The sequence below is a fragment of the Streptomyces sp. A1136 genome (genome assembly GCF_004795055.1).
In the GTDB taxonomy this organism is placed as follows: Bacteria; Actinomycetota; Actinomycetes; order Streptomycetales; family Streptomycetaceae; genus Streptomyces.
The window spans coordinates 1-111,481 of sequence record NZ_SSBJ01000027.1 but is presented as its reverse complement, the minus strand read 5'-3'; the positions used below and the strand labels follow the sequence as shown (position 1 = coordinate 111,481).

General features: G+C 70.4%; 106 protein-coding genes and 4 pseudogenes (1 of these 110 cut by a window edge). 54 read left to right on the top strand and 56 right to left on the bottom strand.

Going from position 1 to position 111,481, the window contains the following annotated elements:
* The 5 genes from E6R62_RS25125 to E6R62_RS41815 form a co-directional block, all read left to right on the top strand.
* On the top strand, positions 1-419 hold the end of the coding sequence (locus tag E6R62_RS25125; protein WP_306432467.1) for an FAD:protein FMN transferase. The gene continues 433 nt to the left of window position 1, outside the view; only the last 419 of its 852 coding nucleotides appear in the window; its start codon lies beyond the left edge, outside the window; its stop codon occupies positions 417-419.
* Positions 420-520: 101 nt separating this feature from the next.
* Positions 521-658 carry a hypothetical protein gene (locus tag E6R62_RS39765; RefSeq protein WP_168714175.1) on the top strand — a complete coding sequence of 46 codons (138 nt, stop codon included), beginning with the start codon at positions 521-523 and terminating at the stop codon, positions 656-658.
* Between the two features lie 34 nt (positions 659-692).
* Positions 693-1,346 carry a hypothetical protein gene (locus E6R62_RS39760; protein WP_168714174.1) on the top strand — a complete coding sequence of 218 codons (654 nt, stop codon included), beginning with the start codon at positions 693-695 and terminating at the stop codon, positions 1,344-1,346.
* Positions 1,347-1,430: 84 nt separating this feature from the next.
* Complete coding sequence (locus E6R62_RS25115; protein ID WP_136215788.1) at positions 1,431-2,357, top strand: universal stress protein; 927 nt, start codon at positions 1,431-1,433, stop codon at positions 2,355-2,357.
* A 155-nt stretch (positions 2,358-2,512) separates the two neighbouring features.
* Positions 2,513-2,758 (top strand): hypothetical protein, encoded by a 246-nt coding sequence (locus E6R62_RS41815; protein ID WP_168714166.1) that lies wholly within the window; start codon positions 2,513-2,515, stop codon positions 2,756-2,758.
* 76 nt (positions 2,759-2,834) lie between these two features.
* On the opposite strand, the gene E6R62_RS25110 is transcribed toward E6R62_RS41815, so the two are convergent.
* Together E6R62_RS25110 and E6R62_RS39750 are read right to left on the bottom strand one after the other, a co-directional pair.
* On the bottom strand, positions 2,835-3,386 hold the full coding sequence (locus E6R62_RS25110; protein WP_136215787.1) for a YceI family protein: 552 nt from the start codon (positions 3,384-3,386) through the stop codon (positions 2,835-2,837).
* Between the two features lie 165 nt (positions 3,387-3,551).
* Positions 3,552-3,764 (bottom strand): annotated as a pseudogene (locus E6R62_RS39750) (hypothetical protein); the annotation flags it as partial.
* A gap of 21 nt (positions 3,765-3,785) precedes the next feature.
* Between E6R62_RS39750 and E6R62_RS41810 the strand changes: the two are divergent.
* Positions 3,786-3,917: a hypothetical protein gene (locus tag E6R62_RS41810; protein ID WP_276615651.1), complete on the top strand. Its 132-nt coding sequence runs from the start codon at positions 3,786-3,788 to the stop codon at positions 3,915-3,917.
* A 414-nt stretch (positions 3,918-4,331) separates the two neighbouring features.
* Here the strand turns inward: E6R62_RS41810 and E6R62_RS25100 are convergent, their stop codons facing one another.
* Positions 4,332-4,553 (bottom strand): helix-turn-helix transcriptional regulator, encoded by a 222-nt coding sequence (locus E6R62_RS25100; protein WP_136215786.1) that lies wholly within the window; start codon positions 4,551-4,553, stop codon positions 4,332-4,334.
* A complete protein-coding gene (locus tag E6R62_RS25095; protein ID WP_136215785.1) occupies positions 4,553-5,038 on the bottom strand; it encodes a DUF2975 domain-containing protein in 486 nt (161 codons plus the stop codon). Before E6R62_RS25095 ends, E6R62_RS25100 begins: the two co-directional genes overlap by 1 nt.
* Positions 5,039-5,335: 297 nt before the next feature.
* Between E6R62_RS25095 and E6R62_RS25090 the strand changes: the two genes are divergently transcribed.
* Positions 5,336-6,109, top strand: a complete 774-nt coding sequence (locus E6R62_RS25090; RefSeq protein ID WP_136215784.1) for a DUF4190 domain-containing protein — start codon at positions 5,336-5,338, stop codon at positions 6,107-6,109.
* 93 nt (positions 6,110-6,202) lie between these two features.
* On the opposite strand, the gene E6R62_RS25085 is transcribed toward E6R62_RS25090, so the two are convergent.
* Positions 6,203-7,411: a serine hydrolase gene (locus tag E6R62_RS25085; protein ID WP_136215783.1), complete on the bottom strand. Its 1,209-nt coding sequence runs from the start codon at positions 7,409-7,411 to the stop codon at positions 6,203-6,205.
* A gap of 630 nt (positions 7,412-8,041) precedes the next feature.
* On the opposite strand from E6R62_RS25085, the pseudogene E6R62_RS41080 reads away from it, so the two are divergent.
* A pseudogene (locus E6R62_RS41080) lies at positions 8,042-8,295 on the top strand (ArsR/SmtB family transcription factor); the annotation flags it as partial.
* A gap of 28 nt (positions 8,296-8,323) precedes the next feature.
* Here the strand turns inward: E6R62_RS41080 and E6R62_RS25075 are convergent.
* The 3 genes from E6R62_RS25075 to E6R62_RS25065 form a co-directional block, all read right to left on the bottom strand.
* Positions 8,324-9,385: a CorA family divalent cation transporter gene (locus tag E6R62_RS25075; protein WP_168714173.1), complete on the bottom strand. Its 1,062-nt coding sequence runs from the start codon at positions 9,383-9,385 to the stop codon at positions 8,324-8,326.
* Positions 9,386-9,680: 295 nt separating this feature from the next.
* Positions 9,681-11,507: a CocE/NonD family hydrolase C-terminal non-catalytic domain-containing protein gene (locus E6R62_RS25070; RefSeq protein ID WP_240801871.1), complete on the bottom strand. Its 1,827-nt coding sequence runs from the start codon at positions 11,505-11,507 to the stop codon at positions 9,681-9,683.
* A 314-nt stretch (positions 11,508-11,821) separates the two neighbouring features.
* Complete coding sequence (locus tag E6R62_RS25065; protein WP_206308836.1) at positions 11,822-12,382, bottom strand: TetR family transcriptional regulator; 561 nt, start codon at positions 12,380-12,382, stop codon at positions 11,822-11,824.
* A 106-nt stretch (positions 12,383-12,488) separates the two neighbouring features.
* Between E6R62_RS25065 and E6R62_RS25060 the strand changes: the two genes are divergently transcribed.
* Positions 12,489-13,337: a patatin-like phospholipase family protein gene (locus tag E6R62_RS25060; protein ID WP_136215780.1), complete on the top strand. Its 849-nt coding sequence runs from the start codon at positions 12,489-12,491 to the stop codon at positions 13,335-13,337.
* An 82-nt stretch (positions 13,338-13,419) separates the two neighbouring features.
* On the opposite strand, the gene E6R62_RS25055 is transcribed toward E6R62_RS25060, so the two are convergent.
* The 3 genes from E6R62_RS25055 to E6R62_RS25045 all read right to left on the bottom strand — a co-directional run bounded on the left by E6R62_RS25055 (position 13,420) and on the right by E6R62_RS25045 (position 15,538).
* Positions 13,420-14,079 carry a rhomboid family intramembrane serine protease gene (locus tag E6R62_RS25055; protein WP_136215779.1) on the bottom strand — a complete coding sequence of 220 codons (660 nt, stop codon included), beginning with the start codon at positions 14,077-14,079 and terminating at the stop codon, positions 13,420-13,422.
* Positions 14,080-14,195: 116 nt separating this feature from the next.
* Positions 14,196-15,044 carry a tetratricopeptide repeat protein gene (locus tag E6R62_RS25050; protein ID WP_136215778.1) on the bottom strand — a complete coding sequence of 283 codons (849 nt, stop codon included), beginning with the start codon at positions 15,042-15,044 and terminating at the stop codon, positions 14,196-14,198.
* 50 nt (positions 15,045-15,094) lie between these two features.
* A complete protein-coding gene (locus tag E6R62_RS25045; protein WP_240801870.1) occupies positions 15,095-15,538 on the bottom strand; it encodes a hypothetical protein in 444 nt (147 codons plus the stop codon).
* A 149-nt stretch (positions 15,539-15,687) separates the two neighbouring features.
* On the opposite strand from E6R62_RS25045, the gene E6R62_RS25040 reads away from it, so the two are divergent.
* The 4 genes from E6R62_RS25040 (at position 15,688) to E6R62_RS25025 (ending at position 18,866) form a co-directional block, all read left to right on the top strand.
* Positions 15,688-16,941 (top strand): sensor histidine kinase, encoded by a 1,254-nt coding sequence (locus E6R62_RS25040; RefSeq protein ID WP_136215777.1) that lies wholly within the window; start codon positions 15,688-15,690, stop codon positions 16,939-16,941.
* Positions 16,932-17,579 carry a response regulator transcription factor gene (locus tag E6R62_RS25035; protein WP_136215776.1) on the top strand — a complete coding sequence of 216 codons (648 nt, stop codon included), beginning with the start codon at positions 16,932-16,934 and terminating at the stop codon, positions 17,577-17,579. Before E6R62_RS25040 ends, E6R62_RS25035 begins: the two co-directional genes overlap by 10 nt.
* Before the next feature lie 124 nt (positions 17,580-17,703).
* A complete protein-coding gene (locus E6R62_RS25030) occupies positions 17,704-18,489 on the top strand; it encodes an alpha/beta fold hydrolase (RefSeq protein WP_306432466.1) in 786 nt (261 codons plus the stop codon).
* 170 nt (positions 18,490-18,659) lie between these two features.
* Positions 18,660-18,866 (top strand): cold-shock protein, encoded by a 207-nt coding sequence (locus E6R62_RS25025; protein ID WP_136215775.1) that lies wholly within the window; start codon positions 18,660-18,662, stop codon positions 18,864-18,866.
* A gap of 147 nt (positions 18,867-19,013) precedes the next feature.
* Here E6R62_RS25025 and E6R62_RS25020 read toward each other — a convergent pair whose 3' ends face one another.
* Both E6R62_RS25020 and E6R62_RS25015 read right to left on the bottom strand, forming a co-directional pair.
* Entirely contained in the window at positions 19,014-19,829 is an 816-nt protein-coding gene (locus E6R62_RS25020; RefSeq protein WP_136215774.1) for an ABC transporter permease, read from the bottom strand.
* Positions 19,826-20,746 (bottom strand): ABC transporter ATP-binding protein, encoded by a 921-nt coding sequence (locus E6R62_RS25015; protein ID WP_136215773.1) that lies wholly within the window; start codon positions 20,744-20,746, stop codon positions 19,826-19,828. The genes E6R62_RS25020 and E6R62_RS25015 overlap by 4 nt, the downstream gene beginning before the upstream one ends.
* Positions 20,747-20,954: 208 nt before the next feature.
* On the opposite strand from E6R62_RS25015, the gene E6R62_RS25010 reads away from it, so the two are divergent.
* The 4 genes from E6R62_RS25010 to E6R62_RS24995 all read left to right on the top strand — a co-directional run bounded on the left by E6R62_RS25010 (position 20,955) and on the right by E6R62_RS24995 (position 24,661).
* On the top strand, positions 20,955-22,124 hold the full coding sequence (locus E6R62_RS25010; protein WP_240801869.1) for a sensor histidine kinase: 1,170 nt from the start codon (positions 20,955-20,957) through the stop codon (positions 22,122-22,124).
* The gene (locus tag E6R62_RS25005) at positions 22,121-22,795 is read left to right on the top strand and encodes a response regulator transcription factor (RefSeq protein WP_136215771.1); all 675 of its coding nucleotides are present in this window, start codon (positions 22,121-22,123) and stop codon (positions 22,793-22,795) included. Before E6R62_RS25010 ends, E6R62_RS25005 begins: the two co-directional genes overlap by 4 nt.
* Positions 22,796-23,297: 502 nt before the next feature.
* The gene (locus E6R62_RS25000; protein ID WP_136215770.1) at positions 23,298-23,825 is read left to right on the top strand and encodes a SigE family RNA polymerase sigma factor; all 528 of its coding nucleotides are present in this window, start codon (positions 23,298-23,300) and stop codon (positions 23,823-23,825) included.
* A complete protein-coding gene (locus tag E6R62_RS24995; RefSeq protein ID WP_136215769.1) occupies positions 23,822-24,661 on the top strand; it encodes a hypothetical protein in 840 nt (279 codons plus the stop codon). Before E6R62_RS25000 ends, E6R62_RS24995 begins: the two co-directional genes overlap by 4 nt.
* Positions 24,662-25,121: 460 nt before the next feature.
* On the opposite strand, the gene E6R62_RS24990 is transcribed toward E6R62_RS24995, so the two are convergent.
* Positions 25,122-25,460, bottom strand: coding sequence for a hypothetical protein (locus tag E6R62_RS24990; RefSeq protein WP_206308835.1), 339 nt, complete (start codon positions 25,458-25,460; stop codon positions 25,122-25,124).
* Positions 25,461-25,764: 304 nt separating this feature from the next.
* Here E6R62_RS24990 and E6R62_RS24985 point away from each other — a divergent pair, with 304 nt between their 5' ends.
* Both E6R62_RS24985 and E6R62_RS24980 read left to right on the top strand, forming a co-directional pair.
* Positions 25,765-27,132 carry a polysaccharide lyase family 1 protein gene (locus E6R62_RS24985; protein WP_136215768.1) on the top strand — a complete coding sequence of 456 codons (1,368 nt, stop codon included), beginning with the start codon at positions 25,765-25,767 and terminating at the stop codon, positions 27,130-27,132.
* Positions 27,133-27,219: 87 nt separating this feature from the next.
* Positions 27,220-27,642 (top strand): RICIN domain-containing protein, encoded by a 423-nt coding sequence (locus tag E6R62_RS24980; protein ID WP_136215767.1) that lies wholly within the window; start codon positions 27,220-27,222, stop codon positions 27,640-27,642.
* Between the two features lie 307 nt (positions 27,643-27,949).
* Here E6R62_RS24980 and E6R62_RS24975 read toward each other — a convergent pair whose 3' ends face one another.
* Both E6R62_RS24975 and E6R62_RS24970 read right to left on the bottom strand, forming a co-directional pair.
* Entirely contained in the window at positions 27,950-28,480 is a 531-nt protein-coding gene (locus E6R62_RS24975) for a SigE family RNA polymerase sigma factor (protein ID WP_136215766.1), read from the bottom strand.
* A gap of 186 nt (positions 28,481-28,666) precedes the next feature.
* Positions 28,667-31,315: an RICIN domain-containing protein gene (locus tag E6R62_RS24970; protein ID WP_136215765.1), complete on the bottom strand. Its 2,649-nt coding sequence runs from the start codon at positions 31,313-31,315 to the stop codon at positions 28,667-28,669.
* Between the two features lie 459 nt (positions 31,316-31,774).
* Here E6R62_RS24970 and E6R62_RS24965 point away from each other — a divergent pair, with 459 nt between their 5' ends.
* Positions 31,775-33,451 carry an RICIN domain-containing protein gene (locus E6R62_RS24965; RefSeq protein WP_136215800.1) on the top strand — a complete coding sequence of 559 codons (1,677 nt, stop codon included), beginning with the start codon at positions 31,775-31,777 and terminating at the stop codon, positions 33,449-33,451.
* A 187-nt stretch (positions 33,452-33,638) separates the two neighbouring features.
* Here the strand turns inward: E6R62_RS24965 and E6R62_RS24960 are convergent, their stop codons facing one another.
* The 3 genes from E6R62_RS24960 to E6R62_RS24950 form a co-directional block, all read right to left on the bottom strand.
* Positions 33,639-34,442 carry an inositol monophosphatase family protein gene (locus E6R62_RS24960; protein ID WP_136215764.1) on the bottom strand — a complete coding sequence of 268 codons (804 nt, stop codon included), beginning with the start codon at positions 34,440-34,442 and terminating at the stop codon, positions 33,639-33,641.
* Between the two features lie 96 nt (positions 34,443-34,538).
* Complete coding sequence (locus E6R62_RS24955; protein WP_136215799.1) at positions 34,539-35,273, bottom strand: SDR family NAD(P)-dependent oxidoreductase; 735 nt, start codon at positions 35,271-35,273, stop codon at positions 34,539-34,541.
* A gap of 54 nt (positions 35,274-35,327) precedes the next feature.
* Positions 35,328-36,800, bottom strand: a complete 1,473-nt coding sequence (locus tag E6R62_RS24950; protein ID WP_276615650.1) for a S9 family peptidase — start codon at positions 36,798-36,800, stop codon at positions 35,328-35,330.
* A 795-nt stretch (positions 36,801-37,595) separates the two neighbouring features.
* On the opposite strand from E6R62_RS24950, the gene E6R62_RS41070 reads away from it, so the two are divergent.
* The 5 genes from E6R62_RS41070 (at position 37,596) to E6R62_RS24920 (ending at position 42,300) form a co-directional block, all read left to right on the top strand.
* A complete protein-coding gene (locus E6R62_RS41070; protein ID WP_240801867.1) occupies positions 37,596-38,525 on the top strand; it encodes an alpha/beta fold hydrolase in 930 nt (309 codons plus the stop codon).
* Between the two features lie 617 nt (positions 38,526-39,142).
* Positions 39,143-39,559, top strand: a complete 417-nt coding sequence (locus tag E6R62_RS24940) for a CBS domain-containing protein (RefSeq protein ID WP_206308834.1) — start codon at positions 39,143-39,145, stop codon at positions 39,557-39,559.
* Positions 39,560-40,463: 904 nt separating this feature from the next.
* Positions 40,464-41,042, top strand: coding sequence for a DUF4383 domain-containing protein (locus E6R62_RS24930; RefSeq protein WP_136215761.1), 579 nt, complete (start codon positions 40,464-40,466; stop codon positions 41,040-41,042).
* Between the two features lie 182 nt (positions 41,043-41,224).
* Positions 41,225-41,779 carry an SUKH-4 family immunity protein gene (locus E6R62_RS24925; RefSeq protein WP_136215760.1) on the top strand — a complete coding sequence of 185 codons (555 nt, stop codon included), beginning with the start codon at positions 41,225-41,227 and terminating at the stop codon, positions 41,777-41,779.
* 212 nt (positions 41,780-41,991) lie between these two features.
* Positions 41,992-42,300 carry a hypothetical protein gene (locus tag E6R62_RS24920; RefSeq protein ID WP_136215759.1) on the top strand — a complete coding sequence of 103 codons (309 nt, stop codon included), beginning with the start codon at positions 41,992-41,994 and terminating at the stop codon, positions 42,298-42,300.
* 279 nt (positions 42,301-42,579) lie between these two features.
* Here the strand turns inward: E6R62_RS24920 and E6R62_RS24915 are convergent, their stop codons facing one another.
* Positions 42,580-42,765, bottom strand: a complete 186-nt coding sequence (locus E6R62_RS24915; RefSeq protein ID WP_136215758.1) for a hypothetical protein — start codon at positions 42,763-42,765, stop codon at positions 42,580-42,582.
* 687 nt (positions 42,766-43,452) lie between these two features.
* Between E6R62_RS24915 and E6R62_RS24910 the strand changes: the two genes are divergently transcribed.
* Positions 43,453-43,857 carry a transglycosylase SLT domain-containing protein gene (locus E6R62_RS24910; protein ID WP_136215757.1) on the top strand — a complete coding sequence of 135 codons (405 nt, stop codon included), beginning with the start codon at positions 43,453-43,455 and terminating at the stop codon, positions 43,855-43,857.
* Positions 43,858-44,155: 298 nt separating this feature from the next.
* On the opposite strand, the gene raiA is transcribed toward E6R62_RS24910, so the two are convergent.
* Positions 44,156-44,449: a ribosome-associated translation inhibitor RaiA gene (gene raiA, locus E6R62_RS24905; RefSeq protein WP_136215756.1), complete on the bottom strand. Its 294-nt coding sequence runs from the start codon at positions 44,447-44,449 to the stop codon at positions 44,156-44,158.
* A gap of 609 nt (positions 44,450-45,058) precedes the next feature.
* Between raiA and E6R62_RS24900 the strand changes: the two genes are divergently transcribed.
* Positions 45,059-45,343, top strand: a complete 285-nt coding sequence (locus E6R62_RS24900) for a hypothetical protein (protein ID WP_136215755.1) — start codon at positions 45,059-45,061, stop codon at positions 45,341-45,343.
* Positions 45,344-45,562: 219 nt separating this feature from the next.
* On the opposite strand, the gene E6R62_RS24895 is transcribed toward E6R62_RS24900, so the two are convergent.
* The 3 genes from E6R62_RS24895 to E6R62_RS24885 form a co-directional block, all read right to left on the bottom strand.
* Positions 45,563-45,967 (bottom strand): TraR/DksA C4-type zinc finger protein, encoded by a 405-nt coding sequence (locus E6R62_RS24895; protein WP_136215754.1) that lies wholly within the window; start codon positions 45,965-45,967, stop codon positions 45,563-45,565.
* Between the two features lie 498 nt (positions 45,968-46,465).
* On the bottom strand, positions 46,466-46,609 hold the full coding sequence (locus E6R62_RS39745) for a hypothetical protein (RefSeq protein ID WP_168714164.1): 144 nt from the start codon (positions 46,607-46,609) through the stop codon (positions 46,466-46,468).
* A gap of 331 nt (positions 46,610-46,940) precedes the next feature.
* Positions 46,941-48,071: an NADH:flavin oxidoreductase gene (locus tag E6R62_RS24885; protein ID WP_136215752.1), complete on the bottom strand. Its 1,131-nt coding sequence runs from the start codon at positions 48,069-48,071 to the stop codon at positions 46,941-46,943.
* A gap of 216 nt (positions 48,072-48,287) precedes the next feature.
* On the opposite strand from E6R62_RS24885, the gene E6R62_RS24880 reads away from it, so the two are divergent.
* Entirely contained in the window at positions 48,288-48,791 is a 504-nt protein-coding gene (locus tag E6R62_RS24880; protein WP_240801875.1) for a MarR family winged helix-turn-helix transcriptional regulator, read from the top strand.
* A gap of 233 nt (positions 48,792-49,024) precedes the next feature.
* Here the strand turns inward: E6R62_RS24880 and E6R62_RS24875 are convergent, their stop codons facing one another.
* Together E6R62_RS24875 and E6R62_RS24870 are read right to left on the bottom strand one after the other, a co-directional pair.
* A complete protein-coding gene (locus tag E6R62_RS24875; protein ID WP_136215751.1) occupies positions 49,025-49,354 on the bottom strand; it encodes a hypothetical protein in 330 nt (109 codons plus the stop codon).
* Positions 49,355-49,844: 490 nt separating this feature from the next.
* Positions 49,845-50,234 (bottom strand): TetR family transcriptional regulator C-terminal domain-containing protein, encoded by a 390-nt coding sequence (locus E6R62_RS24870; RefSeq protein WP_136215750.1) that lies wholly within the window; start codon positions 50,232-50,234, stop codon positions 49,845-49,847.
* A gap of 48 nt (positions 50,235-50,282) precedes the next feature.
* Here E6R62_RS24870 and E6R62_RS24865 point away from each other — a divergent pair, with 48 nt between their 5' ends.
* On the top strand, positions 50,283-51,437 hold the full coding sequence (locus E6R62_RS24865) for an amidohydrolase (RefSeq protein WP_276615649.1): 1,155 nt from the start codon (positions 50,283-50,285) through the stop codon (positions 51,435-51,437).
* 224 nt (positions 51,438-51,661) lie between these two features.
* Positions 51,662-52,018 carry a hypothetical protein gene (locus tag E6R62_RS24860; RefSeq protein ID WP_136215749.1) on the top strand — a complete coding sequence of 119 codons (357 nt, stop codon included), beginning with the start codon at positions 51,662-51,664 and terminating at the stop codon, positions 52,016-52,018.
* A gap of 739 nt (positions 52,019-52,757) precedes the next feature.
* Here the strand turns inward: E6R62_RS24860 and E6R62_RS24855 are convergent.
* The 5 genes from E6R62_RS24855 to E6R62_RS24835 form a co-directional block, all read right to left on the bottom strand.
* Complete coding sequence (locus E6R62_RS24855; RefSeq protein WP_136215748.1) at positions 52,758-52,976, bottom strand: hypothetical protein; 219 nt, start codon at positions 52,974-52,976, stop codon at positions 52,758-52,760.
* 161 nt (positions 52,977-53,137) lie between these two features.
* Entirely contained in the window at positions 53,138-53,563 is a 426-nt protein-coding gene (locus tag E6R62_RS24850) for an ATP-binding protein (RefSeq protein ID WP_136215747.1), read from the bottom strand.
* Between the two features lie 176 nt (positions 53,564-53,739).
* Positions 53,740-54,399 (bottom strand): fasciclin domain-containing protein, encoded by a 660-nt coding sequence (locus E6R62_RS24845; RefSeq protein ID WP_136215746.1) that lies wholly within the window; start codon positions 54,397-54,399, stop codon positions 53,740-53,742.
* 93 nt (positions 54,400-54,492) lie between these two features.
* Positions 54,493-56,076, bottom strand: coding sequence for a molybdopterin-dependent oxidoreductase (locus E6R62_RS24840; protein ID WP_136215745.1), 1,584 nt, complete (start codon positions 56,074-56,076; stop codon positions 54,493-54,495).
* A 274-nt stretch (positions 56,077-56,350) separates the two neighbouring features.
* On the bottom strand, positions 56,351-56,590 hold the full coding sequence (locus tag E6R62_RS24835) for a chaplin (protein WP_136215744.1): 240 nt from the start codon (positions 56,588-56,590) through the stop codon (positions 56,351-56,353).
* Between the two features lie 410 nt (positions 56,591-57,000).
* Between E6R62_RS24835 and E6R62_RS24830 the strand changes: the two genes are divergently transcribed.
* Positions 57,001-57,750: an anti-sigma factor gene (locus E6R62_RS24830; RefSeq protein ID WP_136215743.1), complete on the top strand. Its 750-nt coding sequence runs from the start codon at positions 57,001-57,003 to the stop codon at positions 57,748-57,750.
* Positions 57,751-57,822: 72 nt separating this feature from the next.
* On the opposite strand, the pseudogene E6R62_RS41065 reads toward E6R62_RS24830, so the two are convergent.
* The 3 genes and pseudogenes from E6R62_RS41065 to E6R62_RS24815 form a co-directional block, all read right to left on the bottom strand.
* Positions 57,823-59,019: pseudogene (locus tag E6R62_RS41065) on the bottom strand (MFS transporter); the annotation flags it as partial.
* A gap of 372 nt (positions 59,020-59,391) precedes the next feature.
* Positions 59,392-60,333, bottom strand: coding sequence for a RimK family alpha-L-glutamate ligase (locus E6R62_RS24820; RefSeq protein WP_136215742.1), 942 nt, complete (start codon positions 60,331-60,333; stop codon positions 59,392-59,394).
* Between the two features lie 907 nt (positions 60,334-61,240).
* The gene (locus E6R62_RS24815; protein WP_136215741.1) at positions 61,241-61,831 is read right to left on the bottom strand and encodes a hypothetical protein; all 591 of its coding nucleotides are present in this window, start codon (positions 61,829-61,831) and stop codon (positions 61,241-61,243) included.
* 279 nt (positions 61,832-62,110) lie between these two features.
* Here E6R62_RS24815 and E6R62_RS24810 point away from each other — a divergent pair, with 279 nt between their 5' ends.
* Entirely contained in the window at positions 62,111-62,404 is a 294-nt protein-coding gene (locus E6R62_RS24810; protein WP_136215740.1) for a YkvA family protein, read from the top strand.
* Between the two features lie 263 nt (positions 62,405-62,667).
* Here E6R62_RS24810 and E6R62_RS24805 read toward each other — a convergent pair whose 3' ends face one another.
* Positions 62,668-63,786: an alkene reductase gene (locus E6R62_RS24805; RefSeq protein ID WP_136215739.1), complete on the bottom strand. Its 1,119-nt coding sequence runs from the start codon at positions 63,784-63,786 to the stop codon at positions 62,668-62,670.
* 84 nt (positions 63,787-63,870) lie between these two features.
* Between E6R62_RS24805 and E6R62_RS24800 the strand changes: the two genes are divergently transcribed.
* Complete coding sequence (locus E6R62_RS24800) at positions 63,871-64,239, top strand: MerR family transcriptional regulator (RefSeq protein ID WP_136215796.1); 369 nt, start codon at positions 63,871-63,873, stop codon at positions 64,237-64,239.
* A gap of 198 nt (positions 64,240-64,437) precedes the next feature.
* Here the strand turns inward: E6R62_RS24800 and E6R62_RS24790 are convergent, their stop codons facing one another.
* Entirely contained in the window at positions 64,438-65,073 is a 636-nt protein-coding gene (locus E6R62_RS24790) for a hypothetical protein (RefSeq protein WP_136215737.1), read from the bottom strand.
* A 302-nt stretch (positions 65,074-65,375) separates the two neighbouring features.
* Entirely contained in the window at positions 65,376-66,170 is a 795-nt protein-coding gene (locus E6R62_RS24785; protein WP_136215795.1) for a VOC family protein, read from the bottom strand.
* A 410-nt stretch (positions 66,171-66,580) separates the two neighbouring features.
* On the opposite strand from E6R62_RS24785, the gene E6R62_RS24780 reads away from it, so the two are divergent.
* The 3 genes from E6R62_RS24780 (at position 66,581) to E6R62_RS24770 (ending at position 70,173) form a co-directional block, all read left to right on the top strand.
* Complete coding sequence (locus E6R62_RS24780; RefSeq protein WP_136215736.1) at positions 66,581-67,099, top strand: pyridoxamine 5'-phosphate oxidase family protein; 519 nt, start codon at positions 66,581-66,583, stop codon at positions 67,097-67,099.
* Positions 67,084-68,193 (top strand): beta-lactamase family protein, encoded by a 1,110-nt coding sequence (locus E6R62_RS24775; protein WP_240801865.1) that lies wholly within the window; start codon positions 67,084-67,086, stop codon positions 68,191-68,193. Before E6R62_RS24780 ends, E6R62_RS24775 begins: the two co-directional genes overlap by 16 nt.
* 489 nt (positions 68,194-68,682) lie before the next feature.
* The gene (locus E6R62_RS24770) at positions 68,683-70,173 is read left to right on the top strand and encodes a hypothetical protein (RefSeq protein ID WP_136215735.1); all 1,491 of its coding nucleotides are present in this window, start codon (positions 68,683-68,685) and stop codon (positions 70,171-70,173) included.
* A gap of 292 nt (positions 70,174-70,465) precedes the next feature.
* Here E6R62_RS24770 and E6R62_RS39740 read toward each other — a convergent pair whose 3' ends face one another.
* The 6 genes from E6R62_RS39740 to E6R62_RS24735 form a co-directional block, all read right to left on the bottom strand.
* Complete coding sequence (locus E6R62_RS39740) at positions 70,466-70,867, bottom strand: hypothetical protein (protein WP_168714163.1); 402 nt, start codon at positions 70,865-70,867, stop codon at positions 70,466-70,468.
* A gap of 881 nt (positions 70,868-71,748) precedes the next feature.
* Positions 71,749-72,483: an alpha/beta hydrolase gene (locus E6R62_RS24755; RefSeq protein ID WP_136215734.1), complete on the bottom strand. Its 735-nt coding sequence runs from the start codon at positions 72,481-72,483 to the stop codon at positions 71,749-71,751.
* 449 nt (positions 72,484-72,932) lie between these two features.
* A complete protein-coding gene (locus E6R62_RS24750) occupies positions 72,933-73,760 on the bottom strand; it encodes a DUF4436 family protein (protein WP_240801864.1) in 828 nt (275 codons plus the stop codon).
* Positions 73,761-73,863: 103 nt separating this feature from the next.
* Positions 73,864-75,207 (bottom strand): alpha/beta fold hydrolase, encoded by a 1,344-nt coding sequence (locus tag E6R62_RS24745; protein WP_240801863.1) that lies wholly within the window; start codon positions 75,205-75,207, stop codon positions 73,864-73,866.
* Positions 75,208-75,503: 296 nt separating this feature from the next.
* On the bottom strand, positions 75,504-76,796 hold the full coding sequence (locus E6R62_RS24740) for an alpha/beta fold hydrolase (protein WP_136215731.1): 1,293 nt from the start codon (positions 76,794-76,796) through the stop codon (positions 75,504-75,506).
* Between the two features lie 674 nt (positions 76,797-77,470).
* Entirely contained in the window at positions 77,471-78,301 is an 831-nt protein-coding gene (locus E6R62_RS24735) for an AraC family transcriptional regulator (protein ID WP_136215730.1), read from the bottom strand.
* A gap of 94 nt (positions 78,302-78,395) precedes the next feature.
* On the opposite strand from E6R62_RS24735, the gene E6R62_RS24730 reads away from it, so the two are divergent.
* A complete protein-coding gene (locus E6R62_RS24730; RefSeq protein ID WP_136215729.1) occupies positions 78,396-78,767 on the top strand; it encodes a cupin domain-containing protein in 372 nt (123 codons plus the stop codon).
* An 84-nt stretch (positions 78,768-78,851) separates the two neighbouring features.
* Here the strand turns inward: E6R62_RS24730 and E6R62_RS24725 are convergent, their stop codons facing one another.
* Entirely contained in the window at positions 78,852-79,418 is a 567-nt protein-coding gene (locus E6R62_RS24725; RefSeq protein ID WP_136215728.1) for a dihydrofolate reductase family protein, read from the bottom strand.
* A 174-nt stretch (positions 79,419-79,592) separates the two neighbouring features.
* Here E6R62_RS24725 and E6R62_RS24720 point away from each other — a divergent pair, with 174 nt between their 5' ends.
* Together E6R62_RS24720 and E6R62_RS24715 are read left to right on the top strand one after the other, a co-directional pair.
* Positions 79,593-80,543, top strand: a complete 951-nt coding sequence (locus E6R62_RS24720) for an SDR family NAD(P)-dependent oxidoreductase (RefSeq protein ID WP_136215727.1) — start codon at positions 79,593-79,595, stop codon at positions 80,541-80,543.
* A gap of 374 nt (positions 80,544-80,917) precedes the next feature.
* Entirely contained in the window at positions 80,918-82,051 is a 1,134-nt protein-coding gene (locus tag E6R62_RS24715) for a macrolide family glycosyltransferase (RefSeq protein ID WP_136215726.1), read from the top strand.
* Positions 82,052-82,212: 161 nt separating this feature from the next.
* Here the strand turns inward: E6R62_RS24715 and E6R62_RS24710 are convergent, their stop codons facing one another.
* Positions 82,213-83,517, bottom strand: coding sequence for an MFS transporter (locus tag E6R62_RS24710; RefSeq protein ID WP_276615648.1), 1,305 nt, complete (start codon positions 83,515-83,517; stop codon positions 82,213-82,215).
* 408 nt (positions 83,518-83,925) lie between these two features.
* Between E6R62_RS24710 and E6R62_RS24705 the strand changes: the two genes are divergently transcribed.
* Together E6R62_RS24705 and E6R62_RS39735 are read left to right on the top strand one after the other, a co-directional pair.
* The gene (locus E6R62_RS24705) at positions 83,926-84,363 is read left to right on the top strand and encodes a thioesterase family protein (RefSeq protein ID WP_136215724.1); all 438 of its coding nucleotides are present in this window, start codon (positions 83,926-83,928) and stop codon (positions 84,361-84,363) included.
* Positions 84,364-84,423: 60 nt separating this feature from the next.
* Complete coding sequence (locus E6R62_RS39735; RefSeq protein ID WP_168714162.1) at positions 84,424-84,591, top strand: hypothetical protein; 168 nt, start codon at positions 84,424-84,426, stop codon at positions 84,589-84,591.
* A 45-nt stretch (positions 84,592-84,636) separates the two neighbouring features.
* Here E6R62_RS39735 and E6R62_RS24700 read toward each other — a convergent pair whose 3' ends face one another.
* Positions 84,637-85,509, bottom strand: coding sequence for an enoyl-CoA hydratase/isomerase family protein (locus E6R62_RS24700; protein WP_136215723.1), 873 nt, complete (start codon positions 85,507-85,509; stop codon positions 84,637-84,639).
* Positions 85,510-85,790: 281 nt separating this feature from the next.
* Complete coding sequence (locus E6R62_RS24695) at positions 85,791-87,095, bottom strand: YhgE/Pip domain-containing protein (RefSeq protein ID WP_136215722.1); 1,305 nt, start codon at positions 87,093-87,095, stop codon at positions 85,791-85,793.
* Between the two features lie 321 nt (positions 87,096-87,416).
* On the opposite strand from E6R62_RS24695, the gene E6R62_RS24690 reads away from it, so the two are divergent.
* Together E6R62_RS24690 and E6R62_RS24685 are read left to right on the top strand one after the other, a co-directional pair.
* Positions 87,417-87,839 carry a hypothetical protein gene (locus E6R62_RS24690; RefSeq protein ID WP_136215721.1) on the top strand — a complete coding sequence of 141 codons (423 nt, stop codon included), beginning with the start codon at positions 87,417-87,419 and terminating at the stop codon, positions 87,837-87,839.
* Positions 87,840-87,897: 58 nt separating this feature from the next.
* Positions 87,898-88,923 (top strand): alcohol dehydrogenase, encoded by a 1,026-nt coding sequence (locus tag E6R62_RS24685; RefSeq protein ID WP_136215720.1) that lies wholly within the window; start codon positions 87,898-87,900, stop codon positions 88,921-88,923.
* Between the two features lie 169 nt (positions 88,924-89,092).
* Here the strand turns inward: E6R62_RS24685 and rox are convergent, their stop codons facing one another.
* Positions 89,093-90,568, bottom strand: coding sequence for a rifampin monooxygenase (rox, locus tag E6R62_RS24680; RefSeq protein WP_136215719.1), 1,476 nt, complete (start codon positions 90,566-90,568; stop codon positions 89,093-89,095).
* 715 nt (positions 90,569-91,283) lie between these two features.
* Here rox and E6R62_RS24675 point away from each other — a divergent pair.
* Positions 91,284-91,841 carry a DUF3291 domain-containing protein gene (locus E6R62_RS24675; protein WP_136215718.1) on the top strand — a complete coding sequence of 186 codons (558 nt, stop codon included), beginning with the start codon at positions 91,284-91,286 and terminating at the stop codon, positions 91,839-91,841.
* Positions 91,842-91,889: 48 nt separating this feature from the next.
* Here the strand turns inward: E6R62_RS24675 and E6R62_RS24670 are convergent, their stop codons facing one another.
* Positions 91,890-92,807 carry a hypothetical protein gene (locus E6R62_RS24670; RefSeq protein ID WP_136215717.1) on the bottom strand — a complete coding sequence of 306 codons (918 nt, stop codon included), beginning with the start codon at positions 92,805-92,807 and terminating at the stop codon, positions 91,890-91,892.
* Positions 92,808-93,095: 288 nt separating this feature from the next.
* Between E6R62_RS24670 and E6R62_RS24665 the strand changes: the two genes are divergently transcribed.
* Positions 93,096-93,539 (top strand): ATP-binding protein, encoded by a 444-nt coding sequence (locus E6R62_RS24665; protein WP_168714169.1) that lies wholly within the window; start codon positions 93,096-93,098, stop codon positions 93,537-93,539.
* A gap of 114 nt (positions 93,540-93,653) precedes the next feature.
* Here E6R62_RS24665 and E6R62_RS24660 read toward each other — a convergent pair whose 3' ends face one another.
* Positions 93,654-94,589: an AraC family transcriptional regulator gene (locus E6R62_RS24660; protein ID WP_136215715.1), complete on the bottom strand. Its 936-nt coding sequence runs from the start codon at positions 94,587-94,589 to the stop codon at positions 93,654-93,656.
* A 657-nt stretch (positions 94,590-95,246) separates the two neighbouring features.
* Between E6R62_RS24660 and E6R62_RS39730 the strand changes: the two genes are divergently transcribed.
* Positions 95,247-95,567 carry a hypothetical protein gene (locus E6R62_RS39730; RefSeq protein ID WP_168714161.1) on the top strand — a complete coding sequence of 107 codons (321 nt, stop codon included), beginning with the start codon at positions 95,247-95,249 and terminating at the stop codon, positions 95,565-95,567.
* Between the two features lie 57 nt (positions 95,568-95,624).
* On the opposite strand, the pseudogene E6R62_RS24655 reads toward E6R62_RS39730, so the two are convergent.
* Positions 95,625-95,885, bottom strand: a pseudogene (locus tag E6R62_RS24655) (transposase); the annotation flags it as partial.
* A gap of 259 nt (positions 95,886-96,144) precedes the next feature.
* Between E6R62_RS24655 and E6R62_RS24650 the strand changes: the two are divergent.
* The 3 genes from E6R62_RS24650 to E6R62_RS24640 all read left to right on the top strand — a co-directional run bounded on the left by E6R62_RS24650 (position 96,145) and on the right by E6R62_RS24640 (position 98,780).
* Positions 96,145-96,777: a hypothetical protein gene (locus tag E6R62_RS24650; protein WP_136215714.1), complete on the top strand. Its 633-nt coding sequence runs from the start codon at positions 96,145-96,147 to the stop codon at positions 96,775-96,777.
* A gap of 481 nt (positions 96,778-97,258) precedes the next feature.
* Positions 97,259-98,248, top strand: coding sequence for an AraC family transcriptional regulator (locus tag E6R62_RS24645; protein ID WP_168714168.1), 990 nt, complete (start codon positions 97,259-97,261; stop codon positions 98,246-98,248).
* Between the two features lie 304 nt (positions 98,249-98,552).
* On the top strand, positions 98,553-98,780 hold the full coding sequence (locus E6R62_RS24640; protein WP_136215712.1) for a hypothetical protein: 228 nt from the start codon (positions 98,553-98,555) through the stop codon (positions 98,778-98,780).
* Between the two features lie 951 nt (positions 98,781-99,731).
* Here the strand turns inward: E6R62_RS24640 and E6R62_RS24635 are convergent.
* Complete coding sequence (locus E6R62_RS24635; protein ID WP_136215711.1) at positions 99,732-100,073, bottom strand: HopJ type III effector protein; 342 nt, start codon at positions 100,071-100,073, stop codon at positions 99,732-99,734.
* Positions 100,074-100,322: 249 nt separating this feature from the next.
* Between E6R62_RS24635 and uvrA the strand changes: the two genes are divergently transcribed.
* Positions 100,323-102,791, top strand: coding sequence for an excinuclease ABC subunit UvrA (gene uvrA, locus E6R62_RS24630; protein WP_136215710.1), 2,469 nt, complete (start codon positions 100,323-100,325; stop codon positions 102,789-102,791).
* A 138-nt stretch (positions 102,792-102,929) separates the two neighbouring features.
* Here the strand turns inward: uvrA and E6R62_RS24625 are convergent, their stop codons facing one another.
* The gene (locus E6R62_RS24625) at positions 102,930-103,145 is read right to left on the bottom strand and encodes a DUF6243 family protein (protein ID WP_206308833.1); all 216 of its coding nucleotides are present in this window, start codon (positions 103,143-103,145) and stop codon (positions 102,930-102,932) included.
* A 1,133-nt stretch (positions 103,146-104,278) separates the two neighbouring features.
* On the opposite strand from E6R62_RS24625, the gene E6R62_RS41055 reads away from it, so the two are divergent.
* Positions 104,279-104,686 carry a hypothetical protein gene (locus E6R62_RS41055; RefSeq protein ID WP_168714167.1) on the top strand — a complete coding sequence of 136 codons (408 nt, stop codon included), beginning with the start codon at positions 104,279-104,281 and terminating at the stop codon, positions 104,684-104,686.
* Between the two features lie 113 nt (positions 104,687-104,799).
* On the opposite strand, the gene E6R62_RS24620 is transcribed toward E6R62_RS41055, so the two are convergent.
* Both E6R62_RS24620 and E6R62_RS24615 read right to left on the bottom strand, forming a co-directional pair.
* Positions 104,800-105,597 carry a maleylpyruvate isomerase family mycothiol-dependent enzyme gene (locus E6R62_RS24620; RefSeq protein ID WP_136215708.1) on the bottom strand — a complete coding sequence of 266 codons (798 nt, stop codon included), beginning with the start codon at positions 105,595-105,597 and terminating at the stop codon, positions 104,800-104,802.
* 694 nt (positions 105,598-106,291) lie between these two features.
* Complete coding sequence (locus E6R62_RS24615; protein ID WP_136215707.1) at positions 106,292-107,263, bottom strand: helix-turn-helix domain-containing protein; 972 nt, start codon at positions 107,261-107,263, stop codon at positions 106,292-106,294.
* A gap of 122 nt (positions 107,264-107,385) precedes the next feature.
* On the opposite strand from E6R62_RS24615, the gene E6R62_RS24610 reads away from it, so the two are divergent.
* From E6R62_RS24610 to E6R62_RS24600, 3 genes are all read left to right on the top strand, one after another.
* The gene (locus tag E6R62_RS24610) at positions 107,386-108,414 is read left to right on the top strand and encodes a trans-acting enoyl reductase family protein (protein ID WP_136215706.1); all 1,029 of its coding nucleotides are present in this window, start codon (positions 107,386-107,388) and stop codon (positions 108,412-108,414) included.
* Positions 108,415-108,465: 51 nt separating this feature from the next.
* Positions 108,466-109,302: an alpha/beta fold hydrolase gene (locus tag E6R62_RS24605; protein WP_136215705.1), complete on the top strand. Its 837-nt coding sequence runs from the start codon at positions 108,466-108,468 to the stop codon at positions 109,300-109,302.
* Between the two features lie 127 nt (positions 109,303-109,429).
* A complete protein-coding gene (locus tag E6R62_RS24600; RefSeq protein WP_136215704.1) occupies positions 109,430-110,230 on the top strand; it encodes an alpha/beta fold hydrolase in 801 nt (266 codons plus the stop codon).
* 234 nt (positions 110,231-110,464) lie between these two features.
* On the opposite strand, the gene E6R62_RS24595 is transcribed toward E6R62_RS24600, so the two are convergent.
* Complete coding sequence (locus tag E6R62_RS24595; RefSeq protein ID WP_240801873.1) at positions 110,465-110,674, bottom strand: hypothetical protein; 210 nt, start codon at positions 110,672-110,674, stop codon at positions 110,465-110,467.
* Between the last annotated feature and the right edge of the window lie 807 nt (positions 110,675-111,481).

Genomic DNA, 111,481 nt, shown 5'->3' with positions numbered 1-111,481 from the left:
CGGCCCCGGGTCGGCCCTGGCGCATCGGCATCGCCGACCCCTGCCGCCCCGGCGGGCTGCTCACCATGGTGGAAGGAAGCGACCTCGCCGTCGCCACGTCCGGCGGCGCCGAGCGCGGCCCGCACATCCTCGATCCCCACACCGGCCGCCCCGCCCACCGCCTCCTCGCCGCCACGGTCACCGGGCCGGACCTGACCTGGGCGGACAGCTGGGCCACCGCCGCCGTCGTCCTCGGGGGCGACGCGCACGCGTGGATGGCCTCGCAGCCGGGGTACGAACTCCTCACGGTCGACCTCGACGGCCAAGCCCGCCGAAGCGGCGGATTCCCGCTCGCGCCCGCTCCGGGCGACTTCGGCCGGGATACCGGCGGACGCGGGAGTTCTGCGGGGACGACCCCGAGGCGGAACGGGTCGCCGTGAGCCTCCGCACCCTCGGCGACGGCGGGACGAGGACGGACGCGGGCGGTGTCAGCGACGCGGACGGAGCAGACTGAGAGTAGAGCGAGCAACGGAGGGCCGTTGTGAATCACGAGAAGGTGCCCCGCGCCTACGGACGGGAACGCGGCACCACTGTCGGCGAGGGCGGAGACTTCCGCGATCCCCAGCGGATCCGGAGCCTGACGCGTCACCTCAGCGGCGAACTCACCGCCACCAACTGAGCGGATCGGCACGGCCGCAGTGCGGAGGCCCGTCATGTTCCACCGGAGTTCGCCCCGACCGGGGCACAGGCGTTCACAGGGCGCGCCCCACGGGACGGGGCACCGGCACCGGACGGAGACGAACGCGCTGCGGCGACCGGCGGACCGCACGCGCACCCGCTGGCTGCTCGCCTTCGCGCTCTCCTGCCTGCTCGCCGCGGCCGGTGGGATCGTGGCGGGGCTGATCGTGATGGACTCCGGTCTGCGCGCCGCCGCCGAGCAGGCACGGCACCGGCACGGGGTGGTGGCGACCACCGTCGAGGAAGCCTCGCCGCGCACCGCCACCCGAATCAACGGCGCCCCCCTCACGACGGCCCGGGTGCGATGGCAGTACCCGGCCGCCTCCGGTCACACCGCCCGCGTTCCGGTCCCGCCGGGGACACGAGCGGGGCAGCCGGTCACGCTGTTGGTGGACGACAAGGGAGAGAGCACCATGGCCTCCCGCTCCGCGAGCGAGATCGCGGCGGACGCCGTGGCGGCCGGAGCCGCCAACACGGGCCTGATCACCCTCGCGGCCGCCGGCGCGGTATTCCTGCGACTGCGCCGCGTCGAAGCACGAAACCTCGCGCAGTGGGAGCGCGAGTGGGACCGCGTCGAACCGCGCTGGTCGGGCCGGCTGCGCCCGGACCGGGAGCCCGGTGATGACTGAGTTCCCACACGCCCACAAGGCGCCGGGCCGTGGGGGCGTGCCCCTACCGCTCGCCGGGCTCGCCGAGCTCGGGGAGGAGGAACCATGGCAGGGACCATCCGGCGGCGGGACGTCGGCTCGGTGATCGTGGGGGTGGACGGGTCACGGCCCGCGCGGAAGGCGGCCCTGTGGGCCGCCGCGGAGGCCGTACGCCGGGAGCGGCCACTGCACATCCTCTACGCGGGAGACACCGATGCCCGCGCCCTGTTCGTGTCCGGCGACACCATCGAACGCGTACGCCGGGCCGGTCGAGAGGTACTGGAGGAGACGGCCGCGGCGGTCACGGCCGAACATCCCGGCATGAACGTCACCACGGAGTTCGACCGAAGCGATCCGGTGACGAGTCTGCACCGGGCAGCCGGTCTCCACGGCACGATCGTGGTGGGCAACCGCGGCCTCGGCGGATTCGGCGCCCTCATGCTCGGTTCCGTCGGCCTGAAGGCCGCGGCCGGGGCCAAGACCCCGTTGGTCGTCGTCAGGGGCCCCGAGGACCGGGCCGAGGCCGGTGTCGTGGTCGCCGCCGTCCGCGACGAGCGCGACCTCGCGAGCGCGACGTATGCCGCCCGAGAGGCGGAGCTGTGGAAGGCGTCGCTGCGGCTGCTGCACGTGAGGAACATCCTGCACTCTGTCGGCCATGTCGCGACCAGGCCCGACGACATCGGCGGGATCGGCGGCGAGCAGGTCGAGGAGTTGCAGGCGGTAGCGGACCGGATCCGGGACGGGCATCCCGGCCTTACCGTCTACGCGGACGCCAAGAGCGGTGTCTCGGTGCCCGGTGTCCTCGTGGACGCGTCTCACCACGCCGACCTGCTGGTTGTGGGCGGGAGCAGCTCCTTTGGGTACATCGGACCGGCTCTCGGGCGCGTCGCCCACGGCCTCGTGCACCACGCGCACTGCCCGGTGCTTCTCGTTCCGCGCCGAGGCCCGGAGCCCGGAGCGGGTCATGACGGCGAAGAGCGGCGCGGGCCGTGAACTCGTGGTCGGCCCCGACCCGGCCGGGGAGCGGCGCCTTCCCTGGCCTGGCCGGCGGAGGTGGCACACCGTCTCAAGGGTCTCCTCGGAGCCGTCATGTCCGTCGGCCGCGAGCTCGACCTCGCCCCGGTACTGCGCGGCATCGTGGAGACGGCGTGATCCTCGTGGACGCGGAGTACGGAGCCCCCGGGGTCGGGCCCGGATCGGCGCCTGCCGTCGGGCCACGGGTCCTGGGCGAGCTGATCCGCCTCCCCGAGCGACTGCGGCGCCTCGCTGCCGGCTCCGGCCGACGCCATGGGCGCCTTAGGCGCCACCAGGCAGACGCCATCGACCCCGGGACACAGCTCGGCTTCCGACTGGTGGAGTCCCCGCCGGAGCGGTCGGCCGCACGCGGCGCCTGACCGGTCGGTCATACCGACCCCCGGCCGCCGCCCGCCCGGGCCCGAGCCCGTGCGCACGGCGGTCGGTCGGGTGGTGTCACCCCTGCTTGATCGCGGAGATGTCGAATTCCAGGACGATCTTGTCGCCGACCAGCACGCCGCCGCCTTCCAAGGTCGCGTTCCAGGTCACACCGAACTCCTTCCGGGAGATCGCCACCGATCCCTCCAGGCCGACCCGCAGGTTGCCGTAGGGATCGACGGCATTGCCGGTGTACTCGAAGTCGATGGTGACCGGACGGGTGGTGTCCTTGACGGTCAGGTCGCCGGTGACGCGGTATTCGGTGTCGGAGCGCGGCTCGACCGAGGTGCTGCGGAAGGTGATGTCGGGGTAGGTGGGGGCGTCCAGGAAGTCGTTGGTGCGCAGGTGCTGGTCGCGTTGTTCGACGCCGGTGTCGATGCTCTCGACCTTGATCACCACTTGGCCGCTGGAGCGGGACGGATCGTTGCCGTCCAGGTGGGCGGTTCCCTCGAACTCGTGGAACGCGCCGTGGACCTTGGTCACCATGGCATGGCGGGCGACGAAGCCGATGCGGGTGTGGGCCGGGTCGAGGACGTAGTCCCCGGTGAGCTCTGCGATGCTGGCGGTCATGGTTGGGATGCCTCCGAAGGACCGGGATCCCGGGCGGCGGTACGCCCGGATTGTCCCGGACCACGCTAGGGCGCGACCGACCCTCGCCCCGGCCGGACGCACGGGGCGACGGCAGAGTGCACTCTGACCGGTGACCGGTGACCGGTGACCAGCGACTTCGGGCCGTCAGGCCGTCGTTGTCGAGGGAGTCGGTCGGGCGGTCAGCGTCTTGAGCTCCGCGTCGGCGCGCTCGTTCACCAGGGCGACGACGCGGCCGGCGGCGGCCAGGTCCTCGACGGGTATGCCGCCCCGGATGCGGGCGGTGATGGGGGAGGCCTCGGCTCCGAAGGTGGCCGGCAACTCGCGCCCGACGTCGGTGGGCCTCGGGTACGCGCCGTCCGCGACGCGCAACCGATTGGCGTGCGGTTCGTCGCGAGTGGCACGGATGTTTGCCGCGGCGCCGTCGAGGAGGTCTCGGACGCCGAACTGCGCGACCAGTTGGAGACGCCGATCGTGGGCCCGTGGCGGCTCACGCGCCTGGTGCAGGCATGAGCCGGGCCCTGGCCGTCGAGGCCGCACCGCGGCATCCGCGTGACCGTGCCCGAACCGGGCGTGTTCGCCACCCGCCACGGCACCTCCATGGCCGAAGCCGGCCACCGGGTCACCGCCTAGGACGTCACCAACCGCGAGATGCCCGACGGCGCCCGCGGCCTTGGGCAGAACCCCGCAACCGGCTCCCCCGAGGATTTCGCGGCCCAAGTCCTCGACATCGTGGGCGCCGATACCGCCACGCCCCTGCGCATCTCCATCGGCGACGACACCTACGGCTACCTCGGCGAGGCCGAACGGACCTACCTCGCGGAGTTCGCCGCACCCGCACCCGCCCCCCGCGCTGACGCCCCGCCGCACGAGTCCCCGGCACCGTCTGCCACAGGCCGTCACGGAGCGGGTGTCACGCAGCGGGTGTCACGTGCCCGCGGCGTCCTCGGCCTCCCAGCGCAACAGGTCGCCCGGTTGGCACGTGAGCACCTCGCAGAGCGCGGCGAGCGTCGCGAAGCGGACCGCCTTGGCCCGGCCGTTCTTGAGCACCGCCAGGTTGGCGGGCGTGATCCCCACGCGGTCCGCGAGCTCACCCACGGACATCTTCCGCCTGGCCAGCATCACGTCGATGTCGACGACGATCGGCATCAGATCACCTCGTCCAACTCGGCCCGCATCCGGGCCGCTTCGACGTCGCGCGCGACGGCCTGGGTGAGCAGCATCCGCAGTACGAGCACGATGAGCGCGACGCCCAGGATGGCCAGTCCGACCCCGCCCATGATGAGGGTGACCCCCGGGTCCTCCCGCTGCCCCGGCGCGTTCAGGGCCGTGACCGTGAACCACAGGAGGGAGGCCGCCACGATCGAGCCGATCACGCCGTCCACGTAGCGGAAGGCGGCATGGGAGAACACGGTTCCGCGTCGCACCATCGCCACCAGCCGCCATACGCAGACCAGGGCGACCTGGACGGCCACCATGCCCAGGATCGTGACCACGCGCAGCGGGGTCAGTGGGAGCGAACCGTCCTCCGGATCGGTGGCCAACGCCCACACCATCAATGCCTGGACGAACACGGTGCCGGCGAGCACCACCACGAGCACGGCGCGCAGCGCACCCACTGTCAGCTTTCCCATGATCCATCCCTCCATCGACTTGCAATGGAAATCTATCGAGATTCGATAGATCGGGCAAGGGGATGAGACAGCGGACGAGTGGAGGTGACGCCTCGCCGACACGGCCGGGTTTTCCACGCCGCATCCCGGCGTCGCCGCGCCACCGTCGAGCGGGCACGAGGCTCCGCTTGTCACGACGGAGCCCGTTGCGCTCAACCCTGACGAATCGTGCGACGATCAGGCTCCATCCGGCGGTCGCGGTGCTTCCGCCAGGCCGTCGGGCGCATGTCACCCCCCTGAGCAAGGAGTTCCGTTCGCATGTCCATACCCCCGTCGCCACTGTCGTCCAACGGGCCGGGCCCACAGCCGGGACCCTACGGGCAGCCCGGGCCGTACGGTGGTCAGCCGGGTTGGTACGCGCCGCCGCCGACGCAGAAGACCAACGTGCCGGCCATCGTGGCGTTCGTGATGTCGCTCGTCTGCGCGCTGCCGTTGGTCCCGCTGATCCTCGGCATCATCGCCCTTTCGCAGATCCGCACCCGTGGCGAGAAGGGCAAGGGTTTCGCCATCGCCGCGATCGTCATCCACTGTGTGACCCTCGCGATCCTGGCGATCTCCCTGAGCCTCGGACTCTCCGGAGTCCTTGATCGCCACCCCGCTCCGAAGCGCGACACGGGCGGCCAGGTCACCGGTTCGGGCTCAAGCAAGGTGAACGACATCCGCAAGGGGGACTGCTTCAACACGGACGGCGACCTGGCGGCGTACCAGGACGAGGCCGACAGCCAAGCCGCCCCCTCGGTTCGCGTCGTGCCCTGCGGTCAGCCGCACGAGGGTGAGGCCTACGCCGTGTTCGACCTGGCCCAGGGACCGTACCCGGGCAAGGAGAAGGTCGTCGCGATGGCCGAGGAGAAGTGCGGCGGCACGGACCTCGTCGACTACGTCGGCAAGGACGCCAAGGTCTCGGAGAAGCGGGAGGTGTACTACTACTTCCCGCAGCCCGCCACCTGGATCCTCGGCGACCGCAAGGTCACCTGCTTCGTCGGCGACACCACCGGCGCGAGCACCGGCTCGCTCCGCGCCACCGGTTCCTGAGCCGCCGTCCGATCCGGGCCCGGGTTCCTCCGAGGCCTTGAAGAACGTCGTCCGCCCCGGCGGAACCACCGCGGTGGCCGGGACGGTTGACGCTCAGCCCGTGAAGGCGGCGAGGGCCAGGCGCTGGGCTATCGCCGGGGCCCGGTCGGCGGCCGAGGAGGTGCCCGCCGCGTAGACGGCGCGGCGGTTCAGGTCGGGGGTGGCGAAGACGCCCGACTTGTAGCCGATGTCGCTGCCCGTCTTGCCCCACAGGAGGGTGCCGTCGGGGAGCGGGAAGGACATCAGGCCGACGCTGTAGCAGGCGGTTCCCTTGGCCGGGCCCTGGTTGCAGTTGGACGAGTCCGCGTACGGCAGTGGCTTGCCGTCGGTGCCGCGCGGGACGGTGAAGAGTTCGGCCTGTTGGGCCGGGCGCAGGAGGCGGCCGCTGAAGAGGCCGGTGATGAAGCGGTCGAGGTCGGCGGTGGTGGAGGTCATGCTGGAGGGCAGGCCGCCCTGTTCGTTGACGTCGACGAGCAGCCCGGAGCTGCGCGGCAGGTAGCCCGGGAGGTAGGGGCGGGGCACGGGCGCCGCCCGGCCGGGCAACGACGTGGTGGTGTCGCGCATCCCGAGCGGCTTGAGGACGCGCCTGGTCACCTCGTCGTGGAAGGAGTGGCCGGTGAGGGTCTCGATGAGCTTGCCGGCGACGCGGTAGCCGAAGGAGTTGTACTCCTGCCTGGTGCCGGGGCTGAAACGCGGCCCGGGCCCGGGACGCCCCTCGGGGCGCAGAGTCTGCTCGATGATCTGATCGAAGCCCGGGGAGTCGAAGCGGCCGTCGATCTCCTCGTCCTGGGAGGCCGCGGGTGCGCCTTCGAGGTCCTGGGGTAAGCCGCTGGTGTGGTTGAGCAACTGCCGTACGGTGATCGGCTCCTTGAACCTGTCCTCGGGCAGCAGGCCGGGCAGGTAGCGCTGGACGCTCTGGTCCAGGTCGACGCGGCCCTCGGCGGAAAGCTGCAGGAGTATCACGGCTTCCATCGGTTTGCTGATACTGCCGATCCGGAAGTGCGCCCGGGTGCTCAACGGCTTCCCCGTGACGGTGTCGCCGGAGGTGCCCCGCCACGTCTCGCCGTCGCGGTGCACCTCGGCCACGACACCGGCCGCGCCGTCGTCCGGGCGCAGGGCGATCGCCTCGCGCAGCGCGGCGCGGTTCAATCCCGGGGTGGCGCCGCCGGCCGCCTGGGCCGGGACGGCGACGGCGACGGCGCACAGCGCGGCGGCGGTCGTGAGGGCGGCCAGGGAGATGGCCGACGGGTGGCGCAGGGACATACCGACTCCGCTCGGGGAAGGTTGGGCAACTGGTGCTTCTCGCGCCTTCGAGTCTTCCCGCCCCGATGCCCCCGCTCGATTCGGGATCACCCTGAGCTGCCCCTGAGTGTCCCCTGACGATCACCCTGACCAGCCGATCGGCCGGTCCGGCTCCACCGGCCACAGTTACGGACGGATCCCCGCCTCAGGTTTCCCGATGCCGGCCCGCGGATGCCCGTTCGTCATCCGCCCTGCCCATGGGGGAAGGCTCCTCGGTACTCGCGCCGTGTACGGGCCGCGGCACCTGCGGGCGCCCTATCTGCGTCCATTCGGCAAACCACCAGGCGCCGGTGATCACGGCTCCCCACACCAGCCCGCCGAGTAGGGCGACCCGCCAGGATGTGTGCTCACCCCAACGTTCCACGCCTGTCAACGCCACCCAACTGACCCCGAGTACAACTGCCGTACGAACACGTCGATGCCTGAACATGCGCCCCGACTACCCCAAATCCGTGCGCTCAACGGAGGCCGCACTCGGTTGTTCGCAAACCGCCCCCGCGAGCGGGACAGTGGTGGTGCCACGCGACGATGGCGGCGTGACCGGCACTGCCCTTTCACTCCAGCCGCGGTGAGTCCCCTTGCGGACGAGCGGCGGTCCACGCGCCCGGCCGGCAGCCGGTGGTGCGGTACCCCGTGGCCGAGCAGGGCCCGTCGGAGCCGGTGTCGCTGGAAACGGTCACCCTGCGGCTGGAGGCACTCGCACATCCGGTGAGGATGCGGCCGCTCCGCACCCTGGCCCGCGGCCCCCACCGACCGGTGAGCCGGCCCATACCTGGGAGCTGTCACCCCCGGAGGTCACCCGCCACCTCGCCGTCCTGCGCCGCGCCGGTCTGCTCACAGGACGAATGGGGCCGTCGGCGGTCGGGGACGGGTTCATCGCCCGGTCGATCGTCCGGACCTCTTCCGCGTCCGGCGTCGTCGGGAACGGTCCGGCAGCTCGTCGTCCTCGTCCCCGCGGGTACCGCCGTTGCCTAGCTGGCGCCAGTGCGTGCGATACAGCACGGCGTAGATCGCCACGGCCAGGGCGCACACCTGCATCCCGAGGCCCAGCGCCAAGAAGGACCGCTCGCTCGACATGGCGTTCGTCAGGTAGGTGAAGTTCATGCCGAAGAAGCCGGTCAGGAACGACAACGGCAGGAAGATCACCGAGGCGATGGCGAGCTTGTTGATGACGAGGTTCTGCTGGTCGGCGACGAGGGAGGCGTACGTATCGGCGGCGCGCCGGGTCTCGTCCCGCAGGGACTCGATCTCGACCATCGTGAACCGCACGGTGCGCTCGTGCGCACGGTTGAGCGCCGCCCGCTCCTCCGGGAGCTCGGGGTGCGCCATCCTGCGGTGCGTCAGGAACTCCTGGGCGACGGCGGCATAGGGCAGGAAGGCCCGGTGCAGCTGGGCCGCGCGCCGGCGCAGCTCGGCCAAGCGATGTACGTGCTGCGGCCGCCGTTGCTCGAACATCTCCTCCTCGAGCTCCTCCACCTCCAGCAGCGTTCGTGAGGCGGTCCGGCGAAAGCCCTCCAGCACACCGTGCAGGAGGAGGAACACCGTCGTCGTCCCGTCCGACGGCCTGTCCTGCGGCAACTGCTCGAAGAACGCCTCGATCAGGGCCACTGGACCGTGATGGGCCAGGACGAGGTGCTGCTCGTCGGCGAGGACGTGCATGTGGGTGATGTCCGCGCCGTCGGTCACCGGCACGACGCAGCCGACGGTGCCCTCGTGGTACTCGGCCCGTACGGGTTCGTCCCGCCCGCCGAACCACTCCCACCGCTTGTGGGGCAGTCCCAACAGGCGGGGCAGCGGCTGCTCGTCGGATGGGGGCTCTTCGCCTTGGTCGATGTCCACGATCAGGAGATCGGGGCCTGCGAGCCGTTCCCGGGCCTCGGACAACGTGGTGCGAGTGACCACGCCCTCCGGCACCGACACCACCGATACGATCATCGCGCCTCACCCAGGATGACAGTGTGCTGCCGGGGAGCGGGACAACCCGACTCCCTGCTTGCTCCTCCCGGCCGCGCTCCGCAAGCAAGGCATACACCTCGGCGCCCGAGGCGCAACGTCCGGCACGCTACCATCCGGGACCGGGCGGGCCGTGGTGGCGACGCGACCACCGGGTCGTCGGCCGAGGGGCGACATCACCCGGTTCCGCTGTCCACCACCACCCCTGCCCGACTCACCGGCCCCCCCCCGTGCCCGCAGCCCGCCGCCGCGAGGCCGGCCGGCTGTCGCGGCTGGGTCAGCCCAGGGGTAGGTGCAGGTAGGACTCGTCCCCGGGCGGGGAGCCGATGGTGGTGGTGCTGCCCTCGACGCTCGCGTGGGAGTAGAGCTGGTCCCTGCTGTTGACCACCAACGCCAGGCGGTGGCCCGCGGGCACGTCGTAGGCGGCGGCCTGGAGGTCCCAGGTGATGGTGACGTCCTGGTCGGAGACGAGGTCGGACAGCGTGTACGGCTCGTGCGTGATGATCCGCGCCGTGGAGTCGGCGGCCACGTCGAACAGGTAGGCCACCAGGGTCGTGGACGCGGCTGAGCTGCGCACGGTCAGCCGGACGTGGGGGAGGCCCCGGATACGGCGGGCCGCCTTCGGGTCGGCGTCGGCGTCGGCGCTCAGCGGCCCGGTGGCCCAGACCGCCAGTTGCTTGCGGTCGAACGCTCGCGTCGCGTAGGACTTCGGATTGCCGTTCCACTCGGCCTTGCCGGTCTGCACGATCCCGTCCATCGCCGTGGCGTCGGTCAGGCCGCCGGCGGCGAACTCCCGAGACCAGCCCGAGGCGGGGCGGGAGCCCAGCAGCCCGTCCTGGTCGCCGCCGGTCGCGGTGTCGGCCAGGTACCACCGCTCGGTGGAGGTGGTGACCTCTTCCCAGGTCCGCCGCGGCTCACGCACCGCCGGCGTGACGACGCTGTCGTTCCCGCTGCCCGGGTCCGGCTGGGTCTTGTAGGTGAACATGACCTGGCTGCTGACCTCGGGCCATGTCGGCACGTCGTTAGCCGCGCCCAGCAGGTGGTGGTCGAGCCAGGCGTACGCCTCGGCCATCGCGAGGTTGGGGCCGGCCGGCCCGTCCAGCGGCCCGGTCAGGCCGGGCCCCTCCGGCACGGCGTGGTCACCGATCCACAGGTTCAGCCGCTTGGGGACGGTGAGCTGGTTGAACGTGGTCAGGACCTGGTTGACCGGGAACAGGCCCTCGTGCCAGGTGTTGGAGAAGAACGTCGGCACACCCCGGTGATTGGTCGCCTCCACGTAGGCCTCCGGTGCGCGCTCGGTGCCCCACGCGACGACCTGCTCGATGTTCCGGTTCGCCGCGAAGTCCGCCAGCTTCCGCTGCGTCTCCTCGTCGAACTTGCGCTCCACGGGCCCGCCGGTCAGGCTCAGCAGGACCTCGACGGCCTTCATGTGGCGGGTGTCGTTGTGGTAGAGGCTGGTGGCCAGGTTGCCCCAGGTGCTGAGGGCGACGACGGCGTCCACCCGGTCGTCGTGCGCCGCGACGAGCTGGGCGATCCCGGATCCGTACGACTCGCCCAGGAATCCGATCCTGCTCGGCGCGAAGTGCCGCACCGCGTAGTCGATGACCGAGGTCCCATCGGCCCAGTCCTTGGGGCCGCCGACGTCGATGGTGCCGCCGGAGGTGAACGGGCCGTCCACGAAGCCCCCGCCGGCGACGGGCAGGGTCAGGCCGATCCCGCGCGGGGTGTAGGCGAGGACGTGGTAGCCGCGCAGCGCCAGGCACAGGTACGCGTACTCGAACAACGGCCAGCCGACCGGCGTCCACCCGGCCGGGACGATGACCAGCGGGCGAGGCTCAGTCGTCTTGAGCTTGATGGTGTGCGCCGCGAGCCGCACCTTGTCAGCTGCCTCGATCCAGGGGAACCCGACCGTGGCCGAACGCAGCACCCTGTCGGTGAGCTCCTGCAACTCCGGAGTGAGCAGGCTCCGCGTGGCGGTCCCCTGCAACGTGGCGACCAGCGCCTCGCCCAGGTCGGCCGCCTCCCTGTTGACGCCGGCCCCGACCCCCCAGATGCCGTTGTCGGCGACCTGCTTCAGCTGCGCCCTGGTGACCGCGCCGGGCAAAGCTCCTGTAGGCCTGTTTTCTTGCGTACCGCTCACGTCGGTGTTCCCGCTCTCTCGTCTCGAAGCGTGGTGGCAAAGACCTTTCGCATATGCCACGCGACGATCATGGGGCTTGAAGATCATTCGCAGGAGAGCGTGAAAGAGGGCGCGCGAAGCGTTCGCACGGGCCTGGCGTACGCCCCGCGGCGGGAGGGCGATCACGGTGTGGGGCGGGGGCTGACGAGCGTGCCCCGAGACGGAGCTCGAAGCCCCGCTGGGTGAGATCGGCACGCGTACCGCCCGGTGCGACCGTCGGCCCGGATGCTTCCGTGCGTTCACCGCTCCAGGAGTTCGGCGAAGCGCTCCAGTGCGCGATCAGTACGGTGGCGGTCGCCGGTGGCGGTGAGGTCGAACAGCAGACCCCGGACAACGGCCATGAGCAACGTGGGCGTCACGGTGTCGTCCGGGCCGGTGCAGACGTCGCGGAAGCCGGCACCGAGCGTCGCGAACCAGTCGGTGATCGCCTCACCCTGATCCGGGTAGGCATCGGGGTGGACCAGGCCCTCGGCGTGCACCTCGAAGAACAGCCGGACGTACGGCGCACGTTCGTCCGCGCTGATCCACTCCCAGATGCCACGCAGTCGCTCGTGCACCGGACCCGTCTGCGGCGGGAGGTGCTCGGCCAGGCGTACCGCACCGCGGCGGCGGGCCTCCGCGAGGACCGCCGCGATCAACTCCTGTTTGCTGCCGAAGTCGTAGAGCAGCATGCGGGGGCTGGTGTCGAGAGCGGCGGCCAGCGGTCGCAGGCTCAGCCCGGCCAGGCCATGCGCCAGCACGTAGTCCGTCGCCCGGGCCAGTGTGCGCCCGCGACGCACGGGGTCGGAAGGACGCCCCACGAAACATCTCCCTCCGCAACGCGGCCACTTGGCCACTCTGAACTCGGTACCGAGCCGATATCGCCGTGTATATGGTACGACTGTTTCAATAACTGAGGGGGACCGCATGCACACCTTCGACCGAGCACTCGTCCTGGGCCCCGGGGGTCACGTCGGCACGGCCTGGATGGCGGGCCTGGCCCATGGGTTGCGCCGCCACGGCACGGATCTGGGCGAGGCCGACCTGATCGTCGGCACGTCGGCCGGTGCGATCGTCGGCGCGCTGCTCGCCACCGGCCAGGACCCTGGTCGGCTCGTGACCTCGGCACGCCCGGCCGCCCACCGGCTCACCCCGGACCCTGAACGGATGGGCCGGGTGCTCGCCGTACTCGGTGACCGAGGCCTGGAACCGGGCGAGGCCAGGCGCCGCGTCGGCCGACTCGCGCTCGACAGCGTCGACCCCGAGGCCGAGGCGGCGCTGATCGCGGGGCGCGCCGGCCTGATCGGTGCGGATACGTGGCCCGAGAGGCGACTGCTGATCACCGCCGTGGACGCGACCACCGGCGAGCCGGTGGTGTGGGACCGCGACAGCGGCGTGCCGTTGGTGCCCGCGGTGGCGGCGAGCAGTGCCTTCCCCGGAGCCGCGCCGCCCGTCGCCATCGACGGTCGGCGGTACATGGACGGTGCGCTGCGCGCAGGCCCCAACGCCGATCTCGCTGCCGGAGCCCGGACGCTCATCGTGGTCGACCCGTCGGCCCACCTGTTTCCCCGCGAGCCACTCGACCGACAGTCGGTGGGCGTGGTGGCCGACACCGTGATGACCATCGGCCCCGATGCCGCCTCGGTGTGCGCCTTCGGCTCGGACATGGGCGACCTGGCAGCCTGGGAGCCGGCCTACCAGGCAGGTCTTCGCCAGGCCGGCGACATCGACACGCGACTCCGCTCCGCGTGGAGGGCGACAGTCGACACGGACTGACCGCCGATCAGGCCGGAAACCCGTGGGCGGTGTGGGCGGCCGGTTCCCCGGGAGTCGTGCGGCCGCCGTCCGTCGCCACCGGTCAGGCCGGCAGGGGCGGGCGGGCCGGAGTCGCCATTGCGGCTCCCAGCACGCAGCCCACAAGGAGGCCCACGCCGTGGTTGTTGGTGAGGAGGCAGAGGACAAGACCCGCGGCCGGGACGAGGAGAGCCGCCCAGCGCAGGGTGACGACGCTGCCGCGCGCCGCGTACCAGGTGGCCAGTGCGCCCACGAGGCCGCAGATGGCCACCGAGTCGCCGCCACCTCGGGGGCTCCAGCCGGCCATGCTCACCGCCTGCGCCGCCACACCGCTGGTCGCGAAGACCAGCGCCATGCGCCAGGGGCCGAACTGCCGCTCGGCGATCGGAGCGACGACGGCCAGCGAGGTCAGGTTGATCACGAGCTGGAACCATCCCGACGACTGCACCATCAAGGCCGTCACGGCTCGCCACCACGCACCATGAGGGTGTCGCTCCAGCGCGTCGATCACGGCGGGCACGACCGCCTGAACCACCCCGAGCGCCACCATGGTGGCCACCAACCCCGCGGCGGCCTTCGGGACCGGCCGTCGCCACGCCCGCAGCAAGGCCAGCGGAGGAGGCATCTCCTCGCAGCGCTCCGTCGCGAGCGCCGCCAGGAGTCGGATGCCCGACACGATGACTACCACCGCGCACCCATAGAGCAACACACTGTGCATGTTCATGACCGAAGCCTGCCAGACGGGGCCACCGGCCCGGCAGTTACCGCGAGTGGAGCGGCGACGGAGCGGCCCCTGCCGGTGCGGCTGCCGACGCAGCGGTCGCACGATGTGGCGCGTCGTCAGGGCGGTGTGATTCGGGACAGCAGTGCGCGGATCGCCACGGCGCGGGGGTGTGCCGGGTGCAGGTACCGCTCGCAGGAGGCCAGTGCCCGTTCGGCCTCCGCCCGAGCCTCGTCACCGCGGTCGAGGGAGTGCAGGGCGGTGGCCCGGTGGAGTTCCAAGTGCCCGGCGGCGTGGGGCGGCGGCTCGGGTACGGCCTTCAACGACTGCGCCAGAGCCTCCTCGTGGCGCCCCAGGCCGGACAGGCTGCGGACCAACAAAGTCCGCAGGGGACGCACGCCGTCCTCGGCGGCCCGCGGCAGGTGTGCGCGGGCGATCGACTCCGGCTCCTCGTGGCGACCCTGCGCGCACAGGGCGTGCCCGAGGCAGACCAGCGCGGACAGTTCGGTCTGCCGGTCATCGGCGCGGTGCGCCCGCCGCGCCAGCGCGCGCAGGACGTCCCGGGCTTCCGCCTCCGCTTCGCCGGGTCGTTCCTCGTCGATCAGCACCTGCGCGCGGTTCAAGCGGGCGAGCGGCAGTAGGCCGTGATGGAGGTCGTACGTCCGCTCGGCCTCTGCGATCAGTGCTTCGAACTCGACCAGCAGTGCGGGGAGTTGCCGTCCATAGGCGCGTGCCGCGAGGGCGGCGACGTAGGCGGCGTACCAGACGGTGCCCGGCCGGCGGTCCCGTCCCGTGCGGCTCCGCCGGGCCGAGACGAGGGCTCGTGCCCGTGCCTCGGCGTCCTCGAACCGGCCCTCGTCCATCAGGGCGTACGCCTCGTGGAGAGCGGCGAGGTGCCAGGGGGCGGGGGCGCCGCCCGCCCATGCCATCCAGGAGGTCGCCATCCCTATTCGTCCGGGGTACGTCATAGCGGGTGAGCGTACGTGCCCGCCGGGGAGCCGTCAGCGGCGGCTCGGCGTCAGCGCGTCTTCGCAAACGCCGCTCGCAGGGGCGCGCGGCGCGTCGTGAGGGCGATGCGGACGACCGGGAGCACGCAGAGGGTCTGCATCGCCGCGTACCACCACGGGCAGACCCCCGGGATCAGGTCGACGCCGACGATCGCGAACGGGAAGACGACCGAGATGCCGCGCAGGCGCTCGAAGGCACGTCGCGAGCCCTGGGAGGCGGAAACGGTCAGGCGGTGGAGCAGCACCGCGATGAGGGGGAGCAGGATCGCTCGGACCCACATGAACGGGTTCACCATGTGGCCCGTGCTCGCGACCGCGATGACCGCCAGGAGTGCGGCGACGGTGAGCGTGCCGTAGATCTTGACGCTGACCCGATTGGTGCCGAAGGCGGCTTGCACCTGCGGGGTGTTGAGGAGTACCGGGTCGGTGGTCGTGGTGTTCGCGTTGGTTTCCATGGCTGCGACGCTACGGAGCAGCCGTACGACGCGATATCGGCCTGGACCCACAGGGGGGTGGGTCCAGCCCCACTCCCCGGCCGGGCCGGGACGTCGCGGGCCGCGGGCGGTGCACAGTGGGGGCATCGAACGAGGAGCGAGGGGGAGTCATGGGACGGGTGGGATCCTGGGTGGTGCGGGCCGGGGTGGGGTTCGGGCGGGCGTGTGTCGGCGCCGCCGTGTGCCTGCTGGTGCCGGTGCTGTGGGCCGCCGCGGTGGGATTGGGGGTGTGGTGCGGGGCGGAACACCCGTGGTCGTGGATCGGGCCCGCCGTGATCGTGTGCGCGGGCACGCTCGCCCTGGCGCACACCGTCTGCCGGGCGGTCCGGTTCCTCGTCGGGCGGTGGACCGGAACCGTCATCCCCACCGGCTACCGGGAGGCCGGGCCGGTGATGCAACTGTCCACCGGCTACTGGTGGAACGGCTTCAGCTACGAGCGCAGCCGGCGGGACGCCGTCATGGACCAGCGGATGCGGTTGTGGTGGAGCGACCCCGCCACCTGGCGTGACCTGAGGTTCGCCGTCATCGCCCCGCTCACCGCGGGGGTGGCCGTCGCCCTCCCGCCGGCCGCGTTGGTCGTCGCGGTCCTCGGGTTCGCCCGCCCCGAAACCGCCGCGCGTCTCGTCGGGGCGTGTGCCCTGGTCCTGGCCGTCGGCTGCGCCCCGTACGCCTGGCGGTCCCTCCACCGGGTGGCCGTCCGTTTCCTGGGGCCCTCGCCCGCGATGGCGCTGGCGGACCGGGTGGACCAGCTGACCTCCCAACGTGCCGACGCCACCGTCGCGCAGGCCGCCGAGATCCGCCGCATCGAGCGTGACCTCCACGACGGGGCTCAGGCCCGCCTCGTCGCACTCGGGCTCTGCCTGGCCACCGCCGAGCGGCTCATGGACCGCGACCCCGAGCAGGCCAAGGCGTTGATGCGGGAGGCGCGGGCCGGCGCCGCCGCCTCGTTGACCGAACTCCGCGAACTGATACGGGGCATCAGCCCTCCCGTCCTCACCGAGCGCGGACTCGTCGACGCCGTCCGCGCGCTCGCGCTGGACGTCCCCCTCGGAGTGGCCGTCAGCGCCGACGGCCCGCTGCGCCTGGACCCGCCGATCGAGTCCGCCGTCTACTTCGGCGTCGCCGAGCTCCTCACCAACGCGGTCAAGCACGCCGGGGCGGCCAGGGCGCACGTCTGTCTCGTCCGGGACGACACGGGCATCGTCGTGGAGGTCGAGGACGACGGCCGGGGCGGCGCCGACATCCGACCCGGCGGCGGGCTCGCCGGCCTCCGCCGCCGCCTGGCCGTCTTCGACGGCACGCTCGCGATCACCAGTCCCCAGGGCGGCCCGACCCGTGTCAGGATGGCCGTGCCATGCGAATAGCCGTAGCCGAAGACCTGTACCTCCTGCGCGACGGGATGGTCCGCTTGATCGAGGCGTTCGGGCACGAGGTGGTGGCCACGGCCGCCACCGGGCCCGAGACGCTCGAAGCACTGCGGACGCACCGCCCGGACGTGTCCGTCATAGACGTCCGCATGCCCCCGACCCAGTCGGACGAGGGCCTGCGCGCGGCCCTCACCGCGCGGGCCGAGATCCCCGGTCTGCCGGTCCTGATCCTCTCCCAGCACGTCGAGCAGCTGTACGCCCGCGAGTTGCTGGCCGACGGCTCCGGCGGCGTCGGCTACCTCCTCAAAGAGAGCGTGTTCGACGCCGACCAGTTCATCGGCTCCCTGGAGCGCGTCGCAGCGGGCGGCACCGCCATGGACCCCGCCGTGATCGCGAAGCTGCTGTCCGGCAGCGCCCCCGACAGGGGGCTGGGGCGGCTCACCGAACGCGAGTACTCCGTGCTCGGCCTGATGGCCGAGGGCCTGTCCAACCACGCCATCGCGCGCCGCCTCTTCCTCAGCGAGGGCGCCATCAGCAAGTACACGACCTCCCTGTTCGGCAAACTCGGCGTCACGGACGACGACGACACCAACCGCCGTGTCCGCGCGGTCCTCACCTACCTGAACAAGCCCTGACCCGGGGCGCGTCTTCGACCACGGCGCCGGCGCCGCGGTCCGCGACGGCCCGGCGTTCGCCCGCGTCGGCGCGGCGGCCCCGACAGGCTGCGATGTAGAACCGTCGGGATGGCAAGCTCACTTCGTGATCTCGATACCCCATTCCGAGCCGGCACGCGCAGCCATGACCGTGGACGGCCGCTCCCTTTCCTACCTCGACTTCGGCGGTCCGGGGCGGCCCCTGCTCGCCTTGCACGGCCATTTCAACGAGGGGCGCACCTTCACCAAGCTGGCACAGGCCTTGGCTCCCGACTGGCGAGTCGTGGCGCCGGACCAGCGCGGGCACGGCTTCTCCGATCGGGCAGCGGACTTCTCCCGCGACGGTTACGTGAACGACGCCGCCGCGCTCATCGCCCACCTCGGCCTGACTCAGGTGGTGGTGCTCGGCCATTCCCTCGGCGGGGTCAACGCCTACCAGCTCGCCGCCCGCTACCCACGCCTGGTCAGCGCGCTGATCGTCGAGGACATCGGCGCCGAGATCGACGACGACCTGTCCTTCTGTCTGACGTGGCCGCACCGGGTCCCCACCCGGACGGCCTTGGTCGAGCGACTCGGCCCTTCGGTGCGTTACCTGACCGACGCCATCCGCGAATTCCCCGACGGGTGGGGCCTTGCGTTCCGCCCGCAGGACATGGTCACCTCCGTCGGCCGGGTCAACGGCAACCACTGGGAGGACTGGCTCTCCAGTGACTGCCCCGCCCTGCTGATCCACGGGACCCGAAGCGACACGCTGACCGCGCGACACGCCGAGGCCATGGCGGCACACCGCCCCAACACCCGGCTGGCCGAACTCGCCACCGGGCACACGGTTCACGAAACCGATCCGTCGGGATTCGCGAGAACGGTGCGGGCCTTCCTCGACTCGCTGTGAAGGGAATCCGGCCGAATCGGTCGGATGAGGGACTCGGATGAGGGGCGAGCGGCGGGGGCGGCGGATGGTGGGTTAGGGGTGGGGCTCATGGGGGTATGGAGGGAACGGGCTTCCACCCGGGGGCCGGGGCGATCCTCGGATCGTCGTATGGGCTGTACAAGGGAATGATCATGGCGCGTGGCACGGTGAAGTGGTTCAACTCCGAAAAGGGCTTCGGGTTCATCGCCCAGGACGGAGGCGGCCCGGACGTCTTCGCCCACTACTCCAACATCGCCGGGAACGGTTACCGGGAGCTGCAGGAGGGCGAGACCGTGACCTTCGACGTCACCCAGGGTCAGAAGGGCCCGCAGGCGGAGAACATCACCCGCGCCGCCTGACCCCTCGGGACGGAAGTCCCTGTGCGGGGCGCCCGCCCTCCCAGGCGGGCGCCCCCCGCGTTGTCTGCCCGGCGTCACGCTCCACCGGAGCGGCCCCTCGACCTCTGCCCGCCATGCCGCACGCCACCGGTCGTACCCGGCCGCCCCTTACACGTCGCGGCGCCTCACGACGAGGACGGCCAAGGCGAGGGTGACCAGCGGCCAGAGCGCGTACACGCCCCAGGAGCCGGGGACCGTGGCGGAGTAGCCCAGGGAGTCGGGATCGGGCTCCCACGTCTGGACCAGGCGGTTCCATGCGGCGGACACCAGCATGTGTTTGATGTCCGCCGACCAGCGGTTGCCGTCCGAGAACATGGTGGGCAGCATCAACAGGACGAATACGCCGGCGATCATGGTCCCGGCGGTATGCCGGAGCAGCACGCCGAGGCTCAGGCCGACCAGCGCGCAGACCGGAGCCAGCAACGCGGAGGCCACCAGCGCCCGGAACACCCCGGGGTGACTGATCCCGACGCCGCCGCGGTCCGACACGGCTTGGGAGACCAGGAAGGAGCACGTGGCGGTGGCGGTACCGACCGTGCTCCACAGCGCGCCGGTGACGGCGGCCTTGGCCAGCACGATCGAGCCGCGCGCGGGGACGGCCAAGCTGGTGGTCCGGATCAGCCCGCTGCTGTACTCGCTCACGACGGTGAGGGCGCCCATGCTTCCGGAGACGAGTATCAGCGTCCAGTAGCCGGCCGCCGGGTAGGCGTCGAAGGGCCGGAATTCGACGGGGCCGACGCGCGAGGGCTTGTCCGCGAGCGTGGCCACGGCGGCGGACCCGACGACGAACAGCACGGTGAGTCCGATCGTCCAGGCGGTGGACCGCAGGGACCGCATCTTGATCCACTCGGCGGCGACCACATCGCGAAAGCGGGTGGACGACGCGCTGAAGGAGGTCCGCGCGGTGGCGGCGAGCGTGTTCATGAGGTCTGTCCTGCCTGGTATTCGGTGCTGTCGGTGGTGAGTTCCATGAAGGCCGTCTCCAGTGACGCGGAACGGGTGGTCAACTCGTCGAGCCGGACGCCGTTGGTGAAGGCCAGCGCTCCGATCCGGTCCGCGGGGAGCCCGGTCACGGTGAGCCTGCCGGCGCCTGCCGGGTTCTTCGGCTCGACCGAGGCGCCCGCCGCGGTCAGTACAGCGGCCAGTTCGGCGGCCTGCGGTGTGCCCACCACGACCTCGCGACGGGCGCCGCGGGCAGCGAAGTCCTGTAGCGGCTCGGCGGCGATGAGGCGGCCCCGGCCGATGACGACCAGTTGGTCGGCGGTGTTCTCCATCTCCGACATCAGGTGACTGGAGAGGAAGACGGTGCGCCCCTCGGCGGCCAGGCGTCGGAACAGCCGGCGTACCCAGAGCACGCCCTCCGGGTCCATGCCGTTGATCGGCTCGTCGAACACGAGGACGGGCGGGTCGCCGAGCAGGGCGGTGGCGATGCCCAGTCGCTGTTTCATGCCGAGGGAGAACCCACCGATGCGGCGGTTCGCCACCTCGGCCAGTCCCACTTCCCGAAGCACCTCGTCGACCCGGCGCCGTGGCAGATCGTTGCTCCGGGCCAGGGCCCACAAGTGGGCGGCGGCGCTGCGACCGCCGTGGACGTCACCGGCGTCCAGGAGTGCGCCGACGTGGCGCAATCCGCGCGGGTGGAGCCGGAAGGGGACACCGTCGACGGTGGCGGCGCCGCCGGTGGGCGCGTCCAGGCCGAGGATCATTCGCAGTGTGGTGGATTTGCCCGCCCCGTTGGGGCCGAGGAATCCGGTGACCTGACCCGGGCGCACGGTGAAGGACAGGTGGTCGACGGCCTTCTTGCGGCCGTACTGCTTGGTGAGTTCGCTGACTTCGATCACGGCATCAACACTGCCGAGCCGATCCGCGTCCGGGCATGGGGCCGGGGGCGGCAATCGTGCGGCCGGGTTGTCCCGTGGGTGTACGTCCGCGGGCCGATGCCCGTCCCCCGGCGGCCGATTAGTCTCATGCCATGCATCCCACGACGATCAACCGGCCGCCTGCGTGCGTCGAGCCCCGCGGTGTGGTTCCCGAGACGGAATGCCACCGATGACCAAAGCCTGGGTCTGGGCGGGCGGTGCCTCCTACCTCCTCGTGGTGGGTCTGCTGGTGGGGGCCGCGCCGCGGGCGTCGGGCACGGTCCACGGCGTCGGGGCGCTGCTGGCCGTCAGCCTGCTCGCCGGCATGGTGCGACGGATGCCGGTGCCGGCCCTGGCCATGGCGCTCATCGGTTCCACCCTTGTGGTGGCGGGCCCTCCGAGCCACCAGGAGAGCCTGGCGGCGTCGTACCAGGGACAGTTCCTGTCGTACGTGGCGGCGGACTTCGTGCTGGGCTTCGTCGTCGCCACCTGCGCGCGTCGCGCTTCGATCGTGGCCGTGGCCTTGTCCGCCGTCGTGCAACTCCTGGTGATCGGGGTCTTCGCCCAGGGGGAGAACCTGGCCGTCAACACGATCGTCGGACTCCTGGCGTTGACCGCGTGCTGCACGACGGGTCTGCTGAGCCGCGAGCGTCGCGAGCACGCGGTGGCGCTGCGTAAGCGGGAGGTGGCCGAGGCGGTGACCGCCGAACGGCTGCGCATCGCCCGGGAGCTGCACGACATGGTCGCCCACAGCATCGGCGTCATCGCCATTCAGGCGGGCATGGGCAACCGGGTCATCCAGACCCAGCCGGCGCAGGCGCGTGAGGCCTTGCGCGCCATCGAGGACACCAGCAGGGAGACCTTGTCGGGCCTTCGGCGCACGTTGGTCTCGCTCCGTCAGGCCGACCGGGACGCGGCCCTCCCGGAGGAACAACCACCGCTCACACCCTCGCCGGGGCTGGCGGACGTCGAGCGGCTTGCGGCGGCGACCGCGGGCGCGGGGGTGAGCGTCGACGTGCGCTGCACCGGGGACCGGCGTCCTGTGCCGGCCGACATCGACCTGTCCGCCTACCGCATCGTGCAGGAGGCGCTGACCAATGTGGTCCGGCACGCGAACACCGGGCGTTGCCGGGTCACCATCCAATACGGGGACGAGGAACTGTCCGTGGAGGTCGTCGACGACGGGGACGGCGCCACCGGGAACGGCTCGGCCCAGGGCTTCGGTATTGTCGGGATGCGGGAGCGAGTCGCTCTGCTGGGCGGCGACCTCACCGCCGGATCGTGTCCCGAAGGCGGGTTTCGGGTCGCGGCCCGACTACCGCTGCCCACGTCCGTCGAACCGCTCGTGGGGGCCCGATGACCATCAGGGTAGTACTCGCCGACGACCAGCCGCTGGTCCGCTCCGGTCTGCGTGTGACCATGGCCGATCAACCCGACCTGGAGGTCGTCGGTGAGGCGGCCACCGGGGCCGAGGCCGTCCGACTGGTCACGGACCTCAGCCCCGACGTCGTCGTGATGGACATCCGGATGCCCGGCATGGACGGGATCGAGGCCACCCGCCTCATCACGGCCGGCCCGGCGACCACCCGCGTCCTCGTACTGACCACCTTCGACGAGGACGCACACGTCTACGGCGCGCTCCGAGCCGGCGCGAGCGGCTTCGCGGTCAAGGACATGGCACTGGACGACATCCTGGCGGCGATCCGCGTGGTCGCCACCGGCGACGCGCTGCTCGCGCCGACCGTGACCAGCCGCCTGATCGCGGATTTCCTCCAGCGCCCCGCGGCGGTCCCGGAGCGGGCCCCACGGTCGGTCGAGGGCATCACCGGACGGGAACGCGAGGTGCTGACCCTGGTGGGACGCGGCCGGTCGAACGCCGAGATCGCGGAAGACCTCTTCATCACGGTGGCCACCGCCAAGTCGCACGTGTCACGGCTGCTCACCAAGCTGGGCGCCCGCGACCGGGTCCATCTCGTCATCACCGCCTATGAGACCGGCCTCGTCACCTCGTCTCACCAAAGCGCCCCGTAGCGCCCGTAGTCGCGAAACCTGCCGTGGCGGCCGAAGCCGTTCCCGGCGAACGAGACCCCGTGGACCCGGGTCGACAGGCAGCGGGTCGCCTGCGAGATGTCCGCGATCAGCGGCAACCTTTCCGTGCGCGGCGGCAACTGAGGGGGGAACAGTGCCCTCACACCTAGGAGCGACCACGCATGTCCCCCGCTTCCCCCCACCGCCGCGCGGTCGGTCGTCGAATGCTCCCCCTCTTCGCCGAGTACGCCGACGCCCGAACCGGACCCGGCCCCGGTGGGGGACCGAACCGCCCTCGGCTGAGAGCCGCCCGGCCGGCGAGCACGTACACCGCCGGCTTCCACCCGGCCGGCGCCGAAGGCGGGAACCCGACGCTCTGATGGGCACGACCACGCAGAACCGCTCCCGGCCGGCCGGGGCCGTCGAGAGACCGATGAACGGGCTGCCACGCCCCCGCAGCCGCCCGGGAACGCCCCACATCGCACCGAGAGGCCGCAACGAGGCCATGACCACCGATGAGGCGTCCGCCGACTTCCACGACTTCTTCGAACGCCACCACGCCGAACTCTCCCGCCTCGCCTACCTGCTGACCGGCGAGGCGGACGCCGCCGACGACCTCGCCGCCGACGCGATGGTCGCGCTCTGGCACCGCTGGGACCGGGTCCGCCGCGCCGACTCCCCGGCCGCCTACGCCCGCGGGGTCGTGGCCAACCTCGCCCGTAGCCGGATCCGGAGCACGGTGCGCGAGAGACGGCGCGTACTACTGTTCTGGTCGCACCGGTCGGAGCGTACCGACGGGCCGGACGTGGCCGCCGTCATGGACGTACGCGCCGCACTGGACCGACTGCCCTTCCGCAAGCGCGCTTGCGTCGTCCTGCGATACGCGTTCGACCTCTCGGAGAAGGACACCGCGCACGTGCTCGGCATATCAGTGGGTACGGTGAAGAGCCAGACCTCCAAGGGAACGGCGGAACTGCAGCGGCTGCTCGGTACCGGGGCCGCGGGCGAACTGGTGGGGAGCAGGAACCGATGACGGACGAACTTCGCCACCTGCTGCGCGAGAGCGCCGAAGCCCACCGGCCCGACCGGGCCCGCATGCTGGCCCGGGTGGAGCGCGGCCTGGCCCGTCCGCAACCGCCCGGCCGCGTACACCAACGCGAGCGTGGCGGGGCCCTGTCCTGGCCCAAGGTCGTCCTCGCGACACTGGCCACCACCGGCGCCCTGGCGGTGGGCGGCTTCGCGGTGGTCGCCGTCGTCCGCGCCCCGGACCCGCCGCAGACCACGATCGCCACCGACTCCGGCACCCCCACCCCCGCACCGCCCTCACCGGCCGGGACGCCCTCCACCGCGCCGCCGTCCACCCCTGCCGCGCCCGAGTCCGGCCGGACCCCGCCGGGCACCTCCGGCGGCCCGTCCGCATCCGGCTCCGCCTCGACCGGCCCGCGCCCGACGCCACCCCCGGCCGGCGCCCACACCTCGGACGGTCCGCTGTGGGCCGACGGCTCCGTCGACCCCCACAGCAACGCCTACTGGGCGCAGAGCAACGTCACCCTCAAGACGCGCGGCGCGCTCTCGGCGCTCACGGTCGAACTGCGGATCGCCTTGGGAGGCGGGGTGAAGAGCACCGGCAACTGGCTGACCCGCCCCGCCGCCGACTTCGACGTCTCCGTCCGCGAGGAGGGCCGCTTCCTCGTCTACCGGTGGACCCTCAGGCCCGGGAAGACGGTCCCGGCCGGCCAGCACGTCTTCGCCGGTCAGTACGACCACGCCGCCGGCGGACGCGACGCGAAGGACGACGGCTACCGAGCCGAGGCCACCACCCCCGCCGGCAAGGCGGCCGTGTGGGGTGATTTCGCGCGGTCCGGCTGATCGGTCCCCAAGGCACGTACCGGCTGAGGACGCGCCGGATCCGCGCGCCGGAGCAGGTGCCCGAGCCGGAACGCGTGATACGCGCGATCTCGCACGTGGGGTCCCCGACCGGCAGCCGGTCGGGGACCCCACATGCGATGACGGGCCCGGCCGTGGGCCTCGGGAACCGACGGGGCCAGTCGCCCAGCCAGTCGCCTACCTCCCGGCCGGTGGCGTCGGTGTCGTTCAGTTGCGGGCGGCCGCTGCCCGCCGGACCCGAGCCCGGGCCGGTGTTCTCCTACTCCGCGAAGCGGTCGTCTTCCAGGAGAAGCCGCCCAGGTCGGACCAGGGGGCGGAGCCGCTGCCGGGCTCGCGGTCGCGCACGATGGTCTGCGGGTCGAGCGAGGCGTCGCCGCGTGCCACGGCCTGCCGAGGGCGAAACTCCCGGCGGCCACGTCGCCGTCGACCCTGCTCTTGGTGATCAGGAATCGAAGGTGGCGCCGCCGCTCTCGTTCCGGCCGGTGGTGGCGACCTCGATCTCCTTGCCCTTGGGGGTGATCGTCCCGGCGACGACGATGACGTACGGCTTCGAGGCGGTCGCGTACTTCTCCAGGTCCGCAAGGGACGTCACGGTGACGAGCGCGCCGTCCCGGCCGCCGTAGGTGCCGTTCTGTCCCGGCGCGTCGAGCGAGGCGAAGCCGTCCGCGGTCGCACGGGCCCATGTCGGGGCGATGGTGGCCGCCGTGGCCTTGGGTCGGCCTTCCACCCCGAACGCCCCGAAGACCCCGGCGTACGTCAAGCCCACGGCGGCGGTCGTCACCACCGGATGCCGAGTGAGAGGCCGAGTCCGTGCCTGCGGTGCCGTGTCTTGTGCCGAGTGGTGTCCATTGCTCGCTGTCCGCCAGGAATGGCCGGTCGAGGTACCCCCACCAGTCGCCACCGCAGGCGGATGGGTTGCCGCGCCGGGGCGCGCGAACACACCGCGGCCCCGGCGGGGAACGTCACGCCAGGGCGGAAGGTCCGGTCACGGGCTCCTTCGGCCTCGACACGGATCGGCGGCAACCTATCGCGCGGCGGCGGCAACTGAGCACTGACAGTCCGCCTCACCGAAGGATCGACATCACGTGTCTGCTTCATCGCACCGCCGCTCGCCCGCCCGGAAACGTCTGGCCCTGATCGGCGCCGCCTCCCTTGTGGCCGCCGGTCTCGCGGCCGTGCCGCTGACGATGAGCGCGGGCGCCGCCACCGTCGACCTCGCGCACGCGGCGCTGCCCGCCAACGACGGCTGGGCGGCGAGCGGCTCGGGCACCGCCGGCGGACGGGCCGCCGACGCGGCGCACACCTTCACCGTCTCGACCCGCGCCGAGCTGGCCAAAGCCCTCAAGGCCGGTTCCGAGGGAAGCCCGAGGATCATCCAGGTCAAGGGCGCGATCAACATGAACACCGACGATTCCGGCAAACCCCTCACCTGCGCGGACTACGCAGCCGGCACGGGCTACTCGTTGAACGCGTACCTGAAGGCATACGACCCGGCCACCTGGGGTCGCTCCAAGCTGCCCTCCGGCGCACAGGAATCCGCGCGTGCCGCCGCGCAGACCCGGCAGGCCGCGCGCGTCGTCCTGAGCGTTCCCTCCAAGACCACGATCGTCGGCGTACCCGGCTCCGGCGCGGCGATCGTCGGCGGCAACCTCCAGGTGAGCGGCGTGGACAACGTCATCATCCGCAATCTGGGCTTCAGCGACACCCGCGACTGCTTCCCGCAGTGGGATCCGACAGACGGGTCGACAGGTAACTGGAACTCCCAGTACGACGCGGTCTCGGTGCGCCGCTCCACCCACGTCTGGGCCGACCACAACACCTTCGGCGACGGCCCGCACTACGACGACTCGAACCCCTCGTACTTCGGCCGCGAGTACCAGGTCCACGACGGCGCCCTCGACATCACCAACGCCTCCGACCTCGTCACCGTCGAGTACAACCGCTTCACCAACCACGACAAGACCATGCTCATCGGCAGCAGCGACAAGGACACCAAGCTGCGGGTGACGCTCCATCACAATCTCTTCCAGGGGATCGTGCAGCGCGCCCCGCTCGCCCGGGTCGGGCAGATCCACCTGTACGACAACTACTACGAGACGGCCACGCTCAACGGCTACGCCCACAGTTACAGCATCAACTCCCGCGCCAACGCGCAGGTCATCGCCCAGAACAACTACTGGGTCCTCTCCGGCGGGCGGAAGGCCTCGCAACTGCTCAGCGGGGACGGCACCGGCGCGGTGGCGGGCAGCGGCAACCTGGTCAATGGCACCGTGACCGACCTCGTCGGCGCGTACAACGCCGAGCATTCCGGCAAGAAGATCGCAACGGCCGTCCACTGGACGCCGAAGCTGAACGCGGGCCTGGAGCCGGCGAGCGGTCTGCCCGCCAAGCTCACCAAGATGACGGGCGCGGGCGTACTGACCGCCACGGGCGCGGCCACCGCCGGCCGATGACGGCATGACGACCGATCGTCCCGCTCCGGGCAGGACGAGACGTCGGCCGGCCCCCGCCGATGGGCACGGCCGGCCGCGGTGCTGGTGATGATCTTCCTCGCGGGATTGTCGGCCGCGGTGAACCCGGCGTCGGCCGAGGCGGCCACGGTCGACACCGGCAAGCGGTACGTGCTGGTGAACCGCAACAGCGGCAAAGCGCCGGACGACTACGACCGCTCCGCGAACGACGGCGCCAACCAGCGCTGGCGGGCCACCCGCAACGCCGACGGCTCCCACACCCTGACCAACGTCGCCTCCGGTCGGGCACTCGACGTGCCCAGCGGCTCATCCGGGAAGGTGCGCGATCCGCGCACCTTCCCGGAACGGACCGACACGTCGGGCGGCCGGTCCTACCGGTGGGGAAGCGGGGGCATCGGGCGTGGGACCGCGGTGCGCCCGGAGCGCATCCGGCTCTCCGCTTCGCTTCCGTACGCGCGGAGTGCGGTCTGCGGGGGAGTGCGGTGGATGTGACGGGCCAGGACAAGACCCAGGGCCGTCGCCGCGACGGTCCAACCGGCAAGAACGGTGAGTGCGGTGAGCCAAAGGGGCATGTGGACAGTCCGTTCTGGCTAGGGGGTGATGCGGAGCGCGGTCTCCACTGGCGGGGCGTGGTCCGCGGGGGAGTGACGGGTGCCGACGTCCGAGGGAGGTTCCCGTCCGGGGGCATGGGCGATGCGACCGAGCCCGACGCGGGAGAGCCCGATGCGTGCGAGCGTCCCCACTCGGTCCGGTCGGTGGGCTGCGTCAGCCGCACGCGACCGTCGGACGGTGTCACCGTTCACCGACTCCTCCTCCCTGACACCTCTGTTCTGACCGCTCGCACGACGAGTACGCGTTCCAGCTCCGCCATTCCCTTCGAGGTCTGGCTCTTCACCGTGCCGGTCGATATGCCCAGAGCCCGCGCGGTGTCCTTCTCCGACAGGTCGAAGGCGTGGCGCAGCACCACGCACGCCCGCTTGCGGAACGGCAGGCGGGCGAGCGCCGCGCGCACGTCCAGCACGGCCGCCACGTCGGGGCCCTCGACCGGCTCCGGCCCGCGGGACCAGAACAGTGCGATCCGGCGCCGCTCGCGCACCGCACTGCGGATCCGTTCCCGGGCCATGTTGGCGACCACCCCGCGCGCGTAGGCGAGCGGATGGTCGGCCGCGCGGAGCCGGTCCCAGCGTTGCCACAGGGCGATCAGGGCGTCCGCGGCGAGGTCGTCGGCCGCGTCCGTCTCACCGGTCAAGAGGTGGGCGAGGCGCGCGAGTTCGGCGTAGTGGCGTTCGACGAAGTCGTGGAACTCCGCGGAGGTGTCATCGAGGAGCATCTACCCCGGGCGCCCTCTCCCTGCAATGTGAGCGTTAACAGTCGGCCTGAGCGTAGCAATGTCCTTCTGCCGGGCCGGGACGGTGGTAGCTCCCCTCGGCCGGCGCTCCGGCGGCGAACCGGCCGGCCATGTCCGGGGCCGGGTCGATTCCTTCCGGAATCGGCCCGCGCCCCGGAGCGACTCGGGTCAGGAAGGGTCGCCGTACACCACGCCACGGCCGTACGCGCCCAGGTACACCCGGCCGTACACGTCGGGGTCGCCGCTGATGACGTTGACGGCGAGTCCGCCGAACTGGTGCTGGTCGTCGTTGATCCGGACCCAGCCCGAGCCGCCGTCGGTGGAACGGAACAACCCGGTGACGCCCTTCACCTTCCCGCTGAGGTAGAGCGCTTGGTACCCGGCGCCCGGGGCCGGCTTTCCGAACCCGATGGCGCTCGCCTGTTCCACGCCACCGAGTTTCGCGAAGCTCGCCCCACCGTTGGTGGAGTGGCGCAGGCCGTTGCCGCCACCGGCGATCCACAGGTCACCGGCGATGCCGGGCGTCGCCTTCAGCTGCCCGTCGCCCAGGCCGGTGGCGCGAGCGCTGAAGTGCCTGGCGCCGTCCGTGCTGGCGTACAAGGTGCCCCCACTGAGGGCGTAGAAGGCGTTCGCCGTCGAACGGTCGGCCACCACGACCGCGTCCTTGGGCAGCCCCGAGGTCGCGGTCCAGGCCGAGCCGCGGTTGGTCGAGGAGTACGGGACCTGGCCGGCAGGGGTCCACACCACGGTGGCGCCATCCGCCGAGACGGTTGCCGAGCCGCCGCCCGCGTCGCTCACCGGCGCCGCGGCGAACGGTACCCAGTCCGCGCCGCCGTTGGTCGAATAGGCGCCGTGCTGGGCGCCGCCGAGCCCCACCCGGACTACGAACCGCGGACTCGACTGGGCGAAATCGATACCGGTGGTATTGCTGAACAAGGGATCGGAGAGCGCCTTGGAGGGCACCCGCGTCAGATCCTCGTGCCGGAACCCGCTCACATCACCGAGCGCACTGATCAGGGGAAGACCCGGAGGCTTGATCAGTCCGAGCGTCGCGGTCTCCTCCAGGCCCTTGGCCGGGATGGTCCAGTGCGTCGCCCGGCCGCCGTCCGCCGCGGTCACGTCGTTGCTGCCCCACATCCCCGACCCCGTGCCGTACAGCACATGCCCGGAATCGTAGGGGTCGATGGCCAGGGCGCCCATCCAGTGGCCGATGCCGGTGCCCACGTACGGCGCGGCCGAGTTGTCCCGCACCGAGGTCGCGCCTAGCGCCTTCCAGGAGGCGCCGCCGTCGGTCGACCGGTAGACCTCGTCCGAGGGCCACCAGCGGTCCAGCGTGGTGACCATGACAGTGGACGGGTGTCGGGGATCGACGGCCAGGCCGCCGAAGCCGTAGCTGCCGTTGGACGGCGAGATGTTCTCCCAACCCCCGGTGGAGGGCGTGTACTTCCACACCGAACCGGCCGTCACCCCGTTGGGGCCCGGCGCGTTGGTGTACGTCAGGTACAGCGAGCCGTCGCCGGACAGCACGCCGTGCTGCGGCAACTGCCCCGTGGGCCGGCCGGGCACGGCCTGCCAGGTGTTGCCGCCGTCGGTGGAGCGGTAGAGGGAGGTGGTCTTGTCGGCCACCCCGACGTAGACGGTCCCGCTGCCGGTCGGGCCGAAGGTCACGAAGGACAGGCCGACCCCGCTGCTCGCACCGTCCTTGACGGGGAAGCCGGCGACCTGGCTCCAGGTCACGCCGTAGTCGGTGCTGCGCCAAAGCCCGTTCTTGCGGGTGCCCAGGTAGAGCGTGCCGTGGTGGGAGGGGTCCACGACCAGGCGCTCGCCCATGGACCGACCGTCCTCGTTGCCCCCCAGTTTGAAGGGCAGGTCGGTGCGCTGGAACGTCCTGCCCTGATCGGTGGAGCGGAGGATCGCGCCGTTGGCCGCCCAGCCGTTGGTGTAGGTGCCGCTCGCGAGGTACAGGCGGTTCGGGTCGACCGGGTCGGTCGCCAGGCTCTCGATCCCCAGCAGGTTCCAGTCGTCTCCACCGATCCAGTCGGTCAAGGAGGTCCACTGTGCGGCGGTCGCGTCCCAGCGGTACGCGCCGCCGATGTCGGTCCGGGCGTACAGCAGGTCCTTGCGCGCGGGGTTGAAGACCAGCCCGGTGACGAACCCGCCACCGACGATCTGGGCGTTGTGCCAGGCGTATCCGCCGGATCCGGTCGCCTTCACCAGTCTCCACCGCTGGTTGGCGCCACCGTGGTCGGCGTACTGGATGAGCGGGGCCCCGTCGCCGCTTGAGCCGCCCATGACGTCCAACACCATGCCGCTGCTCCGGGAGACGAACGTCACCGCGGAGCCACCGACGTCCCTCATCTTCCACTGCTGCGCGGCGGAACCGCGATCGGTCTGCTGCTCGACGGCGGCGGCCGAATCCTTGGACGCGCCCCGCACGCCGAGGACCTTGTGGCTGCCGCGGTTCTCCAGCTCGTAGTAGCCGCCGCCTGCCGGGACCAGCCGCCACTGCTGGTTCACGGCACCCTTGACGTGGCTTGCCTGTCGTATCCACGCGCCGTCCGACGCGTCCGCCGCGGGCGCGCCCAGCAGCTTGTCGCTTTGGATGGAGACCAACTCGTAGTAGGCGCCGGGATCCACCGTGGCGGCCTGCGAGTCGACTTGCACGAAGAGCAGATAGGGACCGAGGACACCGGACACGCCGAGCGCCAGGCCCAGTACCGTGCGGCGCCGGCGGTGGCGCCCCCGAGGACGCTGCGGGTCACCGGCCGGGCGGGCACGTCGGCCGCGGTCGTCCACCGTGGGGTCCGTCTCGTTCATGGGGGTTACTCCTCGCTTCGGCCCTGCCCGGAGCAGCCCGCTCGGGCCCGCGGTGCACGGCGGTGTGTGGGGGTGGCATCGCAGCGACCCGGTGCGTGCGAACGCGGACGCCGGCACGCAGGGGGTCGCCGCCCGTAAGTTGCCGCCGGTGCGGGAAAGGTTGCCGTTCCTGACGGTCCGCGCGGAGGAATCGGTGATTCTCGCGTGACGGGGGCAACCTTTCGGCCGCCGGCGACCACTCGGTGTTGTCCGGGCAGGTGGTCCGGTCGGACTCATCGGTTGGAAGAGAGCACAGACATGCCCCTGGAACGAGAGCACAGACATGTTCCTCGCCCACCCTCGTCATCGTCGGCGTCCCGCGCCGGTGGCCGCCGTGCCCGCGGTCACTCGCGCGGGGGGCGCCCGACGCATCGTGCCCGCCGGTTGTTCGCGCGTCGGAGTTTCTGGGCGGCCGTCGTCATGGCCGTCGTGGCCGGCTCCGCTGTTGTGGTCGGCAGTGCCTCAGCGGGAACCGTGGATCCGAAGACCTGGTACGTGCTGGTCAACCGCGACAGCGGCAAGGTGCTGGACGACCGCGCCTACGCGAAGAACGACGGCGCGGCGGTGGTGCAGTGGTCGCGCACCGGCGGTGCCAACCAGCAGTGGCGGTTCATCGACGCGGGTGACGGGTACTACCGGCTGCAGAACCGGAATTCCGGCAAGGTGCTGGACGACCGCAACTGGTCGAAGACCGCCGGCTCCGACATCGTGCAGTGGAGCGATCTGAACGGCGCCAACCAGCAGTTCAAACTCGCCCGGTCTTCGGACGGGTACGTGCGGTTGCTCAATCGCTTCAGCGGCATGGCCGTCGAGGTCCGCGACGCCGCCAAGACCGACGGGGGCGATGTCGTCCAGTACCACGACCGGGGCGGCGCCAACCAGCAGTGGCAGCTGGTCCCGGCCAGGAGCGCAGGCAACGCCGGCACTCTCACCGCGACGGCCGGCAGTGTTCCCACAAGCCATCCGAGCGGCGCGACCCCGTCGTCGATGTCGTCTCCCACGGCCGGTGGCGGCGGCTCCACGACACGTTTCATGGGGAGCGGCACGGTGCTCATCGGCGGCTCGATGACCGACGCCTCGGCGAACGCCGCGCCGTTCGACGTGCGATACGCCTACGTGCACAGCCGGCCCGCCCCCTCGTCGGCCTACTACGCGGCGCCGCTCTGCCAGGCCGCGTGGACGAACTGGTGGGGCTGCTGGTCCGGCAGCACCACAGCGCCCGGCGCCTACGTGACCTGGTCGGACGCCCATGTGGCCCAGGCGACCTACAAGGGCGGCCCGCGCCCGCAGAAGTCCTTCTGGACGTGGTACTCGTTGCGCGACCTCGGGGACCTGGCGGGCTCGGGCGACGGCCCGGGCGAGGTCAAGGCCATCAACAGGGTCGACCTGCTGACCCTCTATATGAACGACTACCGCTTCTTCCTCCAGAAGATCGGCAACTCGCACGACATGATCGATCTTGAGCCCGACTTCTGGGGCTACGTACGATCACTCGGGAACCCGCACCAGGTCGCCGCGCAGGTCTCGGGCGCGAATCCGACGGATTGCGGATCGCAGGAGAACAGCGCCGCCGGGCTCACCCGTTGCCTTATCGCGATGGCGCGCACATACGCGCCGAACGCCACGGTGGGGATGCACCTTTCCTGCTGGGACTGGCCGGACAACACACAGGGATGCGCCAAGGACTACGCGAGCCTCGGGGCCCGGAACGCCGACTTCCTGGTCGCCGATGTGTCGGACCGAGACGCCGGCTGGTACGCACAGCCGGCCCACGGCGGCCACGACGACTTCTGGACCGACCGGAAGGCCGCCGCCTCGCTGGGGTTCTACAAGACGATGGCCGAGTCCGTGGGCAAGCCGGTGGTCCTGTGGCAGATCCCGGTGGGCAACATGGCGCAGAACAACACCCTCAACCACTACAAGGACGACAAGGTGGACTGGCTCTTCTCGCACATGGACCAGGTGGCGAAGGCGCACATCGCCGGCCTGTTGTTCGGCGCTGGGCAGCAGGAACAGACCTCGATCGAGACCGACGGCGGAAACCTGATCGGCAAGACGATCGCCTATCACAACTCGGGTGGTGCGGCGCTCAAATAGGCACACAGCGACAGTTGTTCGGCCGGCTCCTCGATGGGGCCGCTTCGCCCCCTGCGGTCTCGCCCCAGGTCGAGGCCGGTAGGCCGTGGGGATCGCGTCTTGCCCGCCCGCGAGGCGCGATCGGCCTCGGCCGCGATGGCCGCCACCGCGGTACCGACGTGGCGTGGCGGCCGGACGGACCGGGGTACTAGCCTCGGCTGCCGTTACCGATCAGCGTCATCAGCAGGTCGTGGGTTTCGGTGTCGGCGGCGGCGACGAGTCCGCGGCCCGCCTCCCCGACCGGTGCGCCGTCGATCCCGGTGACCACACAGCCGGCGGCACGGCACAGGGCGATGCCGGCGGCGAAGTGGACGCTCTCGGACAGGTCGCCGCCATCGGTGACGTACGCGGCACGTTTGCCGGCGGCGACCCAGGCCAAAGCCAGTGTTGTGGACACCACGCGTGGCCGGAACCGGTCGACGAATCCGGGGTGGGCCAGCAGGTCGACGGCTCGCAGGCCCGGCGCGCCCGGGAACGGCGGATCAAGGTTGACGTCCACCAGCCCGGTGGCGGACGTGGGCGCCAGTTGCGTGTCCACCCCGCCGCGTCGCACCGCGGCCGTCTCGCCGTCGGTGAAGAAGACCTCGCCACTGAACGGGTCGGCCACCGCCGCCGCGCCATCGCGCAGCGCCACGTTCACGGCCACCAGCATGGTGCCGACGGCGTAGTTCAGCGTGCCGCACAGCGGATCCACCAGCCACTGGCGCGCGGCCTCGGCAGCACCCTGTTCGCCGCCCTCCTCGCCGCGTATCGCGTCATCGGGCCGGGCGGTCCGGATCACGTCGAGGATCGCCCGCTCCGCCTCGATGTCGGCGGCGGTGGCGAAGTCGCCGGCGCCCTTGTCGACGCGGGTCAGCGGCCTGCCGTACATGCTGCGCACCACGTCCGCGCCGGCGCCTGCCGCGGCTATCGCGACTCCGGTGTCGTCACAGCTCGCGTATGTATTGATCATGCGGTGCAGGGTAGCGGCGCGTCGTGCGTCGGGGCACAGGCGGATTCCGTCGACCGCGCACCGCCCCGGCGGCCACTTCGCACCGGGCCGGACGGGTCACAGGGACACTCCCGTCTCCCGCGCCAGCGCCTGGAGGAGGCGGTCTTGGAACCCGTGGTCGTGGACCGCCGCGTGTGGCTCCCGGCGCTGACGGTGATACCAGTACCCGCCACTCGTCAGGGCCTCGGGATCGTCGCTCGACGCCAGCCACTCCTGCGTCCGGTGGCCCAGTTCGAGGTCGTCAGGGGCGTTCGGGCCGCCCATCTTCGTCGGCACCCAGCCCGGGTCCACCGCATTGCTCAGCACCTCGGGGCGCAGGCGGACCACCGCGGCGGCGAGCGCCGTCACGAACAGTTTGCTGTCCGCGTAGGAGCCCGCGTGCTCGCCTCGCCAGTCGACGTCGTCCGGCGAGGAGTGAGGGTGCCCGCCGAAATGCGAGCCACTGCTCAGGTACACCAGTCGTCGAGGCGCACGCAGCAGGGCGGTGAGCAGGTACGGCGCGATGACGTTGACCGGCATGACCGCCCGACCGCTCCATACGCCGGCGTTGTGGATGACCGCATGGAGGGGCTGTGCGTCGTTCAGCTCCGCGGCGATGCGCCGTACGGCGTCGCGGTCGGTGAAGTCGCCGACCACGATCCCCGCCCCTTGCTCCAGCAGTGGGGCGAGGTCGGCGGCGCGTCCCCGATCGCGGGCGTGGACCACCACCTCGTGTCCCGCGGACAGCAGCGAACGCGCTGCGGCGCGTCCCAGGCCGTCGGCGGAACCGGTCACCAGAATCCGACGGGGCATGTCGGTCACGGGGTCTCCTCACGGAGCCGGGAGGTGCCATTACGTGGGGAAGCGTCAGGTGCCCGAGACGGTCTTCTGGAGCCAGTCGAAGACGACCTCGCAGTGCAGTTGCGGCGCCATCGGCGAGCAGTGCAGCTGCGCGCCCTCCGCCGCGGTCAGCTTCAGGTAATCCTTGGGCGAGGTGAGCATGTCATACAGTCTGCGCGGCTGACCCGGGTAGAACTGCTCGTCGTCGTAGTCCAGGACCAGTGTGGGGGCCTTGATGCGGCCGACGACGGAGGTGATCGACAGCGCCCGGACGCGGGTGGCGGGCGTGTAGAAGTCGGTGAACAGCTTGCCTTGGCGTGCGTCGAGCATGGCCGGTACGGAGAAGGGCTCGAAGCGCTTCTTCATGACGGCGGCGGCATCCGCGGGCAGTTCGGGAACGACCTCCTTGTTCCAGATGTCGTTCGTCTTCTCCTTGCTGGGGGTGAGGATCTGCCGGATCTCCGGAGGGAATCCGAGCCAGGGCTCGACGCAGCCGGGCATGGCGACGAGTGCCGCGATCCTGTTGTCGAAGGCCGCGGCCCGGGGTGCGAGGTCTCCCGCCATGCTCAGGCCGGTCAAAGCGATCTTGCGAGGGTCCACGTCGGGCCGGGCGGACAGCCAGTCGATCAGGGGGCTCACCACCTTCTCCCACGTGGGGGTGAACACCACCCGGTCGACGAACAGCAACTGGCCCTGTCCCGGGCCGTCGTAGACGAGGGCGTTCCAACCACGTTCGAGAGCGGCGGGCACACCATAGGTCCACATGTCGACGTTCTGGCCGTCGCTGCCGTTGGTCAGGATCACCGTCGGGCGTGGCGTGTTCGACTCGTCAGGGCGGAAGAACCACACCGGAAGAGGTGTCGTGCCGTACGGGACGGTGGCCTTTACCGCGGGGGGCTCGCACAGGTCGCAGAAGGCGTCCCAGGCGCTGCGCCCGGACCTGTACAGCTTCTCCTCGCTGCCCGGGTCGTCGGAGCCGAGCACGAAGAACAGCGCCTGGCCGTAGTACTGGGCGGCGCGCAGGGCGCGGAACCGCTTGGTCTGGCTGTCGGCGGGCGCGCCGGGAGGCGCCTTGAGCAGTTGGTCGCCGAGCTTGCGGAAGGTGTCGACGTACGTCTGCGCGGAGAGGCCGGCGCCGTTGATCGCGTTCACGGCGGTGAGGACCTCACCGACCTCGCTGCTGCCGGCGCCGGCGGCCCCGAGGGCGAGGAGGCCGTTGAAGTTGTACGTCGGATCCTTGAAGAGCGTCATGGCTCCGGGCGTGGGGTTGCCCGTGGCGCGGCCGGGTGAGGGGGAGCCGCCGCCCGAGGGCGCCGGCGCGGCGGATACGCCCGTCGGGGCGCAGCCTGCGGCGAGTCCGGCCCCCACCCCGGCACCGGCGACAAGCAGGGCCCGGCGTGTGGTGCCGTGGCCTGCGCGGCCGCGCCGGGAGGCGGCTCCCGCTCCGGCTTCGGCCTCCGCTGCGAGCGAGGGACCAGGGTCGTTCGGTATGGCGGTCATGTCTGCCGAAGCTAGCCCGGCCCCGGTACGGCGACATCTCGGCTGGGCCGAACGGCTCATCACCGCCGGGACGAACGGCTCATTGCGGCTCGGGGCCTCCCCGGGGGGCGAGCGGGGCCCGAGCCGCCCGGCAAAGGTGCCTGGACCCGTTCGGACGCGCGCCGGTTGCCCGGCTGACCCGCCGCCGATGTCATGACACACGAGGCCCGCGCACCGCGTCTGCCGGTCTCCCACACCTAAGGGGCCGGCGATGCGTACGACCGGAGGGAGCACGAGCGGCAAGTCGCTGTCGTGGCGTGCTGCTGCGGCCCTGGGGGCAGGGTGCCTGCTCGCCCTGGTGTCGGCGGCCGGCCCCTCATGGGCCGGGGGACCGGGCAGTGGCGACGCCGACGTCGTATTGCGCTGGCGGCCGTGCTCGCAAGCGGCGCAGGCAGGCTTCGAATGCGCGGTGGCCAAGGTGCCCCTCGACCATGCCGCCCACGCGGGCCGGATGATCGATCTGGCGGTGATCCGCCACAGGGCGGCAGGCCGGGGTCACGCGGCCGGGTCGCTGTTCTTCAACCCCGGCGGCCCAGGCGGCCCCGGCACGCTCGGACTGCCCGAGCTGTACCGCAAGTTCCCCCAGGAGTTGCAGGACCGCTACGACATCGTCAGCTGGGACCCGCGCGGTGTCGGTCAGAGCACAGCGGTCCGCTGTTTCGACACCGCCGCGCAGGCCACCGCATGGCACGAGAAGGTCCCGCCGTTCCCGGTCGGACGGCAGGAACAACGGGCCTACACCGCCCCTACGCCGACTTGGCCCGACGGTGCGAGCGGCGGGATCCGGAGCTGCTGCGCCACATCTCGACCGCCGACACCGCCCGTGATCTGGACCTGCTGCGCCGCGCGGTGGGGGAGGACCGGCTGCGCTACTGGGGCATCTCGTACGGCACCCTCCTCGGCGCGACCTACGCGAACCTGTACCCCGACCGTGTCGGGCGGCTCGTCCTCGACGGGAACGTCGACCCGCGGGCATGGGTGAACCGCGGGTCGGACGCCGAGCCGGAGCGGAACACGTTCCTGCGCCTCGGATCGGACCTCGGCTCCGCCGCCACGCTCAAGCAGTTCCTCGAACTCTGCGGCCGGGCGCCGGTGTCCCGCTGCCCCTTCTCCGCCGGTAGCCCGGCCGCGACGCGGGCCAAGTACGACTCACTGCCGGCGCGCCTTGCCAAGCGGCCGGTCGGGAAGTGGACCTACGCCCGCGCCGTGAGCGAGGTCCGGGGCGGCCTCTACACCGTGCACCCCGGCTGGAGCGGAACCGCCGCGACCCTGGAGTCGTTGTGGCAGGGGAGGACACCGGCGGAGCCGCTGGAGTTGTCCGGCGCCGCCCGCTATCCCGGCTTCGAGCAGTCACCGGCGGTCCTGTGCGCCGAGAGCCCCAACCCCGCCTCACCCGAGCGGTACCCGGTACTGGAGCAGCAGGCGGCGCGGGAGTCCGGCGCGCTCGCCCGGTGGTGGGTGTGGGCGAACGAGCCCTGTACCGCCTGGCCGGCCCGGGCCGCCGACCCGTACACGGGGCCGTGGAATCGGATCACCGCGCACCCGGTGCTGGTGATCAACTCCGTGTACGACCCGTCCACCCCTTACCGTGCCGGGCAGGCGATGGCCGCCGAGCTCGCCCGGGCCCGGCTGTTGACGCTCGACGGCTACGGGCACACCGCCCTCGACAATCGAGCGCGTGTGTGAAGCGCCATGTGGTCCGGTACATGACCATCGGCGCGCTGCCCCCCGAAGGAGCGCGCTGCCGGCAGGACACGCCGCCGTTCGCGGAACCGGGGACTCTGCCGTCGGCCGGTGCCTGGGCCCGTCCCGGCGACGCCGACGGACCCCGGATGCTACGGCGCGTCCAGCAACTGCGTCCGCCGGGTCTCCCCCCGGTGCGGTCCGGCTGGACCGGCCCGGCCGACCGACGGACCACGCCCGAACGGCGGGGAGACGGTCCGCAATGTCGTGGACCTCGCCTCCCGTGACCCTGAAGGCGAGGACATCCGCTCTGTCTCGTCGGGCAGCTGACGGCCGCCTGTGCATCACCGGCCCAGGGATCGCCTGTACGTCATCGACCTCGTCTGGCTCGGCCGACGTCCCCGGACGACCAACCCGGCCCACACCCGCCCGGCGCCGGGCGGGCAGGACGAGATGCGTCGAGCCAGTTGGTTCGTTGGTCAATGGGTGAGGAAGACGCACTTCGGGGTGGTTGGTGGGCGGTGTGTCATTACGCGTCTGCCAGTCGGGGCACATGTGGTGCGTCCTGGTGGCGCCGCTCGGAGGGCGGGGCCGCATCCGCTGGTGGAAGGAGTGCTGTGATGACGACGGCTCGCGAGATCATGACCGGGAGCGCCGAATGCATCGGCGCGGAGGAGACGGTGCTGGAAGCGGCGAAGAAGATGACGCAATTGGGCGTCGGCGCACTGCCCATCTGCGGCACCGACGACAAGCTCAAAGGAATGCTCACCGACCGCGACATCGTGGTCAAGGTGCTGGGCGTCGGCAAGGACCCGGCCCAGGTGAAGGCCGGCGAGCTCGTGCAGGGCGAGGCCGTCACGATCGGCGCCGACGACGACGCCGAGGAGATCCTGCGCACGATGACCTCCCACAAGGTGCGCCGGCTCCCGGTGATCGACGGGCACCGCCTGGTGGGCATCGTCGCCCAAGCCGACGTCGCCCGCGCCCTTCCCGACCCCAAGGTCGGCGAACTCCTCCAGGCACTGTCCAGCGACTGACCACGACCCTTTTGGTGCGAGTCCCGCTTCGCGCGTGATGCTCCGGCCGGCGATCCAGGCCGGCATGTGCCGGAGCCGACGCCCTTCCGGGGACCCGTCGGCTTCGGCTCTGAGCGGCCACACGAACGCCACCCGGCAACGTCCGGAGCCAAGGCGGAGGCGTCCGGCGCGGCCGTGCCGGCGGGCAGGTCGCTCGGGTGGTGGCCGCCGTTTCGTTGCCACCGGCTGCCCCTGATGATGACCGGTAGTCCGGTCCCGGGTCCGCACCGGGGAACAAGGGGGCGCAGTGGGCCACGGGCCCGGCTTGGGAGTGCGCCACAGGCGGTCCGCAACTGCCGCTTCTCCCGCCCCGCCTCACCCCGCCATCAGGCCTTGGCCGCTGCCGCCAGGACGGCGCCGCGGCGCGGGCGCGGTGGGCCGGTTCGGGGCCGGGTGCGAGGGCGGCCACCGCCGTCGCACCTCGACCAAGAGCAGCAACTGGTCAGCGAGTTCCGGCCGGTCCCGGCCGGCCAGTTTCGCGAGGCCCGTACGAACGGCACGTCCCTCGACGACCGGATCGACGCGAGCACGTGCGGTAAGGGCGTCGACCGCGCGGGGCCCCACGTCAGCGGCGAAATCGCGGCACCTGCGCGCGGTCGGGAAGCGGCGGACCGGGGCGGGTGTCGACGCGGCACCGGTCGGCTCGACGGCACCGCCGCGAAGGGCGCACCGGACGGACGAGCCGAAAGCCCAGCTGAGAGCACAACGGTCCCCACCGCCGACCCCGCCCGTGAGCCGCCTCGCCATGACTCCTGAGTCGATGCAACCGATCGCCTCGCTCCGGGAGAAATCAGGGTGAAAGCAGGCCAAATGTACCGACGCCGTCGCGGCGGGTCACTTCCGGGCATGGGAAAGAGGGCACGTCATGAGGCTTCGCGAAGAACTTCCCGTCGATCACCGGTTGGCGCAGGTGTACCGGTACGGAGCCGGGCTGTGCGGAGTCATCTTGCTGGTCTTCGGCTGTCTCGGCTTCGCGGACCAGCTCAGCCCCTTCGACACCGAGGGGACCAGCATCGCGGGGATGTCGACGAACGGCGTGCTCAGCCTGATCTCGGTCGTCGTGGGTCTCGTCCTGATCGGCGGCGCCGTGATCGGCGGAAACGTCGCGTCGACGCTCAACATGACGATCGGCACGCTGTTCGTGCTCAGCGGCTTCTTCCACATCTTCGTGCTGGACCGCCCCGCCAACGTCCTGGACTTCGGCGTGACCAATGTGATCTTCAGCTTCGTCATGGGGCTGCTCATCGCCTGCTTCGGCATGTACGGCCGGGTGTCGAGCAAGTTGCCGCACGACAACCCGTACTGGCGGCGCCGTCACGCCCGCGAGGCCGCCCGCGAGTCCCTGGCCGCCCGGCGCCGGGCCGCCCGGTCGGCACTGCCCTCGGCACTGGGCCAGGCTTCCACGTCGGCGCCCGTACCCGCGATCACGCACGAACAAGACTGAGGCCACGCCTGTCCGAGCTTTACCGGCATGGAGGAGGGGGCGTCGATACGCGCGCCCTCGCACAGCGCCGGCGGTGGGCGGGCGACGCGAGCGCAGTAGTGTCGGGGCTGTCGCGGTGCCGGTACCGTGGCCGCGAGTCGGCCCCGGTGCCCGGCTGTTCCACGGATGAAGGATGACGATCGTTGCTGGTAGGCATTGAGTGGCCCGTGCTCGTTGAGCGGGCCGCACCCGGCGAACTGCTGCGGTTCAGGTCGGATATGGCGGCACGCGTCTGGTCGAACGACGACGGCGCACGCTTCGCGACCCAGGTCGGGATCCCTCACTCCAAGGGGCTGTTTCGCATCCTCGACGGGCTGGCGGACCGGAACCCTTCGAGCCCGGACACGGCCTTCGCGAAGGATCTGGACTCCCGTCCCGTGGACACCCCGTTCGGCAGGCTTCAGCCGCTGGGCATGCTCTTCCAGGCGGTTGTCTTCGTGCACCTCGGCGACGGGACGATCTGGGTCAGCGACCCCGATGCCGAGATCGAGTACGAGGTGATCCATGGGGACGTGTCATCGCTCAGCTACCTCGTCTACAAGTTCGAGGTCGAGCGCCCCGGGTCGGGCGAGCGCCCGGATCCCAACGACTGGGCCGACATCGAGGAGATTGTCCGCGAGGGGATGGAGCGCTGGGATCCCCTGCCGTTCAAAAGCGGGTTCTGGACATCGTTCCTCGACTCCTACCCGATGCTGTAGCGGTGACTCGGGGACGCGAACGCGTCCATCGAAACCCGGACCGGCTCGGTAGATGGCACGGTCGAGCTGACGCGGGTTCACTTCGACCTGGCAGTACTCGGTCGGCCAAAGCTCCCCCCCCAGGCGCGTTCGGAGCGTCCGTGATGTGGCATCAGGGGGATCAGGCGGGGTGTGAAGACGGCGCTCTGGGCCTGAGCTGTCAGCGTATGAGGATGAGTGATTCAGGCGAGGAGCCCGCCGCGCAGTCGGATGAGCAGGTCGTCGAACGGCTCGTGCCGGTGTGGCTGCAGGAGGCGCAGTCGCACGATTCGCCCGCGTCCCGCGGAGCCGCGAAGGACTGGGAACACCGGTGCCTGTCAGCCGAGGCCGCCTCGGAGTTGGCCGATTGGGTGACGGCTCGTGTCACCGAGACGGCGTTCAATGAGGAGGAGGGTCCGAGCCGGAGCGGTCCCGCCCGCATCAGCGTCTCGGACAAAGCGGCCGTCCACCGTTGGCTCGCCGCCCATGGGCACCGTCTCTGAATATGGCCGGTTGGTCCATCGAGGCCGTGACCGACCTCGATGGACCCCGCTGATGGGCAGTTTTTCCGGTTCACAGGGAGAGCCGTAGGGGTTGTCGAGGTCCGGATCGCTACTGGGGCCGGGCCACAGAGGCGTGTGCGGAACGCCGGACTCGAAGAAGATCGCAGGTGATAGGGCATGCGAGACCCTACTCATGTCCTGCGGTGACGGGTGGCGGTTCGCCTGCGGCTCATCCCACGCGTCTGCTTCGGTGCCGACCTTGTGGTGCGTCCGGTGCTGCTATCGGACGGCCTTCTTTCGCCCGCGCCACCACTGGTAGCCCTCCCCGAGGGCCATGGCGCCCAGGAGCACGTAGATGGTCACCTTCGCCCAGGTCGGCAGATGACCGAGCAAGACCCGTATGAACACCACGACGCCGTACGCGGCGTCCCACTTCGAAGCCAGCATCTGACCGGTCCCGCTCACGCTCCCGCGCCCCCTCGCTCCGCATCATCGCAGGCGGGAAAGCCTAACGGGAGGCGAGGGCCCGCTATCCGGCGGCCCGCGCGGCCGTCAGGGGCCTGGGTGCGGCCGGTCATCGGCTCGACCCGGTACACCGCTTGGTGCGCGAGCAGATCAAGGCAGCCGAACGATATGAGCTGCCCTCGGGCGACACAGCCGTCGGCCGCACCGCGAGCCTGACGGTCGTACGCGCCCCGGCATGCCCGCCGGACGGCAGGACGCCCTCCGGGCACCACCTGCGGCGCTACGCCACCCTGTGCAGGGCCTGTTTCCGTCCCTGAACGGGGTCGTGCAGACACGTAGGGTGAGATCGGAGGGCTCCCGTGGTGACTCGCCCCATAGGACCCGCGTCACATACGAACCTGGGTAGTGGTCGCAGCGGTTCCAAGCGGTTCGAGACGGTCCCGCCGGAGGCGGGGTTGACCGCGCGAACGCCTACGAGACGATGAGTGACCCCAAGGCCTCACTATGAAAGTGCCTAGTAGCAGCGGTCGTTGCCAGGGCCGCGGGGGCCTGGCTAACTGGTTGATGTCGCCGGGCGGCACGGGTGCTTCACCCGCCGCCCACGAACCCCTCTCCTTCGCGTGAGTGGCTCACGCATGCCTTCGGCATGCACCGCGACCGCCCTCGTCCCCTTCGGAAGGTTCGTCCGTGTCCAACGCAGTCATCCGTCGCATCGCCGCTTCCAAGAAGACCCTCGCCGGCAGCATCGTCGCCCTGGGCGTCGCCGGCAGCATGCTCGCCACGGTTCCCGCTCAGGCGGCCCCGACGAGCGCCAAGGCGATCGCGCACCAGATGATCAAGGACCCGGCCCAGTTCGCCGCCTTCGACAAGATCATCTCCCACGAGAGCGGCTGGGACCACACCGCCACGAACGCCTCTTCCGGCGCGTACGGCCTGGTCCAGGCCCTGCCGGGGTCGAAGATGGCCTCTGCCGGTTCCGACTGGAAGACGAACCCGGCCACCCAGATCAAGTGGGGCCTGGACTACATGAACTCCCGCTACGGCAGCCCCGTGGGCGCCTGGAACTTCTGGCAGGCCAACCACTGGTACTAAGCCACCAGCGGATAGACACTCGAAGACGCTCGGCCGGGACCCCGGCCGGGCGTCTTCGCGATATCTGACGTGCGCCACGTCTGCTGCGACCCGTCGCCGAGACACGCACAGGCGCAGGCCGTAACCCACGCGGCCTTGGCCTGACGGCATCTTTTCGAGGCCGGAGGACCGGGCCTTCCGCTCCGAGGGCGAACTGTTCCCGCTCCCGGCCGGCTGACCGGAGGACCGCCGGCCACCCGGCCTCGCGATGCGCGGGCGCTGTGGTCGGGGGCCGGCCGGCCAGGGCCGTGGGTCTGGGTTATTGGAGACGTCCGTGCTGCCTCTGCTTGTGCCTTTTGAGCTGGGCGGAGAGCTTGTTGCCGAGTCGGTCGATGGCCGTGTGCATGTCCGAGGCCGTTGCCGTGATGGTGGTGAGGTCCTGGCCGTTCACATGGAGGGTGCCGGAGGCGGCCTGCATCGAGCCGTCGACCTTCAGGGTCACGCGAGCGCTGGTGGTGTCGGTGCCCTGCCCGAGCGGGGCCAGCTTCTCGCCGACGAGATCACGGAGTGCGTCGGTGATCTCGACGTTGTCTCCGTGCAGCGTGTGGTTCATGGTTCGCCTCTCGGTTGCCTGAGGATCCTCGCTGGTCAGGCTGGGTGCTAGAGCATGGATGTGGGTGCGGCGGCGCTTCGGCAGTTTAGTGGTCCACTACACGCCGGATTCTTCTGCGGCTGGGTGTGGGCGCCGCCGGCGAGCGACTGCCTGGCTCCTCGCGTGCCGACGGGGTCCGTGCGCCCGCCTTCTCGTGTGGCGGGAGCAGCTCCCCGCGCCGTCCGGGGCGCTGGGGTGCTTCGCCCGGGGAGGGAAGGAGCGAAGCGGGGCATGACAGGTCCTTCCTCAGAGTCGTTGATCAAGGTGATTGTGCGCAGCCGTGCATGGTTTCGGTATCGATGCCCGGCATGTGGACGTGGTGTGGATCAGGGCTTTCCGGTCACGTGGGGGTCCGCGTGGGGCGGGGAGTTCCTTGCCGGGGGTTTTGACCCGCCCTGTTCGGGTTGTCCGGGAATCTGCACGGAAGCCACCGTTCGCGTGACCGAGGGCGGCCCTTCCGGTGGTTGCCCGGCGCCTGGCGAGGCAACCAGGTACCGCGGGGGTACGAAACCGACGGAACGCCAACGCCAAGGCCGACGCCGACACCGAGAGCCGTTGAGGAGATCAACCATGTATGTAGCAGTCCGGCGATATGAAGGGGTGACCGATTCTGCCGAGGCGGGACGTCTCGTCAACGAGGGATTCCTGCCGCTCGTACGCGAGGTCCCCGGATTCGTGGCCTACTACTGGGTCGATGCCGGAGGCGGGGTGATGCTCTCGACCAGCATCTTCCAGGACCGTGCCGGCGCCGAGGAATCGATCGAGCGGGCGGCGCAATTCGTGCGCGACAACCTCGCTTCCCTCCTGCCTCGACCTCCCCAGGTCACAGCCGGCGAGGTCGTGGCCTCCGCGTAGCGATTTCCCTCGTCGAGGCGATCACCAACCCCGGCCACTGGGCTCTGGCGGAACTCCGGGAAGTCCTCCGCGTCCTCAGCGCTGCGGACGCCGAGCCGATGGACGGGGACCACATCGCCCACGCCGCCGCCGTCCGCACAGTCCGGGCCCTCACCCTCCGGCGCCATGCCGCCCATGCTCCGGCAGCACCGGCGCCCGGCCGCCGGACAGCGGCCGGCGTCACGCGGGGCGCGGCGCTCGGCGGGGGTTGGACTCGGCGCAGCGCACACAGGTGGTGGCAGCCGGACGGATCTCCAGGCGTTCGGGCGGAATGGTCCCGCCGCAGACTTCGCACCGTCCGTACTGTCCCAGTTCGAGTCGCTCCAGTGCTCGGTCCAGTTCTTTCAGGTGCTCGCTTGCCCGCGCCATCAGGGCGGCCACATGGGCTCGCTCGAAGGCGGTGCTGCCCCCCTCGGGGTCGTGCTCGTCGTCCACCGCGACCAAGGCGTTGGCCGCGACGATCCCGTCGAAATCACGGCTCAGCGCGGCCGCCCGCGCAAGGGTGTCGGCGCGGTCGGCCGCCAGACGCGCGCGTGCCGTCGCGACGGTCGACCCATCGTGTCCGTGCGGGGGTGTATCGGCCATACGGTGGGTAACGCCAGTCCCGGGGTCCGCGATTCCCCGGCCACCGGCACTGCGTTCCTCGGACCGAGCGCCCGCTCCTTCACAGGGTCGGCCCTCGCCTTTCGGCGCCCGGCTGCCGGTACGGCGCCGCGCTCGTACTCGACCTCGCCCCATCGGCCTTCGTTCGTGTTCGCTGGGTCGGTGACAGGGGCTTTGCGAGCCCTCGTGGGACAGTGTGACCGGCCCGGAAAGTCGCCGGTGGCAGCCGCCCTGTAGAGGGCGGCCTTCTCGGTGCTCCGGTGAAGACGACCGCCCAGGCCGAGACGGTCATCCGGCCTGATCCGAGTCGCGGCCGTCGTGATCAGGTAGTCGGCGAAGTGCTCGGTCAGCGGCTCGCCGGTGCGCGGTTCCAGGGCTGACCTGCTGCGCGCCGAGACCCGCGTCGTCGGATCCTGCGGACATGGTGAGTTGCCGATCAGCCCGCGCCCGGCGCCACCGGCGTTCCGGACAGGTGCCAGGTCACCGCGTCTCACAGGCGTGGCCGGCCAGGCTGTCGGCCGAGATCTCCAGACCGGTGGTGGTCCGGAGGGCCTCCTCCCAGGCCTGCAGTTCCCGAGGTGTCTTCAGCTCCACGAATCCGACCGCCTGGGTGCTGAACACCACCGGCGGAGCGGTGTTGGCGAAGTCTTCCGCACTGGCGTCGCATCCGGCCGGCGTGCGCCTCGTAGGCCCTTCAACGAGCGGCCGGTGCATGTGTGTTCGCGGCACACGATGCAGCGGCCGAAGGCCTTTCGGTCAACCATGAGCATGCATCGGGACCCGCTCCGGCGCGGATGGAATCCCATGCCGGTACCCGGGGCCGGCCGGGTTCGTCCGAAAGAGGATCCCGTACAGGGTGGAACGGAGCGCGAACGCCCCGTGACGTCGGCGGATTGACGTCGCGGGGCGTTCACGGACCGGCCGTCGGCTGCCGATAGGCCGAAGCGGCTACCGGCTACCGGCTGAGCGACTTGAGCGCCGCCGCGTCGTACGGCTTCAGCTCGTCGAAGCGGTCGCCGAGGACCTTCGCCGCCCACTGCGGGTCCTGGAGCAGCGCCCGGCCGACGGCGACCATGTCGAACTCGTCGCGTTCCATGCGGTCCAGGAGGTTGTCGATGTCACCGAGGGCCGCACCCTCGCCGGCGAAGGAGCGGATGAAGTCGCCGTCGAGGCCGACCGAGCCGACGGTGATGGTCGGCCGGCCCGTGAGCTTCTTGGTCCATCCCGCCAGGTTCAGGTCCGAGCCCTCGAACTCCGGAAGCCAGTAGCGTCGGGTGGACGCGTGGAACGCGTCGACGCCCGCCGCCGTCAGCGGGGCCAGGATCGCCTCCAGCTCCTCAGGGGTCTGCGCGAGCCTTGCGTCGTAGGCCTCCTGCTTCCATTGCGAGTAACGGAAGATCACCGGGAAGTCGGCCGAGACGCGCTCGCGGACCGCCGCGACGATCTCCGCGGCGAACTTCGTGCGGGCCACCGCGTCGCCGCCGTACGCGTCGGTGCGGCGGTTGGTCCGCTCCCACAGGAACTGGTCGAGCAGGTAGCCGTGGGCGCCGTGCAGTTCGATGCCGTCGAAGCCGATCCGCTCGGCGTCCGCGGCGGCGTCGGCGAACGCGCCGATGACGTCGTCGAGGTCGGCGCGGGTCATCGCCTTGCCGGTTCCCTCGGTTCCGTCGACGCGGATGCCGGAGGGGCCGACGGCGGGCGCGTCGGCGTACGGGGCCTCGCCCTGCTTGCGCACCATGCCTATGTGCCACAGCTGAGGCACGATCGTGCCGCCCGCCTCGTGTACGGCCGCGGCGACCTTCGCCCACCCCGCCAGCTGGTCCTCGCCGTGGAACCGCGGTACCCGGTCGCTCTGCCCGGCGGACTCGTGACCGACGTAGGTGCCCTCGGTGACGATCAAGCCGACACCCGCGGCGGCCCGGCTGGCGTAGTACGCCTGTACGTCCTCGCCCGGCACGCCCCCGGGGGAGAACATCCGCGTCATCGGGGCCATCGCGATGCGGTTGGGGACGGTCAGGCCGTTCAGCGTGACGGGCCGGGAAAGGATCTCGGCCGCTCGGGAGGCGGTGGTCGTGGTGACGGTCATGCGGGTCCTCCGGGTGAGGCTGTGGCTCGTCGGGGTGACAACCAGGAGTGCATAGTACACATACTATGTATCATGCATATGGCGCCCGGTTCTCGTGCGGCACCCTCCGTAGCCGGCCCCTTGGAGGTGTGCTGGTCCTCCGGTCCACTGGTCCGCGATAATGGAGCGCCGGAAGGAGCAGGAGGCGCAGTGCTGGAGAAACTGGAGCGGGAGCTGATGCTGCTCTCGCGGCACCAGGTGCTCGCCCGCCGCGAGCGCGACCCCGAACGCCTGGAGCGTTCGGCGTACCTGCTGCTCAGCCGGATCGACACCCAAGGTCCCATGTCCATAGGGCAACTGGCAGAGGCCTTCGGGCTCGATACCTCGACCGTGAACCGCCAGACGGCGGCATTGTTGCGCTGCGGATTGGCCGAGCGTGTCGCCGACCCGGACGGCGGCATGGCCCGCAAGCTGCGCATCACCGCCGAAGGCGCACGCCGGCTCGCCGGCGACCGTGAGGTCAACCGGTCCTGCCTGGCCCGGGTGGTCGCCGACTGGTCCCCTGAGGAGGTGCGGGAGCTGGAGGACGTCCTGGTCCGGCTCAACCGCAGCGCCGAGGCGCTCGAAGGGCGGTACTGGCCGCGCGCGGAGGAAGGTGATCCCCGGATCGCCTGCCGCCCGCCGGTTCCGCAGCCGTCCGTGGCACCCGCGCCGACGGAACCGGCGACTCCCACTCCGTAGGACCGTCGCCGGCCTGCCTGCGGCCCGCTCCGTGGGGACGCCCGCGCTTCAGGCGGCGCTCAGAGCCGACGAGCGGCCGCCCGGGGCTGACCCGCAGGACTTGCCCGACGTCGGTTCTGCGATGGGACCCTGCGAGGGCGATTGCTCCGGCGGTGGGTGGTCAGTACGTGGGTCATCGCCGGGATGGGTGACCTTCATTTTTCTCCGCTTGGCCCTCGGTCGTTCGTGAGGCCTCAGTGATGGACCGCTGTGCAGGCGACCGTGGTCTTGCCGTCTGCCGTCTTGACCACGTATTTGCTTCCGGCGAGACCGTCGATGTCGAACCTTCCCGACTTGTCGATCGGGACCGAGCCCGAGGTGGAGCCGGAGTAGGTCACCGTCGTGCCGGCAGGGAATCCCAGACCCCACACGTGGTACTTGCCGAGTGAGTCCACCTCGACGTTGCACGTCGCGGCTGCGGGGGCCGTGGTGGTCGAGGCATGGGCGCCGAGGGTGGGGCCCACCGCGAGAGCGGGGGCGAGCAAAAGCGTGAGTGCTGTAAGACGACGTGTCCGGTTCATCATTCAACCTGCCTTGGGCGCTGGGGGTGCGGCCGGTCAGGCGTGACGACTTCGAAGCCCGCAGGGCAGCGGTCGAGCCGCTACGCCGTACTGATGGCGGTTCAAGTCTAATATCCGGTTTGCCGCGCGGCATCTCACAGACGGTCTTGATGTCAGAGGGAGCCGTGCTCTCCCGGACCGTGGCGGCGGCCGGGGTGAGCTACGCCTGACGTCGGACCGAGTGTCGCATCGGCCTGCACGATCCCTCCGCCGCTGGTTGTGATCAGTCGTCAGTCGAGGCAGCCGCGCGCCACGTCGCGTGCTGAGGTCCGGCGCTGCGAAGGGGGTGTCGTCGTCCGGGAGTTCATGCCGCAGGGCCGCAGCGCCGCAGAGACGGGGCTTTGCTTGGTTCGGTCACCGGTAGGCGGTTGTCGGTGTCGCCTTCCGCGTGGCGAGGGTGTCGGGTGCCCGGGGGGTGGGTCCGAGGCCGAACGGGACGCTCCCTGACCGGCCTTCAGGCGTGCGGGATGAGACGGGTCGCCGCCGAGGTGGCGTGCTTCAGCGAGGCGGCGCGGTCGGCGCCGCGCTGTCCGAGCACCACTCGTGTGCTCAGTCCGTCCAGTAGCGCGAGCGGCTCCGACGCGTGAGCGGGCACGTCCAGGTCGGCGGCGAAACGTCCCTGGTCCACGCCTTTGGCGAGCAAGGTCTCCAGGTCCCGCTGCCAGCCGTCGTCCATTTCCTGCTGGGCGGCGCGCAGGTCCTCGTTGGAGGGGATGCGGGCCCACAGCTCGATCCACAGGGTCCACCGCGGATCGCGGGGACCGCGCGGCAGGTAGAGCTCCAGGAACAGCGCGAGCTTGCGGTGCGCGGTGACCCTGCGTTCCAGCAACCGGACTCTCTCCATGGCGAGTTGGTCTCGCTCCAACGCAGCGCGGCCGGCAGCAGCCGGTGCTTGCTGCCGAAGTTCGCGGCGGTCGACCCGGAGAGCGGCGAACCCACGGGCTTCGTCAAGGACTTCGTCACTAAGGGACTCTCCCGTGACGGCCACCGGGCACTGCGCGAACTCGGGGTGCCATGGGCCTCGCCGGACCGGCAGTACGGTCGGCTGGTCAAGAGCCTGGACGACACGATCGGCTTCGGCATCACCACCGTGGTGGAACCGCAGAACTCCCTGGACGACCTGGAACTGTACGAGCGGGCCCGCGCCGAGGGCCGGCTGCGTTCGCGGACAGTGGCGGCGCTGTTCCACCCGCGCGGCACCACCGAGGAGGAACTCGACGCGTTCGCGGCGGCGGCCCGGAGGTACGCGGGGGACCGGCTGCGGGTGGGGCCGCTCAAGCTGTACATCGACGATGTGGTCGATCCGCGCACGGCCGCGCTGTTGGAGCCGTACACCGGCTGCGGTGCGCACCGGGGCGAGACCTTCTACCCGGCGGAGGAGTTCGCGGAGCTGCTGGCCCGGCTGGACGCGCGCGGGTTCCGGTGCTTCGTGCACGCCACGGGCGACCGGGGGATACGTACGGTCCTGGACGCCGTGGAGCACGCCCGTGCGGTGAACGGGCCGCGAGACGCCCGTCACCAGGTCGTGCACGTGGAATGCCTGGACCCGGCGGACGTGCCGCGCTTCGCCGGGCTCGGCGTGGTGGCGTGCGTGCAGCCGAGGCACTGCGCACCGGAGATCGCCGGGCCCGGCCAGGACTGGGCGGAGAACGTGGGCGAGGGCCGCTGGCACAAGGCCTGGCCGATGCGGAGCCCGCACGAGGCCGGCGCGGTGCTGGCGTTCTCGAGCGACTGGAACGTGGCCGAGATGGATCCGATGATCGGCATCTACACGGCGGTTACCCGCCGCCCGCTGGGCGGCGGCGAGCCGTGGCAGCCGGCCGAGACGGTGGACGTCGCGACGGCGGCGTACGGCTACACGATGGGCTCGGCGTACGCCAACTTCCCGCAGCACGAGCGGGGTTCGCTGACCGTGGGCAAGGCGGCCGACTTCGTGGTGCTGTCCCGGGACATCCTGGCCGTGGCCCCGGAACGCATCCCGGGCATGGTGGCCGAGACGGTGGTGGTGGCGAGCGGGGTGGTCCACCGGGCCGGCCGGACCTACTGATCGTCCCTGCTGTCCCACCAGAACCACGCAGGGGTGAACGCCGGGCGCAGGTGGCAGGCGTCGGACTCGGCGATCTGCTTGGAGTACGAAGAATCGATACACCGGCCACGCGCGAGTGACACCCCGCATCGGGGGGCCATTGCCAGGGGATGGACGAGCAGATCCGGCGGCTCGCAGGGTTCAACTTCGAGGAGCCGCCACATCTCAGATCGAAACGGGATTCCATGAAGCTTCGCCACGCGTCGGCCGCCGCATTCGGCGCTCTCGCACTCCTCCTCACGCAGTCGGCGCCCGCGCACGCCGCCACCGGTGACTTCTCCTACCGATTCGCAGGGCTCGACGGCACGCCGCAGTCGGCAGTCCTCCACGACCCTCGAAGTCCGGGCTGCGTCGTGCTCCCCGAGGTCGCGGACCCGGGATCCTCCGAGCCCGCCTTCGCCCCGCACAATGACACCGACGAGTGGGTGATGGTATTCACCGAGCCCGACTGCACCGGCGACTCCTGGACGCTGCGCCCGCACGGAAACCCCACCAGCGAACGCCTGACGCTGCGCTCGGTGTTCCTGACCGGTCGTCACTGAGGGTTGAGCAACGCGCGGACGGTGAGGTAGCCGGCTATCGGGCGCGGCGCGTAGTTCGGCTCGGGCCGGCGCCGCGCCGCCCCCTGTGGCTCTTGGCTCAGCCGCCCCGCGAACCACGCTGTCGTGCCACCGTGAGTACGACGCCCGGCCGGGGAGGCCGGCAGAGTCCGGTCACCCGGCTTCGGCAGAGCGTCCGGCTGGTGCCTCTCCCGGGGGCCTCAGCAGTGGCTCTCCGCGCCGGGGGGAGCCGCGAGGAAGCGTCCTGGGCTGACGGGGCGGACTTCAGCGGGGGTGTCGGCCCTGAGCGTCGCTTCGCCGGCTCCGAGGAGGACGAGGGGCAGCGAGAGGGCCGACCCCGACGGGGGCGGCGCGGCCCTTGAGCCCCGGCCACTGTTCGAAGTCGGCTGTGGGGGTCACGGTCCAGTGGACGAGCTCGGCCACCATCGGCACCATCGTCCGGTGGGCGTGGTGCAGGTCCGGTTCGGCCCATCGGGGAGCCGTAATCCAGGCTCGGTCGACCGCCGTCGGCGTGCGCCGGTGCGTCTCGTGCTTCTCCGTGGCCCGGCGGCGGGAGAACTCGGCCCACCGGCACTGCGCGCGTTCCGGCTGCGCTCCAGCGCCTCAAGAGCCGTCACCATGGCCTGCGGGTCCCGGCGCGTGTCTCCGAACAGGCGCAGGTAGGCATGGGCCCAGGTGACCGCGAACCGCTGTGGATGGCGTCGGAGCCAGTGCAGGCTTGTCATGAAAGCGCCGCGGGTGGTGCCGGAGCCCAGCAGGTGGACCGGTCCAGCACCTCGGGCAGTTCGTCGAGTGACAAGACGATCGCGACACCGGCTCGTTCGGCGTTCGCGCACCACTCGCCCATGTTCCCGGGCGCGGGCTTGCCGTCGGCCACGTCGCCCCGAACGAACAGGGCCTTCTCAGGCCTCAGAAGCGTCGGACAGTGCGCCACGTCCATCCATCCCGAACGACCCTGGTCACTGCCTTGGTCCGCTGCTGACCCCGACCGGAATGCCTTCGACTGGGACGAGGGCGAGGCGGCACGGTAGACGCCGGGCCGGCTATGCCGCCAGGACGTGCTTGACCCGGTAGTCGGCCTTCGCGGGCTTTGTGCCTGCGTCATTCTTCCGCGTCGCTTTGGGTACGGACCTCCGCCCAGACGGTGTGCGTGTGCGATCCGAGGACGTTTCCCCATGCGGCGCACAGGGCGTCGACCAGGTAGAGACCCCTCCCTCCCTCGGCGAGGCTGAAGGAGGGGTGAGACCAGTGAGCCCGGATGCGTGCGATGTCGAGGCCGGCTCCCGTGTCGCTGACTTCGACCCGAAGAAACATGTCCCCGTCGGTCGTGCGCCGGCTTCCCAGCCGAACCCGCACCGGCGGCTTGCCGTGGAGCAGAGCGTTGCTCACGAGTTCGGTGGCGATCAGCGCCAGGTCATCGGCGAGCGCTGCCGCACCCCAGAGGCTCAGCTGCCGTTCTATGGCGGCACGCAGCGCAGAACCGCGTTCACTTACCTCCGTTTGCAACGGTTGATGTGCGATGTTCATCAGCCCCGCCCGCGATGCGTTCTACTGAAGGGTCGTTGACGTCGGCGGCACGTGCTTTGAGGGGGACTGCCGCCTGGGCCGCATCAGTTGTGCGGCGACCGGCCGGGAAGGCGCGTCCCGGCGGAGCCGAACCCTGTCGGGCGGCCCCGCCGGGAGGGGACGTTCTGCCGGTACCGCTACTTCGGCATCAGGACGGTGTCGATGATGTACACGTTGGCGTTGGCGGTCTTGACGTTGCCGCAGACCACGTTCGCGCTGGCGTTGACCTTGTATGCGGTACCGGAACCACTGGTCGTGATCATGCCCTTCTGGAGGGTTTCGAAGGAGCCGTTCTCCAACTGCTTGGGCGCGAGCGGTTGCCCGACGACGTGGTAGGTGAGGATCTTCGTCAGGGTGGCCTTGTCGGCGAGGACCTTGTCCAGGTCGGCCTTCGGGATCTTCGCGAAGGCGTCGTTGGTCGGCGCGAACACGGTGATGTCCTTGGCGTTGTTGAGCGTGTCCACCAGCCCGGCCTTCTTGACGGCCGTGACGAGGGTGGACAGCGCCGGGTTGTTCGAGGCCGCGGTGGCCACCGGGTCCTTGGCCATCCCGTCGAAGGAACCCGCGCCTTCCTTGGGCACGCCGGCGCAGGCGGGGCCGAAGGGGGCATCGGCCGTGGACGTGTCACCGCTCTGGGAGGGCGCCTGGTTGGCCGCGCCGTTGGAGGTGTCCGCGGAGGCGGCCGACGCGGCGTTGTCCTTGCCGTCGTCGGAGGAGCAGGCCGCAAGCGAGAACGGCAGGATGGTCGCGGCGGCCACGGCGATCGCGATACGACGGAACTTCAGGGTGCGGCTCATGATGGTCTTTCTCCTTGAGGTGTGCCGCGTCAGGTGGGCGGCGGTTCGGGGGTTGGGAGTCCAGGGGGTCAGGAGGTTCAGGGGGGCAGGGGGTCAGGTGACGGTGGCGAACACGTTGTGCCAGCCGGCGGCGCCGTCGGGGATGGTCCGGGTGCGCTGTTCGGTCTGGGTCTGTCCGGTGCCGTCGGTAGCGCGGACGGTGATGGTGTGTCCGCCGGGGAGGGCGTTCCAGGGGGAGGACCACTGGCGCCAGGTGTCGGTGGAGGCCTGCGGGGCAAGGTCGGCGTCCTTCCAGGGGCCGTCGTCGACGCGGACCTCGACGCGGGTGATGCCGCGGTGCTGAGCCCAGGCGACGCCGGCGACCTGCACCGTTCCCGGGCTCAGCCGGGCGAACGGCTTGGGGGTGTCGATGCGGGCCTGGGTCTTGACGGGGGCGCGGCGCGCCCACGCGCGTTTGACCCAGTAGGGGTCGTACGCGTCGAAGGTGGTCAGTTCGAGATCGGTGATCCACTTGCAGGCGGAGACGTAGCCGTACAGGCCGGGGACGAGCATGCGGACGGGGAAACCGTGGTCGAAGGGGAGTGGTCCTCCGTTCATGCCGAGGGCGAGCATCGCGTCGCGGCCGTCCATGACGTCCTCTACGGGAGAGCCGAGGGTCATGCCGTCGACGGAACGGGCGACCAGCTGATCCGCCTTCCCTCCCCGGGAGGGCGGTCGGACGCCGGCCTCGCGCAGGAGGTCCGCGAGAGGGACGCCAAGCCAGCGGGCGGTGCCGACATAGGGGCCACCGACCTCGTTGGAGACGCACGTCAAGGTGATGTCCCGCTCGATGAGGGGACGGGCGAGCAACTCCGCGAAATTGTGGACGCGGGTTCGTACGCCTTTGCCGTGGATCCGCAGTTGCCAGGTGCCGGCGTCGACCTTCGGTACCTCCAGGGCGGTGTCGACGCGGTAGAAGTCCTTGACGGGCGTGGTGAAGGAGCTGATCCCCGCCACGGGGAGCTGGACACCTTTGGGCAGGGCCGGTGCGGGGGAGGCAGGCGCGGGCAGGCGCACCGCCTGGCGGGACGCGGCGGCTCCCCTCCCGTGCCGGCCGTTCAACGCCCGGCCCAGGGCTCCGGCACCGACGGCTGCCACCGCCGTGGCGGTGGAGACCGCGAGGAACCCCCGCCGGTTGAAGCCCGCCGTCGCGCTCTCACTCGCCGGTCGGGCGCCGACGCGGGAGGCCTTGCCGGCCAGCAGGTACAGGACGGCGGCGCCCACCACCGCGCCGACGAGGGAGGGCAGGGCGTCGGCCGGGCCGGCGGTGTCGGGGCGGTTCAGGGCCGCGACCGCGCCCGCTACACCGAACAGCAGGACCCCCGCCGAGGCGGCCCGTCGGTAACGCAGGGCTGCCAGTCCCAAGACGGCGGCGAGCAGGGTGAGGGCGATGACGATGCCGAGCTGGAGCACCGTCTTGTCGTTCTCGCCGAAGGTGCGGATCGCGAAGTCCTTCACCGGGGCGGGCGTGAGGTCGATCGCGGCCGAACCGACGGCGTTGACCGGCCCGGCTTGAGGCCGTGTGAGGGCAGCGACCGGCTCGGCGACCGCCAGCGCGGTCAGAGCGGACAGCAGCCCGGACACGATCCCGGCAGTCGGGCGGGCGATTCGATCGCGGAGGTTGCTCACACCCGGCATTCGGCGCCGGACGGGTGCCGGATGGGTCCGGATGGGCGACTCATTCGATCAGATGAAGATCGACCCGGCTGTTGACGACGTCGGGTGGGGTCGCCATGAGTGGGTGCGGGTGGCGGCGTCGACTGCCGTCACCCGCACCCTGCCCCGATTCATCTCGGATCTCCGGCACATCAATGACAGGTCATGAACGTGTCGCACACCGAGCGGATCGAGGTCGTCCGGGCCGCCGCCACCCCGTTACCGGCGGCGGCCCGAAGTCCCGATGTGCCCGCGGTCAGGCGTTGACGCAGGTGTTGCCGAAGGACGGGTTGAGCAGACCGATCACGCTCACACTGTTGCCGCACGCGTTGATCGGAATGTGGATCGGGATCTGGATGAGGTTGCCGGAGCCCACTCCGGGCGAGTACGCGGCCACCCCTTGAGCTCCCGCGTCGGCCATGGCGACGGACGCCCCGCCGACCACGGCCACTCCTGCGGCCAACGCGATCGCGGTGCTCTTGAACAGACCGGTCACAACTGCCTCCACAAACGGTGTGCGCACCGGATCACATGGCGCGTCCGGTGCTGCCCGGACGTTCCGGGCCTTGCACGCCCCTATTCGCCCCAAATCCCCGTACGGCTGGGCCGATGTCGGTGGGTTCACCCGGAAGGCGTACCCGGGCGGGGCAGGGATGTGACGGCGGCGCCCATCCGTACGCGTGTCCGCTACGAAGAGAGCATGAGACGCCCTCCCGAATCTCGTGGCCGGACCGCCCACAGCGCCGTCCGGCCACCGCGCCGACGAAGGACAGCCGTGCGATGGACATCCCGCCCATGGACATCACGTCCAGGCCCTACCTGCGCCTGGTGGCCACAAGCGGCGACCATCAAGACACGCATGCGCGACGGGCTGATCCGACCGCGCGACTGCATGGGGGTGACCGTATGAAACAGCACCACGACGACCTGCACGCCCTCGCCGCCGCCTACGCCCTCGACGCCCTCGACCCGGCCGACCGTAAGGCGTTCACCGCGCACCTCGCCGGTTGCGCGGCGTGCCGGAGAGAGGTCGCGGAGTTCCAGGCCACGACCGCCCGTATGGCCGCCGCCACCGCCCGGACTCCGCCCCCGGCACTCAAGCCGCAGGTCATGGCGGCCATCGAGACCGTGCGGCAACTCCCGCCCCGCGTCACCCCCACCGCCTCCGTCAACTGGAGGGGCGTACTACGGCGTCACGCCGGCACGATCGCGGTGGCAGCCGGCCTGACCGCTGCCGCCACATTCGCCGGCGTGGCCGCCTGGCAGCACCAGGAGAACGTTGAAGCCGGACGCCGCGCCACGCAGAGCGAACAGCGACTGGACGAGATGAACTCGGTCCTGTCCAGCCCGGACGCCCGCACCGTCCACGCACGTGCCGGCAACGGCGCCGCCACCTCGGTGGTCTCCTCGCGACGGCTGGACAAGACCGTCTTCACCGCCGCCGGGCTCCCCGCCCCGGGGACGGGCAAGACCTACCAACTATGGCTCGACCACAACGGCACCATGCGTCCCGCCGGGCTCCTGCCCCACGACGGCGCCGTGCTCCTCACCGGCGACACCGCCGGAGCCCGCGCGGTCGGCCTCACCTTGGAACCCGCCGGCGGATCCGCCCGCCCCACCACCCCGCCCTTGGTCCTGCTTCCGCTGCCCGCCTGAAGACCGTGCCGTCGTTCCGCGGTGGTTCAGCGTCTCGTCGCTGTCCGGTGGCATGGAGGGGGCCGTCGAGGGGCGCTTCGGCCGAAGCCGGTGTGCGGTGACGGCCACGGCGGCCAGTGCGGAGGCGAGGCCGCCGGCTGCGAGACCGGCGCGGGGGTGGACCGTGCTGCAGATCCAGCCGATCAGGGGTGCGGTGAGCGGCGTGGTGCCGAGGGAGGCGAGGGTGTACAGGCTCATGATGCGGCCGCGTATGGCATCGTCCGCGCCGAGCTGCAGTTGGGACTTGGCGGCCGTCATGAACAGCATCAGCACGGCGCCTGTTGGTACCAGCATGAGCAGGAAGGCCGCGTGGCTGGGCATCCCGCTCGTGAGAACCTCCAGGACCCCGAAGCCGAATGCCGTGCCCGCGAGGTAGCCCCGACCCCAATGTCCCCTGCGGGCCGCCGCCACGGATCCGGTGACGGCACCGACGGCGAACGCGGTCGAGCCGAGTCCGAACACGCCGGGCGGGGTGTGGAAGACATCTCGTGCCATCAGAGCGGTGGTGATCTGGAAGTTCATGCCGAACCCGGCGACCACGCCGACCAGGACGAGTGGGGCGCCGAGGTCCGCGCGGGCTCTTACGTGGCGTAGCGCCTCCAGCACCTGCCCCTTGCGGCGGCGGCCCGGGCCGGAGTTCCGTCCCCGACTCGGGTGCCCGGGCTTCATTTGCAGCAGGGCGCCGAGAACGATGAGGTAGGAGAAGGAGTTGAGGAAGAAGGCGGGTGCGACACCGAGGCCCGCGATCAGGGGACCGGTCATGGCGGGTCCGGCGATCCGGGCGAGGTTGAACACCGCGGTGTCCAGGGCCACCGCGTTGGGCAGGTCCGCGGCGGGAACGGTCTGTGCGATGAAGGCTTGCAGGGCCGGTTTCTCGGCGACCAGGGTCAGTCCCATTGCCAACGCCACGCCGTAGACGGCCCCCAAACTCACCGTGCCGGTCAGGGCCAGCACTCCGGGGAGCAGGGAGACCAGGCACAGCACGGACTGGGTGACGAGCAGGATCCGCCGCTGTGGACAGCGGTCCGCCAGCGCCCCGCCCCAAGGCCCGAAGAGCAGCAGCGGGAGGAACTGGAGCGCCGTGATGATGCCGACGGCCGTGCCGTCACCATGGGACAGGTCAAGGACCAGCCAGGTCTGCGCGACCTTCTGTATCCACGTCCCGGTGTGGGAGGCGAGCTGGCCTGTGGTCAGCAGCCGGAACTCCCGGTGGCGCAGCGACCTGAGCACCCGTCGGTTGCCGGCGTCCCGCGCCGGGGGCCCGGCCCCCGGACGGGCGGTGTCCTCGTCAGGCGGTGTGTTCGGGCGCACGACCGTTTCCTCCTGCTGGGCTTCGTATCGAGCCGACTGACGTCCTCCGTAGTGCGGGCAGCCCGGAACGCCTCGCGGGGAGGGCGGTTGCGGTCGGCGAGGAGGAAGCCGGGGGGCAACCGACCTGTGCACAGGCGCCGTCCCCACCACCGTCCACGCACCCGGCCGCGGGGGTCAGGAAGGCGTGGAAAGCGTGTTGCCGGCCCATCGGGGGCCGGCGTCCCGAACAGGCCCGGGGCGCCGTCCCCTCCTGTCCCGGCACGTCGCGCACGCCCACGCTCACGCCGCGGATCATCCGATGACGCGAAGGCGGGCGTCGCAGGTTCGGGCGATGGCGGGGACGACCTGGTTCAAGTGTTCGCGCCATCCGACGTTGGCGTTCACCTCGCAGATGGTGAAGCTGCCGTCCGGCTCGAAGAGCAGGTCCACCCCCGCGACCCCCAGTCCCAGCACCTCTGCGGCCGCCACCGCGAGTGCCTCGCCGGCCGGATGCAGGCCGGTGCACACGGTGGCGGTCCCGCCCTGGGCCAGGTTGGACTTGAGCCCGCCGTCAGCGGCCACGCGGACCTGCGCCGCGACGGCCCGGCCGTCGACCACGACGACCCGTAGGTCCCGCCCGTGCGAGTACCGCACGTACTCCTGGAACAGGTAGGGCGCATCGTGGCTGAGGCTGCCCTGGATGTCGTGCAGCATCGCCGCGTCAGGGGCCAGGAAGACGCGCCGCCCGCGGTGGCCCCGCACCGACTTCACCACACACGGCTCGGGCACCCCTGCGCGCAGCACGTCCGTCATCGAGGCGTCGACGTAGCTCCGGGTATCGGGTACGGGAAGCCCGGCGACCGCGAGCTGTTGCAGGTGCCAGAACTTGTTCACGCATGCCAGTACCGCGTCGATCGGGTTGAGCAGCACCGTGCCCATGGCCTCAAGGTGCCGCAGCAGGGTGATCTCCCGGTCGGTCGAGAGCATGGGTGTGGACAGGCGCGCATAGGCCAGCGCCGGCGCCGCGAGAGGCACCCCCTGGAGGTCGTACAGCGTCAGGCGCCCGCCGGACACGCCCAGTACGAGGTCGCTGGTCCGCATCACCGTACTGCGGTCGCCCAGGACGTTGTCGAAACCCTCCACGAGTTCGGCGGTGATCCGGTCCTGGTCCAGGCCGCCGCCGAGGATCAGCCAGAAGGCGGCGGTGGCTCGGCAGTCAGGAAAGACTCTCGCCGGGACGTTGGTCACGGTCATCAAGGCGCTCCTCAGGACATCGACGGCTGGTTTCTGGCCGGCGGGCTTTGCCCATGCCGGGTGCACACCGTCACTGGCGCCCCCGGACACCGTGCCATCAACAGGGTGATGACAGTTCCACCATGTATCGGGAAATCCCACCAATGCGCCCAAATGTGGCGTGTTGTCTTTACTGCAACCGAACGGCGTGAGTCATCCCGGGGGTGTGGCCCGGTCGCATCGACGCGTTCACGGGTCACCGGCAGACCGACTTCTCCGGGGGTGAAGAGCGGCCGGGACCCTTCCGCCGACGGAGGTGCTCGCGCGACCGCGCGGGGTGCGGCCACAGGTGTGCACGGCTTTCGCTACGCGACAGCCGGAGCAAGGCTCGCCACCCGAAGTGGGTGGGTACTCAAGGACGGTCCGCGGGTCTATGCAGGACACCCCGTCGTGCAGTAGACCACCGAGGGGAGACGGGCCGGCCGTCATGGACCTGGCGCGCGCGATTCACCGCTCGGAGAGCCACCGAGGCTGCGCCGGACGCGGCTGAGTTCCTCCGCCGCGCCGGCCGGTCGCGAGCTGCCGCCGACTGGCGGAGGATGTGCGTCAAGGAGCCAGTCCATCCTGATGACATCGCACTCCGTCTTGCGTTCGACCGGTTCCGATCGCTGGTGGAGCCCGGCTCTCGCCACGTGCGAGAGCCGGGTATCCGGTCGGGAACGTGACATCAGCCGCATGCCCGAATGGCGGTGGTTCGGGCCCGCGGGTGGCGGCGCGGCTGACCCGAACACAGACGCGCCGGCTTCGCGGAGCCGCGTGAACTCCTTTTGCTGGGCGCGGGGCCGGCCATGGCCTGGGTGCGCAAGCCCGTGCGCATCGTGCCCGGGCGGAGGAAGCCGCCTTTTCCCGTGCGCCCGTTGGCGGGCGGTTAGTCGTCGATGTCGATGTGCATGTTGAAGCGGACCCCCGCGACCTTCACCAGCAGGTTCCCCTGCACCTTGCGTTTGGCCAGGGTGCCGCCGACATTCCCTTTGCCCAGGGCGGCCTTGTTCTGCGGCGGGAAGCTGTGGAACTCCGTGTAGATGCCGCCGGCAGCCAGCGCTGCCACCGCCTTCCACTCCTCGCGCAGCTCCTCGTACGCGGACGGGTCCATCGGGGAACCGCCCAGGCCCAGGTTGACGCGTTCACCGCCCACGTAAGCAGACCTACACTGCTTGAGAACGGTCACGGCCAGCGAATCCTTGAGGGAGTAATGGGTTGCCAGCCGGCCCAACAGGCCGGCGGCGTCGTTGTCGACCTTCTTCTGCCGTGCGTCGCGGGCACCGGCTTTGATCATCTCCGTGCGGTCGGTGTCGATGGTCTTGTACGCCTCGACGTAGCCCTTGTCCTTGGTCCGGGCGATCCTGATCGTCGTGGCCCACTCGTCGGGCGAGATCCACTCGGGGTCGAAGCCGGTCGATTCGCAGTAGTCCAGGAGGCTCTGGTTCGCTTCCTCGTCGTTCTCGGCGAACTTGGGCATGATGCGGTGTCCCCCTCCGTCGTGCTGACGGCTCCAACGTGCCACGTGGCCAAGGGGCTGTCATCCCGTTCCGCCGAGGTCGTGAAACGCGGCGTCCAGGGAGGTGAATGTGGTTACCGGCGACTGGTCGGTCCGGCGGGGGTTTGCGGAGCCGGCGCCGGTGGTCCCGCTTCGGGGCAACGCCGGCTGATCGTTCCGACTGGACGACATCGGCCCTGGCGGCCGCGCGGGCGGGGCAGGTGTGTGGCTGCGGGCGCTCGATCCGGGTATACGGCGGAAATGGATGGAAAGGTTTGGCTCACGTTGGCCGCGGTCGTCGCGGCCGGGCTGGCGCTCTATGCGGCCGTACTGCTCGTACGGGTCTTCAAGGCGCGACGCGTGCTGCTCGACGCCGGGGTCCCGCTGCGTGACAAGGCCTTGTTCTGGGTCGCGGTGCTCTACACGGTCTCGCCGGTGGACTTGATCCCCGATCCGGTGTACCTGGATGACATCGGTGTCCTGCTGCTGGCTCTGCGCTCTCTGCACGCGGCGGCGGCCCGGCTGCCCGCGTCCAGGGACACCACCCCTTCGTGAGCGGGCGGTCCGCGGGCTCCTCGGCCTGCGCGGGCGTGCCGTGATGCTGGACGGCATCCGGCCCATTGACCGCTTCCGGGGAGAGACCGGGGACCGGGTGGGCTGTGCGTGGCAGCGGGCCGCGCGTGAGGACGCACCAGGGGCGCGGGTACCGGCACGGTCGGTGCGGTGATACCGGAGTGGCACGTTGGACCGGCCTGCGCTGCGGCCGACTTTGCAAGCGGGGCGGCTCAGAGGTAGGGGAGCGGTCTACTACTGGCGTCCTATGCGACGGCGGTGGCCAGTGCCGGATAGTCGGTGTAGCCCTCCGGGCCGTGCACGTGCATCATCGACTCCGGGCGCAGCTCGTTGAGCCGCGCGCCCGTGCGCAGCCGCTCCACGAGGTCGGGGTTGGCGATGAAGCCCCGGCCGAGGGCGATGAGGTCGGCGCCTTCGCTCAGCAGCCGCTCGCCCCGTGCCGCGCCGGCGTCGGCGGCGACCTCCTCTCGGGAGAGCCGGGGGTTGGCGATCAGGGTGCCCGGCCAGGCCTTGCGGAGCGCCGCGAAGCCGGGCCGGTCCGGATCGGCGTACTCCACGTGCAGGTAGACCGGCTTCAGCTCCGTGAGGGCCGCGAGGAGCACCGGGTACAGCTCCTCGGTGTCGCGCTCTACCACGCCGTTGACCTCCACCCCGGGAGAGATCCGTACGCCGACCCGCTCGGGGCCGACGGCCTCGGCGACGGCCCGGACGACCTCGACGGTGAACCGGATCCGCCCCTCCGTCGAACCGCCCCACGCGTCGGTGCGGAGGTTGATGTTCGGTGCGAGGAACTGGTGGAGCAGGAGGCCGTTCGCGGAGTGCACCTCCACCCCTTCGAAGCCCGCAGCGATGGCATTGCGGGCGGCGTTCGCGAAGTCGGCGATGGTGGATCGGATGTCCCATTCGGTCATCGCGCGGGGTGTGACGGGCTCCTGGAGCCCCGTGGCGGTGTGCAGCGGCTCCGGGGGCGGGACCGCGGACGGCGCGAGCGGGAGGTGTCCGCTGGTGTCGGGGTGGCCGATCCGGCCGCCGTGCTGGAGCTGGAGGAACATCCGCCCGCCGGCGGCCCGTACGGCGTCGCCGACCCGGCGCCACCCGGCGGTCTGTGCCGGGGTGTGAATCCCCGGGATGCGCGGGTAGGTCTGCCCGACGGCGTTCGGCGTGGTGGCCTCGGCGATGATCAGGCCGGCCGAGGCGCGCTGTGCGTAGTAGGCGACCATCAGCTCGCCCGGAACCCCGTCGGCCGCGGCGCGATTGCGGGTCAGGGGAGCCATCACCAGGCGGTTGGGGAGGCCGAGGGGGCCCAGACGGGCGGGGGAGAAGAGTCGTGATCCGGCTGCGAAAGCCTGTCGTGTCTGCGTCATGGCGGTACGGTAGAACCTGACATCAGTGTCAGGTTCAAGGCCGAACGGCTCCGGAACGACTCCCGACTACCTCGCGAGGTGACCATGCGGATCGGCGAACTGGCGGCACGTACCGGGGTCGGTGAACGTTCGCTGCGCTACTACGAGCAGCAAGGCCTGCTGGTTTCCGACCGCACGCCCGGGGGGCACCGGGACTTCCCCGAGCGGGCCGTCGACCGGGTTATCCGCATCCAGGAGCTCTACGCGGCCGGGCTGAACAGTTCCCGGATCGGGCGGCTCCTGCCCTGCATGCGGGACGAGGACGGCGGCCCGTCGGTGCGAGCGACCCCGGCCCTGGTGGCCGAGCTGACCACCGAACGCGACCGGATCGACCGGATGATCGGCGACCTCGTTCGCTCCCGCGAGGTCCTGGACGAGGTCATCGAGGCGGCCTCGGGCCGACCCACGGCTTAGCGTCCCCGACCGTCCCCGTCCCCGTCCCCGTCCCTGTCCCCGTCCCTGTCCCCGTCCCTGTCCCCGTCTTCGCGTCCGCCCTGCCTGCGTGGCCACCGGAAGCCGTTGACGACGGCGCTGCCGGTCCCGGGTCCCGGGGACCGGCGTTCACGTCGGCCGCATGCTCGTCGGCCAGGCGTAGGGGCCCGTTGGTGCTGCTCAGATGCGCTGTGCGATCAGTCTCTTCCCGTCTGCCCCGAAGATCAGGATGTTCCTGGCGAAACCGTCCCGTCCGTGGTCCCCGTCCCACCACGCGACGAAGCTGTGGGCAAGCGCTTCGGATTCAGCCCTTCCTAACCCTGCCGGGTAGTCCGTGTACACCTCGATGTCGTAATCGAGTTCGGTGAGTTGGGCTGTTTCCAGCCTGCGGATGTGGTCGACCCGCTGGGCTTCGCCCTTGGTGCGAGCCCAGGTACGGAATTGCTCCAGCAGCCTCGAATCCGTGGTCCGCTTGGTCGCGGGACCGGTGGGCAACCGCGCAGGGGCGTTGGAGACGCCGTGGTGACAGCGGCGTACCCAGGAACCACGATCCATTTCGGCGCTGCTGCCGGCATCCAGGGCCCGGCGCGTACAGCCGCCCCATATGGTCTCGCGCACGGCCGCCCCCTTGCCCGAGGAGTCGTAGACGGCCTTGCCCGCGGTGTATCCGGCACGGTAGGCGGTCACGTACGCGGGTACGACCGATGAGCGGGGCCCGGGCGCCGTGCCGTCGGAGGGCTTGCCGCTGCCGCAAGCGACGAGGCCGACTATCGCGGCTACGGCGAAACCGACTACGCGGTCTGAGCGATGGTTCACTACTCCCCCTGGGTGCGGCTCCGTTCCCGATGGGATGTCCTCTCGGGCTCATGGATGGCACCGGTCGGACACGGCTTCTGCCCCTGGCCCGCCGCGCTCCGGCCCTGCCGAGCGAGGCGTCAGGGCAGCACCTGCCACCGCTTGACGGGCGACTGCCGCTACGCCGTCGAACAGGATGGGATGCCGAGAGCCCGGCGGAGCGAGGACCGTCCCAACACTGGCCAGTGCGTTGCCGTGGCGTGCCCTCCCGGCGCCGCATTCGCTCCGCGGGTGCGACGTCGGGAGGGGTTGACCGTCGACGGTCAGGCCCCCTGGGGAGCCGACGCGGTGATCACCGAGAAGGAGCCGCCCTGCGGGTCGGCGAGTACGGCCATCCGACCGGCCGCCATGTCGAAGGCCGGGGCGAGGACGCTGCCGCCGGCGCGGACGGTCGCGGCTTGGATCTCGTCGACGTCGTCGACGTGGAAGTACGGCTGCCAGTGCGGGGCGACGCCGGGCGGGAGTTGGGACAGGTCCATGATCCCGCCGACGGCGCGGTCGTCCACCTTGAACTCGATGTATCCCTCGGCGCCCGGCATTTCGGAGCGGGCCGTGGTGACGGGCAGAACGGAGGAGTAGAACGCGGCGGCGGCCGGAAGGTCGGCGGTGGTCAACTCGTTCCAGATCAGCGCACCGTGCTCGTTGACGATGCCCGCGCCGTCGAAGGTGCCGGGCTGCCAGAGGCCGACGACCGCACCCGTCGGGTCGGCGATGACGGCCATCCGGCCGAGGTCCATGACGTCCATCGGGCCCATCATGACCGTGCCGCCGGCGTCGGTGACGGACTTGAGGGTGCCGTCGATGTTGTCGGTGGACAGGTAGGTGGTCCAGACCGTGGGCGGCAGCGGGTCGGGGACGCTGCCGTCGGGGTTCATCGCCTTCATGATCCCGGCGACCGGCTTGCCCTTGAGCGTGCAGACGGAGTACCCGCCCTGCTCTGGGGGCCCGATCTCCCCCTGCCAGCCGAAGAGGTCACTGTAGAAGTCGATCGCGGCCTGCTGGTCAGGGACCATCAGGTCGATCCAGCAGGGGGTGCCGGGCTTATAGGGGCCGGTCATATCGGGCACAGATGCCTCCGGGGTGTTGCGCGGGGGATGGAGCGGCCGGTTCCTGCCCGGGTTCCGGGCCCTGGAAACGGCCCGTACAGGTGAACGCGAACGCGCTCCCCGCACCGCCGGTCGTAACAGCAAGGTCGCCAACCGCACCGGGTCACCCTCGCCGTCGCAGCCCCTTGAGTCCTGGGCGAGGGTGTCGGCGCTGATGGCCGTCGCAGGAGGCCGGTGGCCGGCGCCGGCCTTCACGCTCGGCGCACCGACTGCCGGGTGGTGATGCGTTTCTGGCGACTTCGGGTCTTCACTACGGGGTCGCATGCCTGTCGGGGCGCATGATGGTCCGTATCGCGTTCGTCTTTCGACCAGGCTCGGTTGGCTGGGCATGTCTATGCCTCAGGACCTAGGGATGTGACAGGTTGGCCGGAGAACCGGATGCTGTGCTGGGTCCGTACTCCTCCCCAGACGCGCACGCGACGCCGTGGGCTTCGGCCTTGGCCATCCTCGGTGAGGCGGAAGTGTTCTGGCTTTCCACGGTGAGGCCTGACGGGCGGCCGCACGTGACGCCGTTGTTGGCGGCCTGGAGTCTGGGCGGTCTGTGCTTCATCACCGGTGATCAGGAGCGCAAGGCGCGGAACCTCGATGAGAACCCCTATTGCGTGCTGACGACCGGCACCAACGCTTTGACCGGGGTGGACATCGTCCTGGAGGGTGTCGCAAACGTGGTGGATGAACCCTCCGGGCGTCAACAGGCCGTCGCGGACTTCGAGCGGAAGTACGGCACGCATCTGACCAGTCCCGAGGGTGCCTGGTATCGGTTGGGCGAGGCCGTCGTTGTCGGTGACGTAAGGCTGTATCGAGTCGCGCCCACGGTCGGATTCGCCTTCGGCAAGCTACCGAGCTCCAGCCAGACCCGCTACATGTGGCCGAGTCGGTGACCACGTTGTCGTCACTGCGTCAGAAGGTCCAGAGCGCCCTCGACGAACTGGTCGATACCGGGGCCGAATCTGGTTTGCAGGTTGCGGTATATCACCGTAGCGCTCTCGTGGTCGATGCCGTCGCCGGGTTTGCCGACAGCCTTACCGGGCGCAGAGCGCACTCGAATACCCTGTTCTTCAGCTTCTCCGCCGGCAAGGTCATGACATCGCTGATCGCCCACCTGCTCGTGAGGTCCGGTGCCATCGGATACGACACGCCGCTGGTGGACCTGTGGCCCGAGTTCGGCAGCCACGGCAAGGAAACGGCGACTCTTCGGCACGTGCTCACCCACTCGGTCGGAGTGCCGGCGATGCCCCGCTCCATCGGCCCCGAGGACCTGACTGACTGGTCGCGTGTCTGCACCGCCATCGCCGACGCCGAACCGCGGTGGCGGCCCGGGGCCGAGACGGGGTACCACGCCTTCACCTTCGGCTTTCTCGTCGGGGAGACCGCACGCCGCGTCACGGGCAAATCGATGCGCCAACTCCTGCACGAGTGGATCACCGTACCGCTGGACATCGAGAGTGACGTGTATTTCGGTGTGCCCCTCGACGACTTGGACATGCTCGCGCGACTCGAAGACGCCGTGCGTCCACAGACCGTCCCACCCGACGGCAGTGCCGTGCTCGCGCCCTGGGAACTCCGACCGACCGCGGCCATGGCTAACAGCCGCGACATCCTGCAAGCGGACATTCCGTCAGTCGGCACCTTCACCGCGCGTGGAATCGCCGCCGTGCAAGCCGCGGTCCTCGACGGTCGGCTCATCGATTCACACCAACTGGAGGAGTTGACGAGACTGGCCTTCGAGGGCACTGATCAGGTCTTCGGCAACCACGTGCGGTTGGCCCTGGGCTACCCGCTCGGCCGCGTCGGTGCCCCGCCGGGGGAAGCACCCACCACGTTCGGCTGGGCCGGTGGCGGCGGCAGCTACGTCTATGCCGACACCGCGACTGGTATCTCCTTCGCCATGACCAAAACCCGCCTCACCCAACATTTCAACGCCGCACAACGACTCGCAGACCTGATCACGGCCGCGATCGACGCAACTGCTTGAGGCGCGCAGCGAACCGGAGGTCGCCTGCCCCCGGTAGGCCGCCAAGGTTCGGACGGGGGCTTTGACGTCGCTTCATGCCATGAGGCGGCGGTGGTAGTTCATCACTGCGGCGATACCGACGAAGGGAGGTCTTCCCGAGTCACGGGTCGGTGTCCGCCGGCGGCCGGCCGGCCGCCGTGCCCGCCCGACTCCCCGCTACGGACGTAGCGCAGCCGGAGCACCTGCCGGGCCGTGCGGCTCCCGGATGCCGATGCCGACCGGGTGAAGACCCGGATGGGCCGCCGATCCCGGCGCTGTGAGGCCGAGGTGCCCGTGCGTCGGTCGCGGCTGGGAGAAACTCCTACCGGCGGGTCGCGCAGCGGATGCTGACCTGGCGGACTCCAGGGGCTCTCCGGTCGCACAGGAGAGTTGCCCGGATGCGACTTTGGTCGCACAGTGAACATGCCTCGGAATGCGACTTCGGTTGCACGCTATGGCTACCCGGGATCGATGTGGCAGCGTGCACCCGGCGCAGAGGATGGCCGGGTGACCGAAATCATCACGGGGCTGTACATGTCCCCCCTGGAGATCCTTGCCTTGTCGGGTGCCGTCGCGTTGGCGGTGGTGCGCTGGCTTCCCCCCGCCGCCCGCCGAGCCGTCGCCATCGCGGCGGGCTCGGAATTCGTGCTGTCCGCGATCGCGTTGAGCGTGCTGGGGATCCGCTGGCAGATGCTGCCGGTACTGGCAGGGGCGGCCTTCGCGTTGCCGTTCGCCGTCTCCCCTGTGCTGCGGCGCCGTTCCGCCCGGCCCGCGCGGCGGGCCCGCTGGTGGCTGGCGTTGCCGGGATCGGTGGTCTGCGTCGGCCTGATCGCCACGGGTCCGGTGGCCGCCTGGGCCTGTCCCGTACCCGTGTTCCCCGAGCCGACCGGCAACTTCGCGGTCGGCACCCGTGTGATGCAGTGGACCGATCGGAACCGCCCGGAGACCGCCACTCCCGAACCCGACGACCGCCGCACGGTCGTGGTCCAACTCTGGTACCCCGCAACGAAGAGCCCCGCCGAAGCTCAGCCGGCCCAGTACCTCGGCCGCACGCAGCAAGAGGCGCACACCGTCTCCGACGCTCTCGCGGGCTATGCCGGCCTCCCCGGCTTCCTGGTCGACGGTGTCCCGCGTGCCCACACGCATTCGGTCTTCGACGCCCCGGTGGCCGGCACGGGCGGGCGGTTCCCGGTCGTGTTGTTCTCTCCCGGTCTGGGCGGAGTGCGCACGCAGAACACCGCGTGGGCGGAAGAACTGGCGGGCAACGGCTATGTGGTCGCCGCCCTCGACCACCCCTACGATTCCGCAGCCGTCGTCCTCGCCGACGGCCGTACGAACAATACCCAGATCGCTTCCACCGGCGACGACGACGAAGACAACAAACGGGCCGCCGAAACGACGGGGATCCGGGCCGCGGACCTCAGCTTCGTCCTCACCGAGCTGGGCCGTCTGGACCGAGGTGAGATCCCGGGCCCGCTGACCGGACGTCTGGACACCGCCCGGGCCGCGGTGACCGGCCACTCCCTCGGTGGCGGCGCCGCCCTGCAAGCAGCCCGCCAAGACAGCCGGTTCACCACCGTCATCAACATGGACGGCTACCCCCGCGACCCCGATGTGCGCCCCTTTGGCCAGCCGGTGCTCGCGCTCACCCAAGCCATCGGCCCGACGACCGACCCGCGCTACATACCCCGCCTCACCGAGGTCCTGGGGCTCAGCACCGCGACGAGCTACCGGCTCACCATCCCCGGCGCCGCGCACCTGACTTTCACGGACGCTCCCCTGTACCTTCCGCCGGTGCCCTCGATAGTCGGCTCCCTGGGCCGCACCGAGAGCCCGCGCGTCGTCGCCGAAACCACTCTCGCCTTCCTGGACGCCACCCTGCGGCACAAGCCCGGTGACCTGTCCGGCACCCTGTCGGCGTACGGCGACCTCAGCGTCTACCGCCCGGGCAACAGCCGCTGAGCAGCTGCGCCGCGGTAGCCGGGCACCACCACGACTGACCACCGTCGTCATCGCCGCGGCAGCCGCGCTGCGGTCCGCGGCGAGGTGAATCTTGCTGGTCAGACCGCCCCGGCACCTGCCGAGTAAAGCCTCCTTCAGGCGGAGGTGCGTCGGTCCCGGATGCGTCGACGCCCGGCCTGTCCGGGCCGTTGTCACCCGCTCCCAGGCGGCCGGTTCGGCCCTCCAAGCGGACCAAGCGGCAGCTCATCGACGGTATCCGATGGCGGGTGCGTCTCCAGGTCCTCTTGAGGCATCAGTTCGTCTTGGTGACGTCCAGGCGGAAGTCCGGGCACGTGTCCGGGTCGGAGTTCTCGTACAGGACCGTCCTGGTGGAGTCCATGGCGACGGACAGACGGTCGACCGTGTCACCCGACATCCAGTCGTGTGGTTCGGTGAAGTGGAGGTGGACCAGGGGATGGTCCTCGGGACTGGAGGGGGTGTCGACGTCCCAGGTACCCGAGCCCTTGAAGGTAGCGCCCAGCTCCGCACGGTAGTAGTCGCCAGTGGGCCAGTTCTCCACCCTCAGGGTGCCACCGTTGGTGCCGGGGGTGAGCGAGAGCGTGAGACTGACACCTTCGGCGTCGTGTTTGCCTCGGTAGACACCGGCGAGCCTCCGGCCGGGATGCGTTCCGTCCAGGTGATCTCCGTCACTCATGTGGATCCCCCGTGGTGGTGCGCGTACGCTCAGCAGCCTAACGGGGTGTGCTGAGCCACTGGGAATGGCCCCAGGCCGAGCTGTGACGTGGATGGCCCAGGCGTCCTTCCCGAGCGCGAACGCGGCAGGCGGAGAGCCCGTGCTCCAACCGGCAATCCCCCCCGAAGGATTGCGATGTCGGTGCTTTACCAAACGGGAACCCAGCGGGCCTCGTGTTCTCGGATCTTGTACTCACGAGAGATCTTCACCGGACTTGATGTCACGGTTCACCGGCAATCCGCGACGGACGACGGCCCAGTCGCCAAGACGACCGCATTGCCTGCCCCCTTGCAACCGCGGGCGCTCGCTGATCCTGTTGCGACAACCCGTCAACCGGCTTGGAGGCCCGGCACACACCGCAGAACTTCCGTGTATGCGGGGCGTGCGGGGACCTCTACGGGTTTCGTCAAGCGGTGGGTAACGTCCGCGGGGGCCGGCCTTGGGTTAGGGGAGCCCGGGTTGATCAGGAACAACAGCTCTGGTCGGGGAGAGTGGCGTTGTCGAAGCGAAGGGGTTGCCGAGGATGAGGATGGCGTGGGCCAGGGAGCGGCCGTCTGCGGAGGTGCAGGCAGCCGGGCCTGCGGCGTGCCGCAGCCTTAGGCCTGGACCGTCCGGGATTTCGCCAGCCGGCGGCCCTTCGCCCGACAGAGCGTCGGGACAGAGGTCGGGCAGCCCCCGAAGCACTGCCGCATAGAACAGTTGCCGGCTTCGGGCATGGCGGAACGGTGCCGAGTTGGCCGGGACCCGCCGCTGAGGCAACAGCGGAGCGCTGTGATGTGCCTCGACGAGGAGCACCCCGGCCAACGCGGCTTACCGTTTGCCGGCGGCCTGACGGCCGGGCCTTACTTCAGGTGCCGGGCGAAGAACTGGGCCGCGGCGTCCGCTGCGAACGGGGGGACACCGGTGTGTCCGCCCATATTCGCGTGGAGGGACTTCTCCTTCGAGCCGAAGGCATCGAACAGGTCCAAGGCCGCCTGCCGGTCGTTCCCCGCGTCGTCCCACTGCAGTAGGACGTGCAGCGGAATGGTGACCTGTCGTGCCTCCTCGAACATGGTGCGAGGCACGAAACTGCCTGCGAACAGTCCAGCGGCCACGACGCGCGGCTCGACACGGGCGAGGCGCACGCCGATGGAGATCACTCCCCCCGAGTACCCGACGGGGCCGCCGATTTCGGGCAGCGACAGGAGGGCGTCCAGGGCGGCTTGCCATTCCGGGACCGCCTTGTCGACAAGCGGGAGGACGAGCGCGTCGATGATGTCGTCGCTGACCCGCTCGCCGGCTTCCATGGCCCGGCGCATGTCGGCGCGGGCCTGCTCGGCTGCGTGCCAACGGGGCCGCTCGCCGCTTCCGGGGAGCTCGATGGTGGCCGCGGCGAAGCCATCCGCCACGGCCTGCCGGGCCCGGGCCACCAGTCGGGGGTACATCTTGCGCAGTCCGAGCGGGGGGTGGCCGAGCAGGATCAGCGGCGCCGGGGTGGATGCGGACGCGGGCGTCCACAGGATGCCGGGGATCTCGCCGAGGGTGAACTGGCGCTCGAAGACGCTGTCGTCGAGGCGCTGTTCGGAAATGAAGTGCATGGTCGTGCCTTTCGGGAGTGCGCTGGAACGGCGCTCCCGGACGACCTATCGCCCGACCATGACCCTTGAGGGGAGCACCCATGTGGATACTGCGTTCACGGGTACCACCTCCTCGTTCTCTCGCACGGCCTCAGAAAAAATAGCAGTGGTCGCGGTGGTCCGCCAAGCGGATTCCTTCTGCGGGTGCGCGGCGCCCGAAAGGCGTCCCGACCGTGTGTCGGACAGTTCGCCTCGCGGGCCGTCGTCCGGGCCTCCTCCGCGCGTACGAGAACGTCAGCCACGTCGACCGACTCGACGACACGTCCTCCACGGGCCACGACTTCATGGTGGGTCGAGCCTCGGGTTTGCGATCAGGCGGAGCATGCGCCGGACGCCGGACGCCGGACGCCGGACGCCGGACGCCGGACGCCGGACGCTTCTGCCGCGGCTGGTGATCGTCCGGACGGCTTCTACGTGACGTGCGTGTCGTCCTGTCGGAGGGCGGTGCGGACGCCGGTGAGGACCACGGCGATCAGGGACAGGGCGATGGTTGTCTCGGCCCACAGGAATGCGAACCAGTCCAACACGCAGCCGATCGGTGGTGTCCCGGGGGCCGTGTTGCGGAATGCCGCGAGGGCGAACAGCGTGGCGGCCATCCAGGCGAGGGCGGGCCATACGAGGCCTTGGCGGCGGGTCGTCAAGTACCAGGCCCCGATGAGTACGGATGCCGCCAGTGCCCACATCACGAGCATCATGAAGACCGCGAAGACGAGCAGGCTGCCCGAACGGGTTAGCCGCAGACGCATGACGGCCGCTTGGGGGGAGGAGGCGGGTGTGGCCGAGACGGAGAAGAGGGTGTCGTTGTTGGAGAAGACCATCCGCACCGGCACCTGCTTGCCGTCGAGCACTGCCCGGAATTCGATCGCGGTCTCGTAGGTGTCGAACGGGTAGTCGCTGATCGATCCCCCCACCATCGCGACCTGCACGTCCCGGGTGGTCAGCCGCTCGTGTGCTTTGAACGTCAGGTCGCCGAGGGTCGCCGCGGAGGTCTGGAGGGCGAGATCGGCGACCGGGGCGGTCCCTTGTTCGCCGAGGTCGCCGCGCGGGACGACCGTGACCCGCAGGAGCAACTCTCTGGCCGCCGCGTCGACCCGTTGGACGGTGGCAGCCACATCCACCCGGTCGGCGGCTCGGGTTCCGACCTCCTGGACCGTGTCGAGCGACTGCCGCTCGTTGAACTGCAGCCACGAGCCCACGGCCACCGCCACCACGATCAGGACCGCGATGGGAATCAGCACCGGCCAGAGGGAGGACCCGGAGCGGCGCAGGTGAGGTCGGCGAGCCGGGCGAGGTGGGTCCCGGGGTGGGGCCATCGTGACTCCGACGGGGGAGGAGGCGGGTTCATCGCCCGATCTCGAACTCGGGTGGCTTGAGACTCTTCAGGCAGCCGGTCTTGGGCGCGTCCGGCGTGTCGAAGAACGAGACGGTGATGTCCTGGGCGCACTTCGAGGTGGCGAACACCACGTGCGGCTCGTACGGAACCGTGACGACCTTGGCCTTGCTCAGCGTACGGGCGACGTAGGGTCCGTTGTCCGCTCCGGTCTGGGAGTCGAACCCGCCGGAGATGGCGAGGGTGGGGATATCGCCGCGCGTGACGTCTCGGATCGACGGCGCCGCCGCCGGGACCCGCCAAACGTCGCAGTCCGGGCGGAGGTAGGTGAGCTGCGGAGCCTCGGCCTGCACGGAGCGGGGGAAGGTCGGGAACGCTTCCCGACCGCCCTGGAGCGCTTGCTCCTGGGTCTCGTACGGTATCCACTCGCTGCAGAAGACGCCGTAGGAGAGTCCGTGCGCGACCCGTCCCATGGCGGCCGGGCTGAGCTTGCCGCCCGCCCACTGTCGGGCGATGCGCTGCGGCTTGCCGTGGGCCAACTCGTCGAGCGCGGCGGGTACCTGGGGGGCCACGTGGGTGGCGGAGGTCATCCAGTTCACCAGGGCTCCGCCGTCCAGTACGACCTTCACCGGCTTGTCGCTGCCGGGGAGTGTCACGGAGGTGGTGACCGGCTTCGCTTCGAGTTGACGGACGAGCCGGTCGAAGGTGGCCGACAGGTTCGGGTAGCGCTTGTCGCAAGCCGGCTGCTGCTCGCAGGCTTTGAACAGCCCGTCGAAGCCCTGCTTGGCGCTGCTCCAGGTCAGGGCGGAGCCGCCCTTGGACGGCGGCAGTATGCCGTCGATGCCCACGGAGCGGAGCCCCTCGGGGTGCAGGCGCATGTAGACCAACGCCAGGTGGGTGCCGTAGGAGATGCCGAAGAGGTTCCACTGCTTGATGCCCAGTGTGGCGCGCAGGTCCTCGTAGTCGGCGGTGCTCTCGGTGTCGTTGTAGGCACTGAGGTCGATTCCTCGGGCCGCGAGCTTGTCGCGGCAGGTCTTCGTGGCCTGCACGTGCAGGCGCTCGGTGGACGGAGCGCCGAAGACGAGGCCGACGGAGCGTGCGTTGAACGCGTCGATGTTGCGGCAGAGGACGTTCGGTTCGGCCGAGTACGTACCGCGCTGGGACATGAAGATCACGTCGCGGTCGCGGTTCAGACCGCCGTCGATCGCCATCTTCGCCTCTCCCACCGCGTCGTCGCCCGGTCCGCCCGCGAGCCAGACGATGGGGTCGGGCTTCGGGGTCGCCGTCGCGGCGGGGGCGATCGCGACACCGAGTTTGATCGTTTTACCGGTGGGTTTGGCGCGGTTCTCGGGCACGGTGAGCGTTCCGCAGCGGGCTCCTTTCAGCGCCTCTATCGGTTCCGGCGTCTTCGGGCAGGGGCCCGGTTCGAAGCGCGCGTCACCAACCGTCCGGGCGGTTGTGCCGATCGCCCCGCCGGTGCTTGGGCTGGGAGTGGGGCCGGGGTCGCCGTGGGACCGCGCCTGGGCCGGCGCCGCGAGGAGGCCGGTGACGAGGAGGCCGGTCGCCACGCAGGCCGACGTGGCCTGGAACCGGCGTACGGGGGCCCGTCGACGGGGTGCGCGCGTGCGATGGCGTGTCATCTGCCCTCCGGCTACTTCGGGATGATCGTGAAGGGTTCGGGCTTGAGATCGTCCACGCAACCGGTGTCGGGTCCGGTCGGGCGGGCGAGGAACGAGGCCAACACGTGTTGTGCGCAAGGCGACTGCGGGACCACCCAGTGGCCGATTCCAGGCACCAGTACGGTGGTCGAACCAGACAGGTCACGGGCTACGTCCTTCGCCCAACTCGCTCCGGTCTTCGCGTCGAACGTCCCGGAGATGACGAGCGCCGGCACCGAACTGACCGTGGCGACCCGCTGGACGGAGGAGCGGTCCGGAACGTCCCAGATCCCGCACACCGGGTATTGGAACGGGAGTTGGGGCACCTGCGCCAGGACCGTGTCCGGCCATCCGGGGAAGGCGTCGCGCCCGGCTTTCAGCACGTCGGACTCCGAGTACCCGGGCGCCCACTCGCCGCACGCCACCGAGTTGGTCAGGCCGTGTGCGAACACGCCGACCTTCTGGACCGAGCCTGCCGCGCGCGCCTGCGCGAAGCGCTGCGGGTTTCCGTGGGCGAGTTCCTCCAGCGCGGCCGGGATGTCCCTGGGGCGGGGGGTGAAGGCGACGATCAGGTTCAACAACGCGCCCCCGTCGAGGACGGTCTTGACGGGCTTGCCTCCGCCCGGCGGTGTGACGTTCAGCGTCAGGGGGTGCGCCTCCAACCTGCGCACCTGCTCGTCCAACGTGTGGGGAAGGTCCGGGTAGCGGTTCTTGCAGGCCGGCTGCGCCGCGCACGCCGCGAAGATGTTGCGGATTCCCTCGGCCGAGCTGCTCCACGTCCACGGCAGGGTGACGACCTCGGGAGGCGTGATCGAGTCGATCGCCACCGCGCGGATTCCCTCGGGGTGTCGGCGCAGGTAGGTGAGGGCCAGGTTGCTGCCGTAGGAATACCCGTAGACGTTCCACTGGGGGATGCCCAACGCCTTGCGGAGGTCGGCGAAGTCGGCCGCGTTCTCGGTGGTGTTGTAGGCGCTCAGGTCGACACCTGCGGCCGTCAGGCGACTGCGGCACGCCTTCACCGCCTTCAGCAGGAGCTGTTCCGCCTGCCGTGCGTCGTAGCCCAGACCCACGGCCTGCGCGTTGAACCGATCGATCTCCGGGCAGGCGAGGTTCGGCTGGTCGTACAGGTTGCCGCGCTGGGCCATGACGATCAGTTCGCGGTCCTTGTTCAAGCCGGAGTCGACGAGGAAGGGAATGTCGTCGATGGCATCGGCGCCGGGACCGCCCGCCATGAAGACCACCGGGTCCTTCGCGGGCTTCGCCGAGACGGCCGGAATGCGCGCCACGACCAGCTTGATCGTGCGGCCGCCGGGGCGGGACCGGTTCTCGGGGACTTGGAGGAGGCCACACCGCGCGTGACTCAGCGCTTCGATGGGCTCGGGCGGTTTCGGACAGGGGGCGGGGACGAACCGGGCCGTGTCGGCCGTGGCAGACCCCGCGGGCCGGGCAGATGGCGATGCGATGCTGCTCGGTAGGGGGCCGAATGCCGCCAGACAGACCAGGGCGGCCGCGGCAGCCGCCGCGTGGAGGTTGTGCTTCGGCATGTCTCGTTCCCCTGCCGACAGGGCGGCGGCCCTGCCGGGCCGAGCCGCAGCGGTTTGGCCGGAACGCTCGTGTTCGACGCTACCGGGCGGCGCGTACGCCCGCACGTGGAGCGGTCGCCACCAGGTGGACCGGCCGGTCCCCAGGCCGGCTCCCGGGCCTCTCCCGGCCATCTCGTGGGCCGGGAACCAGGGGGACCGACCCTGGGGGACCGACCAGTGGGCGTCCGAGGTGGTCGCGAGATCACCACCAGTCGGCGACGGATCCGACGGGGCGGTCCGGCCCGGTACAGCCTCGATGGACCTCGTCCCAGTCCCGGACGAGCCGGCCGGCACTCTGACCGGGTGGGTTCCCCGGGTTGGTTGTCGTGGCGGGAGGGGCTACGGAGGCGATGGGGTGTGAGCCTCCGACACAGGGGTCAGGGAGAAGTCGCGACAGAGCCGCTGGGAGTGCGCTTGTAACGCGCGGGTGTAGTGCCCACGTGGCGTGTGAAGTGTCGGTTCAGGTGGGCTTGGTCGTGGAATCCCACGGTTGCGGCGACCTCGGCGGGCCGGTGGCCGTCGAGTAGAAGTCGCCGTGCCCGATCGATGCGCTTGCCGATGAGGTAGCTGTGTGGCGGCAGGCCGTATGTCTGCTTGAAGCAGCGGATCAGGTGTGTGGGGTGGGCATGCAAGATGGCGGCGGCCTCGCGCAGGGACAGGCCGGCGTATATCCGTGAGTCCAGTAGTTCCCGCAGCTCGGCGGCGAGCCGGTTTGCCTCGTGCCCCGGTGTGCGGGGCTGGAGCGCGTCGAGGTGGGAGTGCAGCCGTTCACGGATGAACGAGAGGCGGGATTCGGCTTCGAAGCCGTCTCCGGTAGGGGCGAGAGTGGCGTGCAGTTGGTGGATCCGATGGCGCAGCAGCCCGTCGTTGATGACTGGGGCGTCGGCCGCACGACCGGCCCAACGCTGCGGGAGTACGGAGTCGTCGAGGTAGAGGTTGCGCTTGCGGAAGCCGGATGCTGTGACGGTCCGACCGTCGTGGGGGACGCCGGGTGGCAGCAGGAGGACGCCGGCGGTGCCGCTCGCCGCGTGGCGGCGGCGGTCGAGTGCGAAGTCGACCGAGCCGTCGTCGAGGATCATCAGGTCCCACGTGTCGTGGGTGTGGGTCGGGTACACGTGGTCGGTGAAGTGTGCGTGGAAGACCTCGGCGATCCCTGGGACTGACGGCCTCCAGGCGCTGATGGACGTGCGGGGTTGGTCTCCGGTCATGCCAGGAACGTACAAGAACGGCGAAGTGCGAGCGCGGCAGGCTTGTGACGCGGGCCGGAGGGCCTGAGTTGACCACCTTGAGGAATGATGCCGTATGTCCAACTCTGCTGTTCCCGTCAACATCGCCGACAAGCTGTCGCAGTTCGGCGAGTTGTGGTCGCAGAAGAAAGTGGCTGTGCTCAACGACTACGAGGTCAAGCTGGCCAAACTGAAGGGGGAATTCGTCTGGCACACTCACGAGGACACCGATGAACTGTTCCTGGTCATCAGCGGGCGGCTCACGATCCGGCTCAGGGATGCCGATGTGGTCTTGGAGCCCGGCGAGTTGTTCGTGGTACCCCTCGGGGTCGAGCACTGCCCCGTGGCAGACGAGGAGACCGCGATCCTGTTGTTCGAACCGGCGGGAACGATCAACACCGGTGGCGCAGGGGGGCCGATGACCAAGGCGGCCGAGATCCTCTGCTGACACGCGGGGTGTGGCGTCAGGCCACGGCCTTGAGGGGCGTCCGCGCCGGCGGATGCCCCAACCCGGCGAACCTACGCGGTCACGTCACCGGCGCGTCACGCGGTAGCGGAGGTGTACGACACCCGAGCTGAAGGTGTGGGTCTCGACGAGTGCGAGATCCACCCGCCGCTCGTGCCGGGGGAAGAACGGGATGCCACCGCCGACCAGCACCGGATAGATCCTGGGACGGTACTCGTCGATCAGGCCCGCCGCGGCCGCCTCGGCGGCGAGAGTCGCGCCGCCGATCGCGACGTCACCGTCTCCCGGCTCCGCTCGCAACCGCTCGATCTCCTCGGTCAGGCCGCCGGACGCCAGGCGCGCATTGCCCTGGACCGCCGACAGCGTGGTGGAGAACACCACCTTGGGGAGCAGTTTCCAGATCGCGGCGAATTCGAGCGTCGAGAAGCCGAGCGATGGATCCTGTTCGGCGGTCTCCCAGTACAGCATCGTCTCGTACAGCCGTCGTCCCAGCAGGTGGACGCCGACCCCTCGCACCTCGTCGGTGGCGAAGCGGAAGACCTCCTCGTCCGGAGCCGTCCAGTCGAAGCCGCCGTCCGGCCCGACGATGTAGCCGTCCAGTGAGACGCCCATCGAATAGGTCACGTCGCGCATCAGAAGTCCTCCTTGGTGACGGGTTCGACAGTACGACCGTCGATGCCCCCAGCGGGCCGTTCCTCGCGGTGTCGGTGATCTGTGGACGATGTGTCGGTGGCCGTTGGAAGCATGGGTGCCGGGTCGCCCATTAGGGCGGCCGTACGGCCTTCACCAGCAGGGGAGCCCTTCGCCATGCGGTCCACGTCCTCCACTCCGCCCTGGGATGTCCACCGGCTGCCGCGTGCCGATGGCGGCGTCTTCCTGGTCACCGGCGGCAACGCCGGCATCGGGTACTTCGTCGCTGAGCAGTTGTCGGCAACCGGGGCCGCCGTGGTTCTGGGCAGCCGAAGTCCCGCGAAGGCCGAGGCCGCGATGGCCTCGATCCGTGCGCGTGTCGCAGGTGCCCGCGTGCGGGCCGTGCGGATGGACCTCGCCGACCTGTCGTCGCTCGAAACGACGGTGGAAGCACTGGGAGTGGAACGCCTCGACGCGGTGGTCCTCAACGCCGGCGTCGCGCTCGACCACCCACCGCGTAGGGCCACCGCGGACGGTCACGAGCTCATGTTCGGTACGAACCACCTGGGGCACTTCGCGTTGACCCAGCGGCTCATGCCGCTGCTGTCGGCCGCGCCCACGGCCCGCATCGTGACCATGGGCAGCTTCGCGGCCAAGTCCGAGCGGCTCGACCTGGACGACCTGCAGTCCCGGAAGGACTACCGGCCCAAGCGCACCTACGGACGCTCCAAGCTGGCGCAGATGTACTTCGGCGTCGAACTCGACCGACGACTGCGCGTCGCGGGCAGCAGGGTGGTCAGCGTGGTGGCCCATCCGGGCGGCGCGCTGGACTCTCTCACCCCGTCACGACCGCCACTGCATGTGCGAACGCCCGGCGCACGGCTGAAAGCGGCACCCGCGGCCCTCGTCGTACAAGGCAAGGACGCCGGCGCGTGGCCCGCTGTACGGGCCGTGCTCGACCCGGCTGTGCGAGGAGGCTCGCTGTGGGGACCGAGCTTCTTCGGCCTGCGCGGCGAGCCGCGGGGCGAACCGGTGTGGAGCCACCTCGCCGACACCTCGATCGCGGCCCGGTTGTGGGTGGCAAGCTGTGGTCTGACCGGCCTCGACCTCGATGCCGTTCTCGCCTAGCGCCCGCCACCTGCCCGTCGCGGATGTGCTCAACGCGGCCGACCACGGCACTTCGCCCAGGGCCGGTGCCGGTGTGCATCCATTCGGCCCTGTCCGGTGGGAACGCGCGTGACAGACCTGCGTGGGCGTCGCTTGGAAGGGTTGTGTTGATCTTCAGGGGGGCGCCCCGGTAAGCGGAATTCGCCCGAGTTCACGCAGCGGTGAAATCCCGCGGGCGGCGGTGTCCTCGCGCCGGGGCGTGCCGTTGGGGGAGGCACGGTATCGATCTTGGGCGGCGGCCGCGCCGCACCGTGGAAGCTGGAGTGGTGTTCATGCTGGGTGTTCCTGCCGTGGGTTCGCAGCGAGTGCGTCATGTGGCCGTGTTCAATGTGCCGATGGCCGGGCATGTGATCCCGACCCTCGCTGTCGTGCGTGAGCTGGTGAGCCGCGGTCACCGGGTGAGTTACGCGGTGACCGCGGAGTTCGCCGACGACGTACGGGCGGTGGGGGCGAATCCTGTTCTCTACGAGGCGCCCGAGTCGGGTGAGGCACCCGAGGACATGGTCGTGGGAGTGACCCAGGCGGTCGTCGTCAACGTCGCCGCACTGCCTCAGCTGGAGGCGGCATTCGGTACCGATGTGCCCGACGTGGTGCTGTCGGACGTGTACGCGTGGGCGGGTCCGCTGCTCGCGGCCCGCTGGGGGGTGCCCGCCGTTCAGCTGGCTCCGACGCACATCCCCTACGACGGTGCGGTGCGGGAGTTCTTCGGACTTGAGGACATCGCTCAGATCCCCGGATTCCCGGAGCTCGCCGGCGCGCTGGAGGAGTTCGGTGTGTCGGGAGGGGTCCACGCGCTGACCTTGGCTCCGCCGAGGACGGTCGCGTTCTTCCCCCGGTCGTTCCAACGGCGTCCGGAGACGGTGAAGGCCGGCGAGGCGTGGTGGGTGGGGCCGGCGATCTGTGACCGGGCCTTCCAGGGGCGCTGGCAGCGGCCGGAGGACGGCAAGCCCGTGCTGTACGTATCGCTGGGCTCCCAGTTCAACCGGCGCCCGGAGTTCTACCGGTCGTGCATGGAGGCTTTCGAGGGCTCGGGGTGGCACGTGGTGATGAGCGTGGGCGTCGAGCCGGCCGCGGCTGGAATCGGCCCGGTGGCAGACGGGTTCGAGGTGCACGCGAGCGTGCCGCAGCTCGATGTACTCGCCGCCGCATCGGTGTTCGTCACGCACGGTGGCATGGGTAGCCTGATGGAGGCGTTCTCGCTCGGGGTGCCTGTCGTCGTCGTGCCGCAGATGGCCGAGCAGCGGGTCAACGCCGGACAGGTCGAAGCGCTGGGCGTCGGCCGCCACTTGCCGCGGGAACGGGCCACGGCCGAGGCGCTGCGGGAAGCGGTACGTACGCTCGTGGACGACCGGAGGGTAGCCTCTGCGGTCGCGCGGCTGCGGCAGGAGATCAGCGCGGCCGGCGGTGCGGCAGCCGCGGCTGACGTGGTCGAGAAAATCCTGGCGGATACACCGGGCTTCGCCGCCTGAAACAGAACCCTCCGAGAGGATTTCGCCGACCCGGGGCGCCCGCGCCGCCCGCGATGGGCGCCCCGGGCAACGGGGGACGCCCTTGGCGGCGGGAGCCGGCGGCCGTGACCCGGCATCCGGCGCGGCGTCGACAGGGCCGCATGCCGCTTCGCCGGCGGGGCTCAGTTCGTCGCCTCCGACCGCGCGGGCACGGCCGAGCCGTGGACGCCGGAAGACGCTCGGCCGGCGGAGCGGGCGTAGGGGCCGGTCGCGGTTGCGGTGAGGAGCCCGAGTACGGCGGTGGCCGCACTGCCCCAAAGGACAGCGGTGAGACCGTCCGTGAACAGGACCGGGTCCAGGGTCGAGCCGTGCCGGGCGAACAGTACGCCGGACGCGGCGACCCCGATCAGGGCTCCGATCTCCCTCACTGAGCTGTTGATTCCCGACACGGCGGCCACACACCGGCCGGGCACGCTCGCAACAAGGGCCTCCGGGGCGGCGGTGAAAAAGAGTGCCATCCCCGTCCCCCCGGCGACCAGGCCGGGTAGCTGCATGGCGTACGTGGTGTGCGCAGTGAGCACCGTCGCGAACCAGGCCGAGCTCGCCCCGGTCAGCAGGAAGCCGGCCACGAGCACGGGGCGCGCACCCGTACGCGCCATCGTCAGCCCCGCCGCCGGGGCCACCATCAGGGGCATGGCCGTCCACGGAAGGATCCTGAGTCCCGCCTCCCACGGACTGTAGCCCTGGACCGCCTGGGGGAACTGGGCCAGCCAGAACACCGTCCCGAAGACGGCGGCGTGCATCAGGAACCCGCAGGCGTGCACTGCCAGGACACCTTTACGGGCACGCAGCCGCCGGACCGCCGCTCGTCTCGCTCCGGCCGGGCGGGGCCCGGCGGCTGCCAGGTCCGCGGCAGCGCCTACGGGCGGCTCCCGTAGGGAGACCCGCGCCGCGACGGCCAGGAGACAACCCAGGGGCACGTTGACCCAGAACACGTACGGCCATCCGCCCCACTGCACGACGGCGCCTCCCACCAAGGGGCCGACCGCAACAGCCAGCCCGCCCAAGGCCCCCCACACGCCCAGCAGTTCGGGCCGACGGCCTGCGGGGACGGCAGCCGTGACGAGGGTGAGGCTCAAGGGCAGGATCGCCGCAGCGCCCACTCCCTGCACCATGCGGGCGAGGACCAGATGGCCTGCGGTACCCGAGCAGGCGGCAGCCGCGGAACCCGCGGTGAAGACCACGAGCGCGGCGGTGAACAGACGCAACTGCCCTGAGCGCCGGACCGACCGGGTGACCAGCGGAGGCAGGACGGCGACGGGTAGGAGGTAGGCGTTGACGAACCAACCGGCCGCCGCCGCGTCGGCGTCCCGGCCCAGATCGGAGCGGATCGCGGTGAGCGCGGTAAGCAGCACGAGGTGATCGAGTCCGCAAAGGAACACGGCTGAACCTGTGACCGCGCACGCCGACCAGGCCGAACGCCCCATTGCCCCTACACCTCCATCCGTCAACCGGCCTCTGACGACGAAGAGGTGTAACGCCGCCGGGCCGACGTCTCCGCTCGAACTCGATGGCTCGGACACGCCGGGCGGCGCGGGCCTTCGGCGTTCGCCGGCGGGTGACGATCGCCAAACGATCAGCGACCGTCCAGGACACGCCCCGGATGGCCTCCCATCCGGGGGCGGCTGGGTGCCGGGGTCTTCGCACCTCCGAACAGGCGGGCCGCACATTCACCATTCCTGGTGAAGGTCCCGCCCGGCAGCGTGAGGCGGGAGGGGGAAGGGTCCCCGTGCTCTGGTAGACAAGATCGCCAACGGCTTCTCGCAGCCCCCCTCATACCTTGCTGTTGACCGTCTCCAACCCTTCGTGGGACCGATCCGGGGAGCAGGACACCAATGGAATCTTTCACGACCCGTCGGCGCATCAGGATGAGCGACGCCGACGTCTACGGGAACGTGCACAACCTGTCGATGATCCGGTATGCCGAGGACACCGCGGTCGAGTTGGCGTGGGCCCTTCAGGAGGAGCACGGTGTCCGGAGCTATTGGGGTGTGGCGGACCTACAGGCGAGTTTCACCATGCCGCTGCCCTGGACGACTGCCGAGGTCGTACTGTCCCTGCAAGCCGAGAAGGTCGGCCGGGCCAGCCTGACGCTCCTCACCCGGATCACCTCCGAACACGGCACGCATGCCACGGTCCGATCGCGCGTCATCCGCTTCGACTCCACCGGCAACCGCGCGGCCATCACCCCGGAAGAACGGGCTCAGTACTCCCGGTACCTCACCCCCGACGGACAGTCCGCAGGAAAGATCCTGGCGCAATCCCGGACCTGACGTGGCCCGCGGAGGCCCGGCCCCGAGCCTGTCCTCGTCCTATGCCGAGAGGCCCGCGTGGTGAGGCTGTTCACGGCGGGCGCCCAGAAGTCGAGCACGGGTACGAGGCCGACCTCGTCGATGCCCTGCGCGCCGACGCGCAGGGCGTGGATCGACGCCCTCACCCTCGACGCCGACCATCCGTTGCCCGGCGGAACCGTCCGCTACGCCGCACCGTTCGGCAGCTGACCCACCCCGCGGTGCGGGGCGTCTCACTCGTCCCGCACCGCGGCCTTACTGCCTCGGTGTCCGACCGGATCGCGCTGAGCGGTCAACCGCGTACTCCGCCACGGCCTTGCCGAGGTCGCGTTCGATCTCTCCCATACGCTGGAGACCGCGCTCGGTCAGGTAGCCCAGGCGCTCGCGGGTTTCCGGCAGGTTGATCAGGCCCTGAAACGTGACGGCATCGGAGCGGATGTGTGCGGGCTCCGCCAGCGTGAGGTCGTTGATTGCCCGCTTGGCGGCCTGGACCCCTTCGGGTGGGAAGCCGGCCACGCGCTTGGCCAGGCGCTCGACGAAGCCGTCCAAGTCGGCGTCGGGCAAGGCGCGATTGATCCAGCCGTAGTGTTCGGCGAGGTCGGCGTCGAAATCGTCCGCGCCGGCGATGGCTTCGATGGCGCGGGCACGGCCGAGTCGCCGGGTCAGGTGCTGGATGCCGCCGGCGCCGGGCAGGGCGCCGGTCCCGGACTCGAACTGGCCGAAGACCGCGTTCTCGCGCGAAGCGAAGATCATGTCGCAGGCCAGGGCGAGTTCGTTGCCGCCACCGCGGGCACGGCCACGCACTTTGGCGATGGTGATCACTGGGACGCGCGCCAGCCGGTGCAAGAACATGCCGAGTGAGGCATCCCCGGGACCGCCCGCCTTGGCCGCCTCCGCGGTGTACTGCGGGACCGCGGTGAGATCCACGTGTGCCGAGAAGTAGAGCGGCGAGGCGCTGTCGATGACGACGACGCGCACGTCACCGGGGTCGTTGTGGAGCGTGTCCACGAGGGAGACCAGGTCACGGACCAGATCGACACCGAGGAGGTTGAGGGGGCCGGCGTCGAGGGTGGCGGACAGGACGCCATCTTCGAGTCGAGTCCGGATCGAGGAGTAGGCGAAGGTCATTTGCGACTCCGGTGAGTGGGGGAACGCAGCAACCGACTGGGTGGCCACAGATTGGCGCCGACACCTACGCTGACGTCATCACCCGCCGGTGGGAGAACAACCGACCGAGGTCGGCCGGCTGCCGTAGGCGGAGCGGACGTCCGCATTGGCTGTCGAGAGCTACGCGCCTCCACAGCCGGCTCGGACGGGGCGCCGTGCAGCGAGACCCGGCGGGCGCGGGTGAGTCCCTTCGACAGGCTGCGGCTGAGCGGTGTGCGGACTCTCGGGGGGCCCGGTGCCGATCACGGTGCCTCGTCGGACGTCGCGGCAGCCCGCGCGATCAGGCGGTGCAGCCCCTTGCGGTCGTAGTAGAGGGTCATGGCGAAGCCGAACAGCAGGGCGACGGCGACGCCGATGGCGATCATGACCCAGCCGCGGGTCAGGCCGGCGTAAGCCCGGGCGTCGAAGTAGAGGATGGCCCGTACGCCGCCGCTCAGTTGGCGCATCGGTTCGAACAGCGCCAGGAAACGGTAGAAACCCGGAACGGCATGGAGGGGAATCGTCGCCCCCGAGGACGGCAGGGCCAAGGCGATGAAGACGAACATGGACACCACCTGGCCGATCCCGCCGAAGGCCGCGTTGATGGCCTGCACTCCCAGACCCACGGCCAAGCTCGCGCAGTAGGAGAAGATCCACAGCAGCGGCAGGTGAGATGCGTCCATGCCCAGAATCCCGATCGCGGCGATCATCAGCAGGCTGGTGGTGAGGACGGTGATTCCCGCTGTCATGATCATTTTCAGCAGCAGTGTCTGGGTGCGGCTGATCGGCACGGTCGGCCGCCGGGTGTGCCAGGGCCCGATCTCGTTGTCGGTGTAACCCAGGGCCGCGTCGACGCCGCTGTTGATGATGTTTCCGCCGATGAACCCGGTGAGCACCAGAAGCAGGGCGAAGTAGAACGCGGTCAGGCCGAGGCCGCTGTGTCTGCCGATGGGGTGACCCACCCGGGTGGTCACGGTGATCGGGTCGCCCAGGAGCGTACGGGTCGTGGCGTCGGCACCCGCGACGGTTGCCTGGCTCACCAGCTGTCGGCCGATCTCCAGGGAGGCTTGATGAGCCGCACGCTGGGTGATCTGGCTGGCCAAAGAGGAGCCGAGGCTGCCCAGCCCGGGGTTGGTCAGGACGGTGAGGGTGGGCCGTGTCGTGCCCCGGGGGGTTGCCAGGGCCGCCACCGAGCCGGTGAAGTCCGCTGGGATGACCAAGGCGCCGTACACCTTGCCCGACGCCAGTTGATCCTGCATCTGAGCCTGGCTGAGCCGACGCCAATCCACGGTGCCTGCCGGGGTCGCCGCGATGACCGACTGGCTCACCCGCGCGCCCAACGTCTGTCCTTGTCCCGGCAGCGGCGGTCCCTGGTCCGCGTTGACCAGGGCGATCGGCAGGCGGCGCAGGTTCCCTTGAGGGTTGAGGATGCCACCCATGTAAAGCAGCGTCAGGAACAGTGCGACCAAAGCGCACAGGACAGTCGGCACCAACCAGATTTTTCCCCTACGCGCCACAGCGAAGGAGCCTGCGGGCGCCTCCTGCTTTCCGGAACCCGCCGACGTCATGGGAACTCCTATGGGGACACGTCCTGCCGGTCCGGACAGCGGGATCAACCGTTGCGCAGGAGCCACACGGTGCGCCCTCCAGCGAGGATAACCATGCGTCGTCGAGGCATCACTCAAAGACACGCTCCACGCCCGTGAGTGGGCACGGTGCCCTGCCTGCCAGGCACCTCCTCGTGCGGAGTGCCGGGCGAAGGTGCATCCTGAAAAATGGGCCGTTCAGGTCGGTGAGCCTGCCCCGGGGCCTGCAAAGCCAAGGCACCGGACGAGATGCGCACCGAGGCTGCCGGGCAGAAACGGTTTTTCCGAACCAGGGAGTAGGTCATGCCATCCCTACACTTCCACGTGAACTCCTCGATGAGCCCAGCCGAGGTGATGGGAGTGCTGACGAACTTCAGCCCCTCCCGCGTCGAGGAGTGGCCGTCCATCGATGCCGAGCACTTCCAGGTGCACGAGCGGGGCGATACCTGGGCGGAGGTGACCGAGGGGAACGACAAGTCATGGGAGCGCGCACGCTATGAATGGGACTCCGCGACGCAGAGGGTCGACGTCACCACTCGCGACTCGGTGCCCTTCGGCTCGGGTGGCTGGCAGTTCCAGATGACTCCCACGGAGAACGGCACTCGCGTCGACGTCAGACTCGAACGGCACCCCACCTCGCTCAAGGCAAAAATAACGTCCTCGATCATTCCCTTCGCCGGGCCGGTGTTCCGTAAGTCGTTCAGGGAACCGCTGCACACCACGTAGTCGCATCGCGCCTGTAGAGGACCGCGCCCACAACCCGCTCCCGGCACCGGAGAAACGCATGAGTACCTATCGAGCCGCACAGGTCGACACCGCGAACGGGTCCTTCCGGATCGTCGAGCGCGAGGTATCGCGTCCGGGCCCCCGTCACGTGCGGATCGCGGTCGAGGCCTGCGGAATCTGCCACAGTGACGCCATCTTCGTGAACGGCGGCATGCCCGGCACGCGGTTCCCTCTGGTTCCGGGCCACGAGGTCGCCGGGCGCATCGAGGAACTCGGAGAAGGAGCCGAGGCGGGCAATTGGAACGTGGGGGACCGGGTCACGGTGGGATGGTTCGGAGGGAGTTGTGGTCACTGCACTCCCTGCCGGCAGGGCGACTTCATCGTCTGTGACAACCTCAAGATTCCCGGCTACGCCTACGACGGAGGATTCGCCGAGGCCGTGATCGCACCGATCGACGCCCTGGCCCGGATACCCGACGCCCTGCAGGCTTCCGACGCGGGTCCCATGGCTTGCGCGGGCGTCACCACGTACAACGGCCTGCGACGCAGCTCCGCCCGGCCCGGCGACCTCGTGGCCGTCCTGGGCATCGGTGGACTCGGTCACCTGGGAGTCCAATACGCGGTGGCCATGGGTTTCGAGACCGTGGCCATCGCCCGGGGTACGGAGAAGGCCGAGTTCGCCAAGCAACTGGGAGCGCACCACTACATCGACAGCACGGGACCCACACCGGTCGCGGAATCCCTCCTGTCCCTGGGCGGTGCCAAGGCCGTACTGGCCACGGCCGGAAGCTCCGAGGCCATCGCGGCAACGGTCGACGGCATGACGCACCGAGGCGAACTCGTCGTCATCGGAGCGAGCCCCGACCCGCTGGGCGTCAGCCCGCTCCAGCTGATCATGCGCGGCAGGACCGTACGTGGGCACCCGTCCGGCAGCGCACAGGACGTGCAGGACACCATGGCGTTCAGCGTTCTGCACGGCATTCGGCCCATGGTGGAGACCGTGCCGCTGACAGAGGCCGAAGGTGCCTACCGGAAGATGCTTTCGGGTGCGGCACGTTTCCGGATGGTGCTCACGACCGGCTGACCCGCCCGACCGACGGCCGCGGTGAGCGGTGGCGCCGGCGACATGCCTGGGGCACAGCGCGTCGCCCCTGGGGTGACCCTTGGGGGTGTGGCCGCCCGGGCATTCGCCCTCGTGCTGGGCCCCCGGCCCCGGGGCGGCAGGGAGGCCGGGGCGGACAGCAGTTGTGCGGTCAGGTCGTGGCGGTGCCGAACCAGACGGGGAGGTGGGCGAGGAGGTCCTGCTGGTCCTCGCCGACCCAGGCGACGTGGCCGTCCGGGCGCAGCAGTACAGCGGGCGCGTCGAGTTCCTCGCTGACGTCGACGACGTGGTCGACGCGGTCCGTCCAGCCCGCCACCGAGAGGCGGCCGGTCTGGTCCAGGAGCAGGCCGCGGCCCTCGTGCGTCAGGTCGTACAGGCGCCCCCGCTTCAGCCGGACGTCCCGCAGCCGGCGGCCGAGGAGGTCGTGACCCATACCGAAGTCGTAGCGGATCGCGATCGCGGTGATCTTCTCGATGAGGTACCGGTTCACTTCCTCGAATTCCACCAGTTCCGCCATCAGCCGGCGCACGGCCTGCGCACCCGGCTCGGATGACATCAGCTGGATCTGCGCGCGGGTGTTGTCCAGTACGTCGGCCGCCACCGGGTGCCGTTCGGCGTGGTAGCTGTCGAGCAGGCCTTCCGGTGCCCAGCCGCAGACCACCGCGGCCAGCTTCCAGCCCAGGTTGAACGCGTCCTGGAAGCCGAGGTTGAGGCCCTGGCCGCCCGTAGGCGGATGGATGTGGGCCGCGTCGCCGGCCAGCAGCACCCGGCCGACTCGATACTGTTCGGCCTGCCGGGTCGCGTCACCGAAGCGGGAGAGCCAGCGCGGTGAGTGCGCGCCGAAGTCGGTGCCGCCGTACGCCCACAGTTGTTGCTTGAACTCCTCCAAGGTCGGCGCGGTGGCACGGTCCTCCGCAACCCCCTCGGCGGGGACGATGACCCGGTACTCCCCGTCCTCCAAAGGCATGGCACCGAAACGCAGTTCGGTCTTGCGCACTTCCGCCGTCACGGCGGCCAGCGTCTGCGGTTCCACGTCCAGCTTCATCACGCCCAGCAGCGTCTCGACGCGGGACGGCTCGCCTGGGAAGGCGACACCGAGGAGCTTGCGCACCCTGCTGCGCCCGCCGTCGCAGCCGACGACGTAGCGCGAGCGCAGCCGTGTGCCGTCGGCCAGCTCGACGCTCACCCCGCGGTCGTCCTGGTCCAGCCCGGTCACCTCGCAGCCGCGCCGGATTTCGGCGCCGGCCTGGACGGCGTGCTCGGTCAGCAGCCGTTCGGTGGTGGTCTGCGGGATGTGGAGGACGTACGCATGCGCGGTGTCCATCCGATGCGGCCAGGACTTGGCGAGTCCGGCGAAGAATCCGCCGGCCGTGATCTGCTTGCCGAGTGCGAGGAACCGGTCCAGCAGTCCGCGCTGTGCCATGACCTCGATGCTGCGGGCGTGCAGCCCTTGGGCGCGGGACTGCTGGGTCGGTTCCGTCTCCTTCTCCAGCACGAGCACCCGCACGCCGTGCAGGCGCAGCTCGCGAGCCAGCATCAGGCCGGTCGGGCCGCCACCGGCCACGATCACGTCCGCGTCCAGGTCCGCGTCCAGGTCCGCGTTCAAGGCCGTGTCTGTCTTCGTCATGAGAAACCCCCATCGAGCGTGTTGCCAACGCCCGGCTGCTGTGTGGCCGCCGACCACCCGTGGGCCGTCGAATGCGCACGTACTTCGTCAATCACCGATTTCCGGCCGTTTTCCGGGTCGAGGGGGAATTCTGCAGCATGCCCGGGGCCTTGCCGCAAGGCCCCCTGTGCGCTATATCTTGATAGTGGCAAGGAGTGGGAAACGACCTCCTTGCCTTTCTCATGCGTGCTGCCGTGTGTGACGGCGGACTCCGCCGCCAGGGTCGAGCCCGTGGGTCAGCCCAGGGCGTACCCGGCGTGCGAGGCATCTTCCGAGCTGACCTACCTGCGGCTACCGGCTACCGGGCGCGCGAGTCCCGGGCGCCGGCGCCTGGGGATGCTCCGCGGATCGTGGGCGGGCGCCGGAAGGGCAGGTCCGGAAACGTCGGATGTGGCAGGCGAATTCGGGCTTTCGCGACGACAGGGGGTCCCACCGGACCGGCTCCCGAAGTGCCCTGACCAAGAAGCCACTTGGACAAGAAAAACGCAACTTCGACGTGGCCGCGCAGAGGAGTTACCTTCATCTCCCCTTCGATGGTTTCCCACCGTCGCACGGGGTTCCGTCAGGCTGAGCCACCTATGACGGCGTGGGTCGGTCACGCTCCACGAACCCTCGCGGCCATGCGTAAGCCGCCGAACCGGCTCCGCACCAGATGCCCCCGACCAGGGAGAGACGCATGCCCCATCTTGCTCTGTACACATTCGGCGTCCTGAAGTCGCCTCTCGCCGATGCCGCACCTCGCATGCGCGAGTTCTACGAGATTGGTGAGGCCGTCTACGGGCGGATCGGCCGGCACCCCGGATACCTCGCGCGTGCTGAAGCGGCTGACGGTGGTCGGGGCGTGCTCTTCGAGGCGGACTGGGGTGCATGGGGAGAGTTCGCCGTACCGACTTGGTACGGCAAGGGTCGTACGGCGGAAACCACCGCCTTGGCCGCGACCCTCTCACTCTGGACCGACCTGCGGCCCGCCTTCGACGCCATCTACTCCGGTCTGCACCGGGAGGCACTGAACAGGCGTTACGACTGGTTCGAGAGAACGGGGCACCCGAGTTACGTGTTCTGGTGGGTCTCCGACGGCGTGATACCCACATGGCAGGACGGGGTTTCCAGGCTGGAGCACCTCCACGACCACGGCTCCGCGCCGCACGCGTTCACCTTCCACCACTCGTTCGCGCCGGACGGAACGCCGACCGGGATCAAAGGCTTCGGGCCGAAGGGCGACCAGGTCCACTGACAAGGGAGGCCTTACTCCTCATGTGGGTCTGCTGTGTGCCGGTCGTCCCTAGCCGACCAGGCGGCGGCGCCAGTCCAGAGGGGTGACGGTGATGGCGCGGTCCGGGTCATGGTCCCACTCCGAGTGGAGACCGACTGCTTCGAGTGCGGCCACGACCTCGTGGCCGATGGCTGCGGTGGTCTCGGACGAGCCGTCGAAGCCGCCGTAGAGGAGCATCAGTCCGTGGCCGGCTGCGGCGGAGTCCGTGCACTGGGTGTGGAAGTAGACGAAGCCGCGGGCGTCGGGGCCGCCCTCACCACCGATCTCGGACTGGCCACAGCTACGGCAGCAGGTGAAGTTCTCGCGAGCCGTGATACCGGCATCCTGCAGGGCGGTGAACGCGCGGGTCAGCCGCTCAGGGTCCGTCTCACCCTGCCATTCGGCCTGCTCCGCGACCTGTTCCAGCCACAGCCGGTCGGCCATCGCCTGTGCCTGCTCGCGCGAGACGGGCCGGTGGTCAGCGGTGACCAGGTACTCCTCGGCGAGCTCGGCCAGTTCGGCGCGGGAGGTATAGCCGCCACGCAACACCTCCCGGACGCGCTTCTCCAACTCCTCCCGCTCGTCTTCGCGGAGATCGAGCGGCGGCACGTCGGGCACGGGACCCATGTCCAGCAGCGACCAAGACAGCCCGGCGCCCCATTCCGCCTCCTGGCGGCCCCAGCCGGTCATCGCCGCGATCACGGCCTCCGGCCCGTCGACCATCGCCTGGAACTGCCGGTCCGCGGCACCGTCACGGTGTTCCAGCGTGTAGTCACCCCCGGCGCTGTGCCACACCTGGGCGAAGACGTCAGGCAGGTCGGGTATCCGCTGGACCACCAGAAACCGGTCACCCCCACCACCGATTCGCCGGACCAGCCCTGCCAGCTTCTCGGCGGACACGCGGACGTGCCGCTCCCGGTTCTCCGTCTTCACCACGACCTCAAGCATGCGCAGACTCTGACACACGCCTCTGACAGCAGGCCTCCCGGGACCCGCGACGCGACTGGCGCTGCGTCGGCTCGGCCGGCCGAGCTCCCGAACTCCCATGGCCACGGCCGGCGCGGAGGCGGGCGCCCCTTGGTGCGGCTCGGCGGCTGCCCCGCCGGCCGGTGGGCCCCGTGCGCCGCTTCCGCACTTCGCTATTTGTCCTACGCCCTCTGGCCAGCAGGGACGTAGTCCGAAAAACGAACACCTCCAGAGGGGTGAATGTAATGGCTTCAGGGGTAGATGGCGGGCATGGCCGAAACCCTCCGACGTCCCACCGCACCCCCTCTTACCGGAGCCGGGATCACTTGTGCCTCGGCCCGCCGGTTGGCGCGCGCGGTGCTCGCCGAGGCGCACGCTTCCCCGGAACGTGTCGCCGACGTCTTGATGGTCGTCTCCGAGTTGGTCACCAATGCCCACCGTCACACGGGGGGTCTTTCGGGCTTCAGCGTCAGTATCAGCCTCGGGGCCATCGTCGTGGACGTGTCCGACTCCTCGCCGTGTTTACCCGAGGAGCAGCCCTGGGAACCCGAACAGCCCGGCGGCTTCGGTTGGATGATCAGCAATCGGCTCACGGACAGCCTCTCGATCGACGTCACCCCTGCCGGCAAGACGATCACAGCCGTTTTCGCGCCCGAGCCTCCTGAGGCGACGGCTGTGACACCCCGTGGGACAGGCAGCGGGCGGGAGGCTTGAGACCTCCCATGGGCGGAGAGGGCCGGGGCCGGGTGTGCCCTGCGGCCCGTACGGGGCGAGGTGGGAAGGTCGGTACAAACCCTTGAGGGGCCGCCGGCTCTGAGTGCGGTGCTTTCAGGTGCGCAGGGTGTGGGAGGGGCTGGTGTTGTATGCCTTGCGGTAGGCGGCGGCGAAGCGCCCCTGGTGGGCAAAGCCCCAGCGCTGGGCGATGTCCTGCACAGTGGCCGAATCCGGGTTCGCGGCCTTGAGGTCGATGTGTGCGCGGGCGAGGCGGACGCGCCGCAGGTAGGCCAGGGGCGTTGTCCCCGAGTGGCGGGCGAAGGCGTACTGGACGGCCCGGGGGGTCACGGGGATCGAGTCGGCGATCTCGGCGAGTCCGATGTCCCGGTGGGCGTTGTCCTCGATGAAAGCGACGGCGCGGGCGAGGGTGTCACTGCCCCCGTCCCGGGAGTCGATCGCATCCGGTCCTCCGGACATGGTGTTGGGCAACGCCGTGAGGGTCGCGGCGGCCAGGTGGCGGGCGGCGGTGGCCACCAGCAGCGGGGACTCCGCGGCCACCGGGTCGGTCAGTACGGTGTCGCGTACGAACGCGACCGTCGTGCCGAGGAGCCGGTCGGCGGCGGGGCTCACGGCCCGGTGTCCGGTCAACCGCACGGGCCGGGACGACGACGGCACCGCTTGTCCGAGCAGGGCCGGATCGAACATGGTGATCGTGTAGCTCGCGGAACGAACGGCACCGGTATAGGGCTGATCGGGCTGGGCGAGCAGGAACGTCTCCCCGGGCCCGTAGACCTCCTCGCGCCCGCCCGTGGTGTCCACGAGCGTCCCGGAGTGCATCGTGATCAGGCAGACACGGTTGAGGCAGCCCGCGTCGTAGGTCATCTCGTACCCGAACCGGAGCCGGTCGACGATCACTTCGTCGGTGGCGTTGCGTTCGATCCTCGCCCGCGTATCGTCCGGCCGGCCCCCGATCCTCATCGGGGTATACGCGGCCGACAGGAACTCCTCCGTGGCATCGAGGTCACCACTGCTGAAACGCACGGTCTGCATCGACCCCGGACCTCTCCCTCCGCGCGGGGAAGATCCCCGGGCCCTACACCACTGCCCCTGACGCTACACACTCCTCGGACCGACGAAAGACCCCGCCCCGACCGGCGGCACCGGCCCGGAACAGGAGCGGAAGGCTCCCCCCCTCCGGACTCCCCGCCCTGCGCGCGGCTCGCACGGGCCTGGCTCAGGCCCAGCCGTCCGCCTGGCGCTTCCCCGCGATCATCACGGACCTCGTCGGCACGCCGCTGAACCTGGTGTCCGCCGGCGGCCGCACCAGCCCGCAGTCCGTACGAGACGGTACGGGGGCATACCTCCCGACGCCGTGATACGCGACACGGCACCACCGACGACGGGCATCGCCTGGTGGGGCGTCGCGGCAGCCCGGTTCGGCATCGCCCGGGCCTTGCCCGCCCCAGGCTCCTACGGCACGCCATGCGACGGCCGTGTTCCGAAGCGGGAATGGTGACGCGCCCACGACGACAGCCGATGGTCTTTACAGTGGGAAGGACCGATTCTGTGCGGGTTGTCGAGTGAGGGCGTGAGGCGGTGAATGGTTCGGATCTGCCGGAGGGCGACTTACCTGGCGGAGAGGACGCATTGGACGGGTATCTCGCCGCGCTCGCCGGCCGGTGCGGCCGAGCGGGGTTCGAAGCGGTCGTGACCGCTGCCCGCGACACCTGCGCCATGCTCTCCGAGGGGCATCCGGCTCTTCTTGCCGGCCCGGAGGGCGAGGGGTTCGGGCCGGCGTTGCAACGCGAGTATCTGTCGTTGCTGGCGGTGTTGATGACGGGACGCACCGATCTGGAGGTCATCGCCGTCCCGGCTCCGGGCGGCCGGAGGGGCTGGGCGGTCGTCGAGCCGTCGGTGGCCGGTGACCCGGAGGCGGCGGATGCGGTACGGGCCCGGCTGACGGCCGGCGAAGCCGAACGCGCGTACGTCAGTGATCTGCTGTACGCCATATACGGGATTGATTCCTGATGCGGTCCGTCGAGCCACCAGGGCCGTTGGGGGCGTGAGTGAGCGAGTGGGGCACCGTCCGTCGCGGAGGAGAGTCGAGAGGGCATTGCCTCGGCGGCGGGCGAGGGCAAGGACTGCCTGGGTGTGGCGCTCGCCCTCGGCGCGTTTGCGGTCGTAGAACCGGCAGGACTCCTCGGACCGTCGGGCGCCGAGCAGTGCTCAGGTGGAGAGCATGCGCCGGAGCCGTCGGTTGTGGCGTCGCGGCCGCCGCAGGTCCCTGCTGATCTTTCCGGAGTCGCGCGGGACCGGTGCCACGCCGCCGAAGCCGGCAAAACGGTCCGCGGTACCGACGTGGGGTGGCCGGCGGCCGCAATCGCTCTTCGACGCCCGGTCGGCCCTCAATCCGAGCCGAGCAGTCGCTGAACGACCGCGTTCGACCCGTACCGCTGGGGCCGGTTGGGTGTAGTTCATCTGATCGGCGCGGAACGACCGGGTCTGGCGCAGACCCCTGCGGCACCACGAGGATGGATGACATCTGTACGTCACGGACCGGACATTCGTGCATCCGCGCGGTGCACAGGGAGAAGGCGACGACACCATGAACAGATTCCTCCGCAAGGGTATGGGCCGGGCGAGTCTCGCGCTCGGTGCGGCGTTGGCGTCAACCGTGCTCTGCGTCACCGTGAGCGAGGCGGCACCCGTAGGCGCGAGCGGGATCGCGGGCACGGCATCCGTCGCGCGTACGGCCGACGAAACCGCCTGCCCCGTCGTGTACTTCGACTTGGGCGAGACCCTCGTCCACACCGCCGCCGACGGCGGCATCACCTACCGATCCGGAGCGGCCTCGTACCTGCGCGCACTGCGCGAGCGCCACATCAGGATCGGCCTGATCACCAACGTTCCGCCCTCCTGGGGGACGACCGATGCCGAGCGTGCCGCCAGGCTGGAGAAGGAAGTCGACGCGATGTGGAAGGACTCCGCGCCCTTCGCCTGGAAGGACTTCGGCGACCGGATCCTCACCCCCCGCACCGGGGCGGAGCGGAAGCCCGCTCCCGTCCTCTGGGAGCGCGCGAGGACCGAGTCCGGGCACTGCCGGCTCGTTTTCCAAGCGGAGACGGCCGAAGAGGTCGATGTCGCCGCCTCGCTGGGCTACATGCCGTACCAGGTCGGGCAACCCCACCGACCCGCGTTCCTCCCGGTCGGCTTGGTCCAACTCCTCGGCCACCATTGACACCGACCGCGCGGGCCCGACGGCGGGGGCACGGTGCAGGACATGAACGGCAGAGGTCGCCGAGCCCCTCACACTCGTCAAGGCGATTCTTGTTCTCTGCCCGACGGTGGGGCGACGACCAGCGAGGCCGCCCAGGCAGCCGAACTTCACCGCGATCCGATCACTGGGAGGCCCCCCGCGCCCCCCAGTGAAAGATCACGTTGCCTGCGTCGAAGCGTCGCCCTCGTGGTCACAGCCCCGACAGCGCCCTCCGGTTCAGGTCGAACGATCACACGTTACGACCATGGGGGCGGCATGCAAGGGGACCGTAGGCGCCAACCATGGGGCCCAACACGCCACGGTGCGACACTCGTGCCGAGCACGGGGACCTCACACGCCGCGCCCGGCGAAAAGCGGTCTGGCGTGTTCTGATCTATGCTCGGCGCCCGTGGCCTTGCACGCACATCCCGGAACGTCCTCCTCCGCTCTCACGCGCCTGAACGTGAGCACCGCGCGCTTGCTCGGCATACCCTCGGCCCGGTACGCGCACCTGCCGGGGCTGGCGCCGGAGCACCTCGACAACGACCTGTGTCGACCCCCCACGTTGACCAGCATCCGCATCACCGAGCTGGCGACCATGCGCGCTCCCTGGCCGGATGTGTCGCTCTTGATGGCTCAGCAGCCGGAGCTCGGCAGCCTGGGGGTCTGGGACTACCTGATCGCCTGCGCGCCGACACCGCTCGAAGGGATCCGGGACGGAGCCGCCCACCTCGGCACCGTCATCGACATCGGCACCGACACCCTGGAGGTCACGGTCGATGGCGAACACATCACCATCAGCCACGTCAACCATGCCGATCTCGCGTACGAGGCGGCAAGCGCCGTCCGCGCCTGCGCGCTCGGTCTCTACCAACGCCGGCTCAGTGGTGCCGCGCAGCGGCGACTGATCCCGGTCCGAGTTGCCCTGGCGGCCGAACCACCCAGCCGTCACGACGCTCTGGCCGACCTGTACGGCACGCGGGCCATCGACTTCGAAGCGTCGGTCAGCTCACTCACGTTCCTTGCGTCCGACCTGACGGCCCCCGCGCCCCACGCACAGCCGGGTCTGTCGGCGGTGCTCCGAAAGCACGCCGAACAGACCCTCGCCGCCGCGATCCCCCTGCACAACTGGCTGGACCTCTTCCGCGCCGCACTGACCACCGTCCACAGTGACTGCGCCCCGACCCTTGCCGCTGTGGCACGGCGGATGGCCACAAGCACCCGAACCCTCCAGCGACGCTTGGACGAGTACGGCACCACGTGGAGCGAGGAGGTCGAGTCCATACGCCGGACCCACGTCACCGGGCTACTCCGCACCACCGACCTCCCGGTCAGCGCGGTGGCCGCCCGCAGCGGTTACTCCGATGCCCGAGCCCTTCGCCGGGCCGTCCACCGTTGGTACGCGACCACCCCCGCCGCCCTCCGCCGCAGCGGACCCGGCGCTGTCGTCTGAGTCGCGCATGACGCAGCGAGATACGAGCCCACGGCAAGCGGAACGATCTCGGCAGTGCGGGTGGTAGGCGGCGTAGGCGACGGCGCCGGCTGCGGCTTCGGAGGACCGCCCAATCGGCGGATCTTCCCGGCCGAACGAATTACGGCTTCCGGAACCGTTTGCCAAGCCGGTGCGGGTACGGGTAGCGGATGCCGAACCGCTGCTTCGTCGGCTTTGAGTCCGAAGGCGACTGCATCCTTTGGCCTACTGGCTTTTCGACCTTGTGGAGGACGCTGGTGCGGCGCCACCTTGAGAGGGTTGATCTGTGCGAACAACCATCGGATACACCGTCGAGAGCATCGGCTACGTCGTAGGAGCCCAGGGGCTTGTCAGCTTTGTCTCACAGACCGTCTTCGGCACGGAGTGGGGGTGGATGCACAAGCTCGTCGACCTTCCGTCCACCGCTTACCTCGGCATCGCCATCGTGGGGCTGGCGCTCATCGTCGCCGGGGTGAAGACGCGGAGGACACCTGAACGTCGAAGGACGGCCTGACCGGCGAGCCTTTCAGCTCGTGGCCCCTGTTTCCGTGTCGTAGCAGGCGCTGTCCACACGGGAACGAACGGACCCAGACGAACGATCTGCGCCTCGGACCCGCTGGTCCCGTGCGGGCTTTTCCAGCTCAAGTTCTGCGCCAGGTGACGCAGTTGACGTCTTTGCTGGCAAGGCTTGCCGCGCATCCGGAAGCAGACCATTGACCGGCGACGACTGGATCCTGGCGATCTTCGCCGTCTCGCCCTTGGCTTTGTTCGCCATCGGCCTGACACTCGACATGGTATTTGGTGGTCCCGCGGAGCTCCCCTGCTACACCTGCGGCCACCGCCCGGCTGAGCACCGAAGCGGACAGGACCAGGCCACGGGCCGTTGCAGCGCTCTGTCGGGGCACGGGGCGCCGTGTGGGTGTCATTACTACGAATATCCACCGCAAGAAGAGTCGACGGGGTACCAAGGAGGCTGCGGCGGCTGAACAGTTCCCCGAGCCGTTGCTGCCGATCGGGCTCCGAGGCGGGGAGGGCCATAGTCTGGCCGACCACCTGGAAGGGGCTGTCTCGGTCACCGCGAGGGCACACGATCCTCCGTGTCGTCAGCGATCGCCACACTGGGCCGGCCGGCAGATGCCGACCGGCCTGAGGTCAGCCGGCTGCTGTCGCTGCTGTCCTGGCGTGATCTGCATGGAGAAGTGCCGCAGGCGCACCGCAGCCGGCGGGGCTGCTGCGGCAGCATCTCGGGGAAGCGCCCGTCAGCCCGGTCCGGGAGACATATTTCGTCCGGCGCTCACCGGGGCGGGCACGCTCCGTGCGGCAGCCCGAGGCTCTCTTCACGGACGGGGCGACGTAAATGACCCGCCTTCGTGAGGAGGCAGGCGCGCAGCGCGACATTGGCTCGTCGTAGCCCGGGCGCGCCCGGAGAAGGCCGCACTCACCCTGTTACCGGTGCCGTCGTTGTTCAGCTCTTGTGGGCCAACGGTTGCCCGGCGAAGCTCACCCCTGCCAGGCCATGGGTCATGAGGTTGCGGATGTTGCCGTGATCGGTGCCGTCCGGTGTCGCCAGCACGCTGCGATAGTGCTCACCGAATGCCAGCAACGCCTCCTGGTCGCTCAATCCCTCCAGCAGGGCCAGTCCCAGCGTCTTGCAGGAACCCTCGTTCTCACCTGCGGCGTTTTCCAGCTCCCCGTTGCGGAACGCCTGCGGCTGGTACTCGTAATGCGCGGCGACGAAGGCCAGGGTGTCGGCGAATTCGTGCTCACCCGACGCAAGGCTTGCCCGCAGGGCGTTCAGATCAGTCATGGCGGTTCCCGTGGGTAAACAGACGACCGGTTGCCGTCCGTGATCGGACGACGATAACCCCCATTGAGGCCGGCGGATAAGGAGCGGCATCTCCGCAGGTCACGGTAGGCGTCTGTGTGATCCGCCGAAGACCGGTTTTCGCGTTCCCCGGGAGCGGCTCATACCAGGACTCTCCGGACTCTCGTGTGAGCGGCGCCCGGCGATGGTGCCTGTCGCGCGGTTCCCCGCGCGATCAGGTAATCAGGAACGGTGAACAAGGACGCGAGGGACCCCTTCGTGCATGTCCGGGGCGCCAGTGAGAACAACCTGCGGAATATCGATGTCGACGTCCCGCGGGACGCGATGGTCGCCTTCACCGGCGTCTCCGGTTCGGGCAAGTCCTCGCTCGCGTTCGGCACGCTCTACGCGGAAGCCCAGCGGCGCTACTTCGAGTCCGTGGCACCGTACGCCCGAAGACTGTTGCAACAGGTCGGCGCACCCCACGTGCAGGAAATCAGTGGCCTGCCACCCGCCGTGGCCTTGCAACAGCGACGCGGGACGCCCAGTTCGCGCTCGACGGTCGGCACCCTCACCACGCTGTCGAATCTGCTGCGCATGCTGTACTCCCGCGCCGGCACCTATCCGCCCCGGGCCCCACGGCTGGAAGCCGAGGCGTTCTCACCCAACACCGCGGCCGGCGCCTGCCCCGAGTGCCACGGACTGGGCGTGGTACACGACGTCGCCGAGGACCTGCTCGTCCCGGACCCCTCGCTGAGCATCCGCGAGGGGGCGATCGCCGCCTGGCCGGGTGCCTGGCAGGGCGCCAACCTGCGCAGTGTCGTGAGCGGCCTGGGGATCGACATCGACCGACCGTGGCGCAGGCTCAGGAAGAAGGACCGGGACTGGCTGCTGTACACGGACGAGCAACCCTCCGTGTACATCGAGCCGGAGGAGGACCGCGTCGACTACGGCTACCAGGGCAGGTTCTGGAGCGCCCGCAAGCACGTCATGCACGTCCTTGCCGACTCCAAGAGCGAGAAGATGCGCGAACGGGCGCTCCGCTTCGTCAGGAGCGTGTCCTGCCCCGAGTGTCGCGGCAGCGGACTGCGGCCGGAGGCGCTCGCCGTGACCTTCGCCGGACGTTCCATCGCCGAGATCAACGCGATGCCGCTCACCGGGGTCGTGGCGCTGCTGCGGCCCGTCGCGGGGCGGTTTAGGGTCGACGCCACCACGTCGACTGCCCGATCCGGGGAGACGACCGAGGTCGCGGTCCGGATCTGCGGAGATGTGGTCGCGCGGGTCGACGTACTACTTGACCTGGGCCTCGGATATCTCAGCCTCGGGCGCCGTTCGACCACCCTCTCGCCCGGCGAGGCGCAACGCCTGCGGATCGCCACCCAACTGCGCTCGGGGCTGTTCGGCGTCGTCTACGTCCTCGACGAACCCTCCGCGGGCCTGCACCCGGCTGACGCGGAACCGCTGTTGGACGTGCTGGACGGCCTCAAGTCGGCGGGCAACTCGTTGTTCGTCGTGGAGCACGACATGGACGTCGTACGGCGGGCGGACTGGGTGGTCGACATCGGCCCCGGTGCGGGCGAGGGCGGCGGGCGCGTGCTGTACAGCGGCCCGGTCGCCGGTCTTGAGCGGGTCGGGGAGTCGGCCACGAGCCGGTACCTGTTCGGGCGCGCCCGGCCGCTCGATCACCGCCCGCGCACGCCGCACGGCTGGCTGCATCTGCGCGGTGTCTCCCGCAACAATCTGCACGACGTGTCCGTCGACGTGCCGCTTCGCGTTCTGACGGCGGTGACGGGCGTGTCCGGTTCCGGAAAGTCGACACTCGTGACGCAGGTGCTCGCCGAGGTCGTCCGCGGTCACCTCGGACTCGTACCCGAGGAGCCCGACGAGGCGCAGCTGGAGGTCGACGTCGCGGACGCGTCGGGGGTCGAGTCGTTCGACCGGCTGGTCCGGGTCGACCAACGGCCCATCGGCCGGACTCCCCGGTCCAATTTGGCCACGTACACGGGAATGTTCGACGCGGTGCGCAAGCTGTACGCGGCGACGGACGAGGCCAGGGCGCGCGGCTACTCGGCCGGGCGGTTCTCCTTCAACGTGCCCGAAGGGCGGTGCGACACCTGCCAGGGCGAGGGATTCGTCGCGGTGGAACTGCTGTTCCTGCCCGGTACCTACGCGCCGTGCCCGACTTGTCAGGGCGCCCGGTACAACGCCGAAACGCTGGAAGTCGCCTACCGAGGCAAGAACATCGCGGAAGTGCTGGCGCTGTCCGTCGACGACGCCGCCGAGTTCCTGTCCGCCGTCCCGGCCGCCTCCCGCAGTCTGGAGACGTTGCGCGAGGTGGGACTGGGATACCTGCGGCTGGGCCAGCCCGCGACGGAACTCAGCGGTGGCGAGGCGCAACGCATCAAGTTGGCCACCGAACTGCAGCGAGCCCGCCGCGGGCACGCGCTCTACCTGCTCGACGAGCCGACGGCGGGGCTGCACCCCTCGGACATCGCACTGCTGCTGCGACAGCTGCATCGGCTCGTCGACGCCGGCAACACGGTCGTCCTCGTCGAGCACGACCTGGACACGATCGCCACCGCCGACTGGGTCATCGACCTCGGGCCGGGTGGCGGCGACGCGGGCGGGCGGGTCGTCGCGGCGGGCCCGCCGGCCAAGGTGGCGAGGGGCCGCCGCAGCGCCACCGCGCCCTATGTCGCGGCCCGGCTCGCCCGCTCCTGACGACGGCGCGAGGGGCCGAGCACCGGACAGTCGGATCCGGCGTTTCGGGGAAACGCAACCGAGAGGTGCGGCTTCGTGGACTGCCGGTCGCGGCGTGTAGCCGTCCCCTCACGCCTCACCCCATGCGGCGGCGGTGCGTCAGCTCTGTTCGGTGTCGTCGCCCGTCTGCCCGACGCCCTCAGTCGCGCCCGCCTTCGCGCGGATCTTGCGCACCAGCTCCGCCTTGCGGTCGGCGGCGCCCTGGCGGTCGAGGTTGCGGTGCGGACCGTTGTTCTGCCGTTCGGCGCGGGACAACTTCTTGCGCTGGCCGCCGCCCATGCCCACAGGGTTGTTGATGTTCTTGCTCACGGTCACGGGTTCTCCCGGTGCTGGTACGAAGTGATGTGCGGACTTGTCGGTGGGGGACGGGCGCTGCGACGTCGAAGGATGTCAGCAGGGGCGCGTCACGCTTTCACTCGCACATCGGCGTCTGGAAGAACATGACAAAGACGTTACCCCGTACCGTAGGCCCCGCACACCAAGATCATCTCACCCCGGCGTCGGCCGGCAGCTCCGGAGACAATGGCTGTCGACGACATCGCCCCGTCCCCGGTGTCCCCGTCCCCTTGCGTGAGCCAGGTGAACACCGGTGCAGGCTCGGGGGACGGGCCATCCGTTGATCACGCGAGCAAGTGCCAGTAGCGTTCCGCGCGGGGAGCCGGCGATCTCCAGGCGGTCGGCAGCGTGTGCGCAGCCCCGCGTCGTCGGCGCGGTCGAAGGTTCGTGCGTAGCGGGCGGTAAGGGCGTCGATGACGGCTACGGCCTCGGAGGTCGCAGTGCAGGATCTGCACCTCCGAGGCGTCCGCGTGCGCGGCGGCGACATCGGGCACCGTGACCTCCTGGTCGGGTGCCTTCCGGATGACGGCGAGGGCGAACCCCACGTCACGCAGTGTGCGCGCGAAGGTCCGGGCGGGCCGGCGCGCCGATGTCGTAGAGCCGGTAGCCGGTCGGGCTGCGGTCCGTCGGGGGCGGCCGGCGGCATGCTGCCCCGGCGTCCACGCCGGGCCCTTGGCCTCATGGCGATCGGGTGACTGCGCGTCCGCCGGTCGAAGCGATACCGGTGCGGCTCGGGCGCGCCCAGGCTCCGGCGGTGGTGGTGGACCGGTCCCCGGGTGGCTGCGGCTGGGGCCGGATCGGGTGGCTCTGGGAGTCGGCGCGTGATGCGGTGCCCAGATTTCTTCGCCGGGGCCGGGACATAGCCTTGCCGGCGACAGATCGAACTGGTTTATGGGCAGGGCGATCGCAGTGGAAGCGTGCGAGACCTACTGTGCGGCCGCCGCTGTGAGGCGTAACGTGGCTTCATGAGCAGCGAAGTGCAGGCCGGAGGACCGAAGTTGCCGCCCACCTACCCTCCGAAGTCGCCGCCTCCGCCGAAGAAGCCCGTCGAGGCGCCACGGCCTCAGCCGGCAACGAAGCCGAAGAACGCCACCGGTCTACCGTCACCACGCATGGCCATCCGCAACCGGCGTACCGCGGGGCTCACGCTCCGCTCCGATCAGTGGGCGGCCGGCAAAGCCGCCGTGCAGGCGGTGGAGACGGTGCGTGCGTGGGGGTATCCGCGGCTTGACGAACACGACCTGGCGGCGGCTGTGCGGATGCTGGTCGCGGCCGCGGTCGCCGATGGAGGGAAGCGGATCAGCGTGCACCTGGCCGACCAGGAGCGCAAGGTCCTGGTCGTGGTCCTCGCGCATGTGTCCGGTGTTGCCGAGGACCCGACGGTCCTGCCCGCGGTGGCGACCCTGCGGACGGTGGAATCGTGCAGTACCGATGCGGCGCCCGATGGCCGACGGCTGTCCGCGCTCCTGGACGCCGACCCGCCCCCGGCACGCAATCGCCCCCGACGGCCGGCAGCCTGACCCGGGCCCACCATGCCCCAGCCCTCGGCTTGAGTCAGGCACCGCGACTGACGAACCTGGCGAAGAGTCGTGTCCTACCGGCTCAGGGCGCGGCCAACCGCCTCCGGTCCGTCCTAATCCTCCGGCTCCCAGGCACGGAGCAGGTCGAGCAGCCCTGCGTCTCCGTCAACGTGCAAGGACTCGGCCTGGATACGGTCGTACAAGTAGAGGACCAACTCACTGGCCGTGCCATATATGGAGGCGCCGGCTGCGTCCGAGTCCTCGCCGGTCGCGGAAGTGGGCGCGGTGATGCGGGTGGAGCGTGCGCCGTCGCCGTCGACCGTGAGGCGCCAGGAGCGGCCCTCGGCGGCGTGGAAGTCGAATGCCGTGGGTTTGTGTGGCCAGGCGCTCTGCGTTGCGCAGACGGTGAACAGGAACTCCTCCACACCGTCGAGTGCCGGCTCGACCGGCAGCGGCTGCGGGGCGCCCCCGGTCAGCTGGGCGTCGTACGTGTGCACCGCGGTCTCCTGAGCCCGGTGCCGGGCGACACCGCCGGAGGTCTGCGGTGACTGCGACGCAGGCCACCACGTCCAGCAACCGCTCTCCGGTCCTGCCTCGCGCAGGGCGCTCAACAGGAGCTGCGTCGACGCGGACAGCCAGGCCGGCAGGGCCTCACGCTCTCGCGACAGTTCCAGAGCGGCGCGCGCAGCGGTGGCCTCGGCCGGGGGAGCGTCGGCAGGTCCTGCGCCGACGATTGCGGCCCAGTAACGGTCTCCCCCACCCAGGTGCTTCACCAGATCGAACAGCGTCCACCCGGGGCAGGTCGGCACCTGCGCGTCGAGACTGGGCGCGGCGGCGACCGCGGCGCGGAAGGCGGTCGACCGTTCATCGATCAGTCGCAGCAGGTCAGAAAACTCGAGAGTCTTTTCCACGCCGGATGTCTATCACCGTGCTCGGTGATCGGACAGCGATTTTCACGGTCGCCGCCGGTAAGCCGGTGGTGGTCGCACGCGCCGACGGCAAGGACACCCTCGTCAACTCGAAATCATCCGCGACGGCGACCACACCATGTTCCTCGCCGGCGACCTCCCGACGCCAGGCAGCAGACCACCGACCTGCCGAAGCCCTACGGCCGGGACGACATCCTCGACCTCGGCCCCCTCGTCGGTGCCCGCGGCATGGGGATGTACGCCTCCATACACTCCGCCATCGGCCTCGCCCTCGGCGGCCACTTCGGCACCCAAATCGCACGCTGACACCATCACCTGACGCCGGCACAGCGGCGCCGCGCCACTACCGTCACGTGGCCCTGCGCCGTTGGCCGTCCTCTCACAGGTGCCGCACCGGACCTACGGCGGGAGCCGGCCGCCACCGGCCTACGCTCTCGGTCAGTGCCGCTCGCCCCTCAGGAGATCGGCGATCAGCTCCAAAGCCTGCTGGGCTCGGTGGCCGGCCCGGATGTCGAGCAAGCGCCCATACTCGCCGACCACGGTCCTGCGGGCCCAGAGGCGGCGGGAAGGCGGGCCCTCCGTGGAGAGCCCGCGCGGAAGCCGAAGCCGCCGGCAGCGTGGCAGCACGCTTGCCGGCATGGAACCGGCGTCTCCCGGTGTCCGGGGCAGCGCGGCGTCACCTGCCGTTGTCGCGTTCCGGTCCGGGGCGGGTGTGGGAGCGGAAGGTGCGGCGGTAGGTGTCCGGGGGAACGCCGACGGTCCGGTGGAAGTGTCGGCGCAGGGTGGTCGATGTGCCCATGCCGGTTGCGGCGGCGATGGTGTCGATGGTGTCGTCGGTGGTTTCGAGGAGTTCCTGGGCGTGGCGGATGCGTTGGGTGTGGAGCCATTGCAGCGGGGTGGTGCCGGTGAGTGATTTGAAGTGGCGCCCCAGGTGGCGCGAGCTCATACCAGCCTGTCGGGCCAGGTCCTCCACGGTGAGCGGCTCGTCCAGGCGTTGGAGGACCCAGGGGAAGAGCTCGGCCAAGGGGTGGTTGCCAGGGCCGGGAACCGGCGTGGAGATGAACTGGGCCTGCCCGCCGTCACGGTGTGGTGGAACGACCAAGCGACGGGCGATCTTGTTGGCGTTCGCCGAGCCGTGATCGAGGCGGACGAGGTGCAGGCACAGGTCCATGGCGGCGGCCTTGCCGGCGGAGGTGAGCACGTCGCCGTTGTCGACGTAGAGGACGTCCGGGTCCACCGTGACGTCGGGATGGCGTCGGGCCAGTTCCCCGGTGTGCGCCCAATGTGTGGTGGCGCGTTTGCCGTTCAGGAGGCCGGCGGCGGCCAGGACGAATGCCCCTGTGCACAGCGAGACCACGCGTGCGCCCGCCGCGTGGGCCGCGCGCACCGCGTCGAGGAGTTCCACGGGCGGGTCCACATCCGTGTCGGCCCAGCCGGGGACGATCACGGTGTCGGCGTACGCGAGGTGGTCGAGTCCGTGGTCCATCTCCAAACGGTAGCGGTCGATCCGTACGGCGCTCGGTCCGCAGAGGGAGAAGCCGTACCAGGGGTCCACGACGTGGGTCAGGTCCGAGCCGAACACCTCGATCGCCATGGACAACTCGAAATGCAGCATGCCGTCGGTGACGGCCAACGCGACGGTATGCATGTCCGAAAGTGTATGACGCGTGTCGTTCCAGACGCTCGCTGGGAGGTGTTGTTCGTCGGCAGGATGTCCACAACGGATCACAGCGGAGCAACCGCGGATCACCCGGGTGCAGGGAGCAACTCATGGGGTCAGGCCGGCAGGTGGCGGTTTTCGGCGCGTACGGGCACACGGGACGGTTCGTCGTGGCGGAGCTGCGCAAGCGCGGGTACGTCCCCGTGCCGAGCGGCCGTGACGCGGACAAGCTGAAGGCGCTGGCGCACGAGGCCGGCCTGGAGGCCCGCGTGGCGTCGGCCGGCGACCCGGTCTCACTCGACCGCGCCCTGGCCGGTACGTCTGCCGTGATCAACTGCGCCGGGCCGTTCGCGTCCACGACCGCCCCCGTCATCGAGGCCGCCTTGCGGGCCCGGATTCCGTATCTGGACGTCGCGGCCGAGATCGAGGCCAACCTCGACACCTTCGCCCACTTCGCCGACCGGGCGCGCGAAGCAGGAGCGCTCATCGTCCCGGCGATGGCCTTCTTCGGCGGTCTGGGCGACCTGCTGGCCACAGCGGCGATGGGCGAATGGACGGAGGCCGCCTCGGCGCACGTCGCCTACGCACTGAGCCACTGGCACCCCACTGCCGGCACTCGTCTGTCCGGCGCGGTCTCCCGGGAGCGGCGCGGCGAGCACCGCCTTCGCTACACCGGCGGCCAGTGGGAGCGCCGCACCGATGCCCCGCCAGCCCTGGAATGGTCCTTCCCCGAGCCGATGGGATCACGTCAGGTGATAGGGGAGTTCACCATGGCCGACGTGGTGACCATTCCCAGTCATCTGTCCATCCCGGACGTGACCACGTACATGACGGCCGAGGCGGCCCGCGACGTCGTATCGCCCGACACGCCCGCGCCGGCCGCGGCCGACGACAGCGGCAGGTCCGACCAGACCTTCCTCATCGACGCCGTCGTCCGGTCGGGCGACACCGAACGACGAGCCGTCGCCCGCGGGCAGGACATCTACGCCGTCACCGCGCCCCTCGTCGTGGAAGCCCTCGACCGCGTCCTCGACGGCCGCACCCACGCGGTCGGCGTCGCCTCCGCGGGCCGGATGTTCGACGCCCCCGACTTCCTGCGCGCTCTCTCCCCGCACATCACCCTGGAACTCCATCCGTGAGGGTCGTCGTACCGGACAGCCCGTGACAGCCACTCCTGAAGGAACCCCGACATGCCGTTCTTCGAGTCCGCCACCGACCGCACCCGCCTCCACTTCGTCGACTACGGCCCCTCGGACGGACCCGTCATCGTCTTCGTCAACGGCTCGTACTTCGGTACCGAGATGTGGGAGCACCAGATGCTGCCGCTGGCGGCCGAAGGCTTCCGCTGCGTGGGCTTCGACCGCAGGGGACACGGCAGGTCCGAGGACGTGTGGGGCGGCTTCGACCTCGACACCCTGGCCGGGGATCTGGGTTCCCTCCTCGATCACCTGGACCTGCGCGACATCACCTTGGTCGGGCACTCGATCGGCACCGTCGAGGTGGTCCGGTACCTGACCCTGCGCGGTACCGACCGGGTGGCGCGCGTTGCCCTCGTAGGCGCCATCGCCCCGGGGCCGGCCCGCTGCGCGGACCACCCGCAAGGACTGGACCCGGAGTTGATCCGGGGATTCAACGAGACCTTCCGGCAGGACCGGGCGAAGTTCTTCGCCGACGGCGCCGACGCGTTCTTCGCCCGCCACCTGCCCGGCCCGCAGGTGTCGGACGCGTATGTGGCATACATGGTGGACCGCTGCCACGGGGCAACGGCGCGTGCCGCCAACGCCCTGGGGGACATCCTGCCCTCCCTGAACCTCGTCCCGGAGCTGGTGAAGATCGACTGCCCGGTGCTCGTCATCCACGGATCGGACGACGCCTCCGCACCCATGGCCCTCACGGGCCGCCGGGCCGCCGACCTGATCCGGGGGGCGGAGCTGCACGTGTACGAGTACGCGGGCCACGGGCTGTTCGCGACGCACGCGGACCGCCTCAACGACGACCTGCGCGCCTTCGCCTCCGCTCGCGCCTGACAGCGCAGTCCACCACGCCCGCAGGTGTGGGGGCTTCCGGCCCACCATGCCGCCGACACGCCCATCCGGACGGCGTGTGCGGAACGACCGCCACCCGGACACCCCGAACCGAGAGAGTTCCCCCGCCATGACCGTCCAGCCCACCCGTGCCACCCTGACCATCGACGGCCGCAACCGCCGCACCCTCTCCTACCTCGACTTCGGCGGAACCGGCCGTCCCCTGGTGACTCTGCACGGCCACCTCTCCGAGGGGGCATCCTTCACCGCCCTGGCGGCAGCCCTCGGGCCCGAGTGGCGGGTGATAGCCCCGGACCAGCGCGGCCACGGCGACTCGGACCGCGCCCCCGAATACACCCGCGCCGGCTACGTCGCCGACCTCCTCGCCCTACTCGACCACCTGGGCATCGACCGCGCGGTCTTCCTGGGCCACTCGCTCGGCGGGTTCAACGCCATCCACCTGGCCGCCGAGCGCCCAGAACTGGTCGAGGCCCTGATCAGCGTCGACACCGCCGTCTACCTCCCCGACCACGGCACCAATCCCCTCGCCTTCGTCCTCGACTTCCCCTACACCGCGGCCACCCGCGAGGAACTCGCCGCCGCCTGCGGCCCCTTGGCCGCCGTCCTCGGCCCAGTGCTGCGCCCGCTGCCCGGTGGCTCCGGATGGCGGCTGCCGTTCCACCCGCAGGACACCGTCGACTCCGAGAACCTCGTCCACGGCGACCACTGGAAGCAGTGGCTCGCCACCGACTGCCCGGCGCTCCTGATCCACGGGCTGCGCAGTCAGGTCCTGCCCACCGGGCAGGCCCAGGCAATGTGCTCCAGACGCCCCGGCACGATCTACCGCTGCCTGGACACCGACCACTTCGTCCAGCAGGCCGACCCCGACGGTTTCGCCACCGCAGTCCGCGAGTTCCTCGCGGATATCTGAAAGCATGCCGGCCGGCCGAGCCCGCTGGTCTGGATCCATCCCCGGACCGTGCACGTGGCCGCCATTGATCAGGCTACGGTGCCGGCTGCCCTTTCGGGCATCGGTGGTCTCGGCGACCGCCTCCCTCAGCGGTCAGGGGAACACACCGGGCTGACCGCCGGGTCGGGCAGGTATGCCTTGCGTTCCTCATCCGTCAGGTCGCGGTTGACGGCGTGACAGATCCTCTCGATCGCTTCATCGGGTGTGTAGAGGAGCATGTCCCACAGCTGCCTGGTGGCGTCGACGCCACCGGATCGTACGCCCGTTGGGGCTGACGGCCACTGACAGGATGCCGCTGCGCATGGGGGCGGTGGCCCGCGCGTTGTGGGTGGGGACGTCCCACAGCCGCACGGTGCCGTCTTGGCCTCCGGTGACGAGGGTGCGTCCGTCCGGGCTGAACGCCACTGCGTCCACATCTATCGTCCCAGCCTCCAAGCGCCGTGGGTGCGGATTCCTCCGGCAGCTACTCCTGCCAAGCGGTCAACATGGCGTAGGCGACCACGGTCCTGGGTCCGGAATTCGGGACAAGCCCGAGCAGCCGGCGCCGGCCTTCCTGGGCGAGGCGCTCAAACTGGCAGACGCCCCGTTCCTCCACCGGTTGGATGCGAAACGCGGGCCTGGGTCAGGTAGTGGTCGACGAACCCGAACAGATCCTTCGATGTGTTCGTACCGTTTCAATGGCAGGTCCGGTGTGCCGCGCACGCCCCGGGCGGTCTCTGGGCCGCCCGCCGGTGAACGGTGATGCGGAACCGGTTCTGCTCCGGCTCGTTGAAGGGGTTGAGGGTCCTCCCCGGATGCCCCCGAGCTTCCGGGGCGGCCCCGTCCCGGCCTCTGACGTGGGCCGCCGCCTGCGGAGCCCGACACGGGAGGCGGTCGTGTCAGGTACCCGGACGAGTCGTTGCTCCCGCGGACTCCCCTCTTCCAGTAGAGCGTCGGGGCCCAAGGCCATGTGCGGGTTTAAGTCAATTGCATGTGAGTAATCCTAGCCGTGTCTTACGTGCAGTTGTTGTTAATCGTGGTGCTGGATACCTTCGAGGAAGAGCGCGGGACGGGACGCACGACGCGGCCCGGACCGGCTCCATCAACCCTCCTCAGACAAGGAGCACCACCATGTCCGCAACGCTTCAGACCGCCGAAGTCGTCTCCTTTGACGCCGATCTGCTGGCCGGGACCGCGGACGCCGTGCGTGCGGCCGGTTCGGCGCTGCTCGGG

Bases quoted from the DNA above. Each gene is read 5' to 3' on its own strand.
- E6R62_RS39760 (WP_168714174.1), top strand. From the start codon at position 693: ATGTTCCACCGGAGTTCGCCCCGACCGGGGCACAGGCGTTCACAGGGC.
- E6R62_RS25115 (WP_136215788.1), top strand. From the start codon at position 1,431: ATGGCAGGGACCATCCGGCGGCGGGACGTCGGCTCGGTGATCGTGGGG.
- E6R62_RS25110 (WP_136215787.1), bottom strand. From the start codon at position 3,386: ATGACCGCCAGCATCGCAGAGCTCACCGGGGACTACGTCCTCGACCCG.
- E6R62_RS25100 (WP_136215786.1), bottom strand. From the start codon at position 4,553: ATGCCGATCGTCGTCGACATCGACGTGATGCTGGCCAGGCGGAAGATG.
- E6R62_RS25095 (WP_136215785.1), bottom strand. From the start codon at position 5,038: ATGGGAAAGCTGACAGTGGGTGCGCTGCGCGCCGTGCTCGTGGTGGTG.
- E6R62_RS25090 (WP_136215784.1), top strand. From the start codon at position 5,336: ATGTCCATACCCCCGTCGCCACTGTCGTCCAACGGGCCGGGCCCACAG.
- E6R62_RS25085 (WP_136215783.1), bottom strand. From the start codon at position 7,411: ATGTCCCTGCGCCACCCGTCGGCCATCTCCCTGGCCGCCCTCACGACC.
- E6R62_RS25075 (WP_168714173.1), bottom strand. From the start codon at position 9,385: ATGATCGTATCGGTGGTGTCGGTGCCGGAGGGCGTGGTCACTCGCACC.
- E6R62_RS25060 (WP_136215780.1), top strand. From the start codon at position 12,489: ATGCACACCTTCGACCGAGCACTCGTCCTGGGCCCCGGGGGTCACGTC.
- E6R62_RS25055 (WP_136215779.1), bottom strand. From the start codon at position 14,079: ATGAACATGCACAGTGTGTTGCTCTATGGGTGCGCGGTGGTAGTCATC.
- E6R62_RS25050 (WP_136215778.1), bottom strand. From the start codon at position 15,044: ATGACGTACCCCGGACGAATAGGGATGGCGACCTCCTGGATGGCATGG.
- E6R62_RS25045 (WP_240801870.1), bottom strand. From the start codon at position 15,538: ATGGAAACCAACGCGAACACCACGACCACCGACCCGGTACTCCTCAAC.
- E6R62_RS25040 (WP_136215777.1), top strand. From the start codon at position 15,688: ATGGGACGGGTGGGATCCTGGGTGGTGCGGGCCGGGGTGGGGTTCGGG.
- E6R62_RS25035 (WP_136215776.1), top strand. From the start codon at position 16,932: ATGCGAATAGCCGTAGCCGAAGACCTGTACCTCCTGCGCGACGGGATG.
- E6R62_RS25025 (WP_136215775.1), top strand. From the start codon at position 18,660: ATGGCGCGTGGCACGGTGAAGTGGTTCAACTCCGAAAAGGGCTTCGGG.
- E6R62_RS25020 (WP_136215774.1), bottom strand. From the start codon at position 19,829: ATGAACACGCTCGCCGCCACCGCGCGGACCTCCTTCAGCGCGTCGTCC.
- E6R62_RS25010 (WP_240801869.1), top strand. From the start codon at position 20,955: ATGACCAAAGCCTGGGTCTGGGCGGGCGGTGCCTCCTACCTCCTCGTG.
- E6R62_RS25005 (WP_136215771.1), top strand. From the start codon at position 22,121: ATGACCATCAGGGTAGTACTCGCCGACGACCAGCCGCTGGTCCGCTCC.
- E6R62_RS25000 (WP_136215770.1), top strand. From the start codon at position 23,298: ATGACCACCGATGAGGCGTCCGCCGACTTCCACGACTTCTTCGAACGC.
- E6R62_RS24995 (WP_136215769.1), top strand. From the start codon at position 23,822: ATGACGGACGAACTTCGCCACCTGCTGCGCGAGAGCGCCGAAGCCCAC.
- E6R62_RS24980 (WP_136215767.1), top strand. From the start codon at position 27,220: ATGATCTTCCTCGCGGGATTGTCGGCCGCGGTGAACCCGGCGTCGGCC.
- E6R62_RS24975 (WP_136215766.1), bottom strand. From the start codon at position 28,480: ATGCTCCTCGATGACACCTCCGCGGAGTTCCACGACTTCGTCGAACGC.
- E6R62_RS24970 (WP_136215765.1), bottom strand. From the start codon at position 31,315: ATGAACGAGACGGACCCCACGGTGGACGACCGCGGCCGACGTGCCCGC.
- E6R62_RS24965 (WP_136215800.1), top strand. From the start codon at position 31,775: ATGGCCGTCGTGGCCGGCTCCGCTGTTGTGGTCGGCAGTGCCTCAGCG.
- E6R62_RS24960 (WP_136215764.1), bottom strand. From the start codon at position 34,442: ATGATCAATACATACGCGAGCTGTGACGACACCGGAGTCGCGATAGCC.
- E6R62_RS24955 (WP_136215799.1), bottom strand. From the start codon at position 35,273: ATGCCCCGTCGGATTCTGGTGACCGGTTCCGCCGACGGCCTGGGACGC.
- E6R62_RS24950 (WP_276615650.1), bottom strand. From the start codon at position 36,800: ATGACCGCCATACCGAACGACCCTGGTCCCTCGCTCGCAGCGGAGGCC.
- E6R62_RS24940 (WP_206308834.1), top strand. From the start codon at position 39,143: ATGACGACGGCTCGCGAGATCATGACCGGGAGCGCCGAATGCATCGGC.
- E6R62_RS24930 (WP_136215761.1), top strand. From the start codon at position 40,464: ATGAGGCTTCGCGAAGAACTTCCCGTCGATCACCGGTTGGCGCAGGTG.
- E6R62_RS24920 (WP_136215759.1), top strand. From the start codon at position 41,992: ATGAGTGATTCAGGCGAGGAGCCCGCCGCGCAGTCGGATGAGCAGGTC.
- raiA (WP_136215756.1), bottom strand. From the start codon at position 44,449: ATGAACCACACGCTGCACGGAGACAACGTCGAGATCACCGACGCACTC.
- E6R62_RS24900 (WP_136215755.1), top strand. From the start codon at position 45,059: ATGTATGTAGCAGTCCGGCGATATGAAGGGGTGACCGATTCTGCCGAG.
- E6R62_RS24895 (WP_136215754.1), bottom strand. From the start codon at position 45,967: ATGGCCGATACACCCCCGCACGGACACGATGGGTCGACCGTCGCGACG.
- E6R62_RS24885 (WP_136215752.1), bottom strand. From the start codon at position 48,071: ATGACCGTCACCACGACCACCGCCTCCCGAGCGGCCGAGATCCTTTCC.
- E6R62_RS24880 (WP_240801875.1), top strand. From the start codon at position 48,288: ATGCTGCTCTCGCGGCACCAGGTGCTCGCCCGCCGCGAGCGCGACCCC.
- E6R62_RS24875 (WP_136215751.1), bottom strand. From the start codon at position 49,354: ATGATGAACCGGACACGTCGTCTTACAGCACTCACGCTTTTGCTCGCC.
- E6R62_RS24870 (WP_136215750.1), bottom strand. From the start codon at position 50,234: ATGGAGAGAGTCCGGTTGCTGGAACGCAGGGTCACCGCGCACCGCAAG.
- E6R62_RS24860 (WP_136215749.1), top strand. From the start codon at position 51,662: ATGAAGCTTCGCCACGCGTCGGCCGCCGCATTCGGCGCTCTCGCACTC.
- E6R62_RS24855 (WP_136215748.1), bottom strand. From the start codon at position 52,976: ATGGACGTGGCGCACTGTCCGACGCTTCTGAGGCCTGAGAAGGCCCTG.
- E6R62_RS24850 (WP_136215747.1), bottom strand. From the start codon at position 53,563: ATGAACATCGCACATCAACCGTTGCAAACGGAGGTAAGTGAACGCGGT.
- E6R62_RS24845 (WP_136215746.1), bottom strand. From the start codon at position 54,399: ATGAGCCGCACCCTGAAGTTCCGTCGTATCGCGATCGCCGTGGCCGCC.
- E6R62_RS24840 (WP_136215745.1), bottom strand. From the start codon at position 56,076: ATGCCGGGTGTGAGCAACCTCCGCGATCGAATCGCCCGCCCGACTGCC.
- E6R62_RS24830 (WP_136215743.1), top strand. From the start codon at position 57,001: ATGAAACAGCACCACGACGACCTGCACGCCCTCGCCGCCGCCTACGCC.
- E6R62_RS24820 (WP_136215742.1), bottom strand. From the start codon at position 60,333: ATGACCGTGACCAACGTCCCGGCGAGAGTCTTTCCTGACTGCCGAGCC.
- E6R62_RS24815 (WP_136215741.1), bottom strand. From the start codon at position 61,831: ATGCCCAAGTTCGCCGAGAACGACGAGGAAGCGAACCAGAGCCTCCTG.
- E6R62_RS24810 (WP_136215740.1), top strand. From the start codon at position 62,111: ATGGATGGAAAGGTTTGGCTCACGTTGGCCGCGGTCGTCGCGGCCGGG.
- E6R62_RS24805 (WP_136215739.1), bottom strand. From the start codon at position 63,786: ATGACGCAGACACGACAGGCTTTCGCAGCCGGATCACGACTCTTCTCC.
- E6R62_RS24800 (WP_136215796.1), top strand. From the start codon at position 63,871: ATGCGGATCGGCGAACTGGCGGCACGTACCGGGGTCGGTGAACGTTCG.
- E6R62_RS24785 (WP_136215795.1), bottom strand. From the start codon at position 66,170: ATGACCGGCCCCTATAAGCCCGGCACCCCCTGCTGGATCGACCTGATG.
- E6R62_RS24770 (WP_136215735.1), top strand. From the start codon at position 68,683: ATGTGGCAGCGTGCACCCGGCGCAGAGGATGGCCGGGTGACCGAAATC.
- E6R62_RS39740 (WP_168714163.1), bottom strand. From the start codon at position 70,867: ATGAGTGACGGAGATCACCTGGACGGAACGCATCCCGGCCGGAGGCTC.
- E6R62_RS24755 (WP_136215734.1), bottom strand. From the start codon at position 72,483: ATGCACTTCATTTCCGAACAGCGCCTCGACGACAGCGTCTTCGAGCGC.
- E6R62_RS24735 (WP_136215730.1), bottom strand. From the start codon at position 78,301: ATGACCGGAGACCAACCCCGCACGTCCATCAGCGCCTGGAGGCCGTCA.
- E6R62_RS24730 (WP_136215729.1), top strand. From the start codon at position 78,396: ATGTCCAACTCTGCTGTTCCCGTCAACATCGCCGACAAGCTGTCGCAG.
- E6R62_RS24725 (WP_136215728.1), bottom strand. From the start codon at position 79,418: ATGCGCGACGTGACCTATTCGATGGGCGTCTCACTGGACGGCTACATC.
- E6R62_RS24720 (WP_136215727.1), top strand. From the start codon at position 79,593: ATGCGGTCCACGTCCTCCACTCCGCCCTGGGATGTCCACCGGCTGCCG.
- E6R62_RS24715 (WP_136215726.1), top strand. From the start codon at position 80,918: ATGGCCGGGCATGTGATCCCGACCCTCGCTGTCGTGCGTGAGCTGGTG.
- E6R62_RS24710 (WP_276615648.1), bottom strand. From the start codon at position 83,517: ATGGGGCGTTCGGCCTGGTCGGCGTGCGCGGTCACAGGTTCAGCCGTG.
- E6R62_RS24705 (WP_136215724.1), top strand. From the start codon at position 83,926: ATGGAATCTTTCACGACCCGTCGGCGCATCAGGATGAGCGACGCCGAC.
- E6R62_RS24700 (WP_136215723.1), bottom strand. From the start codon at position 85,509: ATGACCTTCGCCTACTCCTCGATCCGGACTCGACTCGAAGATGGCGTC.
- E6R62_RS24695 (WP_136215722.1), bottom strand. From the start codon at position 87,095: ATGACGTCGGCGGGTTCCGGAAAGCAGGAGGCGCCCGCAGGCTCCTTC.
- E6R62_RS24690 (WP_136215721.1), top strand. From the start codon at position 87,417: ATGCCATCCCTACACTTCCACGTGAACTCCTCGATGAGCCCAGCCGAG.
- E6R62_RS24685 (WP_136215720.1), top strand. From the start codon at position 87,898: ATGAGTACCTATCGAGCCGCACAGGTCGACACCGCGAACGGGTCCTTC.
- rox (WP_136215719.1), bottom strand. From the start codon at position 90,568: ATGACGAAGACAGACACGGCCTTGAACGCGGACCTGGACGCGGACCTG.
- E6R62_RS24675 (WP_136215718.1), top strand. From the start codon at position 91,284: ATGCCCCATCTTGCTCTGTACACATTCGGCGTCCTGAAGTCGCCTCTC.
- E6R62_RS24670 (WP_136215717.1), bottom strand. From the start codon at position 92,807: ATGCTTGAGGTCGTGGTGAAGACGGAGAACCGGGAGCGGCACGTCCGC.
- E6R62_RS24665 (WP_168714169.1), top strand. From the start codon at position 93,096: ATGGCCGAAACCCTCCGACGTCCCACCGCACCCCCTCTTACCGGAGCC.
- E6R62_RS24660 (WP_136215715.1), bottom strand. From the start codon at position 94,589: ATGCAGACCGTGCGTTTCAGCAGTGGTGACCTCGATGCCACGGAGGAG.
- E6R62_RS24650 (WP_136215714.1), top strand. From the start codon at position 96,145: ATGAACAGATTCCTCCGCAAGGGTATGGGCCGGGCGAGTCTCGCGCTC.
- E6R62_RS24635 (WP_136215711.1), bottom strand. From the start codon at position 100,073: ATGACTGATCTGAACGCCCTGCGGGCAAGCCTTGCGTCGGGTGAGCAC.
- E6R62_RS41055 (WP_168714167.1), top strand. From the start codon at position 104,279: ATGGCCATCCGCAACCGGCGTACCGCGGGGCTCACGCTCCGCTCCGAT.
- E6R62_RS24615 (WP_136215707.1), bottom strand. From the start codon at position 107,263: ATGCATACCGTCGCGTTGGCCGTCACCGACGGCATGCTGCATTTCGAG.
- E6R62_RS24610 (WP_136215706.1), top strand. From the start codon at position 107,386: ATGGGGTCAGGCCGGCAGGTGGCGGTTTTCGGCGCGTACGGGCACACG.
- E6R62_RS24605 (WP_136215705.1), top strand. From the start codon at position 108,466: ATGCCGTTCTTCGAGTCCGCCACCGACCGCACCCGCCTCCACTTCGTC.
- E6R62_RS24600 (WP_136215704.1), top strand. From the start codon at position 109,430: ATGACCGTCCAGCCCACCCGTGCCACCCTGACCATCGACGGCCGCAAC.